The organism is Pseudomonas sp. LjRoot277 (genome assembly GCF_964253845.1).
Classification (GTDB): Bacteria; Pseudomonadota; Gammaproteobacteria; order Pseudomonadales; family Pseudomonadaceae; genus Aquipseudomonas.
In genome coordinates this window covers 4645862-4756376 of record NZ_CAXURI020000001.1, presented here as the reverse complement: position 1 = coordinate 4756376, position 110515 = coordinate 4645862, and the positions used below count along the sequence as shown (strand labels likewise).

Sequence of the window (110515 nt, the reverse complement as noted above, 5' to 3'; positions counted from 1 at the left end):
TGTCGCGACACCAGACGATGGTGTGGTTCAACTGAGCGCTCATGCACAGGTCCTCACGGCGGATCAGGGCTTGGTTGTTGAGTTATGAGATTAGTTCAGCCTGTTGCGCAATGACCGCCCTGACCTAAGCTTGGGGCAAGGCGAGACATAATTGCGTGCGTCACCCGGAACGAACGCCGCGATGCGCAATCATTAGAGCGTGGATATCAAAAGGAGATGCGCATGCTCATCAGGTCATTGACCCTGACTACCCTGCTGGCTTTCGCCGGCCCCTTGTTCGCTGCCGATGACGGCTCACCGCTGGATATGGACAAGGGCAGGTCCCGGCCACTGATTGTCATCGCTCCAAGTACGGTCGATCCCACGTGGGTCAGCCTGAAAAAGTCGCTGGATGAGCCGGCCAATCGCAAGGGGTTCACCGAGCGAAACATGGTCCTGTACACCGTGCTTAATTTGATGGGCCAGCGCGAGGGCAAAGACCTGGGGCCACAAGACACGGCGGCATTGATCCGCTCGCTCAAGTTGGGTGCCGGCGCGAAGAGCAAAGTCATCCTGGTGGGTAAGGACGGGGAAAAGAAGCTTGAGAGTTCGGGGGATGAGTCAAAATCGATCGATTTGAAGAAAATTTTCGACACGATCGACGCCTTGCCAGCGACTGAGAAAGAAGCCGCAGCGCCGACGGTTGCGACGCCTGTTGAAGCGGCTGAACCGGTCAATGGTGCAAAGGGCGCCAAGGGCGCAAAACCAGGCAAACCGGCGAAACCTGCCAAGCCGCCTGAAATGCCGGATGATTAAACGCAGGCTTTTGTAGCAACAATGAAAAATGGGCGACCTCAAGAGGTCGCCCATTTTTTTGCTGCTTCTATTGGTCTCGGAAGTTTCCTGCAAGTCCTGTCGGTCTTGATGAACTGGTTTCTGTCAGAGCGCACCGCTAGCCTTCGTCAGCCACCGCAAAATCGCGGTCGGACGTGGGAATCCGCGACACTGAGGGATCCAGGGACGAAAAACACCAATGGCACAAAAAGGAGCCTCGTCTGTGAAAAAGTCCAGCAAGCATCAACCGAAAACCCCTACCGACGCCGATCATCTCGATCCCGCGAAGCTGTGTGAAACCACAAAAGGTGCAGTTACTCGAAGCCCCAGGCGCACTGCCACGGCCCAGCAGATTTTCACTGTTGCTCCTGGTGTCGACACACTAACCCTGCTAAATCAGGCCTGCGAAAACCTTGCCTCCCTGAATGTCCTGATTGCGAATTTTGCCGGGAAACTGGAAGGCTCGCACCGCAAGGTGCTGCTGTCGATTCAGCAATTGGCGGCGGTCACCGAGTTGTTGGTGAATCAGGCACGGGAAAATCTTGATCCGAGAAGCGATGCACCTGACGCACAGCCGTCGACTCGGCATTGAGCTGACGCAGTAACGACAATGGGCGACCTCAAAGGGGTCGCCCATTTTGTTTGTCCGCCGAAGATCTGTAGCAGCTGTCGAGCCTGCGAGGCTGCGTTCGAGTGCGCAGCAGTCGTGATCCGGCAAATGCGGTTTTCCTGAAAGAATTCGGTTGCAGGTTTTACGACTGCTGCGCACTCGAACGCAGCCTCGCAGGCTCGACAGCTGCTACTAGAAATCGCGTTTCACGGCTACTTGGCCAGTGCGCTCAATATCGTATGAGCAATCTTGATCCGCTCAGGGTTCGGGTAGTTTTTGTTGGCCAGGATCACGATGCCGATGTCTTTCGATGGCACATATGCAACGTAAGCACCGAAGCCGCTTGTTGAGCCGGTTTTGTTGATCAATACGTTTTCTGGTTGAGGTTGCGGCGGGGTCAGCCACTGGACTTCGTGAGCTTCCATCGCCATCTGCGTCGAGTTACCCGCCAGCAATGTATCGAGGGTGACCGGGTAGTTGTAGAACTCCCAACCCAGCCCCTGAGTCATCTCGCCAACCTTGTAGTAACCGGTATGCGTCGTGGCAATTGCCCGTTGCATCGGTTCTTCGAGGCTGGCCGGTTTCATGTTCGCCTCAACATAACGAATCAGGTCCGCGGCGCTGGTTTTCACGCCATAAGCCTCCGAATCCAGCGCCCCCGGCTCAACCCGCACGGGTTTGTCATCCTTGTCGTAACCCTGAGCGTAAAGACCCATTTGAGCCTGCGGCACTGTGAGGTAGGTGTGCTTCAGCCCGAGTTTCGGCAGCAGGTTTTTTTCCATCACGTCATCAAACGGTGCGCCCATGCTTTTGGCGGCGAGGTAGCCGAACAACCCCAGGCTCGGGTTCGAATACTGCCGATGGGTGCCTGCGGCATAAGTCGGTTTCCACTGCTTGAAATAGCCGAGCATCTTGTCCGGTGCATCGGCATCGTCGGGGAATTGCAGCGGCAGACCGCCGGCGCTGTAGGTGCCCAGTTGCAGCACGCTGATGGTGTCGAACGCGCTGCCACGCAGATCCGGCAGCACGCTGCTGGCATTGTCCGACAGGGACAGCTTGCCGGTGGCCTGAGCGTAGGCGGCGAGGGTGGCGGTGAAGGTTTTGCTCACCGAACCGATCTCGAACAGGGTGTCTTCGGTGACGGCTTTGCCGTTTTCCTTCGAGGCCACGCCGTAGTTAAAGTAATGCGGTTGGCCGTTGACGGTAATTGCGACCGCGACACCGGGGATCTGCTGTTGCTGCATCACCGGTTCGATGGCAGCCTTCACGATGGCTTCAATGCGGTCGTCAGCAACACAATGACCGGCGCTGAGGAGCAGTGCGAAAGCGCTGTAGAATGCGAGCTTGTTAGGCATGATTGGGTTACTTTCCATGAGGTTCAAGGGTAATAGCCGCTGCACTCAGAGCGGCTTTTCAATCCGGGTTGCTGATAGGCGAGCCAAATCTATGCAGTCTGCCGAGGTTCGACAACCGATGATATTTCGGACGAGCCATTAGAAAAATTTGGGAGTGGGCATGATCCGGCCTCAATTACCGCTCAATGCATTGCGCGCCTTCGAGGCCTCTGCCCGGCACTTGAGTTTCACCCGAGCGGCCGTTGAGTTGTGTGTTACTCAGGCGGCGGTGAGCCATCAGGTCAAGAGCCTGGAGTCTCAACTTGGCGTGACCCTGTTCAAGCGCTTGCCCCGTGGGCTTATGCTGACCAGCGAGGGCGAAACACTGCTGCCGGTGCTGCGCGAATCTTTCGATCGTATCGCGCAAACCCTTGAGCGATTCGAAGGCGGACATTTTCGCGAGGTATTGACGGTCGGCGCGGTGGGGACGTTCGCGGTGGGCTGGTTGTTGCCACGGTTGACCGACTTCCAGGCGAAACATCCGTTCATAGATTTGCGCCTGTCGACCCACAACAATCGAGTGGATGTGGCGGCTGAAGGGCTGGATTACGCGATTCGTTTTGGCGCGGGGGCGTGGCATGGCATTGAAGCGATGAGGTTGATCGAGGCACCGTTGTCGGTGTTGTGCGTGCCCGAGATTGCCCGGCAACTGAAAACACCGACAGACCTGTTGCAGCAAACGCTGTTGCGTTCCTATCGCACGGACGAGTGGCCCGAATGGTTCCAGGCCACCGGCCTATCGACCCACACAGCGTCGCCCCGAAGCATCGTCTTCGACTCATCGCTGGCGATGATGGAGGCAGCGCTGCAAGGGGCGGGGGTGGCCTTGGCGCCGCCGCTGATGTTCGGCCGGCAACTGGCGACGGGTGCAATAGAGCAACCGTTCGCCATCGGGATCACCACCGGCAGTTACTGGCTGACCCGTTTGCAGTCCCTCCCCGAAACATCGGCAATGACGATGTTCAAGGATTGGTTGCAGCAAGCGGCCCAGGGGCGTTAGCGCACCAGACACGGCCGCTTGTTATCGAACTTCCATCCCGGAATCAGAAACTGCATCGCCACGCTGTCATCCCGCGCGCCCAGTCCCATGCCTTTGTACAGCTCATGGGCCTTGGCCAACTGATCCATGTCCAGTTCGACACCCAGCCCTGGTTTCTTCGGCACCTGCACGCAGCCGTCGACGATTTGCAGCGGCGCTTTGGTCAGGCGCTGACCGTCCTGCCAGATCCAATGCGTGTCGATGGCGGTGATTTCACCCGGCGCGGCGGCCGCGACGTGGGTGAACATCGCCAGGGAAATATCAAAGTGGTTGTTGGAATGCGAGCCCCAGGTCAGGCCCCACTCATGGCACATCTGCGCCACGCGGACCGAGCCCTGCATCGTCCAGAAATGCGGGTCGGCCAGCGGAATGTCCACTGAGTGCAGCTGGATCGCGTGGCCCATTTCCCGCCAGTCGGTGGCGATCATGTTAGTGGCGGTTTTCAGGCCAGTAGCTCGACGGAATTCAGCCATGACTTCACGGCCCGAATAACCGTTTTCCGCGCCGCACGGGTCTTCGGCGTAAGCCAGTACGTGATGCTGATCCCGGCACAGGCGAATGGCTTCCTTGAGTGACCACGCGCCATTCGGATCGAGGGTGATGCGCGCATCAGGGAAGCGTTCGGCCAGGGCGGTGACGGCTTCGATTTCTTCATCGCCACTGAGTACGCCGCCCTTGAGTTTGAAGTCCTTGAAACCGTAGCGCGAGTGAGCCGCTTCGGCCAGACGCACCACGGCGTCGGCGGTCATGGCTTTTTCGTGACGCACGCGGAACCAGTCGTTGTCGGCGTCCGGTTCGCTGCGGTAGGCCAGGTCGGTTTCGTTGCGGTCACCGACATAAAACAGGTATCCGAGCATCTTCACTTCATCGCGCTGCTGACCTTCGCCGAGCAGGGCGGCGACCGGCACGTCCAGATGCTGACCGAGCAGATCGAGCAGGGCGGCTTCGAGGCCGGTGACGGCGTGGATGGTGATGCGCAAATCGAATGTCTGTAACCCGCGACCGCCGGCATCGCGGTCGGCGAAGGTCTGGCGCACTTGATTGAGGATCTTCTGATACGTCCCGATCGGGCTGCCAACCACTAATGAGCGAGCGTCTTCAAGGGTCTGGCGAATGCGCTCGCCGCCCGGTACTTCACCGACGCCGGTGTGACCGGCGTTGTCCTTGAGGATCACGATGTTGCGGGTGAAAAACGGCCCGTGAGCGCCGCTCAGATTGAGCAACATGCCATCGTGGCCGGCCACCGGAACAACCTGCATGCTGGTGATGATCGGGGCTTTGGCGGTTTCTTGTGGGTTCATTGTCATGTCCTTCAAAACAGTGCTCTTACATGAGTGTTCAGGCGTGGTTGGGCGCTGGTTTGGCCAGTGCAGAGGCAGGTGCGGATTTCGGTTTGTTGCGTGCGGCGAAGACGATGATTGCGGCAATGATCGAGGTCGCGGCCAAGCCGTACAGCCCGCCCTGAATCGAGCCGGTGCGTTCTTCCAGCAGACCGAACGTGGTCGGCGCGACAAAGCCGCCGAGGTTGCCCACCGAGTTGATCAGCGCGATCACACCCGCCGCGATCCGTGCGTCCAGATAGGCCTGAGGAATCGGCCAGAACAGCGACGACGCCGATTTGAAACCCAGCGCAGCAAAGCAGATCGCAACGAAGGCGAAGATCGGCCCGCCGGTGGTGGACATGAACATCCCGGCTGCTGCGATCAGCAGGGCCGCGGCGACCCAGGCTTGTTGATGCTTCCATTTGGCCGACAGCGAAGCGAAGGCGTACATGCCGACGATCGACAGCAACCACGGAATCGAGTTGAACAGCCCGACTTGAATATCGCTCAGGTCGCCCATCTTTTTGATGATGCTCGGCAGCCAGAAGGTCGCGGCGTAGATGGTCAATTGGATGAAGAAATAGATCAGGCAGAACAGAATGATCTGGCGATCCTTGAGCAGCGTGCCCAGCGACGGTTTGATCGGCGTCGCAGCTTCGCGGGCCAGTTGTTCGTCGTCGATGGCCTTGACCAGTGCGTCTTGTTCGGCGCGGCTCAGCCATTTGGCGTCGTGGGGTTTGGAGTCCAGCCAGAACCAGACAAACACGCACAGCCCGACCGAGAACATCCCTTCGATGAAGTACATCCATTGCCAGCCATGCATGCCAAAACCGCTGATTTGCAGCAGTAACCCGGACAGCGGGCCGGAGATCAGCGAAGCAATCGCCGAACCGCTGAGGAAGATCGCAATCGCCTTGCCGCGCTCCACGCCAGGCAACCAGCGGGTGAAGTAGTAAATCACTCCGGGGAAGAAACCTGCTTCGGCCACGCCCAGCAGGAATCGCAGGATGTAGAAGTGGGTTTCGTTCTGGATGAAGGCCATGCAAGCGGCGACCAGGCCCCAGGTCAGCATGATGCGGGTCAGCCAGATTCGCGCGCCGACTTTTTGCAGGAGGATGTTGGAGGGTACTTCGAACAGCGCGTAACCGATGAAGAACAGGCCGGCGCCAAGGCCGTAGGCGGCAGCGCCGATGCCCAGGTCATGTTCCATGTGGGCGCGGACGAAGCCGATGTTCACGCGGTCGATGTAGTTGACGATGAACATGATCACGAACAGCGGCAGTACATGGCGTTTCACTTTCGAGATGGCTGATTTCAGGACCGAATCGGCGCCATCGTTCATCCCGGATATGGATGTATTCACTGCGTTATCTCCCACTGATTATTTTTATGCGGGGTGTGACTGGGTGTTGCGATGTTGATAGACATCATACAACTGCATTTTTCCATACCGCAAGAGTGATTGCCCAACAAAATGGCGCTTTGTAGAGTGTTTATTATTCTTTTGCGCTGATGCACGACCTTTCTGATGGTCTCGAATATCCTGTTTGTTGAGTGTTGTCATACAAGCTGGTCGGTGTTTTCCTGAGATTCCCGTCGGGCGCAGTGCTACGATTCCGGTAGCCCTGCTTCCGGATGATCGCCATGCAAGAAGACCTCGACGCGCCTGCCCGCAAACGCACCCACAACCTGGCCCATGACCTGGTCGCCAAACTGACCCAGAGCATCCTGCTCGGCCAGATGCTGCCCGGGGACAAGCTGCCGTCCGAGAACACGATTGTTCAGGAGCACGGGGTCAGTCGCACGGTGGTGCGCGAGGCGATCTCGAAGTTGCAGGCGTCAGGGTTGGTGGAGACCCGCCACGGCATCGGCACCTTTGTTATCGAGCGAGTACCGGAGCAGGGACTGCGGTTGAACGTCGATACCGCGCTGGGGGTGCGCAGCATTCTGGAGTTGCGCATGGGCCTGGAAACCCAGGCCGCCGCTTTGGCGGCAACCCGTCGCACGGAGCATCAATTGGCGCAGATGCGCGAAGCGCTGGACGACTATCAAAGCCTCCTGGCCAACAACGACAGCTGCGTCGAAGCCGACAAGCGCTTCCACCTGCTGATCGCCGAAGCCACCGGCAACGTGTGCTTCACCGAAATCATGCAGCACCTGGGCAGCGCCATGATCCCGCGCACCCGCGTCAATGCCGTCGAGCGCGGCGCAGTGGACTTGAGCAAGCTCGGGCAACTGGCCAATCTTGAGCACGAGGCGATTCTCAACGCCATCAAACGTCAGGATCCAGATGCGGCGCGGGCGGCGATGTGGCTGCACCTGACCAACAGCCGCGACCGGTTTTCGGCCGATCGCTGACCACCGTTTGTCTACTCGATAGCACCTCATCCGCGGCCCTGCTTCCAACGAGTACGGCCCAGATTTGCTGGACCTCATCAGTGAGGTGCGTCATGGCTAACGATTCGATGTTCCAGGGTGGAACGCCCAATACCGATCCAACCCGACCCCTGCCCGGCACCGACGAGCCGCAGATGGATCACGACGCGCCACCCGGCATGGACCCTTCGCGAGCCCCGACCGAGCCCGACATTGATCGACCTGAAGACTGGATGGATCCTGATGCGGCCGAGGACGTGCCTGCGGCAGATGAGCCGACACCGCTGTCCGATGACAGGCGATAAAGAGAAACCCGGCCATTGCGCCTAATGCTGTTCACTTAAGACATTCTTCAGTCGAGCAAGAACCTGTGGCGAGGGGATAAATCCCCTCGCCACAAATGTGGACGCCCACGCTTAAGTGAACAGTGTCACGGCCATTGCGCCGGGTTTTTTGTGGACGACAGATTTGCATCAGGCCTCGGTTACTCGAGCAATCACCAGTCTGCGTTCCAGGTTCAAGGCCAACACGCTGACCAGCACCACCAGTGCTCCCCCAACGATCATCAACGTCGGTCGTTCGCCCAGCGCAAAAGAGGCAATCGCCATGGCGGTCGGTGGAATCAGATACAGCGTCATCGTTGCACGGCTCAAATCCACATGAGTGAGCACATAGGCCCAGGCGAGATACGCAAGGGCACTTGGGAAAATGCCCAGCCCGATGACCGCAAGCTGCACTTCAACCGGAGCGGTGATGACCTGGCTCACCAGCCCCGGGAGATAAACCAATAGCAGCAGCGTCCCGAACCAAACCGTGTAACACACCAGCGTCAGCCCGTCGTAGCGCCGCGAGTGATGCTTCTGCAAGGCAAAGTAGAAACTCCATGACACCGCCGCCAGCAGGATCAACAAACCATGGGTGTCGATGCTCCCCAGTCCGTGATCACCGGCCACCACAATCACCACGCCAATCAACCCCAGAAGAACGCAGCCCCAGCGCCACGCGCTCACCCGGTCCTTGAAGACGAAGCGCGCCAGCAGCGTGCTGAACAACGGCGTTGATTGCGCCAACACACTGGAGGCGCCGGCGCTGACACTTTGCTGGCCGAAGTTCAGCGCGACATGGTGCAGGCTCACGGCAAAGAAACCGAGCGCGAACAGCAGCGGCAGGTCACGAATTTTCGGCAGGCTGATACCCCGGAGCATCGCGACCACCGCCATGAATGCCGACGCCAGCAGAAACCGCAGCAAGGCCAGATGACCAGGTTCATAGGTATGCAAACCGATGTGAATACCGGTCGGTGAATAACCCCAGCAGCCGACCACAAATGCCATGGCCAGGATGAGTTTGACGGGAGAACCGGGGGAGGGCGTGAGTGGCTTCATGATCGGGCACCTGTAGGCGGATGCACCCAGTATCAGAAGCCTGACTGTTCACCACAACTGACTTATAGTGCGTCAACTATTCACTTTGGGTGATGTATGGAGCTGGCACAGATACGCATGTTCAAGACCGTCGCCGAGGTCGGCAGCATCGCCCGGGCGGCCGAGTTGTTGCATTGCGTGCCGTCGAACATCACGGCACGGATCAAATCCCTGGAAGCGGAGCTGGGAGTCGCGCTGTTTCTGCGCGAGGGCCGAGGGCTGCGAATCAGCCCGGCGGGGCAGACGTTTCTGGCGTATGCCTCGAAAATTCTCGCCCTGACGGCGGAAGCCAAGCGCGCGGTGGACCCTTCGGCCGAGCCGTCCGGGCCGTTGCGCATTGGCGCCATCGAGTCGTCGGCGACCGGGCGATTGCCGCGTTTGCTGGCGAAATTCCACAAACGTTTCCCCGGCGTTGCGCTGGAACTGACCACCGGCACCTGGAGCCAATTGCTCGACGACACACTCAATCACCGGCTCGACGGCGCGATCGTCGCGGTGGATGTCGAGCGCCCACACCTCAAGCGCACGCCAATGTACCGCGAGGAGCTGCTGCTGATTGCCTCGACGTCCCTGGGGCCGGTGCGTGACATCGCGGATTTGCAGGACAAGACCGTGTTCATGTGGCCTCAGGGCTGTCCCTACCGGGCGGCGCTGGAACATTGGTTGCTGCGGCAGGGGCAGGCGTTGCAGATCGTCAGCCTGGCCAGTTACGGGGCGATTGTCGGTTGCGTCAGTGCCGGGGCGGGTGTCGCGCTGGTGCCAAAAGGCGTGTTTGATCAGTACGCCAAGGGGGCGGGTTGTGCGGGGTATGAGTTCCCCGAGCTGACGGCGATCGACAACCTGTTTTACTGGCATGAAAACGCCGGGGTTCACCCGGCGCGGGAAGCGTTTGTGGGGATGTTGCGGGAGGAGTTCACGGCGTAATAGGCGTCGGGTCTGAAAGCCACCCCTCACCCCAGCCCTCTCCCCAACGGGGAGAGGGGGAAAGGGGGAACGGGGGAAAGGGGGCCGATCTTCAAGCCTTTCAAACCTGAGTTCGACTCGGAATTTCAGGTCGATGTAGCTCTAAGAACCACTCGGTCAGTCCCCTCTACCTCTGGGAGAGGGTTAGGGTGAGGGGTGGACCTAAGCGACACCCACATCCCGCATCAACAACCCAAACCGCAAATCCACCGCATCCGGAATCGGCAGGTAAACCGTATGCCCATCCCCCGGCGCCACCTCGATCGGCTCGCCTTTAACGTTTTGCAGCTCATGCAAGTCGAATTGGAAGTTGCCCTTGGGCGTCATCAGTTCCATATGGTCGCCCAGACCAAATCGATTCTTCACCTTGACCTCCGCCATCCGGTCACGCCGCTCGCCGGTCAGCTCGCCGACAAACTGCTGCCGCTCCGACACCGAACTGCCGTGCTGGTAGTTCTGGTATTCGTCATGCACGTGCCGACGCAGAAAACCTTCGGTGTAGCCGCGCTGGGCGAGGGATTCCAGATCCGTCATCAGACCGCGGTCGAACGCGCGACCGGCCACTGCGTCGTCGATCGCCCGGCGGTAAACCTGAGTGGTCCGTGCACAATAAAAGTGGGATTTGGTCCGGCCCTCGATTTTCAGTGAGTGCACGCCCATCTGCGTCAGGCGCTCGACATGCTGCACCGCGCGCAGGTCCTTGGCGTTCATGATGTAAGTGCCGTGCTCGTCTTCGAAGGCGGGCATCAGTTCGTGGGGCCGGTTGGCTTCCTGCAACAGGAACACCTGATCGGTCGGAGCGCCGATGCCCAAGGTCGGTTCCGGCTGGAAGGTCTGCACGATCTCGCCGAGCTGATTTTCTGTGGCCTCTTGCGCCGAGTATTTCCAGCGACAGGCATTGGTGCAGCTGCCCTGATTGGCGTCGCGCTTGTTCATGTAACCCGACAACAGGCAGCGACCGGAATAGGCCATGCACAAGGCACCGTGGACGAACACCTCCAGCTCCATGGCCGGGACTTGCTGGCGGATTTCGGCGATTTCTTCCAGGGACAGTTCCCGCGACAGGATGATCCGGCTCAAGCCTTGTTGCTGCCAGAACTCGACACTGGCCCAGTTCACCGTGTTGGCCTGCACCGACAAGTGAATCGGCATCTGCGGGAAATGCCGGCGAACCAGCATGATCAGGCCTGGATCGGACATGATCAGCGCATCCGGCGCCATGGCAATCACCGGTTCCAGATCCTTGAGGAAGGTTTTCAGTTTGGCGTTGTGCGGGGCGATGTTCACCACTACGTAGAAGCGCTTGCCCTGAGCCTGGGCCTCGTGAATGCCGAGGGCCAGATTGGCGTGATCGAATTCGTTATTGCGCACCCGCAGGCTGTAGCGCGGCTGACCGGCGTACACCGCATCGGCGCCGTAGGCGAAGGCGTATCGCATGTTTTTCAGGGTGCCGGCGGGGGCGAGCAGTTCTGGAGGCAGGAGAGTCATGGCAGAGTCGGTCACAAAAGCCGCCGAGAATAAGCGGCTTGCCCGCGGGGTTCATTGATCTGGATCTATGCTTGATGAACAAACGGATGGCACTCGCGCGAACCGTGGCGGACTAAGCATCAGGGCGCGACATTGTGTCCTTGCGGACTGACATGGATCGGACATGAACGAAGAGACAGTACAAAACAAATCACAGGTGATCTTGCTGGGGCTGGTCACCGCCGCTTTCATCTGGATTTTGCTGCCGTTTTACGGCGCGGTGTTCTGGGCAGTGATCCTCGGCATCCTCTTCGCGCCCCTGCACCGACGACTGCAACTGAAGTTCGGCTGGGAGCGCAATCTGACGTCGCTGCTCACCCTGAGCATCTGTCTGGTGAGCGCGATTCTGCCGGTCATCATCCTGAGCATTTTGCTGGTTCAAGAAGGGGCCGCGGTCTACCACCGCATCGAAAGCGGCGAACTGGACATCGCCGGGTACGTGACACATTTCAAACACAGCCTGCCGCCGTACTTCCAGCACTTGCTCGATCGGGCCGGGGTTGGCGAGCTGGACGGGCTGCGGGAGAAAATCATCAAGAGCGCGGTGACTGGCAATGAGTTTATCGCCTCGAAGGCTTTCAGTTTTGGCCAAGGCACGTTCGACTTTGTGGTGAGCTTTTTCACCATGCTCTACCTGCTGTTCTTCTTTCTGCGGGACGGCGCCGAACTGGCCCGCAAAGTGCGCGCTGCCGTGCCGCTGCAGGACAACCAGAAACGCCGTTTGCAACTCAAGTTCAATCGCGTGGTGCGCGCCACGGTGAAGGGCAACCTGCTGGTGGCGATCACGCAGGGCGTATTGGGCGGGTTGATGTTCTGGTTTCTGGATATTCCGAGCGCGTTCCTCTGGGCGGTGCTGATGGCGGTTCTGTCGCTGTTGCCAGCGGTGGGGGCGGGGATTGTCTGGGCACCGGTGGCGGCGTTTTTCCTGTTCGCCGGGGCGATCTGGGAGGGCGTTGTGCTGGCGCTGTTCGGGATTTTTGTGATCGGCCTGGTGGATAACGTGCTGCGACCGATCCTGGTGGGCAAGGATACCAAGATGCCGGACTATCTGATCCTGATCTCGACCCTTGGCGGTCTGGCGATCTTCGGCCTCAATGGCTTTGTGATCGGGCCGCTGATCGCCGCGCTGTTCATGTCGAGCTGGGCCATCTTCATTGAAACCAAGCCGCGGGTGCAGCTGCCTTAAGCGCTGATATGGCCTTGGCTGATGCGTTGCGACAGTGCCTGGGCGGCCGGCAGCGAGGTGAGCGGACCGCTGATCGGTTCGCCGTCCTGCACCAGGTACCAACAGGCGAGCAATCCTAGCTCTCTAAGCGGTGCGGGAACGGCGCTGCCGATAACGGACATGATCTGAACCTGGGACATAAGTACCTCCATCAATCTGTGGAGCTACCTTACGGATCGGGCGCTTGAACGGACAATCAACGCTTTCGATAGTCGTCATTGATGCCAGTGAGGCTTCGCTTCAGTCGACCACCAGATCCAGCATATGAACCACTTCCTGCTCGTTGAGCAGGCCTTTTCGCACCAGGTTTTCTGCCAGCAGCGAAAGAAACTTGGCGCTGCGATGGCCTTCCAGGTGCTTGAGTTCGGTCAGTGCGTTGTACACCTTGCTGGAAGTGCACAAGCCGACAATGCGGTGCGGGTTTTGCGTGGGCATGAGGTCGTCCTTGTTTTTATCAACCTGTTGTTAACGGACAGATCCAAGATTGCGGACCCGACATGACATAAATATGACCGTTTTCCCCAAAGCGGGGGAAGGATGGCGAGTCAATCTTGCCAACTTGCACCGCAAAGACTGTCCCGACAGCGACCTTGGCGAGATTTATCCAGACCTCTGCCGACGGACGGTCACAAAAAAGGCCCCGCTGTTGAGGCGGGGCCTGATGATTCCGTTACCAGCGGCCATAGCCGCGGGGAGGGCCGTAGTAACCACGCGGTGGACCGTAATAACCACGTGGCGGGCCGTAGTAAACCGGCGGCGGGCCGTAATAGACCGGTTGTTGCACGTAGACCGGTGCCGGCTGGTAATAAACCGGTGGCGGGCCGTAGTAAACCGGTTGTGGTGGAGCGTAAACCGGTTGCTGTACATAGACCGGCCGGTTGCTGTTGATGATGGCCGAACCGACGATGGCCGTGCCAACGATCGCGCCAAATACCGCCGGCCCCTCCCAACCGTGACCGCCGTGACCGCCGCCAGCCTCTGCCTGCCCTGCGATAGCAAGAGCACCGATCAGCAAGGCTACTGTGGGGATTTTACGGATCATGATAGTTCCTCGGTTCTTCGCCCCTGCGCTTGTGTCTGCAATAGACCCAAGGATTGTCGCGGGGATACTTCTAAGACAGCGTTTTTTTCAAAATCAGCACAGCCGTTAGGTAAATTTTGTGTAAGGTCTGTACTGACTTCTTTACGGTTCAGTGAGGCCGCGTGCAGACACACCGTTATGATCGATCAGACCCGATGGATTGGCTAATCCCGTCCATCTGAAAGTGCTATTCAAGGAGATTTTTCATGCAGATGAACCCCAACAGAGACACCCTGCTGTGCATGTCGCTTTCCGCACGTCCCGGGAACTTCGGTTTGCGGTTTCACAATCATCTGTATGAGCAACTGGACCTGAATTTTTACTATAAGGCCTTCAGCAGTCAGGATCTGCCGGGCGCCGTTGGCGGCATTCGCGCCTTGGGGATTCGTGGTTGCGGTGTGTCGATGCCGTTCAAGGAGGCGTGCATTGCGCTGGTCGATGAACTGGACCCCTCCGCTGCGGCCATTCAATCGATCAACACTATCGTTAATACTAACGGCCATCTCAAGGCTTACAACACCGACTACATCGCGATCGCCCAGTTGCTTGACACCCACCAGGTGCCGAAGGCATTGACCTTTGCCCTGCGCGGCAGCGGCGGCATGGCCAAGGCGGTGGCCAGTGCCTTGCGCGATGGTGGCTACAAAAATGGCCTGATCGTCGCCCGTAACGAGCGTTCCGGACGTGCATTGGCCGAATCGCTGGGCTATCGATGGCAAGCGGAGCTGGGCTCGGAGCGGCCGCAGATGCTGATCAACGTCACACCGATTGGCATGTCCGGCCCCGAGGCCGATCAGCTGGCGTTCGATGTTGAAACCATCGCTGCTGCCGAGACTGTCTTCGATGTCGTGGCAGTCCCCTCGGAAACACCGTTGATTGTGCGCGCTCGTGCTGAAGGCAAGCGAGTGATCACCGGGCTGGAAGTGATCGCGATCCAGGCGCTGGAGCAGTTCGTGTTGTACACCGGCGTGCGGCCGACCGATGAGCAGTTTCACAAAGCCGTGGAATTTGCCCGAAGTGACCTTGGCTCCCCTGCTGCCCAGCAAGCGAAACCGTGACTGAGGTGACTCATGCATCCTGCCATTCTTAATCTGGACCAGGCCAAACTTGAGCCGCTGCCCGAAGCGTTTGCCCCGACGGGAGACACCGCCGACCGCTATCAGCAACGGCAGGCGCGCATCGGCCAGCAACTGGGTGCGCAGAAGCTGGGTTATCGTCTGTACGCGCTGGAACCGGGGATGCGTGGCAGCCCGTTTCACAGTCATCGGGTCAACGAGGAGATGTTTTACATCGTGGCCGGGGAAGGGGAGATTCGCTTGGGCGCCGAGCGCTTTCCCGTTCGCGCCGGTGATGTCATTGCCTGCCCGCCGGGCGGCCCTGAAACCGCGCACCAGATCATCAACACCAGCAAGGGTGAGCTGCGCTACCTGGCGGTCAGCACCCAACAATCACCCGAGATTTGCGAGTACCCGGATTCCGGCAAGTATGCGGTGATGGACGACTTCAAGGTCGACGCCGAGGGCAATACCTCGGGCTTCGTCGCCGTCGCCAGGCCGGCCGACGGCGTGGATTATTGGGACGGCGAGTAGAAGCACCGCAACCTAATGTGGGAGCAAGCTCGCTCCCACATTGATTTTTGCGTTGCTGGTTTATTCGAGGCGGGCCAGTCGCTCTTCCAGCGCTGCAATTCGTGCCTCAAGCTCTTCGATCCGCTCAACCGATACGCCGCCACCCGCGCCACGCTCGGTCGGGTTCTGCCGTGCCGCCAGGATCGCTTCGATGTCCGCCGGGTCGCCCAAGGCGTGCATGTAGCGGTCTTCACGCTGACCGGCCTGGCGTGGAATCAACAGCGCCAGACCGCGAGCGATCAAGCGTTCCAGTTGATGCACGACCTGTTCGGCATCTTCGAAGTCATGCATGCGGCCGCTGCGGGTCAGCAGTTCATTGACCGTTTGCGGACCGCGCAGGAACAGCAGCCCCGCAAGAATGACCTGAGCCGGCACCAGTTCCAGTGCCTTGTCGACCTTGTGTTCCCAGCGATCCGCACGACTGCCCATCACCAGCTTGGTAAAGCCGCGTCCTTCGAGGGCGCGCAGGCTTTGGCCGACCTGACCCTGGGTCAGGTTCATCACCGGCTCGCGGCTGGTTTTCTGGTTGCAGGCAATCACCAGCGCATTGAGGGTCAGCGGATAGGTTTCCGGGCTGGTGGCCTGTTTTTCGATCAACGAACCCAGAATGCGGATTTCCGTGCTGTTGAGTCGCGGCTCGTCGAAGGTCGTTTCTTGCTCAGTGCTCATGATTCTGCATTCCTTCCCGGGTTCATGATGTTCTCCTGCTGGCATGCACTTTAGATTGACGTGTGCCAATGGCAACTGAATTCGTCGCCGTACCTTGGCAATGGTCACAAAACCTAAATCAATCTGTTACGCCATCTTAACAATCAGACGTGCACCGTATGCAGGGCTGCAGATGACTGCGGCTTATGACGGGTACGGCGAAAATTCCTATCGACGACGTCACCGGCCTTATTAATTGTGCAGTGGAGCAAGGCATGAAGCTGACGTGGGTATCGACCCGCAATAATGCGCTGATCGGCGCGCGCCCGCTATGACCGTACTGGTCACCGGCGCCGCCGGTTTCATCGGGTATCACACGGTCAAGCGCTTGTGTCAGGAAGGTCTTGAGGTGGTCGGTATCGATAATCTCAACGACTACTACAGCGTGGAACTCAAACACGCACGGCTTGAGGAGCTGAAGTCCTTGTCGGGCTTTCATTTCCAGACGCTGGATATCGTCGACAAACCGGCCTTGATGGCATTGTTCAAGGATCACGGCTTCACAGAGGTTATCCATCTGGCTGCCCAGGCGGGCGTTCGCTACTCGCTGGACAACCCGGACGTGTATGCGCAATCGAACCTGGTTGGCTTTCTGAATGTGCTGGAAGCCTGCCGGCACCACCGCCCCGAGCATCTGATTTATGCATCGAGCAGTTCGGTGTACGGCACCAACAGCAAAATGCCGTTCAGCGTCGAAGACCCCGTCGATCATCCGATTTCGTTGTATGCCGCCAGTAAGCGTGCCAACGAGTTGATGGCCCACAGCTATTGCCATCTGTATGGACTGAAGGCCAGCGGCCTGCGTTTTTTTACCGTTTACGGACCTTGGGGGCGCCCCGACATGGCGCTGTTCAAATTTACCGAAGCGATTCTCAACGGCAGGCCGATTGACCTCTACAACCAAGGCCAGATGTCGCGCGACTTCACCTACATCGACGACATCGTCGAAAGCATTGCCCGATTGCGCCCAAGACCGCCGTTATCGGACGGACCTGGCGATGGCGCCAACCGGATCTTCAACATCGGGCGCGGCACGCCGGTGGCGCTGCTGGATTTCGTCGAGTGTCTGGAGTCGGCACTGGACAGGAAAGCCCGGCGCAACTTCCAGCCGCTGCAGGCTGGCGATGTGGTCAAGACCTGGGCGGATGTGTCGGCATTGGCACAGTGGGTCGATTTCCGTCCACAAGTGTCGGTTGAGTCCGGCGTCGCGGAATTTGTGAAGTGGTACCGCCACTTTTATCAGAGATGAAACGTTGGCCTTTGATAATAAAAAATCCAGGGTAATAGGGGCCTCTATGAGCCAAGACATATTTGTATCCGTGCTGATTCCGGCAAAGAACGAGGCGAGCAATCTGACATCGCTGCTCGAAGAAATCCGTATCGCACTGGCCGATGAGGCCTATGAAATCATCGTTGTGGACGATGGCAGTACTGACACCTCCTTGCAGGAACTGCGGCAGACCCGGCACAGCGGCCTGAGCACGTTGCGTATCCTGCGCCATGAGCGTTCGCTGGGGCAGAGCACTTCGCTCTACCATGCGGCGCTCGCCGCCCGGGGCCAATGGCTGGCCACGCTCGATGGCGACGGTCAGAACGACCCGGCGGATATCCCCGGCATGCTGGCATTAGTGCGCAGTGAGCAGGGGAGCGCCGACCTTCAGTTGGTGGCCGGGCACCGGGTCAACCGTCGCGATACCGCGAGCAAGCGTTGGGCCTCGCGGTTTGCCAACGGGTTGCGCAGCCGGATGCTCAAGGACCAGACGCCGGACACTGGCTGCGGGCTGAAATTGATCGAGCGGGCGGCGTTTCTGCGCTTGCCGTACTTCGACCACATGCACCGGTTCATTCCTGCGCTGATCCAGCGGCATAACGGCCGGATGATCACCCACCCGGTCAACCATCGGCCTCGCACGGCCGGGGTATCCAAATACGGAAACCTCGACCGCGCGCTGGTGGGCATTCTCGATCTGATCGGCGTCTGGTGGCTGATCAGGCGTACGCGTCTGCATGCCCATGCGCGGGAGATCGAAGGATGAACCTGTCCCGCGAAACCCTGTGGCTGGTGGTCGGTTTCAGTGGCCAGATCGCCTTCACCGGTCGCTTTGTCCTGCAGTGGCTGTACAGCGAATACAAGAAACGCAGCGTAATTCCGGTGAGCTTCTGGTACCTGAGCATCGTCGGCAGCGCGCTGCTGTTCGCTTACGCCATCTACCGACAGGACCCGGTTTTCATCGCCGGTCAGGCGTTCGGCTCCATCGTCTATTTGCGCAACCTGCAATTGATTGCCCGCAGCAAAACCTTGAAGGACTGAACCGTGCGCCGAACCCTGTCACCCAGCGTCGAATGCCTGGGGCTGATGTTGCTTGCTCTTTTATTGGTTGGCGCCGGGTTCGGGCTGCGTCAGCCGCAGAATGTCGACGAGGAGCGATTCCTCGGCGTTGCGCTGGAGATGCTGCACAACGGTTCTTGGCTGATTCCGCACCGAGCTGCCGAGATCTACGGCGATAAACCACCGATTTTCATGTGGACGGTGGCGTTTTTCACCTGGATCACCGGGATGCCCGCCCTTGCCCTTTATATTCCGGGGCTTTTGTCGGCCACATCGGTCACGGCCATGCTCTACGACCTGGGTCGTCGGTTGTGGAATCAGCGGGCCGGACGAACAGCAGCGCTGTTGTACCTGGCCACGTATCAGACGTACAGCATTCTGCGGACCGGTCAGATCGACAGCTTTCTGATTTTGTTCACCTCTCTGGGCCTGTACGGCCTGGCCCGTCACCTGCTGCTCGGGCCCGCCTGGCGTTGGTTCTACGCGGGTTGCGCGGCCATGGGCATTGGCGTGATCACTAAAGGGGTCGGCTTCGTCCCGGCGTTGATGCTGATTCCGTATGCCTACGCGGTGCGCAAAGGCTGGCCTGGCGTGGTGGCCATGCCGGGTGAGGCGCGCAAGTGGTGCCTGGGGTTTTTGCTGGTGCTTGGCGCCGTCGCGATCTGGCTACTGCCCTTGGCGGTGTCTATCGCATTCAATGGCGCCGCTGACGAAATCGCCTACGCACGGGAAATTCTGCTGCGCCAGACAGCGGGGCGCTATGCCGCCGCGTGGGATCACCGAGAACCGTTCTGGTACTTCTTCGTCAACGTCATCCCGCAATACTGGATGCCGTTGGTGCTGGCCCTGCCGTGGCTCGTGCCCGCCTGGCGCAGGCAGCTGCACAAGCGCGACGGTCGAGTGCTGGTGCTGCTGGGTTGGGTCGTACTGGTCGTACTGTTCTTCTGCCTGAGCAGTGGCAAACGCAAGTTGTATATCTATCCGGCGTTGCCTGGGCTGGTGCTGGTTGCCGCACCGCTGATTCCGTGGCTGCTCAAGCGTTGGTTCAGCAAGCGCCCGCGCGGTCGGCGGGTATTCCAGGTGGTGGCCGTCACGTGGTTCACGTTGTGGTTCGCTCGCGGTTTCATCGACCCGGTCAAGGACGGACCCAATCCCCACGAGGCGCTGATGGCGCAAGCGGCGGCGATGACCCAGGGTGCAGACCTGGTGCTGGTCAACTGGCGCGAGGGTCACTGGTTGTTCGCCCGACAGCCGATCGTGCATTTCGGGATGATCGGCTCGACGGTTGAGCAGGCCGCTCAATGGCTGCGCGAACACCGTCAGGCGTACGCCTTGGTGCCAGATGAACTGCTGAGCCGGTGTTTTAACCCTCAGGCCGCCCATGAGTTGGGCGAAACCTCGCGCGCGCAATGGTCGATCGTCGGTGCCGATGCCGATAACGGCCGTTGTCATCCAGGACAGCCAGCCAATATCTATCGCTTCACCTGGGACCGCGCATGGCTATAATCGCCCCACGTTTCCCTCCTGTCACCACACGAGACTGCCATGACTATTTCCCTGTACGCCGCTTCCGTCCCGGTTTTCAAACAAATGCTCAACGCCCTGAGCGACGTTTTGAACAAGGCCGAAGCCCACGCCACCGCCAAGAACATCGACCCGAATGCTTTCCTGCAAGCCCGTCTGTACCCGGACATGTTCCCGCTGGTCCGTCAGGTGCAGATCGCCGTTGATTTCGCCAAGGGCGTTTCCGCGCGTCTGGCCGAAGTTGAACTGCCGAAGTACGACGACACCGAAACCACCTTCGCCGAGCTGCAAGCGCTGATCGCCAAAGTGCTGGCCTTCATCGGCGAGATCAAACCGGAACAGATCGACGGCAAGGAAGGCATCGAAATCATCACCCGTCAGGGCACGCCGAAAGAGAAGCGCTTCACTGGCCAGGCTTACCTGCTGAGCTACGGTCTGCCGCAATTCTTCTTCCACGTCACCACCACCTACGCACTGCTGCGTCACAACGGTGTGGAAGTGGGCAAGCGCGATTACATGGGCGCGTTCTAAACCGCCCAGCGTAAAAAAGCCCGCCAAGGTGTGAACCTTGGCGGGCTTTTTTTGGTGAATCTTTTGATCTTTGTTACGCCAGACGTTGTGCCTTCTCGTCTTCACCCAGGCAAGCGGCGGCGGTAAACAGCACATCAGTGGAAGAATTCAGTGCGGTCTCCGCCGAGTCCTGCAACACCCCGATAATGAAACCGACCGCCACCACCTGCATGGCGATTTCGCTTGGAATGCCAAACAGGCTGCACGCCAGTGGAATCAACAGCAACGAACCGCCCGCCACGCCCGAAGCGCCACAGGCACAGATCGCCGCGACGACGCTCAGCAGGATGGCCGTCGGAATGTCCACGGCGATGCCCAGCGTATGCACGGCCGCCAGGGTCAGCACGGTAATGGTGATCGCCGCGCCGGCCATGTTGATGGTCGCGCCCAGCGGAATCGAGACCGAGTAGGTATCTTCGTGCAGGCCCAGGCGCTTGCTCAATTCCAGATTGACCGGAATGTTCGCCGCCGAGCTGCGGGTGAAAAACGCAGTGATACCGCTTTCGCGCAAGCACGTGATCACCAGTGGATACGGGTTGCGACGCAGCTTCCAGAACACGATGACCGGGTTCATCACCAGCGCTACAAACAGCATGCAGCCCAGCAACACCGCCAGCAGATGCACATAGCCGATGAGAGCACCGAAGCCGGAGGTAGCGAGGGTCGAAGCCACCAGACCGAAAATGCCCAGCGGCGCAAAACGAATCACCAAACGCACGATCAGGGTCACGCCGTTGGACAAGTCGCCGAGCACCTCGCGAGTGGTGTCACCGGCATGGCGAATGGCAACGCCCATGCCAATCGCCCACGCCAGAATGCCGATGAAATTGGCATTCATCAGCGCGCTGACCGGGTTGTCGACCACGCTCAGCAGCAGACTTTGCAACACTTCACTGATCCCGCCCGGCGCGGTGATCGCAACGTCGTGAGTGGCCAATACCAGGCTCGACGGGAACAGCGTACTGGCGACAACGGCCACCACCGCCGCCGCAAACGTTCCCAGCAGATACAGAAACAGAATCGGCCGGATGTGGGTTTCCTGGCCGTGCTTATGGTTGGCAATCGAGGCCATGACCAGCACGAACACCAGAATCGGCGCGACAGCTTTAAGCGCCGAAACGAAGACTTTGCCGATAAACGCAGTGGACTTCGCCACCTCCGGCGCGAACAGGGCCAGGGCAATCCCGGCGATCAGGCCGATGATGATTTGTGTGACCAGGCTTAAGCGTTGCAGGCGTAACCATAGCGAAGGGGATGAAGCGGTCATAAAACGGCATCTCTGATTTTTTTAGGTGCGGGGTATCGCGACATCAATGCCAATCAATGGCCGATGAACAGGGTGTACGTATCGCAGGGCGCGGACTTTATCACAGCGCGGTCTTCATCCTTCAGACCTGTGACGATCTGCCGCCCGAGGGGGCAACGAGATCGGCAGGTTCGTGCAACCCTGATCGGAAACACTCTGTTAAGATTCGCCATCCTCATTTTCAAGTCATGCCAGTGGGCCTTCGGGCTATCGCTGGTGTCGTCGTTTTCTGGAGTTCTGCATGCTGTTGCCCATCCTTCTGTTGTCTGCCGCCGGTTTCACGGTGCTGACCACGGAATTCATCATCGTCGGCCTGTTGCCGGCGATCGCTCGAGACCTTGAAGTCAGCATCCCCCAGGCGGGTTTGCTGGTGACCTTGTTCGCCTTCACGGTCGCCGCATTCGGGCCGTTCCTGACCGCCTGGTTCGCAAGGTTCGAGCGCCGCAAATTGTTCATCTCGGTGCTGATCATGTTCGGCCTGGCTAACACCCTCGCGGCGTTTGCCCCGAACATCTGGGTGATGTCCGTCGCCCGGTTGATCCCCGCGTTGGGGTTGCCGGTGTTCTGGGCGCTGGCCAGTGAAACCGCGGTGGACATTGTCGGCCCGGACTACGCCGGTCGCGCCATCGCCAAGATTGGTTTCGGCATTGTCTGCGCCACGGTGTTCGGCATTCCGGTGGGCACACTGATCTCCGATGCATTCGGCTGGCGCAGTGCCTTCGGCATTCTGGCGGTGATCGCGTTTGCCAAGGCGTTGCTGCTGTTTATCTACTTGCCGAAAACCAATCTGCATCAGCATCAAGTGAGCTTTCGCTCGCAGTTCAGAATCCTGCGCAGCCCGCTGATGGTGGGGCATGTGCTGCTGTCGATCCTGGTGTTCAGCGGCATGTTCACCGCTTACACCTACCTGGCGGACATTCTTGAGCGACTGGCCGGTTTCAACGGCACGGTGGTCGGCTGGTGCCTGATGGGCTTCGGCGCGGTCGGGTTGATCGGCAACTCACTGGGCGGCCGCGCGGTGGATCGTCATCCGTTGATCGCCTCGATGATGTTCTGCGCGTTCATGATCGCCGGCCTGGTGGCGTTGGTGCCGAACATCCATTCGCCGCTGGGTCTGGCAGCGGCGATGGGGATCTGGGGCGTGACTCAGGCGGCGTTGTTCCTGGTCAGCCATGTGCGATTGATGAAGGCTGCACCCGAAGCACCGGCGTTCGCGGCATCGCTGAACATTGCCGGGGCTAACCTCGGGATAGGCCTGGGCGCCATGATCGGCGGTAGGGTCATCGACGGTGTAGGCCTGCAAGGTCTTGGTTTCGCGGCGGCCGCTTTTATCCTCGCCTCGATCCTCTTGGCCATCGCGCTGATGACCTTCAAGCCCCGCGAAGTCTGCGCCTGACACTTCACATCTCGGTGAACAGCTCGCGTCGGGCACCTTCGGTAATCGCGACAATGCCGGGGTGCTTGACCTTGCGTTCCACCGAAATGGCGTAGAACGACTCGGTCACCGCGTCGGTCTGGCCAATCAATTCCACGCCGTATTGGCGTATCACTTCATCGGCAATCACGCTCGGGCCGATGAAGATCCCGCTGCCGGATTGGCCGAACGCCTGCATCAAGGCGCTGTCGTCGAACTCGCCGACGATGCGCGGCTGGATCTGCTGCTCGGCAAACCAGCGCTGCAAGCGACTGCGCACCACGGTCTCCGGCCCTGGAATCAGTAGCGGTGCGCCGTGCAGGCTGCGGGGAAAATCCTGACCGTACTGCGCCGCCAGTTCAGCCGTGGCGAAGAAGCTGATCCCGCATTCCCCGAGTTTCTGGCTGTAGCCCTTGATGTCCAGGTGCGAAGGCATCGGGCTGTCGGAGATGACCAGATCCAGGCGCTGGATCGCCAGATCGGCAAGCAGGCGTTCCAGTTTGTCTTCGCGACAGGTGATGCGCAGCGGCTCGCTCAATTCCATGGTCGGCGCAATCAGTCGATAGACGATGGATTTGGGCACCACGTCGGCCACACCTACCCGAAACAGAATCTGCTGTTCGTTGGGCTGTGCTCGCAGCATCAGCTCCAGTTCGCCGCCCAACTGGAACATTTGCTCGGCGTAGGGCAGGGTCTGACGCCCGGCCTCAGTGAGTTCCAGCTGCCGGCCGACCCGGCGAAACAGCTCGATGCCATAAGTTTGTTCGAGCAGGGAAATCTGCCCGCTGATGGTCTGGGGTGTCAGGTTCAGCTGCTCGCAGGCGCGCACGATGCTGCCGGTCTTGGCCACCACCCAGAAGTAATGCAGCTGTCGATAGTTGAGCATGGCGACCTATAGTTCGTTAAAACCGAAGTATAACAGCTAAAAATACGAATTTTCCTGAAGTGTTTGCCTCCCTAGAATGCCCCGCTATCGACGGGTGGCCTTTTCGCCCTGTCTGTTCTATCGAGGAAAGCATCATGAAGCTTAAAACCACGGCACTGTTGATCACGTCTTTACTGGTATTGGCCGGTTGTGACCAGGCCGAAAAAAGCGCTCAACAACTGATGGGCAAGGCTGCCGAAACCGCCAAACAAGCCATCGACGACACCCACAAAGCCGCAGAGCAGGCAATCAGTGACGCCACTGGCGGGCTGATCAGCAAGAAAGAGCAATCGGCCAAAGAAACGGACAAAACCGAATCTTCGTCCCAGGAAATCTAAACCGTCTTAAAAGAGTCAGGACTGACCCATGGAATACCTTTTAGAACTTGCTGCAAGCCCCACCGCCTGGGTTGCCCTGGCCACGTTGATCGTCATGGAAATCGTGCTCGGCATCGATAACCTGATCTTCATTTCGATTTTGACCAATAAACTGCCCGAGCAGCACCGGCAGAAGGCGCGGCGCATTGGTATCGGCATGGCGCTGATCCTGCGACTGGCGCTGTTGAGCACCATCGCGTTCATCGTCCAGTTGACTGAGCCTGTGATCGATATCTTCGGCCAGACGTTCTCCTGGAAGGACATGATCCTGATTGCCGGCGGCCTGTTCCTGTTGTGGAAGGCGACCACCGAGATCCATCACAGCATGGACCCGGCGCCGGATGATCCGACGTCGGCCACCTCGACCGTGACCCTGGGCTTCGCTGCCGCGATCGGTCAGATCCTGCTGCTGGACATGGTGTTCTCCATCGACAGCATCATTACCGCTGTCGGCATGACCGAGCATTTGCCGATCATGATCATCGCGGTGGTGGTGTCGGTACTGGTGATGTTGCTGGCGGCTGATCCTCTGGCCAAGTTCATCAACGACAACCCGACGGTGGTGATGCTGGCGCTGGGCTTCCTGATCATGATCGGCATGACGCTGATCGCCGAAGGCTTCGGTGCTCATGTACCGAAAGGCTACGTGTATGCGGCGATGGCGTTCTCGGCAACGATCGAGGGTTTGAACATGATGTCGCGACGGGCAAAGCAGAAGCGTATTGCCGCTGAAGCTTAACCTGCGTTAAACGAAACGGCCGCCTGTGCTCGAAAGAGCCAGGCGGCCGTTTTTGTTTGGGTACATAAGGGTGTCGGTCAGTGCGCGGTAGCGTGCTGTTCAGCGGTTTTATCGGGTTTCGCCACCGGCGTCGACTGAGCCGGATGATGGTGCCGGCGGGTAATGCGCAGGACTCCCCATAACATGGCGGCGGCAACGGCCAGCCAGCCAGAAATCAACATCACAATGGTCATTGTCAGGCTCATCAGTGCCTCCTCTTCGCCCTGCTGCGGGCACACACTCTTTGCACATGACAGTCTAGTCGCTGCCATGTTTCAGGCCATTGACCAAAGGTCGGCGGTCACCAATCAGTTCGCTCTATCGAATGCCATCATCTGCCGGTTAAGGCTATACCGCCGCCGCGCGGCGTCCTATGATCGACGGCCAAGCCGGGAGCGCAAATACCTGGCGTCTAAATCAAGAGAGTGATGATGGTGCGGGTATTTTCTCGAATTCGATCGTTAGTGCTGGTCGTTGGCTGCGTTGCATGTCTGGCTGGCTGCGCGGGGAGTGTGGCGCCTGAAATCAAGCGCCTGCCGGAGCGAGTCGAGCTCAGTGGCACGTTCTACCGTGGCGTGGCGAATCAGAGTGGGCCGCAAGTACTGGCCAGCATGTTGTCCCGGCAAGGCATTGTGATTACCCCGGGTTTGCTCGAAAAACCGTTGCATTTGCCGGGTGCCGAAGCCCGGTTGCAGCAGAACATGCAGAACCTCGCTCGCGAGTACGGCATGGTCGTCTATCCCCTCGACAGCAATCTGCCTGCACTGTTGACCCAGGTGGCGGCCGGTTACCCGGTGATGGTGCGTTTCACGGAAGGCTCGGCGTTCTGGGCTGAACCGCGTTACGCCATCCTTGCCGGGTACAACCGTCAGAAGCAGACAGTGCTGCTGCGCTCGGGCATGAATCGTCGGGAGTTGATGGGCTTCGGTTCGTTTGAATCGGCGCTCAAGGATGCCGGTGGCTGGGCCGTGCTGATTCAGAAGCCGAATCAACTGCCGGCCAATGTCGATCAACAACGATGGCTCAAGGCAGCGAGCGACCTTGCCCAGGCAGGTCAGGAGCAAGCGGCCGCCAGAGCGAAGAAAGCGCTGAACGCACAATAAGTCCGTTCGTCATCTGTCGGGCACCCTTGCACTTTGCCGACCTCTAAAGAAGTAGGGCCCGGATTTCTTCGGGCCAGACTCAAAGGAGGCGCCCATGGCACATTCCACTACCCCCGTCGGCCCGCACTCGTCTGAACATTCTTCGGGTGATGAGTTGGGCTTCGATCCCGATTCGCCGGACCTCGCCGATCCTCAGGTCGACCCCATCGGACCTGCCAAGGCGCCCAGGGATGTGAAGCCGGGCGACAATCCCAAGGCTCCCGCGAAGCCTTACGATCCACTCGCCGATCTGAAACCCTGAGCCTGAATGAGGTGCGTATGTCTACCGATTCGAGTTTCGACGACAAACGTCCGGACAGTGTTCCAACCACCCCCGAAAAGGACATCGACCCCGTGATGGATCCGGACAGCCCGCTAAGGGATCCTTTGGCCAGGCCCGTGGTCGTGCCGACGGAGCATCCACAGGGCTGGAAAGACCCGAGCGCCGGGGACGGCATTCCGGATGACGACCAGATGCCGCTACCGAATGACTGACGCCGGACGAAAAAAAGCCCCGAATAATCGGGGCTTTCTTTTACTTGTCGTTTAGTTATTTCGACGCTTCAACCACGCCGCTCTGACGATGCTTGAGGTTCTTGTCGGATTTGTACTGCAAGGCTACAGACGGCACTTTCGTGCCTTGGCCGGTTTCCACCCAACTGCGAATACGGCTGGCATCGGCAAAGTGTGTGTATTTGCCGAAAGCATCGAGGATGACCAGCGCAACCGGGCGATTGCCCATGCTGGTGACCAGCACCAGGCAGTGGCCGGCCTCGTTGGTGAAGCCGGTTTTCGTCAGCTTGATGTCCCAGTTCGGCTTGTTGACCAAATGGTCGGTATTACGGAAACCCAGGCTGTAGTTGGGTTTACGGAACGAGACGGTTTTTTCCTTGGTGGTACTTAGCTCAGTCAACAGTGGGTACTTGTGCGCAGCGATCAGCAGTTTGCTCAGGTCGCGAGCCGTGGACACGTTGCGAGGGGAGAGGCCGGTGGGTTCGACGAAGTGCGTGCTGGTCATGCCCAGTGCTTTAGCTTTGGCATTCATGGCGGCAATGAATGCGACGTAGCCACCCGGATAGTGATGGGCCAGGCTCGCGGCGGCGCGGTTTTCCGAGGACATCAGGGCAATCAGCAGCATTTCCTTGCGCGGCATTTCGCTGTTGAGTTTCACCCGGGAAAACACACCTTTCATTTCCGGGGTGTCGCTGATGTTGATGGAGATGTATTCGTCCATGTTCTGCCTGGCTTCAACCACGACCAGGCCGGTCATCAGTTTGCTGACGGAAGCGATCGGCACAACCACGTCAGGATTGCTGGCATAGATGACTTTGTTGGTCTGCAGATCCATCAGCAATGCGCTGCCGGAAGCGATCTTCAGTGTTGAGGTATCTCGCGGCGCCGAAGTGGTGTCGGCAGCGTTGACCATCGGCGTGGTGAAAGTCCCTGTAAATGCAAAAAAAAGGCTCAGGATGGAAAGACGGATTTTCACGCTGGCGAACTCATAAGGGTGGATATGCCGTTTTGTTACGGGCTGTTTCTTAAAAACGACGCATTTTAGGAGTATGAGCTACGAAAGCGCTAGGCGCCCGTATGGCGAGAGCATTATATGAAAAAAAATTTAATGTTTTTGATGCCTGCCCTTGGTGAGCAGGCGCCAGATTGACTTACTTTTGATCGTTGCGCCGCGGGTCGGGTTTGCGTTTGGTCAGAGGCACCAGCATTGCGACGTTCTGCTGATAGCGTCGGTATTGCTCCCCAAACAGATCCACCAGATCTTTCTCTTCAAAATGCACCCCAATCAGGATGTAGAGAGTGTTGAGCAGCGCAAACAGTAGATGTCCGGTTGTCATGTCGGGTGTCGCCCAGAACACCATCACAAACCCCAAGTACATCGGGTGGCGAACCAGTTTGTAGAGTAAAGGGGTTTTAAAGGCGGGGTTCTCGGGTCTGGCGGGGTAAAAGGCGTTGAGTGCCTGCTTTATGCCGAACAGTTCGAAATGGCTGATCAGGAACGTCGCGAGCACGACCAGGCCCAGGCCCAGCCAGAATAAAGCCATGAGTAATTCGTGGCCCCATACAGACGTTACGCGCCAGATGGGCGTTTCCATGGGTTGCCATAGCCAGAACAGCAGCGCGAGCGGCAGGCACGTCGACAATACATAGGTCGCGCGCTCGATGGGGGGCGGGACGAACCGGGTCCACCAGCGCTTGAAGCGTTTTCGCGCCATGCCGCTGTGCTGTACGGCAAACAGCGTAATCAGCAAGGTGTCGACGAGGGCAGCCACGGGCCAGTCGAGGCTGGAGCCGGAGTTAATGTCTTTGGGCACTCCGATGCCTGAGAGAAAACCCGTCAGGTAAAGCGCGGTGAGCAGAAAACACAGGTAACAGAAGAGGCTGTAAAGCAGGCCAGCGAGTTTTCCAGTGAAAACGAAAAAGCGATGTTGAGTCAGGCCGCGGGGGTTCATAGATGATGCCTTTTCAGCGTCGCGCGTACTTCCCGATTCGCGTCTACGGTTTATGGGATGTTTCGATAATCAGTCTAGGGCGATTTAAGGCTTTCGCCGTTGCTCTGTCTGGAAGTCCTTCAGAGGTATTACTTGTTCCATGGCTGAAAACAAGAAACCCCACCAGCGGCGGGGTTTCTTGTATGTTCGGCGTAGCCGGTGGAATCAGCTGTGCAGTGTTTCGGCTGCGTACAACGTATTTTCCAGCAGGCAGGCACGGGTCATCGGGCCAACACCACCCGGGACTGGAGTGATCCAGCCGGCGCGGGGCAGGGCGGTGTCGTAGATCACGTCACCGACCAGTTTGCCGTCTTCCTGGCGGTTGATGCCGACGTCGATCACGATCGCACCTTCCTTGATCCACTCACCCTTTACCAGCCCCGGCTTGCCGGCGGCGACCACCACCAGATCGGCGCGACCGACGTGGCCTGCCAGATCCTTGGTGAAGCGGTGGGTGACGGTCACGGTGCAGCCGGCCAGCAGCAATTCCATTGCCATCGGGCGGCCAACAATGTTGGAGGCCCCGACAACCACTGCGTCCATCCCGTAGAGATCGACACCGGTGCTTTCCAGCAGCGTCATGATGCCTTTAGGGGTGCACGGACGCAGCAGCGGAATACGCTGGGCGAGGCGGCCTACGTTATAAGGGTGGAAACCGTCGACGTCCTTGTCTGGACGAATGCGTTCCAGCAATTTGGAGGCGTCCAGGTGTTCAGGTAGAGGAAGCTGAAGCAGAACGCCATCAATCGCCGGGTCGTCGTTCAGGCGATCGATCAGATCGGTCAGCGCTTCTTGAGTGGTTTCGGAAGGCAGGTCGTAGGCTTGGGAAATGAAGCCGACCTCTTCACAGTCTTTACGCTTGTGCGAGACATAAACCTGAGAGGCAGGATCGCTGCCGACCAGGATCACCGCGAGGCCGGGCGTGCGCAGACCTTGCTGGCGACGCTCGTTGACGCGTTTGGCGATCTGCTGGCGCAGGCTGGCGGCGATCGATTTGCCGTCGATTAGTTGTGCAGTCATTGCGCGTGATTAACCATCGAGAGGGGAAAAAAAGAGAACGCATTCTCGCATGTCATGAGGTGAGGGCAAAGGCGCTTGGTCTGCAAATTCCCCTAACCCCTTTAATTAAATGAATTTTTTTTAAAAAAGAGTTGACGACCTTCTGGGTCACCTATAACATTCGTCGCACTTGTCGGGCACAGCCTAGCACTGGTTAAGAAGGTCGAGCAGAGTTGATGTTTAATTCGGTGAGGCTGAAAGCACTTAGTTTGTAATCGTCCAAGAATACAGATTAACAAGGCGCCCGTAGCTCAGCTGGATAGAGCATCCGCCTTCTAAGCGGATGGTCGCAGGTTCGAGTCCTGCCGGGTGCGCCATTAGGCAGCTTTGGCACAAGTAACGCAACATGGCAATATGGTGGGCGTAGCTCAGTTGGTAGAGCACGGGATTGTGACTCCCGTTGTCGAGGGTTCGATCCCCTTCGTCCACCCCATATTTAGAAAGGCGCCAGATTAACAGTCTGGCGCCTTTGCTTTAAAAGCTTGATGCGGATGTGGTGGAATTGGTAGACACACTGGATTTAGGTTCCAGCGCCGCAAGGTGTGAGAGTTCGAGTCTCTCCGTCCGCACCATTACAAGTAGCTATTTAATAGCAGAAAACGGCGCAGCACCTGAAAAGGGCTGCGCTTTTTTTGTTTTAGAAGTCTGAATTTTCAAAGCGGCCGCAGGTTCTGGGTCGAGAGGGTGGCTCGGATCGTCGGATTTATGTTTCTCGATGATGCTGATTCGCCCGTTGGTCCCCTTGTGGGGTCGACTGTCAGGGATGGATTGCCGATGCCTTCTATATATAGAAGGATTGGTGCAGAGCCCTGGCATGATTGGCTGTATTTGCTAACAGGGCGAGGCACAACCGTTTGTCCCCGCCTATAAATTGCCTGCTGCTTTTTTACCCGTTTTCAGTAGGGTGACTTCTTGAGTTTGACCCACTAGAATGCATGCCCTTGATTCTGGGGTCGGAAACGGCCGGCTAACGTCTGTGCAACGAGGAATATCCATGCAAGTTTCTGTTGAAAATACTTCTGCTCTTGAGCGCCGCATGAGCATCACCGTGCCGGCTGAGCGCATCGAGACTCAGGTCAACAAGCGTCTGCAGCAGACTGCCCAAAAGGCCAAGATTGCTGGCTTCCGTCCAGGCAAAGTGCCAATGAGTGAAATCAAGCGCCGTTTCGGTGCTGATGCACGTCAGGAAGCTGTTGGCGACGTGATCCAGTCTTCTTTCTACGAAGCTGTTGTAGAGCAGAAGCTGAACCCGGCTGGCGCTCCTTCGATCGAGCCGAAATCGCTGGAAGCTGGCAAAGACCTGGAATACGTCGCGATTTTCGAAGTGTTCCCTGAGTTCACCGTTGCCGGTTTCGAAGGTATCGCGGTTGAGCGCCTGAGCGCTGACGTGGCTGATGCCGATCTGGACAAAATGCTGGAAGTGCTGCGCAAGCAGAACACCCGTTTCGAAGTGGCCGATCGCGCTGCTCAAAACGAAGACCAGCTGAACATCGATTTCGTTGGCAAGGTCGACGGCGAAGTGTTCGCTGGCGGTTCCGCCAAAGGTACTCAGCTGGTTCTGGGTTCCGGCCGCATGATCCCTGGTTTTGAAGACGGTCTGGTTGGCGCTAAAGCCGGCGAAGAGCGCGTTCTGAACCTGACCTTCCCAGAGGACTATCAGAACCTCGACCTGGCAGGCAAAACCGCTGAGTTCACCGTGACCGTGAACACTGTTTCCGAGCCAAAACTGCCAGAACTGACCGAAGAATTCTTCGCTCAATTCGGCATCAAGGAAACTGGCCTGGAAGGCTTCCGCACCGAAGTTCGCAAGAACATGGAGCGTGAACTGCGTCAGGCGATCAAATCCAAGGTCAAGAATCAGGTAATGGATGGTCTGCTGGCCACCAACCCGATCGAAGTGCCTAAGGCTCTGCTGTCCAACGAAGTTGACCGTCTGCGCGTGCAGGCCGTTCAGCAGTTCGGTGGCAACATCAAGCCTGAGCAACTGCCGGCCGAGCTGTTCGAAGAGCAAGCCAAGCGCCGCGTTGTGCTGGGTCTGATCGTGGCTGAAGTGGTCAAGCAATTCGACCTCAAGCCTGACGAAGCCCGCGTTCGTGAAATGATTCAGGAAATGGCTTCGGCTTACCAAGAGCCTGAGCAGGTTGTGTCCTGGTACTACAAGAACGACCAGCAACTGAACGAAGTCCGTTCGGTTGTGCTGGAAGAACAAGTTGTGGATACTGTTCTGCAGAAAGCTAGCGTGACCGACAAATCGGTCTCTTACGAAGAAGCAGTCAAGCCGGTAGAAGCTCCACAAGCCGACTGATCGTTTTTGCGGTAAGAAGTACACACCATAAGCCAGCCTTCGTGCTGGCTTATGCGTATTCAAGACATAACTATTTGGGAGTGACTGCAGAGCATGTTCCGTAATTCGTATATTCAGCAGAACTCTGATATCCAGGCCGCAGGCGGTCTGGTCCCGATGGTTGTCGAGCAGTCTGCTCGTGGCGAGCGCGCCTATGACATCTACTCGCGCCTTCTCAAGGAGCGAGTGATCTTTCTGGTTGGTCCGGTAGAGGACTACATGGCCAACCTGATCTGTGCGCAACTGCTGTTCCTTGAAGCGGAAAACCCGGACAAGGACATCCATCTCTATATCAACTCTCCGGGCGGTTCGGTGACGGCGGGCATGTCGATCTATGACACCATGCAGTTCATCAAGCCAAACGTGTCGACCACCTGTATCGGTCAAGCGTGCAGCATGGGTGCGTTTCTATTGACGGCCGGTGCTCCTGGCAAGCGTTACTGCTTGCCGAACTCGCGTGTGATGATTCACCAGCCACTGGGCGGTTTCCAGGGCCAGGCTTCGGATATCGAAATCCATGCCAAGGAAATCCTCTTCATTCGCGAGCGTCTCAACACGCTGATGGCCAAGCATAGCGGGCACACTCTTGAAGAAATCGAGCGCGATACCAACCGCGATAATTTCATGAGTGCAGAAGCAGCGCGTGAATACGGGTTGATCGATGAAGTGATCAGCCAGCGCCCCGCTTAAATTAAGCAGCTCAAAATAAGGTTGGTCGGCGCGTCCGATCACTAGCGGGCTTGAAAAAGCCCGCAATAGCCTTCATCTTGTGTTGCAAGCCTATCGGATTTGGATCGAACGAATGACTGACACCCGCAACGGCGAGGACAACGGCAAGCTGCTCTATTGCTCCTTCTGTGGCAAAAGCCAGCATGAAGTGCGCAAATTGATTGCCGGCCCCTCGGTCTTTATCTGCGACGAGTGCGTCGACCTGTGCAACGACATCATCCGTGAGGAGGTGCAGGAAGCCCAGGCCGAAAGCAGCGCGCATAAATTGCCTTCGCCTAAAGAAATCAGCGGCATCCTTGATCAGTACGTGATTGGTCAGGAGCGTGCGAAAAAGGTTCTGGCCGTAGCGGTGTACAACCACTACAAGCGCCTGAACCAGCGTGACAAAAAGAATGACGATGTCGAACTCGGCAAGAGCAACATCTTGCTGATCGGCCCGACAGGCTCGGGTAAAACCCTGCTTGCCGAAACACTGGCCCGCTTGCTGAACGTTCCGTTCACCATCGCCGACGCAACCACCCTCACCGAGGCAGGTTACGTGGGTGAAGATGTCGAAAACATCATTCAGAAGCTGCTGCAGAAGTGCGATTACGACGTAGAAAAGGCCCAAATGGGCATTGTCTACATCGATGAGATCGACAAGATCTCGCGCAAATCTGATAACCCGTCGATCACCCGGGACGTTTCCGGTGAAGGCGTGCAGCAGGCCCTGCTCAAGTTGATCGAAGGCACGGTCGCTTCCGTTCCGCCTCAAGGTGGTCGCAAGCATCCGCAGCAGGAATTCCTTCAGGTCGACACCCGTAACATCCTGTTCATCTGCGGTGGTGCGTTCTCCGGTCTGGAAAAGGTTATTCAAAACCGTTCCACCAAGGGCGGTATCGGTTTCAACGCGGAAGTGCGCAGCAAGGAAGAAGGCAAGAAAGTCGGTGAGTCCCTGCGTGAAGTCGAGCCTGACGATCTGGTCAAGTTCGGTCTGATCCCGGAATTCGTCGGTCGTCTGCCGGTACTTGCCACGCTGGACGAGCTTGATGAGGCTGCGCTGATGCAGATTCTCACCGAGCCGAAAAATGCTCTGACCAAACAGTATGCCAAGCTGTTCGAGATGGAAGGTGTGGACCTGGAATTCCGGGCCGACGCTCTGAAATCGGTCGCCAAACGTGCCCTGGAACGCAAAACCGGTGCCCGTGGACTGCGTTCGATTCTCGAAGGTGTATTGCTCGACACTATGTATGAAATCCCCTCGCAGTCCGAGGTGAGTAAAGTAGTGATCGACGAAAGCGTTATAGAAGGCAAGTCCAAGCCACTGTATATCTACGAAAACAGTGAGCCGGCTGCCAAGGCAGCGCCAGACGCCTAAGCGTCACGCTGCTGGAATAAAGAAGGGGCCTTCGGGCCCCTTTGCTTTTTGCGCGTTTTAACACCTTCTTTAAGCTTGTTTTTTTTGAAGGTAGCCCCCATCTTGGTTTCAAGCTCACTTCCATCTGTTTACGGCCTTATGGCCGCCGTAGAGGCGAAATCATGAAGACAACCATCGAATTGCCTCTCCTGCCATTGCGTGATGTTGTGGTTTATCCGCACATGGTTATCCCGCTGTTCGTGGGGCGCGAGAAATCCATCGAAGCCCTCGAGGCAGCGATGACGGGCGACAAGCAGATCCTTCTGCTGGCTCAGAGAAACCCTGCTGACGACGATCCCGGTGAAGATGCACTTTATCGCGTAGGTACCATTGCGACCGTTCTGCAGCTGCTCAAGCTGCCTGACGGCACGGTCAAGGTTTTGGTCGAAGGTGAGCAGCGGGGCGCCGTTGAGCGTTTCAGCGAAGTGGACGGCCACTGCCGCGCCGAAGTCTCATTGATCGACGAAGTCGACGCGCCAGAGCGCGAGTCGGAAGTGTTTGTACGCAGCCTGCTGGCTCAGTTCGAACAATACGTACAGCTGGGCAAGAAAGTCCCCGCTGAGGTCCTGTCGTCGCTCAACAGCATCGACGAGCCAGGCCGCCTGGTCGACACCATGGCCGCACACATGGCCCTGAAGATCGAGCAGAAGCAGGAAATCCTCGAAATCATTGATTTGTCGGCCCGGGTCGAGCACGTTCTGGCGTTGCTGGATGCCGAGATCGACCTGCTGCAAGTCGAAAAACGCATTCGTGGTCGCGTCAAAAAACAAATGGAGCGCAGCCAGCGCGAGTACTACCTGAATGAGCAGATGAAGGCCATTCAGAAAGAGCTCGGCGACAGCGACGAAGGCCACAACGAAATCGAAGAGCTGAAAAAGCGTATCGATGCCGCCGGTCTGCCGAAAGACGCCTTGGCCAAAGCCCAGGGTGAACTGAACAAGTTAAAACAAATGTCGCCAATGTCTGCGGAAGCGACCGTGGTGCGCTCGTATATTGACTGGCTGGTTCAGGTGCCGTGGAAGGCACAGAGCAAAGTGCGTCTGGATCTGGCGCGCGCAGAAGACATTCTCGATGCAGATCACTATGGTCTGGAAGAAGTCAAAGAGCGGATCCTCGAATACCTCGCCGTGCAGAAGCGAGTGAAGAAAATTCGTGGTCCGGTGTTGTGCCTGGTCGGTCCTCCAGGGGTGGGTAAAACCTCTCTGGCGGAGTCGATTGCTCACGCCACCAACCGCAAATTCGTGCGCATGGCCCTCGGTGGCGTGCGTGATGAAGCGGAAATTCGTGGTCATCGCCGTACTTATATCGGCTCGATGCCAGGAAGATTGATTCAAAAGATGACAAAGGTGGGCGTTCGCAACCCGCTGTTCCTGCTCGATGAAATCGACAAAATGGGCAGCGACATGCGTGGCGATCCGGCGTCGGCGTTGCTGGAAGTGCTCGACCCTGAGCAGAACCACAATTTCAACGATCACTATCTGGAAGTCGACTACGACCTGTCCGATGTGATGTTCCTTTGCACCTCGAACTCCATGAACATTCCACCAGCCTTGCTGGACCGGATGGAAGTGATTCGTCTGCCGGGTTACACCGAAGACGAAAAGATCAACATCGCCGTCAAATACCTTTCGCCAAAGCAGATTACTGCCAATGGTTTGAAAAAAGGCGAGCTGGAATTCGACGCCGAAGCGATCCGCGACATCATCCGCTACTACACCCGCGAAGCCGGTGTACGTGGGCTGGAGCGCCAGATTGCCAAGGTTTGCCGCAAGGCGGTCAAAGAGCATGCAATGGAAAAACGCTTCTCGGTGAAGGTCACTGCCGAGATGCTGGAACACTTCCTGGGCGTGCGCAAATTCCGCTACGGTCTGGCCGAATCGCAGGATCAGATCGGTCAGGTCACCGGGCTGGCGTGGACTCAGGTAGGTGGCGAGTTGCTGACTATCGAAGCCGCAGTCGTACCGGGTAAAGGCCAGTTGATCAAGACCGGTTCTTTGGGTGACGTCATGGTCGAATCGATCACTGCGGCCCTGACCGTTGTTCGCAGTCGCGCGAAGAGCCTGGGGATTCCCCTGGACTTCCACGAGAAGCGCGACACGCATATCCACATGCCTGAAGGGGCGACCCCGAAGGACGGCCCTAGCGCCGGTGTGGGCATGTGCACGGCTCTGGTATCGGCATTGACCGGGATCCCTGTGCGCGCGGACGTCGCCATGACTGGCGAAATTACCCTGCGTGGTCAGGTGCTGGCGATTGGCGGTTTGAAAGAAAAACTGCTCGCTGCTCACCGTGGCGGAATCAAGACCGTGATCATTCCTGAAGAGAACGTACGCGATCTGAAGGAAATTCCTGACAATATCAAGCAAGATCTGCAGATTAAACCGGTTAAATGGATTGACGAGGTCCTGCAAATTGCGCTGCAATACGCGCCGGAGCCCTTGCCAGATGTAGCTCCAGAGATAGTTGCAAAGGATGAAAAACGCGAGTCTGACTCTAAGGAAAGAATTAGCACGCATTAGTACGCATTTGCCTGGGTGGCTTGTTGACAGCTTTTTAGAGCCCTTGTTATAAAGCGGCTCTTAAGTGTCTGTAGGCCATTCAGCACTCGTTTTTGCTTTCACCAAAAAACTTAGAATCATACTCAAATAGATATAAGGGGACTTAGAGTGAACAAGTCGGAACTGATTGATGCTATCGCTGCATCCGCTGATATCCCGAAAGCTGCTGCTGGCCGTGCGCTGGACGCTGTAATCGAATCCGTCACTGGCGCTCTCAAGGCTGGCGACTCTGTTGTTCTGGTTGGTTTCGGTACTTTCTCCGTAACTGATCGTCCAGCTCGCATTGGTCGTAACCCACAGACCGGTAAGACGCTGGAAATCGCAGCTGCTAAAAAACCAGGTTTCAAAGCCGGTAAAGCACTGAAAGAAGCTGTCAACTAAGTTCGATTCAGGTTTTTGCCTATCCGGGTCGGGGTCATGCCTGACCTGGCAGCGGAGCGGTAGTCCAGTTGGCGAGTCGCCGATCCGAGACGCCGAGGCTCGCAAGTTCGAGTCATCGGTCCGCTCCGCCAGTTACGAGAAGGCGCATCCTCGGATGCGCCTTTCTTCTATCCGGATTCTACCCACGCTCCACGGTTGCCTAATTTTGAAGTTCAACCGTTTCTGGGGGACGCATGCTGCAGAATATCAGGGACAATTCACAAGGCTGGATTGCCAAGACCATTATCGGGGTCATCGTTGCACTGATGGCTTTGACCGGTTTCGACGCCATCTTCAAGGCCACGACGCACAGCAATGATGCGGCCAAGGTCAATGGCGAAGAAATCAGCCAGAACGAGCTGAGCCAGGCGGTCGATATGCAACGCCGTCAGCTCATGCAACAGCTGGGCAAGGATTTCGATGCTTCCTTGCTCGACGAAAAAATGCTGCGCGAATCGGCCCTCAAAGGCCTGATCGACCGCAAGCTGCTGCTGCAAGGCGCAGAAAACTCGAAGTTCGCTTTTTCCGAAGCTGCTTTGGACCAGGTGATCCTGCAAACGCCTGAATTCCAGGTTGATGGCAAGTTCAGCCCTGAGCGTTTCGACCAGGTTATTCGCCAACTCGGCTACAGCCGCATGCAATTCCGCCAGATGCTGGCTCAGGAAATGCTGATCGGTCAGCTGCGCGCTGGTCTGGCAGGTAGTGGTTTCGTCACCGACGCACAGGTTCTGGCATTCGCCCGTCTGGAAAAACAGACCCGCGATTTTGCTTCGCTGAACGTCAAGGCTGACCCGGCGGCTGTGAAGCTGAGCGACGATGAAGTCAAAGCCTACTACGATGAACACGCCAAGGAATTCATGACGCCGGATCAGGTGGTCATTGATTACCTGGAGTTGAAGAAGGCTTCCTTCTTTGATCAGGTCAGCGTCAAGGACGAAGACCTGCAAGCGGCGTATCAGAAAGAAACCGCGAACCTGTCCGAGCAACGCCGGGCCGCGCACATTCTGATCGAAGTGAACGACAAGGTGACCGAAGCGCAAGCCAAGGCCAAGATCGAAGAGATCCAGGCACGTCTGGCAAAAGGCGAGAAGTTCGAAGCTCTGGCCAAGGAGTTCTCCCAGGATCCTGGTTCGGCGAACAACGGCGGCGACCTCGGCTATGCCGGTCCTGGTGTCTACGATCCAGCCTTCGAAACAGCGCTGTATGCGTTGGCCAAGGATCAGGTCTCGGCGCCGGTTCGCACCGACTTCGGTTTCCACCTGATCAAGCTGTTGGGTGTCGAAGCGCCTGAAGTGCCGACGCTCGCCAGCCTGAAAGACAAGCTGACCCGTGAGCTGAAAACCCAGCAGGTCGAGCAGCGTTTCGTCGAGGCGACCAAGCAACTGGAAGACTCGTCGTTCGAAGCCTCCGATCTGGCTCAGCCGGCGCAGGACCTGAAGCTCACTGTTCATACGTCCAAACCGTTCGGCCGTGAAGGTGGCGAAGGTGTTGCGGCCAACCGTGCCGTGATCACTGCTGCGTTCAGTCCTGAAGTGCTGAATGAGGGTGCCAACAGCACCGCCATCGAGCTCGATCCGGAAACCGTGATCGTGCTGCGCGCCAAGGAGCACCTGAAGCCTGCGCAACTGCCGCTGGAAAGCGTTGCTGCCAGCATTCGCGTGCAATTGGCCAAGGAGCACGCCAGTGCTGCCGCCAAGACCAAGGCTGAAGAGCTGATTGTCAGCCTGCGCGATGGCAAGACTCCGTTGGACAAGGCGATCGACGGTCAGAGCTGGAAAGTGACCCAGGCAGCCACTCGTGGCCAGGAAGGGGTTGACCCAACCGTGCTGCAGGCGCTGTTCCGCATGCCCAAGCCTGTCGCCAAGGACAAGCCGACCTTCAGCAGCGTGACCCTGGCCGATGGTAGCTTGGTGATTGTGCGTCTGAACGGCGTGAACGAAGCTGCTGCGCCGACCGAAGAAGAGAAGGCTCAATACCGTCGCTTCCTCGCTTCGCGCATTGGACAGCAAGACTTTGCGGCCTACCGCAAACTGCTGGAAAGCCAGGCTGAGATCAAACGCTTCTGATGCCTGACTGAGTTTTGCGCTACACAAAGACCCCGGCCGAAAGGCTGGGGTTTTTTATGGGTGAAACAAAAGCAGCGCGGGTTACCCGTCGCCTGAGTATTTACCGTGCGACTTTTTCCTGTAAATGACAGTCAGTAGACTTGTAACTGTTTTAAGACACTAATCGATACTCCGCTAAGCATCGATCTGTTGCACAATACGCCCCGGACCGTTTTCCTCAGGATGTTCAATGTTTAAATCAATTCCCATGCGTGTTGCAGGGCTGGCGTTGGTGCTGGCCACCGCGGCCGGCTGCTCGTCGAAGAAAGCCCCTATCTACGAGCATGAGAACTTCGATGACTCCGGAACGTTTTCGCGCAGCTACCCGGTGACGGACGCGCAGACGTGCGAAGCCGCCCGTCGGGCGTTGCTCAGCCAGGGCTACATCATCACCAGCTCCGACCCGAAACTGGTCAGCGGACACAAAAGCTTCCAGCAGACCGGCGAGACTCACATGGAGATCAGCTTCAGTGTGGTCTGTGCCGATGACGGCAGTGAGGGGCTCCACGCGACCATGTTCGCCAACGCCCTGCAGGACCGTTATGCGCTGAAGAAGACCAACAACTCCGCCAGCGTTGGTGTAGGCGTGCTGGGTTCTGTGTCGATGCCGATCGGCTCGTCCGACGACTCGATGGTCAAGGTTGCCAGCGAAACTGTATCGTCGCCCAAGTTCTACGAGCGTTTCTTCACCCTGGTCGAGTTGTTCCTGCCGCCGGAAGCGAAAAAGGCCGCGCACATCAAGGATAAGCCGAAACCCGAGCTCGGCGTGCCTGAAGCCAAGGCCGCACCGGCTCCATTGGCACCGACCCCGGCACCTGCGGCAGAACCTGCGCCGGCACCTGCCGAAGCTGCTCCAGCAGCCTCTGAGCCGGTTGCGCCGCCGCCTGAAGCCGCTCCGATTGCTCCGGCCGAGAATACCGAGCCGGCATCGACCACGGAAACGGTCACTCCGCCGCCCCAATCAAGCCTTCCTCCACCCACCGAGCCTATTTCGGCCATTCCTGTATCAGGCCAGTAATCGTGCTCTGACGCTGCGGGATCGGGTCAGACGACACCGATCCCGCAGCGGCTTTAAATTGATCCGCGTCAACCCAGGCCATTGTCCTACGGCCTGTATCGAAAAAATCCTGTGATAAATTCCTGACGGCCTGCTACGTTTTATCAAGTAGCCGCTGAGCGGCGTGCCTGCGTCATTTTTCTTTCACGTGGGCACTTTATGCTCGGGGCGCTGGTCATTTATTCAGGCGTTTTTTTCAACGAGCTGTGGGGGATTCAGAATGGACGATTATCAAGAAGAGCTGCTCGAGTATCAGGCGTTTGAACTGGACCCGCTGGAACCGGCCGAAGACGCTACCGAGCTGTAAGCGTCAAGCGGATTGGCGATGACTGCGGCGAAACTCGCCGGGAGTCTGGCCGCTCCAGCGTTTGAAGGCCCGTTGAAAGGCTTCGGCTGAGGCAAAGCCCAGCAGGTAGGCGATTTCTCCGAACGCCAGTTCGGTATCGCGGATGTAGGTCATGGCCAGGTCGCGACGCGTGTCATTGAGGATCGCGCGAAATTGCGTGCCTTCCTCGGCGAGTTTGCGGCGCAAGGTCCAGGTCGGCAGCTTAAGGCGTGCCGCCACTTCTTCCAGGTCGGGTTCCCGGCCGCCATTGAGCAATGGCCCCAGTAACTGAGTGATGCGTTCACGCAGGCTGCGGGTGCGTGTCAGTTGCTCCAGTTCCCGCTCACACAGTTGCAGCAAGTGTCGCCAAGTGCTCGGGCAGTGTTCCGGGTTGCGCTGGGCGAGGCTGGCAAGGCTCAAGCGCAGTTGATTGTGCTCGCAACCGAACTGGATCGGGCAGTCGCCCAGCACTTCATAAGCCGTTCGGTAATCCGGCTCATCAAACTCGATCTCGATACGTTCGGCCCGCAACGGGGCAGGGCTTATGCTGGACAATTGCTGCAACCAGCCCGCGATGATCGAATCCACCACGAAGCGGTTGTAGGCGTTGTAAGGGCTGATGGAATAAAACCGCAGCCAGGCACCTTGGGCGTCTTCGTGAAAGCTCGATTGACCGCGATAGTTGGAGCCATACAAGGCTTCGAAGCGAATCAGGCACCGCGCGGCTTCTCGCACCGTTGGCGCCTGAGCGGCCGTGACCCCGGCCAGGCCGACCTGGCTCAGGCGACTGAGCTGACCCATGCGCAAACCAAGTGCCGGGTTGTCGGTCAGTTGAATGGCGCTGTGACCCAGGCGCATGTAGCGCGGGATCGAGAGCCGGGCGCCCGCTTCGCTGAGGCGAGCCGCGTCGAGGCCATATTGTTCGAGCAGCGGCTGAGGATCTACACCGTGGCTGCGCACGGCGTCGGCCAGGCTATGAACAAAGCCGACCGACAGATCGCCGAGGCGCATCGGCAACGGTTTCATCGGTTACAACCAGAGGTTCAGCAAACGCGCGCCAGGGGCATCACCATCGGCGAACTGCTGTCCGTTGCTGCTGAGAAAGCTTTGGCCGGCGCTGCCCTGATCCCAAAACTGACCGCGCAGGAACACGCTCATGCCAGCGATTGCCTGGCTGCCAGGTGGTTGAGCGGTGAGTGTCAGGCGATGCCAGGCCTGGCCTTCGCTGAGTTCGCCGGCCTTGAGGCTGACGGAACCAGGTGTCGACAGCCCCTTGTAACCGCGCCACGGTTTGTCCCAAGTGCCGTGCCCGATCACAAACGCAGGGACCGCGACGAACTGCGCACCCTGGTCGTCGAGCTTGCGGTAATTGTCCGGGTACCAGCTGTCGCTGCCGATCAGCACACCCAGGCGTCCGGCCGGGGTGTCGACGACGTTGAGCGTATGCTCGCCATTGGCGGCGATGACTTCATGTTCATCGAAAATCGGGTGCATCTGGCGCTGGGGTTGGCCGATCGGCAGGCCATCGCGACCAAACACCACGGTGCTGTTGTACAACGCGCCGCGGCCGATTTTCAGGGTGCCGTCGACGATGCTGGGCTCGGGTAGCACGATGGAGCCAGCCACCAACGTCACGTGGAATTCTTTCGCCAGACCACCAAACAGCGCCTGGTAGTCCTTGGCCATGCCTTTGGCCTTCATGCGCAGGTGCGCGTCGTCCAGACGGCTGTCGCCCTTGGCGCTGATCAGTGCGCGGACGAACTTCAGTGGGTTACTGACCGCCAACCAGTTCATGGCTTCCTTGAGCGTGGTCGCTTGGTACAGCTCATCTTTCTCGCCGCTGACCATCAACCAGGTGCCGACATGTTCGGGCAGGACGACGATGGTTTTTTCATTCAGCAGGCCCTGGTCCTGGGCCTTCTGCAAATAGGCCGCCAGCTTGCGGTGCAAGCGCTCGGGGCTTTGATAGTCGGTGGGAAACAGTTCGGGCTGGATGCCCAGCAGATTGCCGCGATCGGCGGGTGTGCCTTGGTCGACCGCGAGGTTGATGCGCAGGTCCGACAGGTAATGACCCACCGGACGGTCCGCGGCCCACATGGCGTAGGTCGTAAGGGCGGCAATCAATGCCATGGAGAAGGTCAGGTACAGAAGTTTGCGCATGGGGAAACAGTCAACGGCCGTGTGCAGGATTCGCGACTAGGGTAGGGCCCATGCCGGCACTTGCCAAGGGGCGCTGCACATTTGGATCAATAAGTTGTCAGTTACGGTCATTGAGTGGCAGCGGCGCGACTCTTAGTCTGTCCAACATGACTGACGGGGGCCGAAGAGCTCCTGCACTTTTTTCGTGATCGCTCGATGTGGAGTTACCGATGACCGCCGCTCATTACCCGCACCTGTTGGCCCCGCTGGACCTGGGTTTTACCACGCTGCGCAACCGTACCCTGATGGGGTCGATGCACACTGGTCTTGAGGAAAAGCCCGGCGGTTTCGAGCGCATGGCGGCGTACTTCGCCGAACGTGCCCGTGGCGGCGTTGGCCTGATGGTCACCGGCGGTATTGGCCCGAACGACGAGGGTGGGGTGTACTCCGGCGCGGCCAAACTGACCACCGAGGAAGAAGCGCTCAAGCACCGCATCGTCACCCGCGCGGTGCACGAGGCGGGCGGCAAGATCTGCATGCAGATCCTTCACGCCGGGCGTTATGCCTACAGCCCGAAACAGGTCGCACCGAGCGCCATTCAGGCGCCGATCAACCCGTTCAAGCCTAAAGAGCTGGACGAGGAAGGCATCGAGAAACAGATCAGCGATTTCGTCACCTGTTCGACCCTGGCGCAACAGGCCGAGTACGACGGCGTCGAGATCATGGGCTCCGAAGGTTATTTCATTAACCAGTTTCTCGCGGCCCACACCAACCACCGCACCGACCGTTGGGGCGGCAGCTACGAAAACCGCATTCGCCTGCCGGTGGAAATCGTTCGCCGTGTGCGTGAAGCGGTAGGCCCGAATTTCATTATTATCTTCCGCCTGTCGATGCTCGATCTGGTGGAAGGCGGCAGCAGCTGGGAAGAAATCGTGACGCTGGCCAAGGCCATCGAGCAGGCCGGTGCGACCATCATCAACACCGGCATCGGCTGGCACGAAGCGCGGATCCCGACCATTGCCACCAAAGTGCCGCGCGGTGCGTTCAGCAAAGTCACGGCCAAGCTGCGCGGTTCGGTGAGCATTCCGCTGATCACCACCAACCGTATCAACACCCCGGAAGTGGCCGAGCAGATTCTGGCCGAAGGCGATGCCGACATGGTCTCCATGGCGCGGCCGTTCCTCGCCGACCCGGACTTCGTCAACAAGGCCGCTGAAGGTCGTGCCGATGAAATCAACACCTGCATCGGTTGCAACCAGGCCTGCCTGGACCACACCTTCGGCGGCAAGTTGACCAGTTGCCTGGTAAACCCGCGTGCTTGTCACGAAACCGAACTCAATTACCTGCCGGTGCAGCAGATCAAGAAAATCGCGGTGGTCGGTGCCGGTCCTGCGGGTCTGTCCGCGGCGACGGTGGCGGCTGAGCGTGGTCATCAGGTGACGCTGTTTGATTCGGCGAGCGAAATTGGCGGCCAGTTCAACATCGCCAAGCGTGTGCCAGGCAAGGAAGAGTTCTTTGAAACCCTGCGTTATTTCAACCGCAAACTGCAGACCACCCACGTTGAGGTGTGCCTGAACACCCGCGTCGACGTGGCGAAACTGGTTGAGGGCGGTTACGACGAGATCATTCTCGCCACCGGTATTGCCCCAAGAACCCCGGCGATTCCGGGCGTCGAGAACGCCAAGGTGCTGAGCTACCTGGACGTGATCCTTGAGCGCAAACCGGTGGGCAAACGCGTTGCGGTGATTGGTGCCGGTGGTATCGGATTCGATGTCTCGGAGTTCCTGGTTCACCAGGGCGTGGCCACCAGCCAGAATCGCGAGGCGTTCTGGAAGGAATGGGGTATCGATACGCATCTGCAAGCGCGCGGCGGTGTTGCCGGCATCAAGGCTGAACCCCATGCACCGGCGCGTGAAGTGTTCCTGCTGCAGCGCAAGAAATCCAAGGTCGGCGATGGCCTGGGTAAAACCACGGGCTGGATTCACCGCACCGGTCTGAAAAACAAGCAGGTGCAGATGCTCAACAGCGTCGAGTACCTGAAGATCGACAACGAAGGTTTGCACATCCGCATCGGCGAAACCGGCGAGCCGCAGCTGCTGCCGGTGGACAACATCGTGATTTGCGCCGGTCAGGATCCGCTGCGTGAATTGCACGAGGGGCTGGTGGCGGCCGGGCAGAACGTGCATTTGATTGGCGGCGCGGATGTGGCGGCAGAGCTGGATGCCAAGCGGGCGATCAACCAGGGTTCGCGTCTGGCTGCTGAACTCTAAAACTCACGCGTCCTGTAGCAGCTGGCGCAGCCTGCGTCCGGCTGCGTAGCAGTCGTCAATCCTGCCATCCCCGTTTACCTGAATCACCGCAGTGGCCGATTTTACGACTGCTGCGCAGCCGGACGCAGGCTGCGCCAGCTGCTACAAGGTTTGCGTTGGCTGATAGACTAGTGTCTTTTCCGTCTGCGCAGAGCCAATGCTTTCCCCTCCAACCGATTGGCTACCCCAGGCCCCCCTCGAACCCCTTCATCTCGGCTGGCTGACCAACGCCGGCATCGAAGTCGCAATTCTGCGCCTCGACCAGATCGACCCGCTGATCAGCGGCAACAAGTGGTTCAAACTCATCGAGCACCTGAAAGCCGCTGACCAGATCGGTGCCAAAGGCATCATCAGTCTGGGCGGTGCCCACTCCAATCATCTGCATGCACTGGCCGCGGCGGGCAAACGTTTCGGTTTTCGCACCGTTGGCCTGCTGCGCGGTCATCCGCAAGAAACGCCGACGGTGAAAGACTTGCAGGCGTTTGGCATGCAATTGCATTGGCTGGGTTATGGCGGTTATCGAGCGCGGCACGAGCCGGGTTTCTGGCTGCCATGGCAGGCGCAGTATCCCGATCTGTATCCGGTGCCGGAAGGTGGCGGCGGGTTACAGGGAGCCAAGGGCTGCCTGCAGTTGAGGACAATGGTCAGCGCGCAACTGAACGGTCTGGGCTGGAGCGACTACGACGGCTGGTGGCTGGCCTGCGGAACGGGCACGACCCTGGCCGGTCTGGTGCTGGCCGAAGCAGGTGAACACCCGGTGTATGGCGCGCTGGCGGTGCCCGACGATCATGGGGTAGCGCAGCAGGTCGAATCAATTGTGCAAGAGGCGAGTTTACACAATCGCGCTTATGAATTGTTCGACGCCAGCCGTGGCGGCTTTGCCAAAGTCGATCCGCTGTTGCTCGAATTCATCGATCAGACCGAACAGGCCAGCGGCATTCCCCTTGAACCGCTGTACACCGGCAAAGCCTTGTTGGCGCTCAAGCAGCAAGTAGAAGCCGGAAGATTCGAAAAGGGCACGCGCCTGATCTTCATCCATTCCGGCGGTTTGCAGGGCCGCCGGGGTTTCCAGTGAGCGGCCGGATTCACCCGCGCTTGGGCATCATCCGCAGCAAGGTGTTATCACCCACTACATAGTGGTGATAAATCCCCGCCACGGCGTGCAGGCCAATCAGCCAGTATCCAATGGTGCCGCCGAGTTCATGCCAACCCTCGATCTGCTTGGCCAACGCCTTGTCCTCCGCGATCAGCAACGGCAGGTCGAAGCCGTAGAACATCACTTGGTGACCTTTTGCGCTAGTGACCAGCCAGCCCAGAATCGGCATGGCAATCATGAAAATGTACAGCGCCCAGTGCATCAGTTTGGCCAACACGGTCTGCCAGTGAGGCGAGGCCGGGAAGATTTGCGGTGCCGGGCCCAGGCTGCGCGCGAACAAGCGCAGCCACACCAGTACGAACACTGTCAGACCGAGCATGAAGTGCGATTCAACGATCAGCGTCCGCCCGCCACTGCCTTTTGGAAAGATCCCGCGAAATTCGATACAGGCATAAACCAGCGCCAGCAGGACCAGCATCAACCAATGCAGGGTGATCGATACGGTGCTGTAGCGTGAGTCGGAGTTCTTCCAGGGCATACGGTGTTCCTCACAGGTCAGGTCGAGCCACCGTTCTTGTTAGACGGTGTGCGTTAACTGTAATCCGCTTTGGTGGATTTGCCTGTGGCTATTTGGGCGTTCAATGCTCTGGATCAAGTGGTTGGCCACAAAAAAGCGCCAGTTCCGTTCAGGAACTGGCGCTTTTTTATGCGGTGACAGGCGCAATCAGCTGGTTTGCGGCATCTCGCCGTTGGCCAGACGTTTGTTGATATCGGCGATCACTTCCGGCAAATCGGTGATGGTGTCGATCATGTAGTGCGGCCGCGAGCCTTCGAACATCCCGTGGATGCGCTTGCGTTCGCTGTCCAGTTGGTCGCTGCCGAGGGCGCGGTAACCTTCGTAGTCCAGGCCCAGCGCGTTGCCCGAGCAGATCAGCGCCACGGTCCACATGCCGGCACGACGACCTTCAAGAATGCCCGGCACGGTGTCGTCGATCTTCACGCAGGCTGCGACATCATCAATGCCGAGGGCGATCACGTTGGCCAGCGCCTGGGCCGGCCATGGACGGCCGTTGGGCACTTCGTCGGTGGCGACCACGTGATCTGCGACGTAGCCGTTGGTGGCGGCCAGCTCGACAACCTTGTCCATGACCTGTTTCGGGTAGCCGGAGCAGGAACCGATCTTGATCCCTTGCTGACGCAGATTGGCGATGGTGTCCAATGCGCCCGGAATCAGCGCCGAGTGCTCGGCGATTTTCTCGATTTGCAGGGGCATGAAGCGTTTGTAGATGGCGGTGACGTCATCGTCGGTCGGCGTACGGCCAAACACTGTGCGATAACGTTCGGCGACTTGCGGCTGATCGCACAGGGTGCGGATGTGGTCCCACTTGCCCATGCCCATCGGCCCGCGGGCTTCTTCGATGGACACCTGGACGTCGAACTCGGCGAAGGCTTCGACAAAAATCTGTGTCGGTGCGAAGGAGCCGAAGTCGACCACGGTGCCGGCCCAGTCGAGGATGGCGGCTTGCAGCTTGGTTGGGTTTGCGTAGTTCATGTCTCAAATCCTGTATTGGGGAATGAAGAGCCCTGTAGCAGCTGTCGAGCCCCAGCGAGGCTGCGTTCGGCTGCGCAGCAGTCGTTAACTCTGGCGACTCGGTTCATCTAAAAACACCGAGGTGGATGGTTTTACGACTGCTTCGCAGCCGAACGCAGCCTCGCAGGCTCGACAGCTGCTGCAGATCGGTGTGAATCAGATTTCGAGGACTTCCATCTCGCGCAGTACTTCGGCGATAGCCGACACGGCCGCGTGCATCTCGGCCTGGTTGACGTGGCCGATGCAGCCGACGCGGAAGGTTTCGACCTGGGTCAATTTGCCGGGGTAGAGGATGAAACCCTTGGCCTTGACGCGTTCGTAGAATTCCTTGAATTGGTAGCGCGGATCTTTCGGCGCATGAAAGGTGACGATGATCGGCGCCTGGATTGCGGCGGGCAGGAAGCTGCGAATTCCGAGCTTGGCCATGTCATCGAGCAGCACTTGGCAGTTGTTGGCATAGCGCTGATGCCGGGCGGGCAAACCACCTTCTTCGTTGTATTGCAGCAGGGCTTCGTGCAGCGCGGCGACCACGTGGGTCGGCGGGGTGAAGCGCCACTGGCCGGTCTTGGCCATGTAGGTGTGCTGATCGAAAAGGTCCATCGCCAGGGAATGCGAGTTACCGGCGGCATTGGCCAGCGCTTCTTTGCGAGCGAAGACAAAGCCCATTCCCGGCACGCCTTCCAGGCATTTGCCCGAGGCGGCGATCAGCGCATCGAACGGCACCTGTTGCGCGTCAATCGGCAGCGCGCCGAAGGAGCTCATGGCGTCGATGATCAGGCGTTTGCCGTGTTGCGCGATGACGTGGGCGATTTCCGGCAGCGGATTGAGGATCCCGGTGCTGGTTTCGCAGTGAATCAGCGCGACGTGGGTGATGCTGGCGTCGGCACGCAGCAGGCGGTCGACGTCGGCGGCGGTGGTCGGTTCGTCTTCGGCGGTTTCAAAGGTACTGAAGGAGCGGCCGAGCACTTCGCAGATTTTCGCCAGGCGTTTGCCATAGGCGCCGTTGATCAGTACCAAAACTTTACCGTCGCGAGGCACCAGGGTGCCGATCGCCGCTTCGACCGCGAAGGTTCCGCTGCCTTGCAGGGGCACGCAGTAGTGGCTGTCGCCGCCGCTGATGATCACCAGCAGTTGTTCGCACAGGCTGGCGGTCAGTTGATTGAAGCGGTCATCCCATGAACCCCAGTCGACCATCATCGCCTGACGGGTGCGGGCCGATGTGGTCAGTGGTCCGGGGGTGAGCAGGATGGGTTCGGCAGTACTCATTCTCGTGTCCTCGCAGTCGATGGGATGAAGCTACGGGGCTTAAATTGCAATTTGCCGTGCTATCAATCAAATTGTTTGTTGTTATGCCAGCCATCAGTGAGGGTTATTCATGAACCTGTTCCAGCTCCGCGCATTCGATGCGGTGGCCCGCGAGGGCAGCTTCACCCGGGCCGCCGCGCGACTGTTCATCAGCCAACCGGCGGTCACCGGGCACATCAAGGCGCTGGAGGAGCATTACCAGATCACCCTGTTGCGGCGCACCGCACGACGGGTGGAGCTGACGGAGGAGGGCACCAAACTGGCCGCGATCACCCGGGCAATGTTCGGTCTGGCTGAAGAAGCGCAGGTGATGCTGGAAGCGAACCGGCAATTGCTGACCGGGCGTCTGGAGGTTGCGGCGGACGGCCCGCACATGGTCATGCCGATGCTCGCCAGCCTGCGCGCGCGGTATCCCGGCATTACCGTGAACCTGCGGCTGGGCAATGCTCAGGAAACCTTGGCGGCGTTGCTGTCGGAGCATGCCGACGTGGCGGTGCTGACCGAGGTCGAACCGCGCAAGGGGCTGCATTTGCAAGACTTGAGCGAATCACGGATTTGTGCGCTGGTGCCCGACGGTCATCCCTGGGCGCAGATGTCCAAGGGCGTGCCGCTCAAAGCGCTGGATCAGGTGATCATGGTGTTGCGCGAGCCGAGTTCGATCACCCGGCGCACCTTCGACGAGGCGTGCGCGGCGGCAAAAGTCAGTCCACGGGTGTTATTGGAGCTGGACAGTCGCGAGGCGGTGACCGAAGCCGTCGCCGCAGAGTTGGGGGTTGGCGTGGTGTCGTCGGTGGAGGTCAGTCATGACCCTCGGGTGGCGGCGGTGCCGATTCTTGGTGAAGGGTTGGTTAACCGACACATGATTGGATGCATGGAACGGCGACGGGATTTGCGCTTGATACAGGCGTTTTTCGACTTGGCGCCATCCAGTTGAACCGCGGCGCGGCCTTCGCGAGCAAGTCCGCTCCCACATTGGATCTCCAGCGTTCACAAAATCCCTGTGGGAGCGGGCTTGCTCGCGAAGGGGCCGGGCCTGCCTACACAAGACTTTCGCGAACCATCTCGAGAAACGTCGCCACCACCCGCCGCGAACTCTGCTCGCGCAAGCACACCAGTGTCTCGGTCAATCGTCGTTTGCAGTCGGTAATCGGCAATGCGCAAACCCTCGAGTCCGCACCGAACTCGGCGGCTGATACAACACCAACGCCAATCCCCACGACCACCGCCTCCCGCGCCGCCTCCCGACCTTCAACCTGAATCGCCGGGCGAATGCGAAAACCTGCCTGAGCCATTTCTTCTTCCAGCGTCTGGCGCGTCACCGAGCCGATTTCCCGCAGCACCAATGGCGTGTCATCCAGATCCGCGAGGCAAATCGACTCGCGGTCGGCCCACGGATGATTTCGCGAAACGAACGCCACCATCGGGTCATTGCGCAGCGGTAAGGAAATCAGTCGTTCGTCGCTGACATCGCGACCCAACAACGCCAGGTCGGCCTGGTAGTTGAACAACCGAAACAGCGATTCATCGGTGTTGCCGGTTTCGATCTTCACGCTGATGCCGGGGTAGCGTTCACAAAAGCGAGCAATCTGCGGCAACACGTGCACTGGCGCATCCACCGCGAGAATCAGGCTGCCAGTCTGCAAGGCCCTGGAGTCATGCAAGAGCTCCTGCGCCTCGGCCTCGATGACGAACAGCCGCTGAGTAATGCTCAGCAACCGCTCGCCCAAATCCGTCAGCCGGACCGAACGTTTGTTGCGGTGGAACAGCAGCACACCGAAACGCTCTTCGAGTTTGCGCACTTGGTCGGAAATCGCCGGTTGCGTGAGGAATAGCCGCTCGGCGGCTTTGGTAAAGCTTCCGTGCACGGCCACGGCATGGAAGGCTTTGAGCTGGGCGTGGGAAACCGACATCGAAACCTCCAGTAACAAGCTGAGCTTATATTGGAAATACGATAAATCGATTTCACTTATTAATCAGTAATTGTTTTTATCCACCTCAGCCCCGGTGACTGGTCAGTCGAACAGCGTCGGCGGCCATGAGCCTGTGCGTGCAACAGCAGGACTCATCTGACCGATATCGCCTCAGGGAAGCTGCGATATCGAAGTGCTCAACAATAAAAAAACAGGCGTTATTTCTCAATTTCTGCCGGCACACTCACACCCTGAGGTCAGAACCACCATGAACAAGCACATCGGCACTATCAAGCGTTGGCGCGTGCAGATTTTCGCGATCACCTGGCTCGCTTACGCCGCTTTCTACTTCACCCGCAAAGCTTTTTCCGTGGCAAAACTGGGGATCGCAGAAGACCCCACCTTCATGCTCGACAAAATGGCCATGGCCAACCTCGACGCCATCTACCTCACGGCTTACGCCATCGGGCAATTCACCTGGGGCATCCTGGCCGACCGCTTTGGCCCAAGGGTCGTAGTGTTTGGCGGGTTGCTGATTTCAGCAGCGGCAGCCTTGGTGATGGGCAGTTTCGCGACGTTGCCAATCTTCGCCACCTGCATGTTGATTCAAGGGTTTGCCCAGTCCACCGGCTGGTCCGGGCTGTGCAAGAACCTCGGCAGTTTCTTTCCCTCTGAACAGCGCGGGCGGGTGCTGGGGTTGTGGAGTTCCTGCTACGCCTTTGGTGGGTTGGTGGCTTCGCCGTTTGCTGGCTGGTGGGCGTATACGCTGATCGGCACCTGGCATGCGGCGTTCTTTTCCAGTGCGGCGGTGGTTGGGCTGGTCGCCGTGCTGTTTTTTATTTTTCAGCGCAACAAACCGGAAGATGTTGGCTTGCCGGCGGTGGAACCGGAGCCGCAACTGACGGCGCAAGAGGCCGACGCGCAAAGCAAGATCAGCATGCTGGAACCGTTAAAAGAAATTCTGCGCAACCGCACCGTACTGGTGCTGGGCCTGGCGTACTTTCTGCTGAAACCGGCACGCTACGCGATTCTGCTCTGGGGCCCGGTGATCGTCTTCGAGCAGATGCCCTCGGTGGGCAAGGTCGGCGCGGCGATCATTCCGACCGCGTTTGAACTGGCCGGGTTGCTCGGGCCGATTCTGCTGGGCCTGGCTTCGGACAAAGTGTTCGGCGCCCGACGCATGCCGGCGTGCGTGCTCAGCCTGTTGGCGTTGACCGTCACCCTGGCCTTGTTCATGGGCGCCCTGCATACCGGCAGCGTGATGCTGGTGGTGGCGCTGCTGTTCGTCATGGGCCTGACCCTGTACGGACCGGACTCGATGATCAGCGGCGCGGCCGCGATCGATTTCGGCACCGCCAAGGCGGGCGCCACAGCGGCTGGTTTCGTCAACGGTTGCGGTTCGGTCGGGGCGATTCTCGGTGGATTGCTGCCGGGCTACTTCGACTCGGTCACCGTGTTCATCGTCTTCGCTGGCTGCGCGTTGTTTTCGGCCCTGGTGCTGATCCCGCACTGGAACAGCCGCCCGGCTGGCCTGCGTGTCGAAAGCGTTTTCGTGCCTAACCAACCGATCACCGTAAAACCTCTGCGTACTTAAGGATTGACCCATGAGACCTTTCTGGCTGGAACAGGCGCTGGCGGCCGAGTCCTGCGCGCCATGCGAGCCCTTGGTGGGAGACACCCGCGCCGATGTCTGCATCGTCGGCGGCGGCTACACCGGGTTGTGGACCGCGATCATGCTCAAGGAACAGAACCCCGAGCTGGATGTGCTGCTGATCGAGGCTGATATCTGCGGCGCCGGCGCCAGTGGCCGCAACGGTGGTTGTGCACTGTCGTGGTCGGCCAAGTACTTCACCCTTGAACGGCTGTTCGGCGTCGAAGAAGCCGTGCGACTGGTCAAGGAATCGGAGCGCAGCATCCATGCCATCGGCGCCTTTTGCGAGCAGTACGCGGTGGACGCCGATTACCGTCTCGACGGTACGCTCTACACCGCCACCAACCGTGCCCAATGCGGCTCGACCGATGCCGTGATCGCGGCGTTGGAGCGCAATGGCATCAACTCTTTCACCCAACGGCCGGTGGCCGATGTGCAACGCATGGCCGGTTCCAGCAAACATCTGGAAGGCTGGTTTTCCCCGGCGGCGGCCAGTGTGCAGCCGGGCAAACTGGTGCGCGGCTTGCGCCGGGTCGCCTTGCAGTTCGGCGTGAGGATTCACGAGCGCACCGCCATGACCGGCTTGCAGGAGGGCAAGCCTGCGGGAATACAAACCCCGAACGGCACCGTTCGCGCGGATCGCGTGGTACTGGCGATGAACGCCTGGATGGCCCGGGCGTTTCCACAGTTCGAGCGCAGTGTGGCGATTGTTTCCAGCGACATGCTGATCACCGAACCACGCCCCGATCTGCTCAACGAGATCGGTTTGACCAGCGGCGTCACCGTGCTCGATTCGCGGATTTTCGTGCACTACTACCACAACACCCCGGACGGCCGAATCATGCTCGGCAAGGGCGGTAATACCTTTGCTTACGGCGGGCGAATGTTGCCGGTATTCGATCAGCCATCGCCCTATGCCGGTTTGTTGCAGCACAGCCTGAACGAGTTCTTTCCGGCGTTTGCCCAGGTCAAGGTCGAGGCGACCTGGAACGGTCCGTCTGATCGCTCCGTCACCGGTTTGCCGTTCTTCGGCCAGATGAGCGCCAGCGGCAACGTGTTTTATGGTTTCGGATATTCCGGCAGCGGGGTTGGCCCGTGTCATATGGGCGGGCAGATTCTCGCCTCGATGGTCCAGGGACTGGACAACGCCTGGACCCGTTCGCCTTTGGTCAACGGCCCGTTGGGCTTGTTTCCGCCGGAACCGATTCGTTACCTCGGCTCCCTGATGGTGCGCAACGCCATTCGCCGCAAGGAGCGCGCCGAGGATCATGGGCATCGGCCACGGCATCTGGATGTGCGTCTGGCAAAGTTCGCGGCGGCGGCAGGCAAGGCCGACAAGGGCTGAGTGTCAGGGCGTGAGGTCCGAGCGATTGACCAGCCAATCGAGCAGCAAGTGGCTATCGCGGCGTGGCGCGGGAACAGACCGAGTGCGCGGGTGATGGCCCATGCCGACGCACAACACCGGGCGGTCCGGGTCACTGTCGAGAAAACTGATGAGGACATCGCTGCCGGCCTTTGGCAGGCTGGACGGGTCAATCCGACCGTCCGGCGTCGCAAGGGCCACCGGTAACCAGAGACCGGCAGATTCAAGCGGATCCGCTTCCGCTGTTGGCCACAGCCTGACCTGTATTCGACCTCGATCATCCAGCGCCGCCGGCTGCCCGGCCGGACCCAGCACCCGCGCGGGCTGATAGCCCGGGATGCTCGGCCGGGTCTGTTTGAGCGCGGGCCTGAAGACCGTTGACCAGGGAATGGCGGTGAACTGATTGCGGTAATGGCGGACAGTAACGGGTTTGTCGGTGGCAAGAATCGAAGGCTGCTGCCCCTGATGTCGGGTTTCGGTGATCAGCCATTGATCGTTGAAATTCGGCAGTGGATGCTCCGATACCTGTACTATCCGTGCGCTGCGCAGTGCGCTCTGGTTGCTTTGACCGTGGATCTGCAGGTGCTGGCAACGCAGACGTTCCAGTTGTCGTCGGCTTAGTTGATCGTGATGGATGTGCTCGGCCGCGGGCCGGACCATCACCGGCAATGGTGTGCTGAACGCGTGGTTGGCCGCTCCCTCGTCGGGGTTTTGCGAGCCACGGTTCCTGGTCTCCAGTCGTGAGGGAAAGGGCGGCGAGTCATGGCGCTGGAACAACTCACTGATCACCGGCACGTCACTGTCTTCGGGCGCGTCGCCCTGGAAAGGCGTAAGGACGGGTTCCTGGGGGAAACTCAGACTGTCATCCGCCAGGACCAGCACATGCCCGTCGCGCTGATGTTCGAAGTGATAGTGAATGCCCTCTTCTTCACATAGCCGTTGCAGCAATGCCAGATCGCTCTCCTCGTACTGAATGCAAAAAGGCCGGACGGGATAGTGTCCGTTGGATAATTCGAAGCGATAGCTCCCCTCGGGTACATCATGTTCCTCCAGCAGTTGGCGCAGGATCATCGGTACGCTGAGGTGATGAAAGACGCGGCGTGAACGCTGTCGGTCGAGCCATTGAAGGTAGGGCACCAGCACCAGTTTGTAGCCGATTCGGTGTGGGCCGCGATGCTCGCGACTGGCACTGTGAAGTACGCCATGTATACCCTGGCCCTCCATCAGGCTGAGGAACACCGGCTGTTGCAGCAATCGGTCGAGGTTCATGGCCGGTGCGAGGCCGATCACTTCGATGTCGAATCGATAGGGCTGGTTGAGGGCTTCTCGGCCACTGAACTGCAACACCTGCAAACTTAAATCGCCGTCGAGAAGTGTCAGGGTGAAGGGACTTTCCTTGTCGTTGTGCATCGAACGCGCTTCTGCCATGGAATTCGGGCGCTGAGGGTACGAAACCACAGCCCTTTATGGTCACCGCAAATCGAAGTTTCAGAATCGCCCTACAACTGCCGGTGAAGATGTCGATTCGTCACGCGGGTAAACAGGATGGAATTTTTGGTCGATTGCCAACTTTAGGCCGTATAAACTTGGCGCCATGCGTCGGCCAATAGATGTCTCGGCGCCACAGATCAAGAGAGTGAGTAATGGGCGCACAGTGGAAGGTTAAACACAAAGAAGCGGCATCCAACGCCAAGGGCAAGATCTTCGGCAAACTGGTGAAAGAAATCACCATTGCTGCCCGCAACGGTGCCGATACTGCCACCAACGCACACCTGCGTCTGGTGGTCGAGCAGGCCAAGAAAGCCTCGATGCCCAAGGAAACCCTGGATCGCGCGATCAAGAAAGGCGCGGGCCTGTTGGGCGAAACCGTGCAATACCATCGCGTGACCTATGAAGGCTTCGCACCGCATCAGGTGCCGCTGATCGTTGAATGCGTGACCGACAACATCAACCGCACCGTTGCTGAAATTCGTGTTGCGTTCCGCAAGGGCCAGTTGGGCGCTTCCGGTTCGGTAGCGTGGGACTTCAACCATGTCGGCATGATCGAGGCGTCCCCGGACAGCCCTGACGCCGATCCGGAAATGGCCGCCATCGAAGCCGGTGCCCAGGATTTCGAGCCGGGCGAAGAAGAGGGTACGACCCTGTTCCTGACCGAGCCTGCGGACCTGGACGCCGTGCAGAAAGCCCTGCCCGAGCAAGGGTTCACCGTGTTGTCGGCCAAGTTGGGTTATCAGCCGAAAAACCCGGTCAGCGGCCTGAGCGATGAGCAGATGGCTGAAGTCGAAGCCTTCCTCGAAGGCCTCGATAACCACGATGACGTGCAGGACATGTTTGTCGGGTTGGCGGGTTAATTTGATTTTTCAGTGATACCGCCATCGCGAGCAGGCTCGCTCCCACAGTAGGTTGTGTTGAATAAAAATTATATGTTCGACACAAAACCTGTAGGAGCGAGCCTGCTCGCGATTGACCGCGTAGCGGTCACCAGCGATTCAATTCCTGCACAATCTCGCTGAACCCCGGTCGCTCCAGCACCTGCGGCTGACAGCAGCGCCGCTGCAATTGCTCCAGCTGCATACGACCTTCATCGCTCAACCCCGAGTCGATCCGCTCCAACAATTCCCCCAGCAAAATACCAAACGCTCGCACTTCGATCCGTTGCAGCGCACGGCTTTCAAGGTTGTCCGAGGTGGCATGGAACGACGCCGCGCCGAAATCCCCCAGCAGGCAATTACCGTGCTCGTTCCACAGAATATTGTGGCCGTAGAGGTCGCCGTGGGTGATGCCATGCTGGTGCAAATGCTCGGCTGCCGAGGCAATGCCACAGGCGATGCGCAATGCCACACCCGCGCTGAACCGGGTGTCATTGGCGTAAACGTCGCGGGTACATGACGCCAGGCTCGGCAGCCCCGCCAGATTGCGATAACTCGGATCGATCAGTTGCATCACCAGTCCGGCCTGGGCTTCCGGATGGCCGACGACGCGCCCTTCAACCCGGATCAGGTTGGGGTGACTACCGGCGGTGATGCAGGCGTTCATTTCGTGCAACGGCGAGCCATCGCTGGTCATTTCGCCTTTGTAGAGTTTGACCGCGACCTGTGTAGCCGGTTGGTCCTGTCGATCCCAAATAGCCCGATGAATCACCCCCGACGCGCCTTCGCCCAATTGCTGCTCCAGACGCAGTTCGGACCACGGAATGTGGGGCGTGGCTTCGAGCGCGGCCGCATCGGCTTCGGTCTCCAGCGGGTTACCGGCGTACGCCAGCCAGGTCAGGCTCGGCAGGGACAGCAGCCACTCGGGCAATTCGGTCAACCGGTTGGCGGCGATGCGGATCAATTCGAGTCGATGGCAATGACGCAAGCTTTCCGGCAAACGTTGCAAGCGGTTGCCGGCGAGCATGAGTTTTTGCAGGTGCGGGCGTTGACCCAGCTCGGCGGGCAGTTCAGTGATGCGGTTATCGGTCAGGATCAGCCAGCGCAGCAACGGTGGCAGGGCCGCGCCTGGCACGCGTTCGATGCGGTTGGCCTTGAAGCCGACCATCGTCAGTGCGGCGCATTGGCCCAGGCAGTCGGGCAGTTCGGTGAACAGATTGTCCGAGCAGAACAACACGCGCAAACGGGTCAGGCGGTGCAAGTCGTCCGGCAGGCTGCTCAACGCATTGCCACTGAGGTTGAGGACTTCCAGCGAGTCCGCCAGGTCGAAGATTTCTCGCGGAAACTCCGTCAGGCCGCCGGTGAGGTCCAGGCGGGTGATGCCCGACAGTTGGCCGGCGCGCAGTTGGGCAAGGGTATCCATGAACAGATTCACTTTGATCGGGAGGAGGGCGCGGGGGCCAGAAAATGGGCGCCATGATAGCCGGAAAAGTGTGGTGTCTGTCAGGCCGCCTTCGCGAGCTTGCTCGCGATAGCGTCCTGAGCTGCACCACAAAACCTACGGTTCCCTGACTTCGACCAACTGCCCCAACCGGCTGCGCGTGCGCGCCAGATCGATGGCATCGCCGCCCAGGCTTTCGCGCAAAGACTGCTGCCCGAGCAGAATCAGGTGCTTGTCCCGGTCGTACAGGACGTCGACCAGGTTGATGAAGCGCTGTTGGGCGGCGATGGAACAATCGGCGAGGTTGGGCAGTTCATCGATGAACCAGTGATCGAAACGTCGGCACAGCTCCAGGTAATCCATAACCGCGATGGGTTGGTCGCACAGATCGCCGAAGGTGAAACCGATGGTTCGCCCTTCGCAGTGTCGGGCCTGAAGGTTGCGTGTCCCGACGGGCAGTGAAATGGCCGGCGCGTCGCGTTCGGGCAGGTTCAACGATTGACGCTGCGCCAGCGTGGCTGGCCAGACGTACTGTCCCTGGGTAAACAGCTGCTGGGCGTGGGTTCTGACCTGACTGCGGTAGTCGTGGGGGCCGCCGACCTCCATGACCTGCATGCGTGCGTTGATCAGGTCGATCACCGGTTTGAAGCGCGCGTGGTACAGCGGGTTGGGCAGCAGTCCCTCCGGTGGGTAATTGGAAGTGACCAGCAGCAGGATGCCTCGGCGGAACAATGCCTTGAACAGCCGGGTGATGAGCATCGCATCGCCGATGTCATGGACATGAAACTCGTCGAAACACAGCACCCGGCAATCGCGCAGCTGTTCGTCGAGGGTGGTTTCCAGCGCATCGGGCTGATCGCGATGACTGAACATCCCTTGATGAAGGTGCGCTAAAAACTCATGAAAATGCAGACGTTGTTTTTCCGCGATGGGAAGGGCCTGGAAAAAACCGTCGAGCAGCCAGCTCTTGCCGCGCCCCACGGCGCCGTGCAGGTAAAGGCCGGGAAACGTTTTTGCCGAGGTGCCCGACAGCGCTGCGGCGTGTTGCGCCATGCAGTCGATGACGCGCAGTTGGCTATGGCTGAGGGTGTAGCCCTGGGAATGAGCCTTGCGGTGGAAGTAGTCGTGGATGACTCGACCGGTCGCGGTGTTACCGGCGGATGCCGCCGATGACTTGCCGAACAAGCGGCGTAGCGCAGGCCAGCGTGGTGTGAGTCGCGAACGGTTTGGCGGTCGAACGGCCACTGTGATTTCACCCCGTAATCTTCATGCCGGCTTCCCGAGCTGCCGCGCCGTAGTGTAACCAAATGGGGAATTTTCATTCCAGTTGTGTCGACCTGTAGCAGCTGCCGAGCCTGCGAGGCTGCGTTCGGCTGCGGAGCAGTCGTAAAACCAAACACCGCGGTCATTCAGGTAAACCGTAGGGAATGGATTGGCGACTGCTTCGCAGCCGAACGCAGCCTCGCAGGCTCGGCAGCTGCTACATAGATAGCGCTATGCCGGAAGTTACCGCTCGATACTGCGACTCCACCGCGCATTCCATGCCGGGCGCTGTTCGTTGACCTGATCCCAATCAATCGCAATGGCCGTGGTCAGGTACTGCTTCATCGCTTCCACCTGGCCGCGAGTCTTGTCGGTGGTCGGGGTATTGGGGTTGGACGGGATCTGGTCGCCGTCCTCAAGTGCAGCGGCCTGCGCTTCAGGTGTCAGCAAGAAGGCGGCGAGTTTCTGTGCCAGTTCCGGCTGGGTGTTGTTGGCGATGGCACATTCGGCCACGTTGAGCACCACGGCGCCTTCCTTCGGTTGCGCATATTCCACCGGCATGCCCTTGAGTTTCAGGGCGGTGACCTGGGTCGGCGTGAGCGGGAACAGCGCGGCTTCGTCGGTCTGAAGCATTTCGGAAATCTTCGCCGAGCTCGGAATGTACTCCAGCACGTTGCGCCCGACTGTATTCGGCCAAGCCTTGAAGCCCGGCTCGACGTCGGTTTCGCTGCCGCCCTGAATCCGGTTGAACATCAGGAAGCCGTGCAGGCCGAATGTCGAAGAGGCCATCGACTGGAACACCAGTTTGTCCTTGAAGCGCGGGTCGGCCATGTCCATCCACGAGGTCGGCGCGGTCCAGCCTTTCTCCTTGAACAACCGCGTGTTGTACGCCAGCCCGGTCACGCCGAGGCTGACCGCCACGGCTTGATCCTTGATGCGGCCCTTGGGCGGAATCTGCGCCAGCGGTGCGCTGTCTTCGAGTTTGTCGCACAGCCCCATGGCGATGGCGCGGTACATGATGCCGTCGTCGAGGAACATCACGTGCATCTGCGGGTTGCCTTTGCTGGCCTGGACCTTGGCCAGAATATCGGCGGAGGTGCCGGGCACAATCACCACTTTGACGTTGTTGGCCTTCTCGAAAACCGGCAGCACCTTGTCGGCGTAGAGCCGCTCCATGGTCCCGCCGTTCATGCCCAGGTAAAGCGTCGGTTCGGCCTGGGCCTGGCTGACCGTGAGCAGGGCGCTCATGCAGGAAATACCGAGCAGTGCAGTGCGTTTGACGTTATTCATTGGCGCGACCTTCCTCTATCAAGCAACGGAGATGGAGTGAAACCGGGTGATGGAAAACGCATCCAGCGACGTCTTTGAGGCGCCGCTGCAGATGATTTCAGTGAGCGCCTGGCCCACCGCGGGGCCGATCTGAAAACCTGCGCCGGCGAAGCCGAACGCGTGCAACAGACCGGGTTGAGTGCCACTGTGGCCGATCACCGGTTGGCGATCGGGCAGGTAACCTTCGGTGCCGCTCCAGGTGCGAATCGCCTGGGCGCCTTCAAGAAACGGGTAAAGCTCGACGGCCTGACGCAGGATCTCGATCACGGCGTGTTGACCGGGCCGGGCGCGAGCGTCGTCGAGGGCAAAACCCTGACCGCCACCCAACACGCAATTGCCGCGAGCGACCTGACGCGCATAGATACCGCCGCCCTCGACCCCGGTGCTGGCATTCATCACCAGCGGCAAGGGCTCGGTAACCAGCATCGCCGGGTGCCCGGCGTGCATCGGCACGCCCTCACCGAATTGTTCTGCCAGGCTGCCGGCCCAGGCTCCGGCGCAATTCAGCAGCCAGGGCGCTTGCAGCTCCAGACCGGTTTGCGTGCTGATGCGAAAGCGTTGGCCGTCGTGTTCCACCGCCGTCACCGGGCATTGTTCATGGACCTGCGCGCCATGTCGCCGCGCCGCCCGGGCGAACGCCGGGGAGACCAGTCGCGGGTTGGCATGACCGTCATCGGGGCAAAACGAGGCCCCGACCGCCACCTCGCCGACCCACGGAAAACGTGCGCGTAATTCAGTGCGTTCGAGTACCTGCAAATCGAGGCCAAAGCCCCGACTGCTGACGGCATAGTCTTGCAAGGCGTGCAGGTCGTTGAGGCTGCGGGCCAGTTTCAAGTGGCCGCTGCGCTGATACTCACCGTCGATGCCAATCAGCTGCGGCAGTTGCCCCCAGATGTCATGGGCCCGTTGCGACAGCGGCAGTTGCGACAGCGGTCGTCCCTGGCGCCGCACGCCGCCGTAGTTCACGCCGCTGGAATGCGAGCCACAGAAGTCCCGCTCCAGCAGCGCCACGCGACGCCCGGCCTTGCTCAGAAACAGCGCGGCGGAGGAACCGACAATACCGCCGCCAATGATGACGGCATCGACTTCAATCATGACTCGACCTCCAGACCAAACGGCAGGGGTTTTATCGGCGCCTGAGCCCGAAGCCTGCCGATGTCGGACACGCAGCGCTGGCTTTCGCAGGCAATGATTTCCGCGGCGGCGGCGCCACACATCCGTCCCTGACAGCGGCCCATGCCAACCCGGCAATGCGCCTTGACCCGGTTGATCTCCCAATGGCCCTCGCGCACGACCTGACGGATGTCGCCGGCCCGCACTTCTTCGCAGCGGCAGATCATCACGTCATTCGGGGCATCGGCGGCCCAGTGCTCGGGAAAGACGAAGGCCCGTTCCAGGCCTTGGCGGAAGGTGTCGATCCGCCCCAGCGCCTGCTCCAATTGCGCCCCGCGTTGCGGCGGGATCAGGTAACCAATATCTTCGAGCAACGCCAGGGCCGCGCGTTCGCCAGCCATTTCCGCTGCGTCGGCGCCCATGATGCCGGCGCCGTCACCGGCCAGGTAAACCTCGGCGACACTGCTGCGACCGGTGCTGTCACGCTGCGGCAGCCAGGCGCGGTTGAGCGGGTTCCAGGCGAAATCACAGCCGAGCAGGTCGGCGAGTTGGGTTTCACTGCGCAGGCCGTGGGCGAAGGCGACGGCGTCGCAATCGAGTGGCTGTTCACCCTTTGAGTTGGACCAGTTCAGCGATTGCACACGTTGTTCGCCATTGATGCGTTTCAGGCTGGCGCCCTGATGCACCGGGATGCCGTGGGCGGTCAGCCAGCTGCGGTAATAGATGCCTTTGGCCAGGGTGGCCGGTTGCGAGAGCAGGCCGGGCAAAGCGCGGGCCTGAGCGCTGAACGGCGAGCTGTCGAGTACTGCGACCACCTTGGCGCCGGCCTTGGCGTATTGATACGCCACCAGGTACAGCAACGGTCCACTGCCGGCGAACACCACGCGTTCACCGATGGCACAGCCTTGAAACTTGAGGGCAATCTGCGCGGCGCCGAGGCTGTAAACCCCCGGAAGGGTCCAGCCCGGTACCGGCAGAATCCGGTCGGTGGCGCCCGTGGCAACGATCACGCGGGAGAACGCCAGCCGCGAGGCGCGGCCCTCATGCAAGGTGTCGAGCGCACCGTCTTCGGCGTTCCATACCAGGGTTTCAGGGCGGTAATCGAGTTGCTCGCGCAGCTCATCAATCGTCTGATGCAGCGCGTTGGCCTTGCCGGCTTCGAAGCCATACAGCTTGACCGGCGAACGCTTGAAGTTGGCCGGTTGGCGACGATAAATCTGCCCGCCACCGCGTGCTGCTTCGTCCAGCAGCACCGGGTGAACGCCGTGGGTGACCAGGGTTTGTGCGGCACGTATACCGGCCGGACCGGCACCGATGATGATCACGGAATTCATACCCAACCCCCTGTGGGAGCGGGCTTGCTCGCGAAGAGGGCGGCACATTCAATAGGTGTGGTGGCTGACACGACGCTTTCGCGAGCAAGTCGAATCGTCGCACCGCCGCTCCCACAGGGAATCCGGTTTGTGCAGGTAGATTGGGTGTTCATACCGTGCGCCCCGGTTCGCGGCTGATCTGCTGCCCGGCTTCGAGCAACGTCGAGCAGGCGCGCACGCGTCGACCATCGCCCAGTCGAACCCAGCAGTCCTGACAGGCACCCATCATGCAAAAACCGGCGCGGGGTTCGGCGCTGAAGTCGCTGCCACGCAAGTGTTCGCTGCAGGTCAGCACCGCTGTCAGCAAGGTGTCGCCGAGCAGGCCGGTAGCCGGCGTGCCGTCGAGGGTAAAGTCCAGGGCCGGGCGGTCGCCTTCGGCCAGTCGTTTCAGCAGAGCCATGGCGCCCTCATTGTTTGCCCACCAGAACCCGATCCAGGCCGTAGACCCGGTCGAGCAAAATCATCGTCAGCGCGGTCAGCCCGATCACCAGTGCCGACACCGCCGCCATCATCGGATCGATGGATTCGGTGGCATACACGTACATCCGCACCGGCAGGGTTTGCGTGGCCGGTGAGGTGACGAAGATCGACAGCGTGACCTCATCGAAACTATTGATAAACGCCAGCAACCAACCACCGGCGACCCCCGGCAGAATCATCGGCAAGGTGATTTCCCGAAACAGCGTGAAGCGCCCGGCACCGAGCGATTGCGCGGCGTGTTCGGCGCTGCGATCCAGGCCGATGGCCGACGCCAGCACCAGTCGCAGCACGTACGGTGTGATCACTAGCACATGGGCGAAGATCAGCCAGGCGAAGCTGCCGTTGACCCCCATCAGCGCAAACAAGCGCAGTAATGCGACACCCAGCACCAAGTGCGGAATGATGATCGGCGACAGGAACAGACCATTGAAAAAATCCCGGCCGGGGAACTCGAAGCGCGTGATCGCCAGCGCCGCCGGCACCGCAATCAACGTCGCCAGACTGGCCGCGCAGAACGCCAGGATCAGGCTGTTGTAGAACGCATCGACAAAGTCTGCACGCTCGAACACCGCGCGGAACCAGCGCAGGGAAAACTCCGTGGTCGGCAGGCTCAGGGTGTTTTCCGGGGTGAAGGCCACGAGGCAGACCACCACCAGCGGCGCCAGCATGAACAGCACCACAAGGGTATGGAACAGCAGGGCGAAAGGACCGTTCTTGGACATGACGAGTTATCCCAATGACTTCTTGTAGCGGCCTTCGATCATCCGGTTCCACGACAGCATGATCAGCAGGTTGAGCAACAGCAGGGCCACGGCGATGGCCGCGCCCATCGGCCAGTTGAGCTCCGACAGGTACTGGTCATAGATCAGCGTGGCGACCATTTTTATCCGGCGTCCGCCGAGCAGGCCGGGGATGGCAAACGAACTGGCGGCCAGACCGAACACAATCAAGGTGCCCGAGAGCACGCCGGGCATGATCTGCGGCAGCACCACTTGGCGCATCACGGTGAAGTGGCTGGCACCGAGGGACATCGCGGCCTGCTCGGCGGCCGGGTCGAGTTTTTGCAACGAGGTCCAGACCGGAATGATCATGAACGGTAGCATCACGTGGACCAGCGCAATCACCACCGCGAACGGCGTGTACAGCAGCTTCATCGGCGAGCCACCGAAGGCTTGCAGGATCTGATTGACCAGGCCGTCGGCACCCAGCAACAGGCTCCAGCCGAAGGCGCGCACCACCACCGAAATCAGCAGCGGGGTGAGGATCAGAATCAGGAAAATCGAGCGCCAAGGCGTGCCCATGCGGCTGAGGATGTAGGCTTCGGGCACGCCGATCACCACGCAGAGCAGGGTGGTCAGGGCGCTGATCCACATCGTGCGCAGAAAGATTTCGTAGAAATACGGGTCGCCCAGCAGGCTGCTGTAGTGATCGAGGGTGTAGGCGTCGCCGTTGATCCCCGAGCTGTAGTCGAAGACGTTGAACGACAGCACCAAGGTCAGCAGCAGCGGGATAACCAACAGGCTGAGGTACAAGGCCAGGGCCGGTGCCGACAGCCAATAACCCTGGCGTCCCTGGCGAATGGCGACAAGCGTACTCATGCCGGCACCTCGTCGACACTCAGCACCCGCAGCAACGTTGCGTCCCAGTCCAGCCCGACCGCCGTGCCTTCGGTCAGCGGTGCCGAACCGTCGTTGCGGCGCACCACACTGAGTTCGCCCAGGGTCGTCGAAACGCCATAAAGCCATTGGCTGCCGAGAAAGAAGCGACTGACGATGTTGCCTTGCAGACGGCCCTGGCCTTTGTCCCGCAGATCGATTTTTTCCGGGCGCAGGCTCAAGGTCAGTGCGCCGTCGCCACGGTTGCAGACTTGAACGACTCCGGCGCTGTCACGCTCGCCCGGCAGCAGATTGGCCTTGCCGACGAAACCGGAAATGAACTCGGTGCGCGGGTGTTCGTAAAGGGTGTAGGGCGCGTCGATCTGGGTGATGCGCCCGGCCTGCATCACCACCACCCGGTCGCTGATGGACAGCGCTTCGGACTGGTCATGGGTGACCATCAGCGTGGTGATTCCGACTTCGCGCTGGATGCGGCGGATCTCGAATTGCATCTCTTCGCGCAGGTTGGCGTCGAGGTTGGACAGCGGTTCATCGAGCAGCAGCACCGGCGGCTCGATCACCAAGGCCCGAGCCAATGCAACGCGTTGACGCTGGCCGCCGGAGAGTTCTCGCGGGTAACGCTCGGCATGCTGGTTGAGGCGCACCAGTTTCAGCACCCGGTCCACTCGCTGCTGCAACTCGCCGTTGGCCACTTTGCGCATGCGCAGGCCGAAGGCGACGTTGTCTTTCACGGTCATGTGCGGGAACAGCGCGTAACTCTGGAACACCACGCCCAGACCACGGCTGGCGGGTTTGGCGTGGGTGATGTCGCGACCGTCCAGCACAATGCGTCCGCTGCTGACTTCGACGAAGCCGGCGATCATTTGCAGGGTGGTGGTTTTGCCACATCCAGAGGGGCCGAGCAGCGAGACGAACTCGCCTTTCTCGACCGAGAGGTTGGTAGCAACGACGGCGTCGATCTCACCGTAACGTTTGCCGAGTCCTTCAAGTTGCACAAAAGCCATAACTGCGCTCCACCTGAGATTGTTATGCGTCGCCCGAAGGCGCGCTTTTTTGTATGGGCAGATACGAAAAGGTCTTGCTGGGTGCGTTGGCGCTCGACTTCAGTCGGCTGCCGCTGTTGTTCGAATCGCCCCTGTCTGGACGCAGAGTAGGACGAAGAATAGGATGGGCTCAATGGCCTATTTCACTGAAGCGATGACTATTTTCAGTTTCATTCGGTGAGTAAATTAATACTCGAGAAAACCCATGACAGATTCCATTGAGCGGAATGAAAACAAAAGTGATGTCGGTGTTGGCGCAGTCTCCAGACTGTTTGCCGTGCTGCGCAGTCTGGGTGACACCGTCGAGGGCGGGGAGCGGGTGACGCAACTGGCCCAGCGCATCGGATTGTCGCAACCGACCACGCACCGATTGCTGCGCAGCCTGATGGATGAGGGCATGGTCGAGCAGGATGCGCGCAGCAAACGCTATCGCTTGAGTCTGGAGTTTTTTGCGCTGGCGGCCCGCGCCGGGAATACCGGAAACCTGCGCGAACTGGTGCGTCCGGCGCTGCTGCGGCTGTCGGCGTCGTTGGGGGATTCGTTGTTCTTGCTGGCGCGCAGTGGTTTTGATGCGATCTGCCTGGATCGCAGCGAAGGGCCGTTTCCGATCCGCACCTTTACCGGTGACATTGGCGGGCGGGTGGCGCTGGGTGTGGGGCAGGGTAGTCTGGCGATTCTGGCGTTCCTGCCGGAAGAAGAGCGCGACACGGTGATTCACTACAACTTGCCGCGGCTCAAGGATTTCCACCTGTACGACGAGGTGTTCCTGCGCTCGGAAGTCGAGAATGTGCGCAAACTGGGTTATGCCGGGCGCAACACCGGCGTGTTGCAGGGCATGGCCGGGGTGGCGGTGCCGATTCTGGATCGTGAAGGGCGGGCCGTGGCGGCACTGAGTGTGGCGACCGTGAGTGATCGGCTGGGGCCGGATCGCTTGCCGACGGTGGTGGAAATGCTCAAGCGCGAAGCGGCGCTGATCGGGCCGCGGATCAATCCGTTCGACCCGTTGCTGCGTCGGCCTTCGCAGGTGTTCGGGCAGGGTTGAACACAATCTTCAAACCGTCACAGATCCAATGTGGGAGCGGGCTTGCTCGCGAATGCGGTTAATCAGTCAATATTAATGTGGACTGTCACACCGCATTCGCGAACAAGCCCGCTCCCACATTTGATTGGTGGTGTGTTCAGAACTGCACGGTTTGCTTGAGCATCTGCGCCGCCGGCGTATCGCTCGGGCTGACCATCGCGTAGTTGTACCCGCCCCCTGACCAGTACTCGGCCTGCAACTCGCCATCGCTGCGACTGCCCCTCGGTAACAGGTAGTTTTTCGGTCCTGGTGGGCGGACGTAGAAGCTGACTTTATGGCCGCTTTGATCCTCGTAAACCACCATCGCCGCCGGCCCTTGCTCGGTGCTCAGCAAGCGTCCGCTGATCGGTTTGAAACCTGCGCCCGAAAGGTCAGGCAAGCGATTGGCCTGAGTGAAATAGCGGTCGAGCCAACCCTGCATATCACCGTCGTCACTGACTTTGTAGTCGGCCGGCAGGATGCCTTGCTGGGCAATCAGGCGATAGGCCTGCAGGGCGTCGGTCATCGGCAGTTGGGCACTGACGAGCGTCATCTCCCGGGCTTGCCAACCGCTGAACCCGCCGACGCTGACCGCAATCAGCAACACGGCAGCGCTGGCCAGGTGACGGCGAGATTGTCGTTTGAGGTGTTGGCGAATCAGCGCCGGGTCGAGGTCCGGGTTGGCCGGTTGCTGCAGGGCGCCGCTCAATGCCGCGCGCAATTGCTGGGCGTCCTGCTGCCAGGCGCGCACTTGTGCAGCCACTTGCGAGTTGCTGGCCAGAAAAGTCTCCACCAGACGTCGGTCGGCATCGCTGAGTTGCTGGTCGACGTAGGCGTGCAGGTCACGCTCGCTTGGGGGCAGGCTGATCATTTGAGTCTCCGCAGAGAAGGGCGGGTGATTTCGCCGTCGCTCAGCTGGCGCAAGGCCTGACGGGCACGGGACAGGCGGGACATCACGGTGCCGGTGGGGACGTCGAGAATCTCGGCGACTTCTTTATAACTCAAGCCTTCGACCGAGACCCAGAGCAGCAGGGCACGTTGTTCAGTGCTGAGTTGATCGAAGGCTTTCAGGGTCGATTGGGCGATCACGGTGCGTTCCACCGACGGCTGTGAATCGTCACGCCCGGTAAAGAATTCGAGCATCCGTGCATAACGCCGGGAGCGCCGGTGAGCATCGAGAAACTGTCGATACAGAATCGAAAACAACCAGGCGCGCAAGTCGCCCTCGGGGCGTTTGTCGCTCCAACTCGACAGCGCGCGCTCAAGGCAAGACTGCACCAGGTCGTCGGCGCTGCTGGGATTGCGCGTCAACGACACGGCAAACCGGCGCAATCTGGGAATGATTTCTCGCAGTTGTTCGTCGATATCGTTCATGAAGTTCTGGCTAGTCACTACGCTAGGGGGTGTCCGGTCTCACAAATACGTTTCCTTTTTGGCGGCGTCTGTTGTCGCCATACTGCGTTGCCGCTCCTTGCCATAGCGAGCTATGACGCGTCGCGGCGCCTTGTCTGGCAACAACAGCCACTCGCCAAAAAGGAACGTATTTGTGAGACCGGACACCTGAGAGACGCCCGGCATTGGAGGTTATTCCACGCCTGAAAAAATAAATACGGCGCGATGGAATAAACCGCAGTGGGGTTCGTCTGCTTGATCCTTCTCACTTGTGGCCGATGGCCCTGGAGTCTTTCATGGTAGATCGCTCATCACCGCCAACCCGGCCACCCTTGAGTGCCGCGAGCCTGACATTACGTCTGGCCGGTATTGCTGTGGTGGTTGCCGCAGTGGCTGGGGCTTTTGCCTACGTCAATGGCACCTTCGACCCACAACGCCTGACGCCGAAAAAGCTGATCAATGTGCTGGAGACCAACAACGGCGTGCACCCGGGTTTCCGGCGTAACCACTCCAAAGGCGTGTGTGTGATCGGGCATTTCGAGAGCAGTGGCGAGGCGCGCAGCTATTCCAGTGCTCAGGTGTTCAATGAAGCGCGAACCCCTGTGGTCGGGCGTTTCGCATTGCCGGCCGGTAATCCTTATGCGCCAGACAACAGCGTGCCGATCCGCAGTCTGGCCCTGCGGTTCACCCAGGCCAACGGCCAACAATGGCGCACCGGGATGAACAGCATGCCGGTGTTCCCGGTGGGTACGCCCGAAGCGTTCTACCAATTGCAGCAGGCCCAGTCGCCGGACCCGGCCACCGGCAAACCGAACCCGGCTGCCGTACCAGCGTTCTTCGGTTCGCATCCGGAAGCCGCACCGTTCCTGGCCTGGATCAAAACCGCCAAGCCGTCGGCCAGTTACGTGACGGAAACCTACAACAGCGTCAATGCGTTTTACCTGGTGAACGCTGCGGGACAGCGACAGGCGGTGCGCTGGAGCATGGTGCCCGTCGCTCAGGATGCCGCGGGTGCTACGGCGCCTGAAGGGGGTGAATTCCTGGAGAAAGACCTGGTGCAGCGTATTTCCGCAGGGCCGCTGCGTTGGCAGCTGAACATCACGCTGGCCAACCCCGGTGATCCGGTGAACGACGCCAGCAAAGCCTGGCCCGAGGGTCGCAAAGTGTTGAACGCCGGCACTCTGGTGCTCGAAAGCACCCAGCCGCAACTCAATGGCGAATGCCGGGACATCAACTACGACCCGCTGGTACTGCCCGCCGGCATAGAAGGTTCCGACGACCCATTGCTCGCCGCTCGTTCAGCGGGGTACGCCACTTCCTACTTGCGTCGTACCAGCGAAGTCAGCCAGTTGCCCGCCGCTAATAAACAGGAGTCTCGTCAATGAGCGCTCAACCGAACCACTTCGCGCCTTTAGCGCGATTGCTGCACTGGCTGATGGCGCTGATGATCATTGCCATGCTGTTTATCGGCGCGGGCATGGCCGCTTCGGTGTCCGAGCGTCATGAGTGGCTGATTCATCTGCACAAACCCTTGGGCGTCGCGATTCTGCTGCTGGTGATCGTGCGCCTGGCCGTGCGCTTTTCCACGCAACAGCCACCGCTGCCGGCGGATCTGCCGGGTTGGCAAGCGCTGGCGGCCAGGGCTTCACATGTTTTACTGTACGCCTTGATGCTGATTTTGCCGCTGCTGGGCTGGGCGATGATTTCGGCGGCGGGGGATCCGGTGATGCTCAGCAGTTCGTTGCAATTGCCATCGATCGTACCGGCGAATGCGCAGGTGTTTGCGTTCCTGCGCAAGGCTCACGGGTATCTGGCGTATTTGTTGTTCTTGACGGTGCTGCTGCATTTGGCGGCGGCGTTGTTTCACGGCTGGGTGCGCCGCGACGACGTGCTGGACAGCATGTTGCGGGGCAAGGATCGCGGCTAAAAGATCGCAGCCTGCGGCAGCTCCTACAACGATTCGTGCGGTTCACACGGTCGGCGTAGGAGCTGGCGAAGCCTGCGATCTTTTGATTCTGCGTGTTCAGCGCAAAGTGTTGACCATATCTGCAACGGTGGTCAGCACATCCTTGCCCAATTGCTTCGAGCGTTTACCAGACCAGCCGGTCAGCGCATTCGTCGCATCGTTGTTGTCCTTGAAGGGCATTTCGAGGGTCAGCGACAGGCAGTCGAATTTCTCGCCGACGCTGTTGCACGCCAGGGTCATGTTGGCTTTGCCCGGTTCGTCGCGGGTGTAGCCGTGCTTGGTCTGGAAGTCCTTGGTCAGGTGCTTCAGATGACTGCGGAAATGCTCTTCGAGTTTTTCGATTCGTGGTGTGTACCCCGGATTGCCTTCGCAACCGGCGGTGAACACGTAGGGGATTTCTTCATCGCCATGGATGTCGAGGAACAGGTCGACGCCGTACTTTTCCATCTGCTGCTGAACGAACAGCACTTCCGGGCTGATTTCCTGGCTGGCGCTCTGCCAGGCGCGGTTCAGGTCCTGGCCCATGGCATTGGTGCGCAGGTGACCGTGGAAGGCGCCGTCCGGGTTCATGTTCGGCACCAAATACAGGTCGGCGCTGGCGAGCAATTTGTTCAGCACAGGATCGTCATGCTTTTCCAGGCGCTCGATCACGCCTTCCATGAACCACTCGGCCATGTGCTCGCCCGGATGTTGCTGGGCGATGATCCAGACCTTGCGCTGACCTTCGGCGCCCGTTCCTTTACGCAGCAGCTGGATGTCTCGACCTTCGACGCTCTTGCCGGTGGCCAGCAGTTCGGTGCCGGCCTTGGTCAGCGCTTGCTCGATCAACCAGTCATGGCGACCGCGGCTGTAGGGTTCGAAGTAAGCAAACCAGGCGTGGGTGGCGGTGGCTTCAAGGCTGAAGCGCAGGCAGTCACCTTCGAAAATGGTCGGCACCCGGAACCAGTTGACGTGGTCGTAGGACGCCACCGCCTGATAACCATCCCAGGCTTTGTTATAGGAGGACTTGCTGGCATTGTTCAGACGAAACCAGTGTTCCTGACCGACGTGCAGACCGCTGGCCTTGAAGTGGAACCACTGAAAGTGTTGGCTGCGGGTGTCTGGCTTGATGGCCAGCAGGGCTTGCAACGGATTGCTGATGTCCAGCACTTCAATGTTGCCACTGTCGAAGTTGGCACTGATGTCGAAAGAGGATTTAGCCACGGCCATAGTCGATTCCTGAATATGATTTTATGGCTGTTACTTTACACGCTGGGAAGGGAAAAACCGGGGGAAATTCTGGGTTGAAGCGGGGGGCGTCCTCCTTGACGCCGACGCAGCTTAGAGACTGCGCGATTGATTCTCAAGCGCTATTTTTGATTTAGTTTGGGCCAATGATGCCGGGCTTCTCTTGCCAACGGATATTCTTTTGATATCATCCGCGCCATTCGAATTTGCAGCACCTAAAGACTTCATTAGCCTGAAGGTAAAGCCAGAATAACTGGCAAAAAAAAGACCCGGCAAAAAGCCGGGTCAAAAACCGTGATTAGCCTGATGAGGAGATAGTCCAGGAGACCGACCTAAGGTCACTTGGACAATCGACTGATCTCGCGACCAGATGCGTGCAATAATAATCATTCTCGTTTACAAGTCAAATGCTTTTATCTGCGCGATTGGAAAATTCTTTCCCGTCCTCCTCGCAAGCACCCAAGTGTCACCCGTTCTGATCGCCCTCCAGGGATCGATTTACCATCGCCCTGGCCATGTCGATCATGTGCACCGCCGAAAACGCCAGGTCCCGACTTGCGCCCTGCAAATTGCTGGCTGACTCGTACGCGATGGCGGCGGCACAACGTAGCAAATCCGTGGCATGGACCAGCGCCTCTTCGCAGCTGATGTTGCGGTTTACGTCAAAGAAACGTTCTTCGACCACTTCCTCTGAAACAGCTGGTTTCAAGTAATAGTCCAGCGCTCGTTGCGCGGCGGCAGAGCCTTTTGGCGAGGTGAGGGAAGTGTCGATTTGCATGTCAGGCAGGTCGTTGCAGGGGATGGACATGGCGATGGCAAGCTCCGTGATAGATTCAGATCCGTGAACCAATCCTAGTACGTACTGTATTTATGACGAGAGATTAAATACTACAATTTGTGTTTTGACGGCCGGAGGCGCCCACGTATCGTGCCGCACATGGATAAATGGATTGAATTGGTCAAGGCCAAGATGAGTGAACTCAAAGTCACTCAAGAAGAACTCGCAGATCGCCTCGGGATGTCCCAGGGCGGCGTCGGCCACTGGCTGAACAAACGCCGCGACCCCGGCGTCGTCAACATGAACCGTGTGTTGAAGGCGCTGGGCATGGACTTTCTCGAAGTGGTGCTGGTGATCCGCGAACCACTCATCCTGGAAGAGGAGGAGATGCCTCTGGCGCTGAAGTACAACCCGTACTTCCGCTACCCGGTCAGTGACTGGAAGGAGCCGGCGCAGCTGCGCGATGGTGAGCTGACGGTGTATCGCAAGGAGGAACGCTTCGAGCTGACCGACTACCACGCCCAGGGCCCGGCCTTCTGGTTGAGTGTGGTGGGCGATGCGATGACCGCGCCCACGGGTATCAGCATTGCCGAGGGCATGATGATCCTGGTGGACCCGGCCATCGTGCCGGAACCTGGAAAACTGGTGATCGCCCAGTGGTCGGACAGCGCCGAGGCGACCTTTCGCAAGCTGATCGAAGAGGGCGGGCAGCGTTACCTGGTCCCGCTCAATCCGACGTATCCGAAAGCCCTTTACACCGAAGAGTGCCGAATTATCGGCGTAGTGGTTCAGGCAACCGCCAAATTCTAATCAGATCGGTCCTCGCAAGACGTAGGACCGATCTTCATTTCATGCTTCTTCAAACTCGACCAACGCACTGCCTTCGCTGACCATCTCGCCTTCCTGGCAATACAGCGTCTTGATCACCCCGGCGTGTGGCGCACGAATGCTGTGCTCCATTTTCATTGCCTCCAGCACCACCAGTTGCGCCCCGGCTTCTACCATTTGCCCGGCTTCCACCAATACCCGCACGATGCTGCCATTCATGGGCGCGGTCAGCCCGCCGTGATGGCTGTGACTGGCCTCGACGGCGCTGATCGGGTCGTAGGACTCGATGCGGCGCAATTCACCTTCCCATTGCAGATACACAACGTCGCCCCGGCGGATTGCCCGATGCTGGCGGCGCAGGCCGTTGTGCTCGGTCAGCAGTTGCTCGCCCTTGAGTTGAGCGGTGTGGGCATCAGCGTCGCCCAACGTCAGCGCGCGATCCTGGCCTTCACAACTCAAGTGCAGGGTGATTTCTGTCGGCCGTCCGACACGCAAACCATTGCTGTTGGCCCAAGGCGAAACCAGGTCATCGGCTCGTGGAGAACTCGGCTGGCTTTGGGCAAACGCCTGGGCGGCGGCTTGCCAGAATTCGTCACTGAGGTCCGAGGCGACGGGCAGCAATTCTTCCTGATAACGCGGAATGAACCCGGTATCCAGTTCGGCCGCCGCAAACGCCGGATGGCCGACGATCCGGCGCAGGAAGTTGATGTTGGTCTTGAGCCCGCCAATGGCAAACTCATCGAGCATGCTCAGCAGCCGCAGTCGCGCCTGCTCACGGTCTTCGCCCCAGGCAATCAGCTTGCCCAGCATCGGGTCGTAGAACGGCGAAATCTCATCGCCTTCTTCAACACCGCTGTCAACTCGACGACCCGGACCTTGCGCGGATTCGCGATACAGCTCCAGTCGACCGGTAGCCGGCAGGAAATCATTGCCCGGGTCTTCGGCATACAAGCGCACTTCGATGGCATGACCGATCAGCGGAACCTCGGCTTGAGTCATCGGCAGCGCTTCGCCACGGGCCACACGAATCTGCCAGGCCACCAGATCGAGGCCGGTGATGGCTTCGGTAACCGGGTGTTCGACCTGCAGGCGCGTGTTCATCTCCATAAAGAAGAACTCACCGCGAGAGTCCAGCAGAAACTCCACGGTGCCGGCGCCGACATAACCGATGGCTTGCGCCGAACGCACGGCGGCTTCGCCCATGGCGCGACGCAGTTCCGGGCTCAAGCCTGGAGCGGGTGCTTCTTCAACGACTTTTTGATGGCGACGCTGAATCGAACAGTCACGTTCGTTGAGGTACAGGCAGTTGCCATGCTGATCGGCAAAGACCTGGATTTCCACGTGACGCGGTTTGAGCAGGTACTTCTCCACCAGCATCCGCGAATCGCCGAACGAGGATTTCGCTTCACGCTGGGCCGAGGCCAGGGCTTCGGCCAGTTGACTGACGTCCTCGACCACTTTCATGCCTTTGCCGCCACCGCCCGCGGTGGCCTTGAGCAGCACTGGATAACCGATGCGCTCGCAAGCGTCGCGGAAGGTGTCGAGGTCCTGAGCTTCACCGTGATAGCCGGGCACCAGCGGCACGCCGGCGGTTTCCATCAAGGCTTTGGCGGCGGATTTACTGCCCATCGCGTCGATGGCCGAGGCGGGCGGGCCGAGGAAAATCAGGCCAGCTTCTTCAATCGCGCGGGCGAACCCGGCGTTCTCGGAAAGAAAGCCATAACCCGGATGAATCGCCTGAGCGCCGCTGGCCTTGGCGGCGGCGATCAGTTTGTCGATTTGCAGGTAACTGTCAGCGGCTTTGCTGCCACCGAGGTCGACGCGGATATCCGCTTCGCGGCTGTGTCGGGCTTCACGGTCAGTGGCGCTGTGCACGGCCACGGTGGTCAGGCCCAGGGCTTTGGCGGTGCGCATCACCCGGCAAGCGATTTCGCCGCGGTTGGCCACCAGCAGGGTGGTGAGAACAGGTGCGCTCATCAACGCGGCTCCTTGGTGGTGGTTTCGGCTTGCCAGCTCGGCGGACGCTTTTGCAGAAAAGCCCGCAGGCCTTCCTGACCTTCGGGGCTGACGCGAATTCGGGCGATGGCATTTTCGGTGTAGCGGCGTAGTGCCGGGGTCAGCGCGCCGTGGCCGACTTCGCGCAGCAAGTCCTTGCTGGAGCGCATGGCGGCCGGGCTGTTGAGCAACAGGTTGTCGATCCACTGCTCGACTTTCTGTTCCAGTTCTGCGATCGGATAACTCTCCGACAACAAGCCGATTTCCCGCGCTCGTTGTCCGCCGAAACGCTCGGCAGTCAGCGCATAGCGACGTGCCGCGCGTTCGCCGATGGCTTGCACCACGAACGGACTGATCACCGCCGGGGCCAGGCCGATGCGCACTTCCGACAGGCAGAACTGCGCGTCATCGGCGCCGATGGCCATGTCGCAGCAACTGATCAGGCCCAACGCACCACCGAATGCAGCGCCTTGCACCACCGCCAGCGTCGGGACTTTCAGCTTGGCGAGGTTGTACATCAACTCCGCCAGTTCCCGGGCGTCGTCGAGGTTGGTGTGGTAATCGAGTTCGGCCGATTGCTGCATCCAGGCCAGATCCGCGCCGGCACTGAAATGCTTGCCGCGTCCACGCACTAACAGGAAACGCAGACTGGCATCGCTCGACACTTTGTCCAGCGCGAGGATCAGTTCGCGGATCATTTCGGCATTGAACGCGTTGTTCTTTTCTTCACGGCTGAGCCACAGGGTCGCAAAACCACGCGGGTCGGTCAGCAGTTCGAGGGTGTTGAAGTCGCTCATGATTTTCTCCCGATCACATCCGGAACACGCCGAAGCGGCTCTGTTCGACAGGCGCATTCAGCGACGCCGACAAGGCCAGGGCCAATACATCGCGGGTTTGCGCCGGGTCGATGACACCGTCGTCCCACAACCGGGCGCTGGAGTAGTAGGGATGACCCTGTTCTTCATACTGGTCGAGGATCGGTTGCTTGATCTCGGCTTCCTGCTCGGCACTGAAACTGTGACCACTGCGTTCGGCCTGCTCGCGTTTCACCTGCACCAAAACACCCGCCGCCTGCTCGGCGCCCATCACGCCGATGCGTGCATTCGGCCACATCCACAGGAAACGTGGATCGTAAGCTCGCCCACACATGCCGTAGTTACCAGCACCGAAACTGCCGCCGATGATCACGGTGAATTTCGGCACTTTGGCGCACGCCACGGCGGTCACCAGTTTCGCGCCGTGCTTGGCGATGCCGCCGGCCTCGTATTTCTGGCCGACCATGAAACCGGTGATGTTTTGCAGGAACAGCAGCGGAATACCGCGCTGACAAGCCAGTTCGATGAAGTGCGCGCCTTTCTGCGCGGCTTCGGCGAACAGAATGCCGTTGTTGGCGAGGATCGCGATCGGGTAACCGTGCAAGTGGGCAAAGCCGCACACCAGGGTCGTCCCGAACAGCGCTTTGAATTCGTCGAACACCGAACCGTCCACCAGCCGCGCGATCACTTCGCGCACGTCGAACGGCTGCTTGGCATCCGCCGACACCACGCCGTACAACTCATTGCTGTTGTAGAGCGGGGCGATGGGCGTGCGCTGTTGCACTTCGCCGAGTTTGCGCCAGTTAAGGTTGGCGATGCTGCGTCGCGCAATGGCCAAGGCGTGTTCGTCGCTCTCGGCGTAGTGGTCGGCCACCCCGGAAATCTTGCAATGCACATCGGCCCCGCCGAGGTCTTCGGCGCTGACCACTTCACCCGTGGCGGCTTTCACCAGTGGCGGGCCGGCGAGAAAAATCGTCGCTTGCTCGCGCACCATGATCGCTTCGTCGGCCATGGCCGGCACGTACGCGCCACCGGCGGTGCAGGAGCCCATGACCACCGCGATTTGCGGGATGCCCATGGCGCTCATGTTGGCCTGGTTGAAGAAGATCCGTCCGAAGTGCTCACGGTCCGGGAACACTTCATCCTGACGTGGCAGGTTGGCGCCGCCAGAGTCCACCAGGTAGATGCACGGCAAACGGTTCTGCTGGGCGATGGTTTGGGCGCGCAGGTGTTTTTTCACGGTCAGCGGGTAATACGAGCCACCTTTTACGGTGGCGTCGTTGGCGACGATCATGCATTCGACGCCTTCCACACGGCCGATCCCGGCAATCACGCCAGCGGCCGGAACGTCTTCGCCATACACCTCGTAGGCCGCCAATTGGCTGATTTCAAGAAATGGCGAACCCGGATCGAGCAAGCGATTAATCCGTTCACGGGGCAGCAGTTTGCCCCGCGAGGTGTGGCGCTCTTGCGCCTTCGGGCCGCCACCTTGCTGCACTTTAGCGAGCAGGGTGTGCAGGGCGTCGACCTGTTTGAGCATTGCCGCGCTGTTGGCCGCGAACTCCGCCGAACGGGGGTTGAGCTGGGTATGCAGAATAGCCATGGACAGCTCCGTTTAGCGGGTTTCGTTGAACAGTTCGCGACCGATCAGCATGCGACGGATCTCACTGGTGCCGGCGCCGATTTCGTACAGCTTGGCGTCACGCAGCAGACGACCGGCCGGGAATTCGTTGATGTAGCCGTTGCCGCCGAGAATCTGTATCGCGTCGAGGGCCATTCGGGTCGCGCATTCGGCGCTGTAGAGGATTACTCCAGCGGCGTCCTTGCGGGCGGTTTCGCCACGCTCGCACGCCTGGGCCACCGCATAGAGGTAGGCACGGCTGGCGTTGAGTTGGGTGTACATGTCGGCGACCTTGCCCTGGATCAGCTGGAATTCGCCGATGCTTTGGCCGAACTGCTTGCGGTCGTGGATGTACGGCACGATCAGGTCCATGCAGGCCTGCATGATCCCGGTCGGGCCGCCGGACAGGACAACGCGTTCGTAATCGAGGCCGCTCATCAGCACCTTCACGCCGCCGTTGAGCACGCCGAGGATGTTTTCTTCCGGCACTTCGACGTCATCGAAGAACAGCTCGCAGGTGTTGGAACCGCGCATGCCGAGTTTGTCGAATTTGTTACTGCGGCTGAAGCCTTTGGAATCACGTTCTACGATGAACGCGGTGATGCCGTGGGGGCCTTTTTCCAGGTCGGTCTTGGCGTAGATCACGTAGGTGTTGGCGTCTGGGCCGTTGGTGATCCAGGTTTTGCTGCCGTTGAGGACGTAGTGATCGCCGCGTTTGTCGGCACGCAGTTTCATCGACACCACGTCAGAACCGGCATTCGGTTCGCTCATGGCCAGGGCGCCGATGTGTTCGCCGCTGATCAGCTTCGGCAGGTATTTGGTTTTCTGTTCGTGATTGCCGTTGCGGTTGATCTGGTTGACGCAGAGGTTGGAGTGCGCGCCGTAGGACAGGGCAACCGAGGCCGAACCGCGGCTGATCTCTTCCATGATTACCACGTGGGCCAGGTAACCCAGGCCAGCGCCACCGTATTCTTCCGGGACGGTCACGCCCAGCAGGCCCATGTCGCCGAATTTGCGCCACAGGTCGGCGGGGAACAGGTTGTCGATGTCGATCTGAGCGGCGCGGGGTGCGATCTCTTTGGCGACGAAGGACTGAACCTGATCGCGCAGCATGTCGATGGTTTCACCGAGGGCAAAGTTCAGGGATGGGTAGCTCATGGGTCACCTTTTGGCTTTTTTGTAGGGTAGGGAGGGCCGTGATTTGGTTCTCACCTTTACGTTAACGTAAGCCTGTGACGAATGGCTGTCAATCACCCTTTACGTTAACGTCAACTTGAGCGAGAGTAGAGCCAGTTCTGAATGATCGGGGCTAGCCATGCCTCGTTCCAACAACCCACTAATAAAGACAATAGGGGTCGTCATGGATCAACCCAGTGCAAGCCCGCAGCGCAGCTATACCCGCGGTTCCCAGGACAAAGCCTTGCTGGCGATGACCATCGGCCAGGCATTCGATAATACCGTCGCGCAATACCCGACCGGGGAGGCGCTGGTCGTGCGTCATCAACAGTTGCGCTACACCTGGCAGCAACTGGCCGAAGCCGTGGATCTGCACGCCAGAGCATTTGTGGCGCTGGGCTTGCAGGCCGGTGACCGTCTCGGCATCTGGGCACCGAACTGCGCCCAATGGTGTATCAGTCAGTTCGCCAGCGCGAAAATCGGCGTGATTCTGGTCAACATCAACCCGGCTTATCGCAGTTCCGAACTTGAATACGTGTTGAAGCAGTCGGGCTGCCAATGGCTGGTCTGCGCCGGCGCCTTCAAGACCTCCGACTATCACGGAATGCTGCATGGTTTGGTGCCTGAGTTGGCGGAGCAATCCATCGGGAAATTGCAAAGCGAACGCCTGCCGGAGCTGCGCGGTGTCATCAGCCTTGATGCTCAGCCGCCATCGGGTTTCCTGCCTTGGTCGCAATTGACCGATCTGGCGGGCAGCGTGTCAGCCGAGCAGTTGCGCGAACGCCAGGACAGCCTGCATTTCGATCAGGCGGTAAACATCCAGTACACCTCTGGCACCACCGGTTTTCCGAAGGGCGCGACCCTCAGTCACTACAACATTCTCAACAACGGTTACATGGTCGGCGAAAGCCTTGGCCTGACCAATGAAGATCGTCTGGTCATCCCGGTGCCGCTGTATCACTGCTTCGGCATGGTCATGGGCAACCTCGGTTGCATGACCCACGGCAGCACCATGATTTACCCCAACGATGCGTTCGATCCGCTGCTGACCCTGACCACCGTCGCCGAAGAAAAGGCCACCGCGCTTTATGGCGTGCCAACTATGTTCATCGCCATGCTCGATCAGCCCAAACGCGCTGAATTCGATCTGTCGAGCCTGCGCACCGGGATCATGGCCGGGGCTACCTGTCCGATCGAAGTGATGCGTCGGGTTATCAGTGACATGCACATGAGCGAAGTGCAGATTGCCTACGGCATGACGGAAACAAGTCCGGTGTCGTTGCAGACCGGTCCGTCAGACGAACTGGAATTGCGCGTCACCACCGTCGGCCGCACCCAGCCACAACTGGAAAGCAAGATCATCGACGAAGCGGGCAACCTGGTGCCGCGCGGCGCTATCGGTGAACTGTGCACCCGCGGCTACAGCGTGATGCTCGGTTACTGGAACAATCCGCAAGGCACCGCCGAAGCCATCGATCAGGCCGGCTGGATGCACACCGGTGATCTGGCGAGCATGAACGACGAAGGCTACGTGTGCATTGCCGGACGTAACAAGGACATGATCATTCGCGGTGGTGAGAATATTTACCCGCGGGAGCTGGAAGAGTTCTTCTTCACCCATCCGGCCGTCGCCGATGTGCAAGTGATCGGGATTCCGTGTTCGCGTTATGGCGAAGAGATTGTCGCCTGGATCAAATTCCATCCGGGCCACAGTGCTACCGAGCAGGAGCTGCAAGCCTGGTGCAAGGAGCGCATCGCGCACTTCAAGACGCCGCGTTACTTTAAGTTCGTCGAAGAGTTTCCGATGACCGTGACCGGGAAGATCCAGAAGTTTCGGATGCGCGAGATCAGTATCGAGGAATTGCGAGATATCAAAGGCTGACCACAATCCCTGTGGGAGCGGGCTTGCTCGCGAAAGCGGTGTATCAGCCGACGAAAATGTTGACTGACATACCGCTTTCGCGAGCAAGCCCGCTCCCACATTTGGATTGGGGGAAAGGCAAATGCCAGAAAGCACAAAGGGGAGCCGAAGCTCCCCTTTAATTTTGTCGTTGCGCGTGCTCTTTTTTTATTATTGAGGGGCGGTCTTTTGTTGTTTTTGGAAACCGTGACCCTTTACCGCTGTTTTTGTCGATCCCCATCCGGGATCAAGAGCAAACGTATTTTTTTGAGCGCTGATCTACTTTTTCGCTAAGCGATCCAACCAGTTCGGGAGCTACCTGAAGGTAGTTTTATTGTTCTCTGCCCGGTTGCGGGTTACTCCGAAAAGCACCCTGAAAAGCACATCCTCTCCAAAAAAATCTGTTAGCTGCGTCTCTGCCGTGTTGTTTTTGTTATGTCAGAGTCGTTACGTCTTATTTTTATTAGGTTTGCCGCTTTTTTTGTTCTTGTTATGCAGTAGAGATAGCAGAAGCCGTGCCAACTTTTAAAAATCCTTTAAAATCAATAATTTGCATTTTTATCGGATTTTTCCGTCAGTCAAAACCCGACAATTTGTTTCCGTGTTACTCGCTTGCGCCCCCACGTTTCAGACGCAGCGGTAACACCCGGACACATCCGCGCACTCACTGTGCGCTACGAGCCTTGGCCACGCGCGAACCGGTCGGGCGCCCCAGCACCGTGCAAATCTGCTGACCGGCCAGAATCAAGGCGTCCAGGTCGATACCGGTTTCGATACCCAGGCCGTTTAGCAGGTAAACCACGTCTTCGGTGGCGACGTTACCGCTGGCGCCCTTGGCATACGGGCAGCCGCCGAGACCGGCGATGGAGCTGTCGAACACCGAGATGCCTTCCAGCAGACTGGCGTAGATGTTGGCCATGGCCTGGCCATAGGTGTCGTGGAAGTGCCCGGCCAGTTTTTCACGGGGCACATCGGCCGAGACCACTTCGAACATCTTGCGGGTCGCGCCAGCGGTGCCGGTGCCGATAGTGTCGCCCAGGGAAACTTCATAGCAGCCCATCGCGTAGAGCTCGCGAGCGACCCGAGCGACTTGTTCCGGCGCGACGTTACCTTCGTAAGGGCAGCCCAGCACACAGGACACGTAACCGCGCACGCTGACCCCGTGTTGCCTGGCGGCGTCCATGATCGGCACGAAGCGCTCAAGGCTTTCGCTGATCGAGCAATTGATGTTGCGTTGGGAAAACGATTCCGACGCGGCGGCGAAGACCGCGACTTCCTTGACCCCGGCTGCAATGGCGTCTTCAAACCCGCGCAGGTTCGGTGCAAGTGCACCATAGGTCACGCCCGGCTTGCGCTGGATCTGCGCGAAGACGTCGGCGGAACCAGCCATTTGCGGTACCCATTTGGGCGACACGAAACTGCCGACTTCTATATAGCCGAGGCCTGCGGCGGTCAGCGCGTCGACCAGTTGCACCTTGTCCGCAATGCTGATGGGTTGGGCTTCGTTTTGCAGACCGTCGCGTGGGCCGACTTCGACCAGGCGTACGTGGGCGGGAAGGGACATAAGCAATTCACCTGTGGGTTAAGGACTACTGAACGGTCTGCTGGCTCTTGATGGTCTGTTCCAGCGCCTGGGTGCAACGCTCCTGCGCGGTATCCAGTTCCAGCTTCATCTGTTCGATGTCGAGCATCTGCTGTTCCAGCTGTTCGCGGCGTTCGGCGATTTTGGTCAGCATGGTTTGCAGCTGTTTCTGATTGCCGCCGGTGGGGTCGTAGAGTTCGATCAACTCGCGGCATTCGGCCAGGGAGAAGCCAATGCGCTTGCCCCGCAGGATCAGCTTCAGGCTGACCTTGTCACGGGGCGAGTAGATGCGTTCCTGACCGCGTCGCTCGGGGCTGAGCAGGCCTTGCTCTTCATAAAAGCGAATGGCCCGGGTGGTGATGTCGAGCTCGCGGGCGAGGTCGGAAATGCTATAGGTCTGGCTGCTCATGGAAGCGCTCGAAAAAGGTCATGGCGCTAAGCTAAAGGCAGGTTGACGTTTACGTCAAGGGGCGCTGATCTTCGGTGTTCTTACGGGCCTCTTCGCGAGCAAGCCCGCTCCCACATTGGTCGTGCGAACACTGGAGATCAAATGTGGGAGCGGGCTTGCTCCGGGCGGCGTTCCGACGAAGAACGATAACTCGGTAAAAAGCCCTACACCTTATCGAGCTTCTTCTCATGTGCCGTCACCTGCTGGCACAACTCGATCATCTGCTCGCGCATCCAGCGGTTGGCCGGGTCCTGATCAGTGCTTTCGTGCCAATAGAGGTGGGTTTCCACCGGCGGCACATCGTTGACCGGCAGGTTCACCGAGTACAAATCATGGCGACGGGCAAAGCGTTCCGGCACGGTCATCACCATGTCGGTCTGCTGCAACACCTGAGATGCCATCAAGTAGTGCTGGGATCGCAGGGCGATCTTGCGCTGAATGCCCATTTTGCCCAGGGCCAGGTCGACATGGCCCAGACCACTGCGGCGGCTGGAGATGTGGATGTGGGTCAGCGACAGATAATCATCAAGGGTGAATTTCTCTTTGCCCGCCAGCGGATGGCCCTTACGCATGGCGCACACGTAACGGTCTTCCATCAACTTGACGTGGCGCACTTGCGGGTCAGTGTTAAGCGGCGCATCGACAGCGAAATCAAGCCGCCCGGCCGCCAGCTCCTTGGTGGTTTCGCGACGCTTGGACAGAAAGCTTTCGATGATCACTGTCGGCGCCAGGCGCCGCAGGCGCTGAAACAGTGGTGGCAGGATCACCGCTTCGGTGAGGTCGGTCATGCTGATGCGGTAGGTCTTGACCGCCTGCAACGGGTTGAAAATACGGCTTTCCTGCACCGACACCCGCAGCAAGGAGAGGGCGTTGCGCACCGGCCCGATAATGTTCTGCGCCATGGGCGTCGGGACCATGCCCTGAGCGGTACGCACGAACAACGGGTCATTGAAGGTCTCGCGCAGACGGGCCAGAGCGTTCGAGACCGCCGGTTGAGTAATGCCGACAATCTGCCCGGCACGGGTCAGGTTGGCTTCGGTGTAGATCGCGTCGAAGACGATGAAAAGGTTGAGGTCGACCTTGCTCAGATTCATTGCGCTGCACTCTTATTGTTGGGCTCTCGATCAGCCGATCATATATCGGTGATGAATGTTAATACACGCCGAGAATAGGCTAGGTAAATTTTCGTAGCTGTTCTAGCATCGATTGCATGACCTGAACAACTCATCAAAACCCTCCGTTAAAAGGTAGAGCTGCCCATGGATTTCGCTTATTCGCCCAAGGTGCAAGAACTGCGTGAGCGCGTGACCGCGTTCATGGACACCTACGTTTATCCCGCCGAAGCGGTGTTCGAGCGCCAAGTCGCCGAGGGCGATCGCTGGCAGCCGACCGCAATCATGGAAGAGCTCAAACTCAAGGCCAAGGCTGAAGGTTTGTGGAATTTGTTTCTGCCGGAGTCCGAACTCGGCGCCGGCCTGACCAACCTTGAATACGCGCCGTTGGCCGAAATCATGGGCCGCTCGCTGCTGGGCCCCGAGCCGTTCAACTGCTCCGCGCCAGACACCGGCAACATGGAAGTGCTGGTGCGCTACGCCAATGAAGAACAGAAACAGCGCTGGCTCGAACCGTTGCTGCGCGGCGAAATTCGCTCGGCGTTCGCCATGACCGAGCCGGACGTGGCCTCGTCCGACGCCACCAACATGGCCGCCCGCGCCGTGCGTGATGGCGACGAGTGGGTGATCAACGGCAAAAAATGGTGGACCTCAGGCGCCTGCGATCCACGCTGCAAGATTCTGATCTTCATGGGCCTGAGCGATCCTGACGCGCCGCGCCATGCGCAGCACTCGATGATTTTGGTGCCGGTGGATGCCCCGGGCGTGAAGATCGTTCGTCCGCTGCCAGTGTTCGGTTACGACGACGCACCTCACGGCCACGCCGAAGTGCTGTTCGAAAACGTCCGCGTGCCGTACGAAAACGTCCTGTTGGGCGAAGGACGCGGCTTCGAAATCGCTCAGGGTCGCCTTGGCCCGGGTCGGATTCACCACTGCATGCGTTCAATCGGCATGGCCGAACGTGCATTGGAACTGATGTGCAAACGGGCGGTAACCCGTACTGCGTTCGGTAAACCTTTGGCACGTCTGGGCGGCAACATCGACAAGATTGCCGACTCGCGGATGGAAATCGACATGGCGCGCCTGCTGACGTTGAAAGCGGCGTACATGATGGACACCGTGGGCAACAAGATTGCGAAGAGCGAAATCGCTCAGATCAAGGTTGTCGCACCGAACGTGGCCTTGCGGGTGATCGACCGGGCGATCCAGATCCATGGCGGGGCAGGGGTGTCCAACGATTTCCCACTGGCGTACATGTATGCGATGCAGCGCACCCTGCGCCTGGCCGACGGCCCGGACGAAGTGCACCGTGCGGCGATCGGCAAGTTCGAGATCGGCAAGTACGTGCCTAAAGAGATGATGCGCAGCAGCCACTGATAATGTGGGAGCGAGCTTGCTCGCTCCCACAGATTCGGTTCTTCAGTCGACCATTGGCAACCCGTAGAACGCTCGCGCACACGCCGCGCTGTGAGCGGCCAGATCTTCCTCGCTCTCCCCACGATGCAACGCCACTTCACGCAATACTTCGGTCAGATACGCCGGTTCGTTGCGACCATTCTTCGGCTTGGGTCGCAGACTGCGCGGCAACAGATACGGCGCATCGCTTTCCAGCATTAGCCGTCCCTGTTTGATCTCTTTCACCAGTGGATGCAGGTGCGTGCCCCGGCGCTCGTCGCAGATCCAGCCGGTGATGCCGATGTGTAAATCCAGATCGAGGTAACTGAACAGCGCCTTCTTTTCGCCCGTGAAGCAATGCACCACGGCAGCCGGCAATTGATCACGGTAATCGCGAAGGATTTCCAGCAAGCGCTGACTGGCATCGCGCTCGTGGAGGAACACCGGCAATTGCAGCTCGACTGCCAACTCCAGGTGCTTTTCCAGGACTTTTTCCTGCTGCGGGCGCGGCGAGAAATCACGGTTGAAATCCAGCCCGCATTCACCCACCGCCACGACGTTCGGCTCTTTGAGCAAACTGCGCAGACGCTGGGCGCTGTCGGCGTTCCAGTCGCTGGCGCAGTGGGGGTGAATGCCGGCGGTGGCGAACAGCCGTTGAGCCGTTTCGTCCAGTTGGCGGCACAGTTCCAGCGCCTGCTCGCTGCCCTCGACACTGGTGCCGGTGAGCACCAATTGGCAGACCCCGGCAGCGTAGGCGCGGTCGAGTACAGCCTGGTGTTTGTCGGCAAAACTGGGGTTGGTCAGGTTGACGCCGATATCGATGAGTTGCATGGTGCTACCTCGGACCAAAGGCCGGAAAGCATATCAGAGCTGTAGATTTATAAGAAAAGCCAAGAACTACAACGAGTTAAAGCTGTCTCTTGATGCCGCGAGACAGGTCAGGGTGGCTACGGTGCCATCACTGTGCCAGTCTTTCGCACTTTGCCAGCGCTCAAGGCGCTCTGTTTCTGTCGTTCGATTTCATGAAAATTCTTGAGATCGGCCCAGTATTCTTTCTGGAGAGTGGATGATACGTCCCTCGGTTTTGCTACTGCTGTGTTGCTCGTTGCTGCTGCCGATGCCGGCGGTCGCGCGTTTGGCCGGGCCGCTGCAAGCCGTGCCTTCGACCAAAGTGCGCGACTTGGCGGAAATCCGCAGCAGTCGCGTGCTGCGCGTGTTGGTCAACCAGAGCCGCAACAGCTCCGGCGAAGTCCAGGGCCAGGCCATCGGTGTTGAATACCATCGCTTGCGTGCCTTCGAGCAATACCTCAACGGTCACGCCCGTGACGGTCAGGAAATCACCCTCAAGATCATTCCCAAGGGCAAGGATCAACTGATCGGCGCGTTGCAGCGCGGCGAGGGTGATCTGGTCGCGCCGGGGGAACTGCTGGACCTGCAACCGGGCCACGCGGTCAGCACCAGTGAACCGATTGCCAGCAACATCCCGTTGATATTGGTCGGGATCAAAGGCGAGCGACGTTACACCCGTCTCGAACAGCTTTCCGGCAAAACCCTGGCGTTGCCCACCGGCAGTGCCGCCGGGGACGCGGTCAGTCAGATCAATCAAAAGCTCGCGCTGCTTAAACTGCCACCGGTGATCATCGAGTGGGTCGATCCCAGTCTGGCGGTCGAGGATGTGCTGGAGATGGTCCAGGGCGGAATCTTTCACCTGACGATCGTCGAACAACCCATTGCCGAGCGCTGGGGCAAGATCCTGCCCAAATTGCGTTTCGATCGGCAGGTGCTCATCAGTGAACCGGGCGAAGAATTCTGGTTCGTGCGCCGCGACGCCTCAATGTTGCGCGCGAGCATTGATCGCTTCCTGACCGGTTACAAAAAATCATCGGATCAGGATGCCGCGTTCCTGCGGATCTATCGACGCCTGTATCAAGTGCACTATCCATTGGCCAAGGCTGATCGCCAGCGCCTCGAAAAACTTCGGCCGGTGCTGCAGAAACACGCCGAAGCCCAAGGCATGGACTGGTTGAACCTGGCGGCCCTGGCGTTCAAGGAATCGGCCCTGCAACCCAATGCCCGCAGTGGCAGCGGCCCTACCGGCCTGATGCAGATCACCCCGTCCGCCGCCCAGCGGGTGGGGGTCAACAACATTCAGAATCTCGACGCCAATGTGCAGGCCGGGGCCAAGTACCTGGCCATGATTCGTCGCAAGTTCTTCGCCAGCCCCAAACTCAACGAGCGCGAGCGCATGGCGTTCGTGCTGGCGGCCTACAACATGGGGCCGGAGCGGGTTCAGGGCATGCGTGCCGAGGCTCGTCGGCGCGGTTTGAATCCCAATCAGTGGTTCTTCCAGGTCGAACGCATCGCCATGGAGCAGGTGGGAATGGGCGCCGTCAGCTATGTTAATAGCGTGAACAAGTATTACCTGGCGTTCGATCGGGAGCGGGAGTCGTTGGAGCCCCAGGGGCAGAAAGTTGCCTCACGTAAATAATCGAATAAACTGATTGTTATGGCGCATTAATTGCGCTTTTAACATGGGATTTACTGATTAATATAGCGGCCAACCAACACACACTGACAACGGATGACACAGCATGAGCACACTGATCAACAAGGTACTGTTTACCCGCGCTGGCTACGGCCTGACTGTCTTGCGGATCTTCGTCGGCATCATCTTCGCTGCCCACGGCTCGCAGAAGCTCTTTGGGGCGTTCGGTGGTTACGGTTTGGCGGGCACCGCGCAGTACATGGAAAGCATCGGCCTGGCGCCGGGCTATCTGATGGCGACGCTGGCGGGCGGTACCGAGTTCTTCGCCGGTCTGGCATTGATTATTGGCTTGCTGGTTCGCCCGGCAGCCCTCGGCCTGGCCTTCCTCTCGCTGGTGGCAATCTTCTCGGTGCACCTTCCTAACGGTCTGTTCATGGCCAACAACGGTTATGAATTCGCTCTGGCCCTGCTCGGTGGCAGCATCGCGGTGCTGATCGAAGGCGCCGGCAAGCTCTCGGCTGACCGCGCTATCGCTGGCTGACCGCTCTGGTTCAATGAAAAGGCCCGCATTGCGCGGGCCTTTTTTGTTCTCGTCATTCTTGACACTGTCCGGTCAGCTTCTCTAGGATGCTGCCCATGCGCCGATTTAAACAGCTACTTGCGGGGCGCCAGGTGACTCATTCAGTTGCTGATAGAAGCTTGAAACAGGCTTCGAAATACCGCTAAAGCGCTGGTTCGGTGTTGCCTCTCACCTGCCATGCAGACTTTTGAGGCAGAGACACGACACAATGAATGCACTAAGCCCGGTTATACGCCCCGCGCCGATCACGGCACACCTGACCCAGCGCAATCCAAAAATCCTGCTTGGCGGCAAACATCAGCCGACACTTTTGCGTTATCTCGATGGCTGGCCACGTCGCACCGGTGGGCCTGCGGCCTTCCTGATCCAGTTTGTCGAAGAGGGTGAATCGCTGGCTCGATTTGCCAGCGACAGTTTCGATCTGGCGGTGATTCAATCGCCCAGCTTCGAGGACGCCCCCGAAGTGATCAAGCAATTGATTCGCGTTGCCCGACAGGGGCTGATTACCCGCCGTTGAGGTTTAGAGCGCTGCGGCTCAAAGATAGTCGATCGCCACGATATACACGCACTGCTCACCGGTCGGTGTCTGGACCCGAACCTCGGCGTCCAGCGCCTTGCCGATCAGGGCGCGCGCCAACGGCGAATCGATGCTGATCAGGCCCAGTTTCAAATCCAGTTCATCCGGCCCGACGATACGGTAGCGCGACTCCTTCCCGTCCTCGTCTTCAATCGTGACCCAGGCGCCAAAATAGACCTTGTTCGGATCGCTCGGTTTTTCGCTGACGACTTTGAGCGCTTCCAGCCGCTTGGTGAGAAAGCGTACGCGACTGTCGATCTCGCGCAGCATCTTTTTGCCGTAGGTGTATTCGGCGTTTTCCGAGCGATCGCCCTGTGCCGCGGCCTCGCTGACGGACTGTGTCACCTGCGGCCGCCGAACATGCCAGAGCTCATGAAACTCGGCCCGCATCCGCGCTTCACCTTCGGGGGTGATCAGCGCGGTGCCAGCGGTGCGGGGAGGGCGATAACGGCTCATGGCAACTTCTTGTGGTGGAGAGAGCTTGAGTCTATCAACCCTCGCGCAAGACTGTCAGGGGGCTGGCGTTCAGCGCGCGACGTGTGCCGAACACGCCGGCACCCCCGATCAGCACCGCGCCGATCAGTGGCAGTACCAGCAACCACGGATGCGGGTGCCATGGCAGGTCGAAGGCGTAGCGGTAGAGCACCATACTCACCAGTTCCGAACCCAGCGCTGCCAATAATCCGCTGACGGCCCCCAGCAAACCGAACTCGATCCGCCGGGCCTTGACCAACAGTTGCCGCTCGGCCCCCAGCGCTCGCAACAAGGCGCCTTGGCGAATGCGTTCATCGAGCGTCGCCTGCAAGCCTGAAAACAACACTGCCATCCCCGCCGCCAACACGAACAACAGCACGTATTCCACCGCCAGGGTGACTTGGGCGAGGATGCTGCGCAGCTGCTCGAGCAACGCTTCGACTTGCAAGATGGTCACCGCCGGGAACGCCCGGGACAGATCCACGATCTGCTGATCATGACCGGCCGCCAGATAAAAACTGGTCAGGTAGGTCGCCGGCAGATCCTTCAGTGTGCCGGGCTGGAAGATCATGAAGAAGTTAGGCTGGAAGTTGTCCCAGTTGACCTCCCGCAGGCTGGTGACTTTTGCTTCGCGATTGACGCCGCCTACGGTAAACACCATGTGATCGCCGAGCTTGAGCTTCAGGCTTTCGGCGACTTTGCCTTCCACCGATACGCCGGGAATTTCTTCCGGTGTCTGATCAGTCCACCAGTTGCCCGCCGTGAGTTTGTTGCCCGTCGGCAAATCCGCCGCCCAGGTCAGGCTCAGGTCGCGCTGGATCGCTCGATCACCGGCCGAATCCTTGCTGACGATTTCCTGTACCGGTTCGCCGTTGACGCTGATCAGCCGTCCAGGTACCACCGGGTATAGCGGCGCCGATTGCGCAGACAGTTTGATCAGGCGATCGATGAATGCCTGTTTGTCCGCCGGCAGGATGTTCAGTGCGAAATAGTTGGGTGCGTTTTTCGGTAGCTGGTTCTGCCAGGTGTCCAGCAACTCGCCGCGCAGCAATGCGATCAGCGCCATGGACAGCAGAATCAACCCGAAGGCCAGGGATTGCCCCGCGGCTGCCAGCGGATGACGCAGCAATTGGCCCAGTCCGAGGCGCCATGGCAAAGAGGCACGGGCCAGCATTCGACGCAGGCTCTTCAGAAGCAGCAACAGCAAGCCGCCAAGCACCAACGCCGCGATCACGCCGCCACCGAGCAGGGCGAAGGTCAATATCAGGTCCAGGCTCAGGCGCCACATGATCAGCCCGAGGGCGCCCAATGCCGCGCCGTAGACCATCCAGGTGCTGGAAGGAATCGGCAGCATGTCCCGACGCAATACCCGCAATGGTGGAACCCGACCCAGTGCCGCCAGTGGCGGCAAGGCAAAACCGGCCAGCGCCACCAATCCGGTGCCGATCCCGGCAATGGCAGGAAACAGACCGCCCGGTGGAACGTCGGTCGGTAATAAATCATGCAGCAGCGCGAACAGTCCCAGTTGCGCGAACCAGCCGATGAGGGCGCCGCTGATGCTGGCGAGCAGCCCGAGCGCCGTCAGCTGCAAACTGAACAGCACCATGGTTTCCCGCCGGGACAATCCCAGACAACGCAGCAATGCGCTGGCATCGAATCGGCGAGTGGCGAAGCGCGTGGCCGACAGCGCCACCGCCACACCGGACAGCAGAACCGCCACCAGACTGGCCATGTTCAAGTAACGCTCGGCCTTGCCCAAGGCGCCGCCGATCTGTCGGTTGCCATCGCGGGCATCCTGCAAACGCTGGTTGGCGGCCAGGCCGGGTTTGATCAATTGACGATAGGTTTCCAGCGCCTCGGCGTTACCGCGCCAGAGTTCGCGGTAACTGACCCGGCTGCCGGGTTGCACCACGCCGGTCGCGGCGAGGTCGCTGAGGTTGATCAGCACCCGCGGCGTCAGGCTGTAGAAATTGCCGGCGCGGTCCGGTTCGTAGGTCAGCACTCGCGCCAGTTTGAGGGTTCGCATGCCGACGTCGATGCTGTCGCCGATCTTCAGGTCCAGCGCCGTCAGCAGTCGTGCTTCGACCCAGGCTTCACCGGGTTTCGGTCCGCCACCGGGTTCTTCCGGGGCGAAGGGCACCGGGGCACTTTTCAGTTCGCCGCGCAGTGGGTAGACGTCGTCGGCAGCTTTGATGCTGGACAACTGAATGCCGTTGTCAGTGGCGATGACGCTGGAGAATTCCACCACCTGAGCGTGCTCAAGGCCCAGCTCCGTGCCGCTTTTAATTTGTTCGGGGCGCGCGGGAGAGCTGCCTTCAAGCAGCAAGTCGGCACCGAGAAACTCGGTGGCGCGCAGCATCATGGCGCCGTTCAAGCGGGCTCCGAAGTAGCCGATGGCGGTACTCGCCGCCACGGCCACCAGCAAGGCAAAGAACAACACGCGCAACTCACCGGCGCGGGCGTCACGCATTAGTTGGCGGATGGCAAGACTGAACAGGCGCAACAGCGGCAGGCGTGCCATCAAGGCTCCAGAGGGGCGACCAGCAGGCCGGCTTCAAGGCGAATCAGGCGCCGGCAGCGATGTGCCAGGCGTTCGTCGTGGGTCACCAGCACCAGGGTTGTGCCGCGTTCCTGGTTGAGTTCGAACAGCAGATCGCTGATGCGCTCGCCGGTGTGGCTGTCGAGGTTGCCGGTGGGTTCGTCGGCGAACAGCACATCGGGTTCTGCGGCAAACGCACGGGCAATCGCCACACGCTGCTGTTCGCCACCCGAGAGCTGGCGTGGCGAATGGGTCAGTCGCTGGCCCAGACCGACCCGTTGCAGCAGCTCGGTGGCGCGTTCACGGGCGTCTTTGCGGCCATCGAGTTCCAGCGGCAGCATGACGTTTTCCAGGGCGTTGAGACTGTCGAGCAGCTGAAAGGACTGAAACACAAACCCGACATGCTCGGCCCGGATGCGGGCGCGCTGGTCTTCATCGAGATTGCTCAGGGCTTGCCCGGCGAGGGTGACGTCGCCGCTGCTCGGCAGATCGAGGCCAGCGAGCAAGCCGAGGAGGGTGGACTTGCCGGAACCGGAGGCGCCAACGATGGCCAGGCTGTCGCCCTTGTTCAGTTCCAGGCTGAGTTCGTGCAGGATAGTCAGTTCACCTTCCGCGCTGGGAACCACTTTGCTGAGGTTCTTCGCGGTGAGAATGCTTGCGCCCATGGAGAATCCGATGCGTGTGTGGTTTTTGAGTGCTGGCCTGGCCTTGATGTGCATGGCCCAGAACGCAGCGGCGGGTACAGTCCTGATCGTTGGCGATAGTATCAGCGCGGGTTTCGGGCTGGATACCCGGTTGGGATGGGTGTCATTGCTCGAGCAACGGCTCAAGCGCGAAGGTTTCGACGATAAGGTGGTCAATGCGTCCATCAGCGGCGACACCAGTGCCGGAGGCCAGGCGCGCCTGCCCGCGCTGCTTGCAGAGCATAAACCGGAGTTGGTAATCCTCGAGTTGGGCGGCAACGATGGCCTGCGCGGATTGCTGCCAACGCAATTGCAACAAAACCTTGCAGCAATGATCGACAGCTCTCGCGCGAGTGGCGCCAAGGTGCTGCTGCTCGGCATGCAATTGCCACCCAACTACGGCGTTCGTTATACCGAGGCCTTCGCGAAGGTCTACAGCACCCTGGCCGAGGAGAAAAAAATCCCGTTGGTGCCGTTTTTTCTCGACGGCGTGGGCGGTCATCCGGACTTGATGCAAGCCGACGGCTTGCACCCGGCTGTCGGGGCTCAGGACAAGTTGCTGGAAAATGTCTGGCCTACACTGAAACCGCTGCTTTGACGCTTTTCTAGCGGCGGTGTTTCGGCTAAGGTGGCGCCCCCGATTTGGAGCCCCCGATGCCGCGTCCTGCCTGGTCACTTTTTGCCTACCAACTGATCGAGCCTGACGAACAGCTGGATCTGTTCGCCTGCCAGGAAGTGCGGGTACATCTGGTGACCCGTCAACTGGAGTTGGGCGGCTCGGCGGACCGGACCTTGTGCGGCAGCCTGTTGCCAGCACAACCGCGCTGGTCGAGTGTCGATCGCCGTGTGTTCCAGGATCAGCGCCTGTGCTCGCTGTGCCGGGCCATTCTGGAATCGCAAAAACGCGGCACGTCGCCGATCTGGCCGGAACTGCGTTTCGAGCTTTAGAAGCCGATAGATTGCTTGCTATCGGTCAACTCCCCGATTTTGCAGATGCCGGTGTACAATCCCGTTTTTATACCCTTGTCGATCATGCGAAGGATTTTCCGGATGTTGCCGCGCTTTCCTGCCGTCACCCGCTACCTGTCTCTCGCCGCCCTCTGTGTGGCGGGTCCCGTAGCAGCATTGGAGCTGCCCCTGCCACCACCCGGTGAAGACATCGTCGGTCAGGTCCAGGTGATCAAGGCCAAGTACGAAGATACCTTCGCCGACCTTGGCACCACCTACGATCTGGGCTATTCGGAAATGGTCGCGGCCAACCCTGGCGTCGATCCATGGCTGCCGGGCGCAGGCACCGAAATAGTGCTGCCGACGCGTTTCATCCTGCCACCAGGCCCGCGTGAAGGCATCGTCATCAACCTGGCCGAGTACCGGCTCTATTACTTCCCGAAAGGCCGGAACGTGGTGTACACGTTCCCGCTGGGTATCGGCCGTGAAGGCTGGGGCTCGCCGATTGCCCATACCAGCATCACCGCCAAGACGCCGAACCCGACCTGGACCCCTCCAGCGTCGATCAAGGCCGAGCACGCCGCTGACGGCGATCCATTGCCGAACGTGGTGCCGGCCGGCCCGGACAACCCGCTGGGGCCGTTCAAGTTCACGCTGGGCACGCCGGGCTACCTGATCCACGGTTCGAACAAGAAGTTCGGCATCGGCATGCGCACCAGCCACGGTTGCTTCCGCATGTTCAACAACAACGTGCTGGAAATGGCGAGCATGGTGCCGGTAGGCACGTCGGTGCGCATTATCAGCGACCCGTACAAGTTCGGTATCAGTGGCGGCAAGGTGTATCTGGAAGCGCACACGCCGCTGGACGACAAGGGCAACCCTTCTGTGGTCGACAAACACACCGCGGTGATCAACGCGATGCTCAAGCGTGAGGACATCACCAACAACCTGCGTATGAACTGGGATGTGGTCCGCGACGTGGTTGCCGCCGAAGATGGCCTGCCGGTGGAAATCGGAGTGCCGAATTCCTCGGCGCCGATGGTGACGAGTGCGCCGATCGACCCGTTGCAGTAATGCTTGAAAGGAACCCGCCGATGCTGACCGCGTCGGCGGGTTTTTTATGGCCTGGACAAAACGCCAGGCAATAAAAAAGCCGACCCAAAAAATGGGTCGGCTTGATAACAATCCCGAGGGATTATTACTTGCGGCTAGCTTTGTCCAGCATGCGCAGAGCACGCTCGTTAGCTTCGTCAGCAGTCTGTTGTGCTTTTTGAGCAGCAGCCAGAGCTTCATCAGCTTTACGGTAAGCTTCGTCTGCACGAGCCTGGGAGCGAGCTGCTGCGTCTTCAGTAGCGGTCAGACGTGCTTCGGTTTCTTTCGATACGCTGCTGCAACCGGTAGCCAGAACTGCGGCCAGAGCCAGAGCAGAGAATTTCAGAACGTTGTTCATCGTGTTCCCCTTCAAGGACTTTCTATTAAGTTAGCTGTCTCCTCAGATTGAGGAAATAGCCGGCGTACATACTACCCATTACTTGTCGTAAGTAAACTGACGTAAAGCAAGAAGCCAAAAAAATTGTAGGCGTTGATTCTTTTTCGAGCAACTTTTAACTGCATTGTTTAAAAAATATCCAGCTGGGAGGCCCGAGCTGAGCGAGCCGCCGAAAAAAAGTTCCGCGCGCTCACAGCTCTTTTCCGAGTCTTGGCTAAAGTCTGTCTAGATGGATTCGTCTACACTTTTGTTCAGAATCTGCGTGGTGCCTCTCATATCTTTCTCCATGTTCAGGTGACTTTAACAAAGGGCGCTCGTCTTAAGTCTCAACATCCGGCAATGTTCAGGCTGTCGACCTTCAGAGATTTTGGTCGAGCCGTCTCTGCGTAACACGGAGCAGCACCCCCGCCCCCCCCAGCGTGATGACGAGCGTACCTTGAGCATTTCTGCCAATGGTGCCTACTATTTGATACGTGCTCGGTTGCGCGAGATGGGTGCAGTTCTTCTCGGTGTCCATTCAGGCACGGGGTGGCGTAGATGTTCCTTCGCCGGAAAAACATCGGTAAGGTAGGGGTCAGAATTCCAGACCCGCGAGGAGTAGTGATGAGCGAGGCGTTGTCCATCCACCATGACCAGGCTGGTCATCAGTTCGAGACCAATGTGGACGGTCATCGTGCCTACCTGACCTATATGGATCTGGGAAAACAGACCCTGGATATCTATCGCACCTTTGTGCCCAACGCGCTGCGTGGTCGCGGCATTGCGGCAGCCTTGACCGAGAAGGCGTTGGAGTACGCTGAAGAAATGGGTTACACCGTCATTCCATCGTGTTCCTACGTGGAACGCTACATGGAGCGCCACCAGCGGCATGCAGCCAAGCTGAGCCAGTAACCTTTCAAAGAATCGAACGCATAAAAAACGCCGGGTCAAACCCGGCGTTTTTTTGTGCGGCGAAAAGTGATCAGCTGCGATCGCGTTTCGGCAGCACGTCCTTGAGCTTGGCATGCATGCTGCGCAAGGTATTTTCGGTGGCGGTCCAGTCGATGCAGGCATCGGTGATCGACACGCCGTATTGCAGGTCGGCGAGGTCTTTCGGGATCGCCTGGCAGCCCCAGTTCAAGTGACTTTCGACCATCAGGCCGATGATCGACTGGTTGCCTTCGAGGATCTGGTTGGCGACGTTCTCCATCACCAGCGGTTGCAGGGCCGGGTCCTTGTTGGAGTTGGCGTGGCTGCAATCGACCATGATGTTCGGCTTGATCTTCGCTTTGTTCAGCGCTTGCTCGCAGAGCGCGACGCTGACCGAATCGTAGTTCGGCTTGCCGTTGCCACCGCGCAGTACCACGTGACCGTAGGCATTGCCCTTGGTGGTGACGATCGACACGCCACCTTCCTGGTTGATGCCCAGGAAGCGGTGAGGGCTGGAAACCGATTGCAGGGCGTTGATAGCGACCGTCAAGCCGCCGTCGGTGCCGTTCTTGAAGCCGACTGCCGAGGACAGGCCGGAGGCCATTTCACGGTGAGTCTGGGATTCGGTGGTGCGCGCACCGATGGCCGACCAGCTGATCAGGTCCTGCAAGTACTGCGGGGAGATCGGGTCGAGGGCTTCAGTTGCGGTCGGCAGGCCCATCTCGGCCAGGTCCAGCAACAATTGACGACCGATGTGCAGGCCGTCCTGAATCTTGAAGGAGTCGTCCAGGTACGGATCGTTGATCAAACCTTTCCAGCCGACGGTGGTGCGTGGCTTCTCGAAATACACGCGCATGACCAGATACAGGGTATCGGACACTTCGGCCGCCAGCGTCTTCAAGCGCTCGGCGTATTCGTGGGCAGCCTTGATGTCGTGGATCGAGCAAGGCCCGATGACAACAAACAGGCGGTGGTCGGTGCCATCAAGAATGTTGCGAATGACTTCGCGGCCCTTGGTGACGGTGCGCAGGGCAGCGTCGCTCAGAGGGATATCACGCTTGAGCTGATCCGGAGTGATCAGCGTCTCGTTGGAAGCGACGTTTAGGTCGTTGATCGGTAAATCAGCCATCGTTTACTCGTCAGGTCACGGGTGCCGGCCGCCAGCGAACCCGCGCGGCGGAGCACAGCAAATTAAGCGCGTCGGGGAGCAGAACCTTAGCGCGTTACACCGTGGCTCGACAATGGGCAGACACCGGTTTAAGGGGCATTCTCAATTAGTTTCCGAGGGGAAACCCATTGAGGATGCCCCTGTTAATCCAGCACAACCTGCACAAATGCCTTGCGAACCGTGTCGTGAGAGAACTCGTCGGCATGTTCCTGGACCCATTCGAGGGCCAGGGCCTGAGTTTCCTGCAGATCGTCATGCGCGTCATGCAGGCGGCAGTAACGTTCGATCTGGCACACCTGCTCGCCCATCCGGGCACTGAACATCATCTGTTCGTCAACAAAGGCAATGCCTACCAGATAACCGCGTTTGCGTCGCAGGCACCAGGCCACATAGCCCAGAAAACGCATGTCGGGGTTCAAGGTCGGCATGCGTATTTCCAGCGCCGTACCGTGGCGCCACGCCCGGTGATAATTGCAAGCCATGCCCCCGAGGCTGATAGTGTGCAGCTGTTGCCGTGAAATACACTCAGGTTTGAGCAACGTTAATTCGACGGGCACATCGTCAGGGTGAGGAATAAAACGTCCCATGAACACGGACTCCATGTGTCGGCCATCTGACATTGTTTCACCCAGTATAGTGGTCGAATCGGAACTGACTGATTTCGACGCCGACCAACGGCTGCTGGCGATGAGCGGTGTGTCGCTGGTCATTTTCACCAGCGTCGGCTGCGCCAGTTGCCGTTTTGCCCGTGAGCAATTGCCACGACTCGATCTGGACGTCGATCGGCTGTGCTGGATCGATGCCGGGAACAATGGCGGGGTGGTCGAGCGTTATCAGGTTTTTTATTTGCCGGCGCTGTTTGTAGTGCGCGACGGTGAATTTTTCGGGGCACTAAAATCGCGCCTGACTCGCACCGAGCTCAATGCAGCCGTGGGCCAGGCGTTGAGTCGAATTGCAGAGGAGTTGCCATGATGGGGGCAGTGACCAAACCGACAATCGGTATTATCGGAACCGGCGCGATCGGCGGGTTCTACGGGTTGATGCTGGCGCGTGCCGGTTTCGATGTGCATTTTCTGTTACGCAGTGAATTCTCAGCGGTGGCCGAGCGTGGGTTGCAGCTCGACAGTGCAACGCATGGCGCGCTGACGTTGAATCCGGTTCAGGCCTATTCGAGTGCCGAAGACATGCCGCCCTGTGACTGGTTGTTGGTGGGCGCGAAAACCACCAGTAACGCGCAGCTGGCACCGACGATCATTCAAGCCGCGGCACCGAATGCCAAAGTGTTGTTGCTGCAAAATGGCCTGGACGTTGAAGACAGTCTGCGAGCGTTGCTCCCCGATTCGCTGCACGTGCTCGGTGGGCTCTGCTATATCTGCGTTCATCGCGACGGACCAGGCATCATCACTCATCAGGCGCTCGGCGCGGTGAATGTTGGCTATCACAGTGGCCCGGCAGCCGATGAGCAGGCGCGCATGGCGATTGTCGAGGAGGGCGCCGGGCTGTTCCGCGACGCCGGCATCGACTCTCAGGCCATGGCGAACCTGCATCAGGCGCGCTGGCAAAAACTGGTCTGGAATATCCCCTACAACGGTCTGTCGGTGCTGCTCGGGGCAAGCACCACGCCGTTGATGGCCGATGCCGACAGTCGGGAACTGATCAAGGCTCTGATGGCGGAAGTGGTTCAGGGAGCAATCGCCTGCGGTCACGACGTACCGGCCGGTTATGCCGATCATCTGTTCATGGTCACCGAGAAAATGCCGGACTATTGGCCGAGCATGTACCACGATTTTCTGCACAAACGACCACTTGAGCTGGATGCGATTTACGCTCGGCCACTGGCCGCAGCGAAGGCCGCAGGGTGCGAGTTGCCGCGAATCGAAGCCTTGTATCGCAGTTTGAGTTTTATCGATCGACGTAACACCTGAGTCGATCATCCTGAGGGGGAAGGGCATGGCAAAGACTATCGACGACAAACTGGTGCTGGCGATTTCTTCGCGTGCGCTGTTCGACCTGAGCGAAAGCCACAAGGTCTATCTGTCGAGCGGCGTTGAAGCCTATCGGCAATATCAGATCGAACACGAAGACGAGATCCTCGAACCCGGTGATGCGTTCCCGTTGGTGCAGAAACTTCTCAACCTTAATTCCAGCCTTGGCCGCGCCCGGGTCGAGGTGATCCTGGTGTCGCGCAACAGTGCCGACACCGGCCTGCGGGTGTTCAATTCGATCCACCACTATGGCCTGGCGATTTCCCGCGCGGCGTTTGTCGGCGGACGCAGTCCTTATCCGTACCTCAAAGCGTTTGGCTGCGACCTGTTTCTCTCGACGCATGCCGAAGACGTGCGCAGTGCACTGGATGCCGGGTTCGCCGCAGCGACCATTCTGTCGGGTGGCGCCAGCCGTGCGGCCAGTGATGAATTGCGCATTGCCTTCGATGGTGACGCGGTGCTGTTTTCCGACGAATCGGAGCGCGTCTATCAGTCCGGTGGTCTGGAAGCGTTTCAGGCCAGCGAGCGTGAAGCCGCCCGCGAGCCTTTGCGCGGTGGGCCGTTCAAAGGCTTCCTCGCCGCCCTCAATCTGTTGCAGCGCGAGTTCCCGGAAGACGCCTGTCCGATCCGCACCGCGCTGGTGACGGCGCGATCGGCGCCCGCCCATGAGCGAGTGATCCGTACCTTGCGCGAATGGGACATTCGTCTGGATGAGTCGCTGTTTCTCGGCGGCCTGACCAAGTCGGCATTTCTTGAAGCCTTTGCCGCCGACGTGTTTTTCGACGATCAGGCCGGTCATTGCGAGTTGGCCCGTGAGGTGGTCGCCACCGGCCACGTGCCGCATGGCATAAGCAACGAGCAAAAGGTTTAAGCCCACGGTTCAACGCGTTACGCGAAACGTCGTACTCGCCAAGGCACTGCTAAGCTGAATCAATCTCCGCCATGTCGGCACTCGAGGAGGTCATATGATTCATTCTATGTTGTACGCCACTGACCTCGGCCTGTACGCACCTTTGGTAATGCAGCATGCCTTGGCGCTGGCGCGCACATTCAATGCCGATCTCTACGTGGTACACGCCGTTGAACCGATGGGGCTGTTTGCCGAGTCGGTGCTTCAGAGTTACCTCGATGAGCAGTCGTTGAATGAGTTTCACAGTCAGGGCCTGAATACGGTGATTGCCAATATCGAGCAGCGGGTGCTCGACAGCTTTCGTGAAGAATTGGGGGATGAAGGGGAGCAGGACCTGGAGCGGATCAAAGCAGTACGGGTGCTTCAGGGCGATCCGTCGCAGGTGATTCTCGACCAGGCGCAGAAACTCTCCGTGGATTTGTTGATCGTAGGTAGTCATAGCCATGGTGCTGGCGCGGAAACGCCTTTGGGCCGGACTGCAGCGCGGGTGTTGCAACTGTCACGGGTGCCGGTCTATCTGGTGCCGCTGGTGGAACGTCGTCGCCAGGGGGATCGTTAGTGTCCTGCCTCGCGTATTCACGAGGCAGGACACCAGAACACGAATAGTGGCAGTTTGATAAAAAAGTTCTAGATTTATTCTTCAAACCATTAATATAGTTATATACCGTCGCTGATGCCCGTGGCGTCTACCTGCTTTGAGGGATTCATATGAAGCTTCAACAATTGCGCTACATCTGGGAAGTGGCGCACCACGACCTCAACGTTTCCGCTACAGCCCAAAGCCTTTACACGTCGCAACCGGGCATCAGTAAGCAGATCCGTCTGCTGGAAGACGAATTGGGGGTCGAGGTTTTCGCTCGCAGCGGCAAGCACCTGACCCGCGTCACCCCGGCCGGCGAGCGAATTATCACCACCGCCGGCGAGATCCTGCGCAAGGTTGAAAGCATCAAGCAGATCGCCCAGGAATTCTCCAACGAGAAGAAAGGCACCCTGTCGATCGCCACCACGCACACCCAGGCGCGTTATGCGTTGCCACCGGTGATCAGCAATTTCATCAAGCAATACCCGGACGTGGCCCTGCACATGCACCAGGGTTCGCCGATGCAGATCGCTGAAATGGCCGCTGACGGCACCGTGGATTTCGCCATCGCCACCGAAGCGCTGGAGCTGTTCGGTGATCTGGTGATGATGCCGTGCTATCGCTGGAACCGCTGCGTGGTCGTGCCTCAGGGCCACCCGCTGACCAAGCTGTCGAAGCTGACCCTCGAAGCCTTGGCTGAATACCCGATTGTGACGTACGTGTTCGGTTTCACCGGCCGTTCGAAGCTCGACGAAGCGTTCAGCCATCGCGGCCTGACGCCGAAAGTGGTGTTCACCGCCGCCGACGCCGACGTGATCAAGACTTACGTTCGTCTGGGTCTGGGCGTGGGCATCGTGGCGAAAATGGCGGTCGATGCCAAACTCGATAGCGACCTGGTCATGCTTGATGCCAGCGACTTGTTCGAATCCAGCATTACTAAAATCGGCTTCCGTCGCGGCACCTTCCTGCGTGGCTTCATGTGCGACTTCATCGAGAAGTTTGCCCCGCACCTGACCCGCGAAGTCATGGCCAAGGCCATCCAGTGCCACAACAAGCAGGAACTGGAAGAGCTGTTCGACGGCGTCGAACTGCCGGTGCATTAATCTCCCGCGTTAAACCACCTCGGTAACAGAAAACTGTTGCCGAGCACCTGCCACCAGAATCTCCACCTCGTCCCCTTCGAACTTGCCCAGCAGACTCTTGCCCAGCGGTGAGCGAGGGGTGATGACGGTAATCCATTGCCCCACAAGGTCGACCTTCAAACCCGCCGCGTCGGGGGCCAGAAACAACCATTGCTCACGACCCTTTTCGTCTTCCAGACCGAGCAGGGCACCGACTTCAATACCGCGCTGATCGTCGTAAGGGCGCAGCGTCAGGTTCTGACAAAGCGTCAGTGACTGTCTGATTTCCTCCACCCGTCTGGCTTGCCCGGCTGCCAGGTAAGACGCCTCCAGACCCAGCGTGTCGTACTTGTTCTCGGCGATGTTTTCTTCGTGGGTCGCGGTTTCGTAAGCGGTTTGTGCAGCACGCTCGGCGATGTCGAGGTCGATCCGCAGCTTGTCGAGAATCAGTTGGTGGACGGTCGGCTTGTGCATAGAGAGCTTCTTGATCAATCGCAGAATTGCAGGACGTTGGCGCGGCTTTTTTCGCTCGGCGCAGTCTGGTCCTGTTGCAGCCAGAACTGGCATTTCGGGTTGGACAGATTGCGGCCGGTGCTGCGGGCCTGATCCATTCGTTGCTGCTGCTCGTTTTTGCGCAGGTTCTCTTCGTACTGTTCGAACAACGGGCTCTGCGGTGGAATGTCCGGCACCGGTTGCACCACCACCGGTGGTTTGGCCAGTTGCTGCACGGCCTCTGCCACGGGCGCCAGCTGCTCGCTGAACAACAGTCGGGAGGCAAGCCAGCACGTCAGCGCGATCGCGATAAACCCCAGCCACACACCCAGGGCAATGCTGCCGGTCAATTGCAAGGCGTTGAGCTGGATCGGCAACGGGCGGCGCGGGTTGGGACGATAGGGCATGGCTGCCTCCTGGCGGATGGTCGCGGGCGAGTGGCGATTGTCGCATGAAGATTAATCGCCGTCGGCTCTTCTGCACGGGGTAATTTATGAGGACAATCGGCGCCTTTGCCAACGGGAGCCTGGAATGCGTGAAATGAAAGCCCGCTGGGATATTTTCTGCGCGGTGGTCGACAACTTTGGCGACATCGGCGTGACCTGGCGTCTGGCCCGACAACTGGTGGCCGAACATTCGATGACGGTGCGTCTGTGGGTCGATGATCTGCGGGCCTTCGAGCGCTTGTGCCCGGAAATCGACATCAACGCCTCACAGCAATGGCAGCAGGGCGTCGAAGTGCGTCAGTGGACGGCCGACTGGCAGCCCACTGAAGCCGCTGATGTGGTGATCGCCGCGTTCGCCTGCCAATTGCCGAGTGCTTACATGGAGGCCATGGCCGAGCGGGAAAAACCGCCGCTGTGGATGAATCTCGACTATCTGAGTGCCGAGGACTGGATCGTCGGCTGCCACGGCTTGCCGTCGGTGAAATACAAGAGCGTACAAAAATTCTTCTTCTTTCCGGGGTTTCAGAAGGGCACCGGTGGCTTGCTGCGTGAAAGCGGATTGCTGGAGCGTCGTCAGCAGTTTCAGCAAAATCCCGAGGCTCAGCGAGAATTCCTGCAAGGTTTAGGGATTGATCGCGCGCAAGGTTCGCAGTTGATCTCGCTGTTTGCCTACGAAAATAACGGGCTGGCCAGTTGGCTCGAGGCAATGGCTGCCGACTCGACGCCCACTCATCTGCTGGTGCCCGAAGGTCGGATTCTTGGGGATGTCGAACGTTGGCTCGGTGTGGACGGTCTGGTGGCCGGCGCGCTGCATGTGCGCGGTGAATTGACCGTGCAAGTGCTGCCGTTCGTCCGACAGGATCAATACGATCACCTGCTCTGGTGCTGCGATTTCAATGCCGTGCGCGGTGAAGATTCCTTTGTCCGCGCCCAATGGGCGGGCCGGCCGCTGCTCTGGCACATCTATCAGCAGGACGAAGACATCCACCTGGACAAGCTCGATGCCTTCCTCGCTCTGTACACCAACGGCCTGTCCGAGCCTGCCCGCGAGGCGATCAGCGGTCTTTGGCGGGCGTGGAATGCGGGTGACAATATGACCGGGCACTGGCAAACGACCCGAAAACACTGGCCAGAACTGCAAAAACACGCCGAAGCGTGGTGTCTGGAACAGGCTTTGCAGGCAGATCTTGCCGCAGCGCTGGTACAGTTTTATGTAAATTGGATATGATACGCGGCCTAGATTTTTGTAAATCCCATCCAAATTCGGATATTCGCAATGAAAACTGGTAAAGAACTGAAACCCGGTACCGTGATCCGTCTCGAAAACGATCCTTGGCTGGTTCAGAAAGCTGAATTCACCAAGTCTGGTCGTAACAGCGCAATCATGAAGACCAAGCTGAAAAACCTGCTGACCGGTTACAAGACCGAGATCGTTTACAGCGCCGACGACAAGCTGGACGACGTAATCCTCGACCGCAAAGAAGCGACCCTGTCCTTCATCAGCGGCGACACCTACACGTTCATGGACACCACCGACTACACCATGTACGAGCTGAACGCTGAAGACATCGAAGCCGTTCTGCCTTTCGTTGAAGAAGGCATGACCGATGTTTGCGAAGCGATCTTCTTCGAAGAGCGTCTGGTTTCCGTAGAACTGCCGACCACCATCGTGCGTGTAGTTGACTACACCGAAGGTTCGGCTCGCGGCGACACTTCCGGCAAGGTGATGAAGCCTGCCAAGCTGAGCAACGGTACTGAGCTGCAAGTTGCTGACTTCATCGAAATCGGTGACAAGATCGAAATCGATACCCGCGAAGGCGGTTCCTACAAAGGCCGTGCTAAATAAGCACTGCTTCAGGAATGAAAAAGCCCGACCATTGAGTCGGGCTTTTTTGTACCTGCCGATATCTTGGGGAATGCTGCAAACCCCCTGTGGGAGCGGGCTTGCTCGCGAAAGCGGTGTGTCGGTCGACAATAATGTTGACTGATGTACCGCCTTCGCGAGCAAGCCCGCTCCCACATTTTTACTGCGTTATTTCTTCAGGTGTTGTTTGAGTTCTTCGGAGGCTTGCAGCATCGCCGAACGCACCGCTGGCACTTGGCTCACCACGTTGAGCAAACCGTAGTCGTGGATCATGCCGTTGTAGCGAACTGCAGTGACCGGCACCCCAGCTTCGTCGAGTTTGCGGGCGTAGGCTTCACCTTCATCGCGCAACACGTCGGCGCCGGCAGTTTGCACCAGGGCAGGTGGCAGGCCCTTGAGTTGCGCAGCGGTCGCCCGCAACGGCGAGGCATAGATCTCGTTACGCTGCTTGGCGTCGGTGGTGTAGTTGTCCCAGAACCACTTCATCATGTTTTTGGTGAGGAAGTGCCCCTCGGCAAACTGGTTGTAGGACGCCGTCTCGAAGCTGGCGTCAGTCACCGGCCACAGCAGCACCTGGAACTTGATCGCCGGCGTGCCCTTGTCTTTGGCCATCAGCGCAACCACTGCCGCCATGTTGCCGCCGACGCTGTTGCCGGCCACGGCCAGACGTTTGCCGTCGACGTTGATCTCTTTACCGTGCTCGGCCACCCATTGGGTTGCGGCGTAAGCCTGGTTGATCGCCACCGGGTAATGCGCTTCCGGTGACGGGGTGTAATTGACGAACACCGCCGCCGCCCCCGAACCGGTAACCAAGTCCCGAACCAGACGCTCGTGGGTCGGGAAATCCCCCAGCACCCAGCCACCGCCGTGAAAGAACATGAACACTGGCAGCGGACCTTTGACCCCGGCGGGCCGGACGATGGTCAGGTTGAGCGGTTGGCCGTCGACTTGAATGGTCTTCTCGCTGACATCAGCTTTTGGCAGCGTCAGTTTCACCCCGGCCTGCGCGCCGACCAGCACGGCGCGGGCTTCTTTAGGCGTGAGTTGTTCCATCGGTTTGCCGGTGCCGGCGTTCAGAACGTCGAGGAACGCCTGGGTGTTGTGTTCAACACCCTCACTTGCGAACGCGCTGTGGATGGACAAGGCGAGAAGGGTACCGGTCAAGACTTTACTGAAAGTGCGCATGTTCGTTTCCTGGTTCGGGCCTGGGAATCAGCGGTTAGACGGTAACGTGCAGGCGCACATCGACGTTGCCACGGGTGGCGTTGGAGTACGGGCAGACCTGGTGTGCAGCGTCGACCAGGCTTTGTGCATCGGCCTGTTCAAGTCCCGGCAAGCTGATGTGCAGGTCGATATCAAGGCCGAAACCGCCAGGGATCTGGCCGATGCCGACGTGGGCGGTGATCGAAGCGTCGTTCGGGATGGTGCGTTTGGTCTGGCTGGCGACGAATTTCAGTGCGCCGATGAAGCAGGCGGAGTAACCGGCTGCGAACAGTTGCTCAGGGTTGGTCGCTGCGCCGCCGGCACCACCGAGTTCTTTTGGGGTGGCGAGTTTGACGTCGAGGATGTTGTCGCTGGAAACCGCACGACCATCACGGCCGCCAGTGGAGGTTGCGATTGCGGTGTAGAGAGTTTGCATGCTGTGAGCCTCATTCGGATTCTGGTGTTTTGCGCTAAATGTTTGCGCGCTAAGTAAGTGCGAAATAAATGTAGCTCGCGAATATTTAGCGCGCAAGATAAATTTTTGAAGAAATTTTGGTTTCAGGGGCGGGCGTAGATTAGATGTGTTGAGCTAGAGCTGTTGCAGCAGGATTTTCAGCGAGGAATTTTTTTACGGGGGGAACGAGGCCGGAAGGGACACCACAAAACAAATGTGGGAGCAAGCTCGCTCCCACAGGGGATTTGTGGTGGTTTGAAGATTACAGGCTGTCTCGCAGATTGCTGCGCAGCTCTTGAAGTTCGTTTTGCAGCTTCTGCAGATGCTCCAGCGTCTGACCGCTGGCGGCGAGGATGCACTGCGGAATGTCACGGGCCTTGTCCCGCAACGCACGACCTTTCTCGGTCAGCTCGACAATCACCACCCGCTCGTCTTCGCGGCTGCGGGTGCGACTGAGCAGGCCTTCGACTTCCAGGCGTTTCAGCAGCGGTGTCAGTGAGCCAGGATCGGTCAGCAGTTGCGCGCTGATTTCACCCACGGTCAAGCCATCCTTTTGCCACAACACCATCATCGCCAAGTACTGCGGATAAGTCAGGCCCAGCGCTTGCAAGAGCGGCTTGTAGACCTTGGTCATCAGCAGCGAAGTGGAATGCAGGGCGAAGCAGATCTGGTTGTCCAGCAGCAGCTCTTCGTAGTTATCCGGGGTGTTGCGCTCGGTGGTCATTTCGAAGCCTTGATCAGTGATCGTCATAAATCTAGCGGGCGAATCTTTAATGCACCAGATAATTCTAGCCTAGTGCCGGTCGAGAGTACTTTGCAGCGCCAGATCCCACGGCGGGATCGGGCTGAAGCGGGTTTTCAGGTACTCCAGCAACAAGCGGCTGCGGGGATTGGGTTGTTGCTCAAGGCGCAAGGCATAAATGCCGGTCGTTTCCGGTGGTGGCAGGCCGTGTTCGCAGAACAGCGGAAGCAGTTCACCGCGTAACAGGTATTCGCTGGTCAACCAGGTTGGCAAGTGTGCGATACCCAGCCCGGCCAATGCGCCGCAGACCAAGGCCTCGGCATTGTTGGCACTCATGCGGATGCGCGCCGGGCGGTGCAAGTGCATCTGCCCGCCCCGTTCGAAGCGCCAGGCGAACGGCGGAGCCAGGCCATCCCAGTCGAGCCCGTCGTGTTCAATCAGCTGCGCCGGATCGGTCGGCACACCACGCCGTTGCAAATACTCGGGGCTGGCGCAGGCAATGCGCACCATACTCGCCAGCGGCGTGGCCACCAGCCGGGTATCGGCCATTTGTCCGGCGCGCAGCACCAGATCGACTTTGCCCAGATTCAAACCCTGCATGTCGACGAAACTGTCGATCAGGTGCAACTGCACATCGAGGCCTGGGTAGAGCATCAGAAAGTCGGCAATCACCGGCGCCAGATGTCGCCGCCCGAACGCTGCCGGTGCATCGATCCGAATCAAGCCTTCCGGTGCGCTGCTCAAGGATACCGCCTCAGCCCGAGCCAGCCGCAGTTCTGCCACGATCCGCCGCGCGCGCTCGGCAAATGCCAAACCCGCCGGGGTTGCGCGCACCGCGTGGGTGCTGCGAATGAACAACTGGCTACCAACGGCGTTTTCCAGGCTGTCGATGCGCCGGGCCACCGCCGAAGGGGTCAGCGGGTGGCGGCGGGACGCGGCGGAAAAACTGCCGGTTTCCAGCACGTCGAGGAACAGACCCAGTTGTTCGGTCAATTGATTGGGGTTCATGGTGGCGTCAGCGCTTGTGCGAAGTTGGCACAGCCATTGTGCGTTGCTGTGCGTTTCCGCGCCAGCGCCGACTGCGTAGGATGAATAGCCTGACGTGAAGGGAAAATCGCCTGTGATTGAGTTTTTGATGTACCTGGTGTTTGGCGCCGCCCTGGGAACCCTCGGTGGGTTATTCGGCATTGGTGGTGGTTTGATTGCGATCCCGCTGCTGGGCGTGTTGTTCGGCCTCGATCAGCAGATTGCCCAAGGCACGGCGCTGGTGATGGTGGTACCCAACGTGATGTTGGCGCTGTGGCGTTATCACCAGCGCAACCGGATTGAATTGCGCCACGCGCTGCCATTGGCTTCGATGGGGTTCTGTTTTGCCTGGATCGGCTCGATCTGGGCGGTGGGCATTGATGCGCAAACCATGCGCGTCGGATTTGTCGCGTTCCTGATTGCCCTGTCGGCCTACAACCTGGTGCGAATGTTCGCCGCCAACGCGCCGGCATCTGCGCAGATGAATTACTCATGGCCATGGCTGGGCGTGCTCGGTGCCGCCTCCGGCACCATGGGCGGGTTATTTGGCGTGGGCGGGGCGGTGGTGGCAACGCCGGTGCTGACCAGCCTGTTCGGCACCAGTCAGGTGGTTGCGCAGGGTTTGTCACTGGCGCTGGCGTTGCCGAGCACGGGTGTCACGCTGGTGACTTACGCGGTGCACCATCAGGTGGACTGGATGATCGGCCTGCCCTTGGCGGTCGGCGGTCTGATGAGCATCAGCTGGGGTGTGAGAATCGCCCACGCACTGCCGGAGCGACTGCTGCGCGGGTTGTTCTGCGGTTTCCTGGTGTTCTGCGCGGTGATGCTCGCCCTTAAAGTTTGAAGCCTTCGACGATGTGTTCGGCCAGGCACTCGGTGATCGGCGACGGGTTGTGCAGGTTGCGCACCAGCATAATGCTGGCCTCGGGCAGAATCGGCAGGTCTTCGGCTTCACCGAGTATGCGCATGTCGGGCGTGATCAGGCTTTCGAGTTGCGCGGTGACGGCCAGTCCGGCGCTGACCACCGCCATGATCGCCGACAGGCTGTCGCTGTTGTACGCCACGCGGTAATCGCGACCCATGGCGTCCAGCGCATTGCAGGCCCACAGCCTGCAGAAGCAATCACTGTTGAACATCGCCAGTGGCAGCGGCGTTTGCTCATGAGCGCTGAAGCATTGCGCCTCGGCCCAGACAAAATGCTCCTTGCGCAGCAACTGGCCGATCTCGTTGCCCGGTTCGCGGGTGACGATGGTCAAGTCCAGGTCCTGGCGTAGCAGCAATTGTTTTGATGATTCGCAGTGCACTTCGATCTGGATCAGCGGATACGTCTGGGCAAATCGCCGCAAAATCCCCGGCAAAAAACGCATCACGTAATCGTCGGGCGTGCCAATGCGCACCATGCCGACCATGTGCGGTTCGCGCAACGTGTTGAACACTTCACTGTGCAACTTGAGGATGCGCCGGGCATAACCCAGCAGCACCTGGCCCTCAGCCGTCAGCCGCACCTGCCGTCCGTCACGCTGGAACAATTGACGCTGCACCACATCCTCTTCCAGCCGCTTCATTTGCATGCTCACGGCGGATTGAGTGCGGTTGACCAACTCGCCGGCGCGGGTAAAGCCGCCCTGGTCGGCGATGGCGACAAAGGTGCGCAGCACTTCGGTGTCGATACTCGGGTAGGCAGACATTCATCAATCTCCGAGATGTATTACATAAGAAACATTCGTTGGATTGATCTTAGTCCCGGCGCGACACTTGAGCCATCCAAACGGAGGGCAACAAGATGAAAGGTCAAAAAGGTTATGTCGACGTAGAAAAACACTCGGTGCACCTGATCTCTGATTTGCTGCACAAATTCAATCGCTGGTACGAACTGCACCGTGAACGTGAAATGTTGGCGGGCATGAGTGATGAAGCGTTGAAGGACATCGGGCTGAGTCGTGCGGATGTCGAGCACGAAACCATCCGCCCATTCTGGGATGACCCGATGCACAAATGAGTTATACACAACTACACAAACCGTCTCCCGGTGAGGTAGGTTGCGAGCAGACAAGGAGATGCTCATGCCCGCAACACTGTCCTTTTCCATCAAACAGGCTCGGCGTCTGGCGCTGGTCGCCCAAGGATTCAACGGGCGCCAGCCGCCAGCGGCGATCAAACCGGTTCAGCTCAATCGTCTGAT

112 protein-coding genes, 3 tRNA genes and 1 pseudogene (2 of these 116 cut by a window edge) are annotated in these 110515 nt (G+C 59.3%); 59 read left to right on the top strand and 57 right to left on the bottom strand.

The window, feature by feature from the left end:
* Positions 1–43: the start of a VOC family protein gene (locus ACSQ87_RS22450; protein ID WP_150656409.1), read on the bottom strand. 326 nt of this gene lie to the left of the window's left edge; 43 of the gene's 369 nt are visible here — the first part of the coding sequence; it begins with the start codon at positions 41–43; its stop codon lies beyond the left edge, outside the window.
* A 179-nt stretch (positions 44–222) separates the two neighbouring features.
* On the opposite strand from ACSQ87_RS22450, the gene ACSQ87_RS22445 reads away from it, so the two are divergent.
* Positions 223–795: a DUF4174 domain-containing protein gene (locus tag ACSQ87_RS22445; RefSeq protein ID WP_150656408.1), complete on the top strand. Its 573-nt coding sequence runs from the start codon at positions 223–225 to the stop codon at positions 793–795.
* Positions 796–1036: 241 nt separating this feature from the next.
* Positions 1037–1405 (top strand): DUF6124 family protein, encoded by a 369-nt coding sequence (locus ACSQ87_RS22440; protein WP_223430665.1) that lies wholly within the window; start codon positions 1037–1039, stop codon positions 1403–1405.
* A gap of 230 nt (positions 1406–1635) precedes the next feature.
* Here ACSQ87_RS22440 and ampC read toward each other — a convergent pair whose 3' ends face one another.
* Complete coding sequence (gene ampC / locus ACSQ87_RS22435; protein WP_436274395.1) at positions 1636–2796, bottom strand: class C beta-lactamase; 1161 nt, start codon at positions 2794–2796, stop codon at positions 1636–1638.
* Between the two features lie 142 nt (positions 2797–2938).
* Between ampC and ACSQ87_RS22430 the strand changes: the two genes are divergently transcribed.
* Entirely contained in the window at positions 2939–3817 is an 879-nt protein-coding gene (locus tag ACSQ87_RS22430) for a LysR family transcriptional regulator (protein ID WP_436274394.1), read from the top strand.
* Here ACSQ87_RS22430 and gudD read toward each other — a convergent pair.
* Entirely contained in the window at positions 3814–5157 is a 1344-nt protein-coding gene (gudD, locus tag ACSQ87_RS22425) for a glucarate dehydratase (RefSeq protein ID WP_436274393.1), read from the bottom strand. The genes ACSQ87_RS22430 and gudD overlap by 4 nt on opposite strands.
* Before the next feature lie 37 nt (positions 5158–5194).
* Positions 5195–6541, bottom strand: a complete 1347-nt coding sequence (locus tag ACSQ87_RS22420) for an MFS transporter (RefSeq protein ID WP_436274392.1) — start codon at positions 6539–6541, stop codon at positions 5195–5197.
* 281 nt (positions 6542–6822) lie between these two features.
* Here ACSQ87_RS22420 and ACSQ87_RS22415 point away from each other — a divergent pair, with 281 nt between their 5' ends.
* Both ACSQ87_RS22415 and ACSQ87_RS22410 read left to right on the top strand, forming a co-directional pair.
* The gene (locus ACSQ87_RS22415) at positions 6823–7536 is read left to right on the top strand and encodes a FadR/GntR family transcriptional regulator (protein WP_436274391.1); all 714 of its coding nucleotides are present in this window, start codon (positions 6823–6825) and stop codon (positions 7534–7536) included.
* A gap of 92 nt (positions 7537–7628) precedes the next feature.
* Positions 7629–7859: a hypothetical protein gene (locus ACSQ87_RS22410; RefSeq protein ID WP_436274390.1), complete on the top strand. Its 231-nt coding sequence runs from the start codon at positions 7629–7631 to the stop codon at positions 7857–7859.
* Positions 7860–8027: 168 nt separating this feature from the next.
* Here ACSQ87_RS22410 and ACSQ87_RS22405 read toward each other — a convergent pair whose 3' ends face one another.
* Positions 8028–8939: a DMT family transporter gene (locus tag ACSQ87_RS22405; protein ID WP_436274389.1), complete on the bottom strand. Its 912-nt coding sequence runs from the start codon at positions 8937–8939 to the stop codon at positions 8028–8030.
* 96 nt (positions 8940–9035) lie between these two features.
* On the opposite strand from ACSQ87_RS22405, the gene ACSQ87_RS22400 reads away from it, so the two are divergent.
* Positions 9036–9902, top strand: a complete 867-nt coding sequence (locus ACSQ87_RS22400) for a LysR family transcriptional regulator (RefSeq protein ID WP_436274388.1) — start codon at positions 9036–9038, stop codon at positions 9900–9902.
* Between the two features lie 201 nt (positions 9903–10103).
* Here the strand turns inward: ACSQ87_RS22400 and trhP are convergent, their stop codons facing one another.
* Entirely contained in the window at positions 10104–11429 is a 1326-nt protein-coding gene (gene trhP / locus ACSQ87_RS22395; protein WP_436274387.1) for a prephenate-dependent tRNA uridine(34) hydroxylase TrhP, read from the bottom strand.
* A 163-nt stretch (positions 11430–11592) separates the two neighbouring features.
* Here trhP and ACSQ87_RS22390 point away from each other — a divergent pair, with 163 nt between their 5' ends.
* Positions 11593–12654, top strand: coding sequence for an AI-2E family transporter (locus ACSQ87_RS22390; RefSeq protein WP_223430655.1), 1062 nt, complete (start codon positions 11593–11595; stop codon positions 12652–12654).
* On the opposite strand, the gene ACSQ87_RS22385 is transcribed toward ACSQ87_RS22390, so the two are convergent.
* The 3 genes from ACSQ87_RS22385 to ACSQ87_RS22375 all read right to left on the bottom strand — a co-directional run bounded on the left by ACSQ87_RS22385 (position 12651) and on the right by ACSQ87_RS22375 (position 13735).
* Positions 12651–12833 (bottom strand): hypothetical protein, encoded by a 183-nt coding sequence (locus ACSQ87_RS22385; RefSeq protein ID WP_223430654.1) that lies wholly within the window; start codon positions 12831–12833, stop codon positions 12651–12653. The genes ACSQ87_RS22390 and ACSQ87_RS22385 overlap by 4 nt on opposite strands.
* Before the next feature lie 100 nt (positions 12834–12933).
* Positions 12934–13128, bottom strand: coding sequence for a hypothetical protein (locus tag ACSQ87_RS22380; RefSeq protein ID WP_003179723.1), 195 nt, complete (start codon positions 13126–13128; stop codon positions 12934–12936).
* A gap of 235 nt (positions 13129–13363) precedes the next feature.
* Positions 13364–13735: a hypothetical protein gene (locus ACSQ87_RS22375; RefSeq protein WP_223430653.1), complete on the bottom strand. Its 372-nt coding sequence runs from the start codon at positions 13733–13735 to the stop codon at positions 13364–13366.
* A 245-nt stretch (positions 13736–13980) separates the two neighbouring features.
* Between ACSQ87_RS22375 and ACSQ87_RS22370 the strand changes: the two genes are divergently transcribed.
* Both ACSQ87_RS22370 and ACSQ87_RS22365 read left to right on the top strand, forming a co-directional pair.
* On the top strand, positions 13981–14832 hold the full coding sequence (locus tag ACSQ87_RS22370) for a shikimate 5-dehydrogenase (RefSeq protein WP_436274386.1): 852 nt from the start codon (positions 13981–13983) through the stop codon (positions 14830–14832).
* A 12-nt stretch (positions 14833–14844) separates the two neighbouring features.
* Positions 14845–15363, top strand: a complete 519-nt coding sequence (locus tag ACSQ87_RS22365) for a cupin domain-containing protein (protein WP_436274385.1) — start codon at positions 14845–14847, stop codon at positions 15361–15363.
* 60 nt (positions 15364–15423) lie between these two features.
* Here ACSQ87_RS22365 and ACSQ87_RS22360 read toward each other — a convergent pair whose 3' ends face one another.
* Positions 15424–16071 carry a YceH family protein gene (locus tag ACSQ87_RS22360; RefSeq protein ID WP_436274384.1) on the bottom strand — a complete coding sequence of 216 codons (648 nt, stop codon included), beginning with the start codon at positions 16069–16071 and terminating at the stop codon, positions 15424–15426.
* 310 nt (positions 16072–16381) lie between these two features.
* Here ACSQ87_RS22360 and ACSQ87_RS22355 point away from each other — a divergent pair, with 310 nt between their 5' ends.
* Genes ACSQ87_RS22355 through ACSQ87_RS22335 form a run of 5 tightly spaced genes read left to right on the top strand, consistent with a single transcriptional unit; the run spans position 16382 to position 20494 of the window.
* Positions 16382–17359 (top strand): NAD-dependent epimerase, encoded by a 978-nt coding sequence (locus tag ACSQ87_RS22355; protein ID WP_436274383.1) that lies wholly within the window; start codon positions 16382–16384, stop codon positions 17357–17359.
* Between the two features lie 46 nt (positions 17360–17405).
* A complete protein-coding gene (locus tag ACSQ87_RS22350) occupies positions 17406–18146 on the top strand; it encodes a glycosyltransferase family 2 protein (protein WP_436274382.1) in 741 nt (246 codons plus the stop codon).
* A complete protein-coding gene (locus ACSQ87_RS22345) occupies positions 18143–18421 on the top strand; it encodes a lipid-A-disaccharide synthase N-terminal domain-containing protein (RefSeq protein ID WP_076028031.1) in 279 nt (92 codons plus the stop codon). Before ACSQ87_RS22350 ends, ACSQ87_RS22345 begins: the two co-directional genes overlap by 4 nt.
* Positions 18422–18424: 3 nt before the next feature.
* A complete protein-coding gene (locus ACSQ87_RS22340) occupies positions 18425–19945 on the top strand; it encodes an ArnT family glycosyltransferase (RefSeq protein ID WP_436274381.1) in 1521 nt (506 codons plus the stop codon).
* A gap of 39 nt (positions 19946–19984) precedes the next feature.
* On the top strand, positions 19985–20494 hold the full coding sequence (locus ACSQ87_RS22335) for a DUF1993 domain-containing protein (protein WP_008148402.1): 510 nt from the start codon (positions 19985–19987) through the stop codon (positions 20492–20494).
* A 73-nt stretch (positions 20495–20567) separates the two neighbouring features.
* Here ACSQ87_RS22335 and sstT read toward each other — a convergent pair whose 3' ends face one another.
* Positions 20568–21800, bottom strand: coding sequence for a serine/threonine transporter SstT (gene sstT / locus ACSQ87_RS22330; RefSeq protein WP_436274380.1), 1233 nt, complete (start codon positions 21798–21800; stop codon positions 20568–20570).
* A gap of 280 nt (positions 21801–22080) precedes the next feature.
* On the opposite strand from sstT, the gene ACSQ87_RS22325 reads away from it, so the two are divergent.
* Positions 22081–23235 carry an MFS transporter gene (locus tag ACSQ87_RS22325; protein ID WP_150656390.1) on the top strand — a complete coding sequence of 385 codons (1155 nt, stop codon included), beginning with the start codon at positions 22081–22083 and terminating at the stop codon, positions 23233–23235.
* A gap of 4 nt (positions 23236–23239) precedes the next feature.
* On the opposite strand, the gene nhaR is transcribed toward ACSQ87_RS22325, so the two are convergent.
* Positions 23240–24139, bottom strand: coding sequence for a transcriptional activator NhaR (gene nhaR / locus ACSQ87_RS22320; protein WP_008148408.1), 900 nt, complete (start codon positions 24137–24139; stop codon positions 23240–23242).
* 134 nt (positions 24140–24273) lie between these two features.
* Here nhaR and ACSQ87_RS22315 point away from each other — a divergent pair, with 134 nt between their 5' ends.
* Positions 24274–24516 carry a hypothetical protein gene (locus ACSQ87_RS22315; protein ID WP_074878465.1) on the top strand — a complete coding sequence of 81 codons (243 nt, stop codon included), beginning with the start codon at positions 24274–24276 and terminating at the stop codon, positions 24514–24516.
* Positions 24517–24544: 28 nt separating this feature from the next.
* Positions 24545–25294 (top strand): TerC family protein, encoded by a 750-nt coding sequence (locus tag ACSQ87_RS22310; RefSeq protein WP_046054156.1) that lies wholly within the window; start codon positions 24545–24547, stop codon positions 25292–25294.
* Between the two features lie 77 nt (positions 25295–25371).
* Here the strand turns inward: ACSQ87_RS22310 and ACSQ87_RS22305 are convergent, their stop codons facing one another.
* The gene (locus ACSQ87_RS22305) at positions 25372–25539 is read right to left on the bottom strand and encodes a hypothetical protein (protein ID WP_165934015.1); all 168 of its coding nucleotides are present in this window, start codon (positions 25537–25539) and stop codon (positions 25372–25374) included.
* Between the two features lie 167 nt (positions 25540–25706).
* Between ACSQ87_RS22305 and ACSQ87_RS22300 the strand changes: the two are divergent.
* From ACSQ87_RS22300 to ACSQ87_RS22290, 3 genes and pseudogenes are all read left to right on the top strand, one after another.
* Positions 25707–26436, top strand: a pseudogene (locus tag ACSQ87_RS22300) (peptidase C39 family protein).
* 94 nt (positions 26437–26530) lie between these two features.
* A complete protein-coding gene (locus ACSQ87_RS22295) occupies positions 26531–26737 on the top strand; it encodes a DUF6021 family protein (RefSeq protein WP_027925384.1) in 207 nt (68 codons plus the stop codon).
* Positions 26738–26754: 17 nt separating this feature from the next.
* Entirely contained in the window at positions 26755–26970 is a 216-nt protein-coding gene (locus ACSQ87_RS22290; protein ID WP_223430641.1) for a hypothetical protein, read from the top strand.
* A gap of 55 nt (positions 26971–27025) precedes the next feature.
* On the opposite strand, the gene pbpG is transcribed toward ACSQ87_RS22290, so the two are convergent.
* From pbpG to folD, 3 genes are all read right to left on the bottom strand, one after another.
* Positions 27026–27964 carry a D-alanyl-D-alanine endopeptidase gene (pbpG, locus tag ACSQ87_RS22285; protein ID WP_150656386.1) on the bottom strand — a complete coding sequence of 313 codons (939 nt, stop codon included), beginning with the start codon at positions 27962–27964 and terminating at the stop codon, positions 27026–27028.
* Between the two features lie 175 nt (positions 27965–28139).
* Positions 28140–28940, bottom strand: a complete 801-nt coding sequence (mddA, locus tag ACSQ87_RS22280; protein WP_436274379.1) for a methanethiol S-methyltransferase — start codon at positions 28938–28940, stop codon at positions 28140–28142.
* Positions 28941–29144: 204 nt separating this feature from the next.
* A complete protein-coding gene (folD, locus tag ACSQ87_RS22275; protein ID WP_008148421.1) occupies positions 29145–29999 on the bottom strand; it encodes a bifunctional methylenetetrahydrofolate dehydrogenase/methenyltetrahydrofolate cyclohydrolase FolD in 855 nt (284 codons plus the stop codon).
* Positions 30000–30278: 279 nt separating this feature from the next.
* Here folD and ACSQ87_RS22270 point away from each other — a divergent pair.
* The 10 genes from ACSQ87_RS22270 (at position 30279) to ACSQ87_RS22225 (ending at position 40608) form a co-directional block, all read left to right on the top strand.
* A tRNA-Arg gene (locus tag ACSQ87_RS22270) sits at positions 30279–30355 on the top strand.
* A 40-nt stretch (positions 30356–30395) separates the two neighbouring features.
* A tRNA-His gene (locus ACSQ87_RS22265) sits at positions 30396–30471 on the top strand.
* A 54-nt stretch (positions 30472–30525) separates the two neighbouring features.
* A tRNA-Leu gene (locus tag ACSQ87_RS22260) sits at positions 30526–30610 on the top strand.
* Positions 30611–31032: 422 nt separating this feature from the next.
* Entirely contained in the window at positions 31033–32343 is a 1311-nt protein-coding gene (tig, locus tag ACSQ87_RS22255; RefSeq protein WP_046047576.1) for a trigger factor, read from the top strand.
* Positions 32344–32436: 93 nt separating this feature from the next.
* The gene (gene clpP / locus ACSQ87_RS22250; protein ID WP_046047575.1) at positions 32437–33072 is read left to right on the top strand and encodes an ATP-dependent Clp endopeptidase proteolytic subunit ClpP; all 636 of its coding nucleotides are present in this window, start codon (positions 32437–32439) and stop codon (positions 33070–33072) included.
* Positions 33073–33184: 112 nt separating this feature from the next.
* Positions 33185–34468, top strand: a complete 1284-nt coding sequence (gene clpX / locus ACSQ87_RS22245) for an ATP-dependent Clp protease ATP-binding subunit ClpX (protein WP_007946893.1) — start codon at positions 33185–33187, stop codon at positions 34466–34468.
* Between the two features lie 161 nt (positions 34469–34629).
* Entirely contained in the window at positions 34630–37026 is a 2397-nt protein-coding gene (gene lon, locus ACSQ87_RS22240) for an endopeptidase La (RefSeq protein ID WP_027926069.1), read from the top strand.
* A gap of 147 nt (positions 37027–37173) precedes the next feature.
* On the top strand, positions 37174–37446 hold the full coding sequence (locus tag ACSQ87_RS22235; RefSeq protein WP_002552737.1) for an HU family DNA-binding protein: 273 nt from the start codon (positions 37174–37176) through the stop codon (positions 37444–37446).
* Between the two features lie 233 nt (positions 37447–37679).
* Complete coding sequence (locus ACSQ87_RS22230; protein ID WP_223430638.1) at positions 37680–39551, top strand: SurA N-terminal domain-containing protein; 1872 nt, start codon at positions 37680–37682, stop codon at positions 39549–39551.
* Between the two features lie 229 nt (positions 39552–39780).
* Positions 39781–40608 carry a DUF2242 domain-containing protein gene (locus ACSQ87_RS22225; RefSeq protein WP_223430637.1) on the top strand — a complete coding sequence of 276 codons (828 nt, stop codon included), beginning with the start codon at positions 39781–39783 and terminating at the stop codon, positions 40606–40608.
* A 349-nt stretch (positions 40609–40957) separates the two neighbouring features.
* Here the strand turns inward: ACSQ87_RS22225 and ACSQ87_RS22220 are convergent, their stop codons facing one another.
* Together ACSQ87_RS22220 and ACSQ87_RS22215 are read right to left on the bottom strand one after the other, a co-directional pair.
* Positions 40958–41998, bottom strand: coding sequence for an AraC family transcriptional regulator (locus ACSQ87_RS22220; protein WP_150656381.1), 1041 nt, complete (start codon positions 41996–41998; stop codon positions 40958–40960).
* 3 nt (positions 41999–42001) lie between these two features.
* Positions 42002–43132 carry a carbon-nitrogen hydrolase family protein gene (locus ACSQ87_RS22215; protein ID WP_223430636.1) on the bottom strand — a complete coding sequence of 377 codons (1131 nt, stop codon included), beginning with the start codon at positions 43130–43132 and terminating at the stop codon, positions 42002–42004.
* 209 nt (positions 43133–43341) lie between these two features.
* On the opposite strand from ACSQ87_RS22215, the gene ACSQ87_RS22210 reads away from it, so the two are divergent.
* Both ACSQ87_RS22210 and ACSQ87_RS22205 read left to right on the top strand, forming a co-directional pair.
* Entirely contained in the window at positions 43342–45381 is a 2040-nt protein-coding gene (locus ACSQ87_RS22210) for an FAD-dependent oxidoreductase (RefSeq protein WP_223430635.1), read from the top strand.
* A gap of 196 nt (positions 45382–45577) precedes the next feature.
* A complete protein-coding gene (locus ACSQ87_RS22205; RefSeq protein ID WP_436274378.1) occupies positions 45578–46495 on the top strand; it encodes a 1-aminocyclopropane-1-carboxylate deaminase/D-cysteine desulfhydrase in 918 nt (305 codons plus the stop codon).
* A 10-nt stretch (positions 46496–46505) separates the two neighbouring features.
* Here the strand turns inward: ACSQ87_RS22205 and ACSQ87_RS22200 are convergent, their stop codons facing one another.
* The 3 genes from ACSQ87_RS22200 to ACSQ87_RS22190 all read right to left on the bottom strand — a co-directional run bounded on the left by ACSQ87_RS22200 (position 46506) and on the right by ACSQ87_RS22190 (position 49373).
* Positions 46506–47054 carry a cytochrome b gene (locus ACSQ87_RS22200; RefSeq protein WP_095128893.1) on the bottom strand — a complete coding sequence of 183 codons (549 nt, stop codon included), beginning with the start codon at positions 47052–47054 and terminating at the stop codon, positions 46506–46508.
* Positions 47055–47240: 186 nt separating this feature from the next.
* Positions 47241–48068 (bottom strand): phosphonoacetaldehyde hydrolase, encoded by an 828-nt coding sequence (gene phnX / locus ACSQ87_RS22195; protein WP_436274377.1) that lies wholly within the window; start codon positions 48066–48068, stop codon positions 47241–47243.
* Positions 48069–48263: 195 nt separating this feature from the next.
* On the bottom strand, positions 48264–49373 hold the full coding sequence (locus ACSQ87_RS22190) for a 2-aminoethylphosphonate--pyruvate transaminase (protein WP_436274376.1): 1110 nt from the start codon (positions 49371–49373) through the stop codon (positions 48264–48266).
* 109 nt (positions 49374–49482) lie between these two features.
* Between ACSQ87_RS22190 and ACSQ87_RS22185 the strand changes: the two genes are divergently transcribed.
* Positions 49483–50346: a LysR substrate-binding domain-containing protein gene (locus ACSQ87_RS22185; RefSeq protein ID WP_436274375.1), complete on the top strand. Its 864-nt coding sequence runs from the start codon at positions 49483–49485 to the stop codon at positions 50344–50346.
* 103 nt (positions 50347–50449) lie between these two features.
* On the opposite strand, the gene ACSQ87_RS22180 is transcribed toward ACSQ87_RS22185, so the two are convergent.
* Entirely contained in the window at positions 50450–51322 is an 873-nt protein-coding gene (locus ACSQ87_RS22180; protein WP_046047564.1) for a LysR family transcriptional regulator, read from the bottom strand.
* Between the two features lie 268 nt (positions 51323–51590).
* On the opposite strand from ACSQ87_RS22180, the gene ACSQ87_RS22175 reads away from it, so the two are divergent.
* Together ACSQ87_RS22175 and ACSQ87_RS22170 are read left to right on the top strand one after the other, a co-directional pair.
* A complete protein-coding gene (locus ACSQ87_RS22175; protein WP_436274374.1) occupies positions 51591–52916 on the top strand; it encodes an MFS transporter in 1326 nt (441 codons plus the stop codon).
* A 10-nt stretch (positions 52917–52926) separates the two neighbouring features.
* Positions 52927–54318: an FAD-dependent oxidoreductase gene (locus ACSQ87_RS22170; protein ID WP_436274373.1), complete on the top strand. Its 1392-nt coding sequence runs from the start codon at positions 52927–52929 to the stop codon at positions 54316–54318.
* 3 nt (positions 54319–54321) lie between these two features.
* On the opposite strand, the gene ACSQ87_RS22165 is transcribed toward ACSQ87_RS22170, so the two are convergent.
* A complete protein-coding gene (locus tag ACSQ87_RS22165) occupies positions 54322–55746 on the bottom strand; it encodes a type VI secretion system Vgr family protein (RefSeq protein WP_436274372.1) in 1425 nt (474 codons plus the stop codon).
* Positions 55747–55979: 233 nt separating this feature from the next.
* Here ACSQ87_RS22165 and ACSQ87_RS22160 point away from each other — a divergent pair, with 233 nt between their 5' ends.
* Positions 55980–56687 (top strand): YebC/PmpR family DNA-binding transcriptional regulator, encoded by a 708-nt coding sequence (locus ACSQ87_RS22160; RefSeq protein WP_046032546.1) that lies wholly within the window; start codon positions 55980–55982, stop codon positions 56685–56687.
* 127 nt (positions 56688–56814) lie between these two features.
* Here the strand turns inward: ACSQ87_RS22160 and ACSQ87_RS22155 are convergent, their stop codons facing one another.
* The 9 genes from ACSQ87_RS22155 to ACSQ87_RS22115 form a co-directional block, all read right to left on the bottom strand.
* Entirely contained in the window at positions 56815–58128 is a 1314-nt protein-coding gene (locus ACSQ87_RS22155) for a leucine-rich repeat-containing protein kinase family protein (RefSeq protein WP_436274371.1), read from the bottom strand.
* Positions 58129–58263: 135 nt separating this feature from the next.
* Positions 58264–59391: a cell division protein ZapE gene (zapE, locus tag ACSQ87_RS22150; protein ID WP_223430621.1), complete on the bottom strand. Its 1128-nt coding sequence runs from the start codon at positions 59389–59391 to the stop codon at positions 58264–58266.
* Positions 59392–59652: 261 nt separating this feature from the next.
* Positions 59653–60699 carry an ABC transporter substrate-binding protein gene (locus tag ACSQ87_RS22145; protein ID WP_223430620.1) on the bottom strand — a complete coding sequence of 349 codons (1047 nt, stop codon included), beginning with the start codon at positions 60697–60699 and terminating at the stop codon, positions 59653–59655.
* Positions 60700–60717: 18 nt separating this feature from the next.
* A complete protein-coding gene (locus tag ACSQ87_RS22140) occupies positions 60718–61833 on the bottom strand; it encodes an NAD(P)/FAD-dependent oxidoreductase (protein WP_223430619.1) in 1116 nt (371 codons plus the stop codon).
* Positions 61830–63185: an NAD(P)/FAD-dependent oxidoreductase gene (locus tag ACSQ87_RS22135; RefSeq protein WP_223430618.1), complete on the bottom strand. Its 1356-nt coding sequence runs from the start codon at positions 63183–63185 to the stop codon at positions 61830–61832. The genes ACSQ87_RS22140 and ACSQ87_RS22135 overlap by 4 nt, the downstream gene beginning before the upstream one ends.
* 148 nt (positions 63186–63333) lie before the next feature.
* Positions 63334–63624, bottom strand: a complete 291-nt coding sequence (locus ACSQ87_RS22130) for a (2Fe-2S)-binding protein (protein WP_223430617.1) — start codon at positions 63622–63624, stop codon at positions 63334–63336.
* A 7-nt stretch (positions 63625–63631) separates the two neighbouring features.
* Positions 63632–64426, bottom strand: a complete 795-nt coding sequence (locus ACSQ87_RS22125) for an ABC transporter permease (RefSeq protein ID WP_033057243.1) — start codon at positions 64424–64426, stop codon at positions 63632–63634.
* A gap of 6 nt (positions 64427–64432) precedes the next feature.
* The gene (locus ACSQ87_RS22120; protein WP_223430616.1) at positions 64433–65302 is read right to left on the bottom strand and encodes an ABC transporter permease; all 870 of its coding nucleotides are present in this window, start codon (positions 65300–65302) and stop codon (positions 64433–64435) included.
* The gene (locus ACSQ87_RS22115; protein ID WP_223430615.1) at positions 65299–66324 is read right to left on the bottom strand and encodes an ABC transporter ATP-binding protein; all 1026 of its coding nucleotides are present in this window, start codon (positions 66322–66324) and stop codon (positions 65299–65301) included. Before ACSQ87_RS22115 ends, ACSQ87_RS22120 begins: the two co-directional genes overlap by 4 nt.
* A 244-nt stretch (positions 66325–66568) precedes the next feature.
* Here ACSQ87_RS22115 and ACSQ87_RS22110 point away from each other — a divergent pair, with 244 nt between their 5' ends.
* The gene (locus tag ACSQ87_RS22110; RefSeq protein WP_046057146.1) at positions 66569–67405 is read left to right on the top strand and encodes an IclR family transcriptional regulator; all 837 of its coding nucleotides are present in this window, start codon (positions 66569–66571) and stop codon (positions 67403–67405) included.
* 136 nt (positions 67406–67541) lie between these two features.
* Here the strand turns inward: ACSQ87_RS22110 and ACSQ87_RS22105 are convergent, their stop codons facing one another.
* Both ACSQ87_RS22105 and ACSQ87_RS22100 read right to left on the bottom strand, forming a co-directional pair.
* Positions 67542–68294, bottom strand: coding sequence for an anti-sigma factor family protein (locus tag ACSQ87_RS22105; protein ID WP_436274370.1), 753 nt, complete (start codon positions 68292–68294; stop codon positions 67542–67544).
* The gene (locus ACSQ87_RS22100) at positions 68291–68797 is read right to left on the bottom strand and encodes an RNA polymerase sigma factor (RefSeq protein ID WP_223430611.1); all 507 of its coding nucleotides are present in this window, start codon (positions 68795–68797) and stop codon (positions 68291–68293) included. The genes ACSQ87_RS22105 and ACSQ87_RS22100 overlap by 4 nt, the downstream gene beginning before the upstream one ends.
* A 314-nt stretch (positions 68798–69111) precedes the next feature.
* Between ACSQ87_RS22100 and ACSQ87_RS22095 the strand changes: the two genes are divergently transcribed.
* On the top strand, positions 69112–70200 hold the full coding sequence (locus ACSQ87_RS22095; RefSeq protein WP_436274369.1) for a catalase family peroxidase: 1089 nt from the start codon (positions 69112–69114) through the stop codon (positions 70198–70200).
* Entirely contained in the window at positions 70197–70742 is a 546-nt protein-coding gene (locus ACSQ87_RS22090) for a cytochrome b (protein WP_436274368.1), read from the top strand. Before ACSQ87_RS22095 ends, ACSQ87_RS22090 begins: the two co-directional genes overlap by 4 nt.
* Before the next feature lie 96 nt (positions 70743–70838).
* On the opposite strand, the gene ACSQ87_RS22085 is transcribed toward ACSQ87_RS22090, so the two are convergent.
* Positions 70839–71990, bottom strand: coding sequence for a M14 family metallopeptidase (locus ACSQ87_RS22085; RefSeq protein WP_223430608.1), 1152 nt, complete (start codon positions 71988–71990; stop codon positions 70839–70841).
* A gap of 484 nt (positions 71991–72474) precedes the next feature.
* A complete protein-coding gene (locus ACSQ87_RS22080) occupies positions 72475–72816 on the bottom strand; it encodes a DUF6124 family protein (protein ID WP_223430607.1) in 342 nt (113 codons plus the stop codon).
* Between the two features lie 129 nt (positions 72817–72945).
* On the opposite strand from ACSQ87_RS22080, the gene ACSQ87_RS22075 reads away from it, so the two are divergent.
* Positions 72946–73596 carry a LexA family protein gene (locus ACSQ87_RS22075; protein WP_436274367.1) on the top strand — a complete coding sequence of 217 codons (651 nt, stop codon included), beginning with the start codon at positions 72946–72948 and terminating at the stop codon, positions 73594–73596.
* Positions 73597–73635: 39 nt separating this feature from the next.
* Here the strand turns inward: ACSQ87_RS22075 and ACSQ87_RS22070 are convergent, their stop codons facing one another.
* From ACSQ87_RS22070 to ACSQ87_RS22055, 4 genes are read right to left on the bottom strand one after another with little or no spacing between them, the layout of a single operon-like run.
* The gene (locus tag ACSQ87_RS22070) at positions 73636–75591 is read right to left on the bottom strand and encodes a biotin carboxylase N-terminal domain-containing protein (protein ID WP_436274366.1); all 1956 of its coding nucleotides are present in this window, start codon (positions 75589–75591) and stop codon (positions 73636–73638) included.
* Positions 75591–76406 carry a gamma-carboxygeranoyl-CoA hydratase gene (locus ACSQ87_RS22065; RefSeq protein WP_056740299.1) on the bottom strand — a complete coding sequence of 272 codons (816 nt, stop codon included), beginning with the start codon at positions 76404–76406 and terminating at the stop codon, positions 75591–75593. The genes ACSQ87_RS22070 and ACSQ87_RS22065 overlap by 1 nt, the downstream gene beginning before the upstream one ends.
* A 13-nt stretch (positions 76407–76419) precedes the next feature.
* The gene (locus ACSQ87_RS22060) at positions 76420–78027 is read right to left on the bottom strand and encodes a carboxyl transferase domain-containing protein (RefSeq protein ID WP_223430604.1); all 1608 of its coding nucleotides are present in this window, start codon (positions 78025–78027) and stop codon (positions 76420–76422) included.
* A gap of 12 nt (positions 78028–78039) precedes the next feature.
* Positions 78040–79203, bottom strand: coding sequence for an isovaleryl-CoA dehydrogenase (locus tag ACSQ87_RS22055; protein WP_046047545.1), 1164 nt, complete (start codon positions 79201–79203; stop codon positions 78040–78042).
* A 202-nt stretch (positions 79204–79405) separates the two neighbouring features.
* On the opposite strand from ACSQ87_RS22055, the gene ACSQ87_RS22050 reads away from it, so the two are divergent.
* Positions 79406–81103: an AMP-binding protein gene (locus ACSQ87_RS22050; protein ID WP_436274365.1), complete on the top strand. Its 1698-nt coding sequence runs from the start codon at positions 79406–79408 to the stop codon at positions 81101–81103.
* 682 nt (positions 81104–81785) lie between these two features.
* On the opposite strand, the gene ACSQ87_RS22045 is transcribed toward ACSQ87_RS22050, so the two are convergent.
* From ACSQ87_RS22045 to ACSQ87_RS22035, 3 genes are all read right to left on the bottom strand, one after another.
* Positions 81786–82685 (bottom strand): hydroxymethylglutaryl-CoA lyase, encoded by a 900-nt coding sequence (locus ACSQ87_RS22045; RefSeq protein WP_223430602.1) that lies wholly within the window; start codon positions 82683–82685, stop codon positions 81786–81788.
* A gap of 25 nt (positions 82686–82710) precedes the next feature.
* Entirely contained in the window at positions 82711–83112 is a 402-nt protein-coding gene (locus tag ACSQ87_RS22040) for a MerR family transcriptional regulator (RefSeq protein WP_046047542.1), read from the bottom strand.
* Positions 83113–83315: 203 nt separating this feature from the next.
* Positions 83316–84245, bottom strand: a complete 930-nt coding sequence (locus ACSQ87_RS22035; protein WP_008148497.1) for a LysR family transcriptional regulator — start codon at positions 84243–84245, stop codon at positions 83316–83318.
* A 165-nt stretch (positions 84246–84410) separates the two neighbouring features.
* On the opposite strand from ACSQ87_RS22035, the gene ACSQ87_RS22030 reads away from it, so the two are divergent.
* Positions 84411–85640, top strand: coding sequence for an acyl-CoA dehydrogenase (locus ACSQ87_RS22030; protein ID WP_033057213.1), 1230 nt, complete (start codon positions 84411–84413; stop codon positions 85638–85640).
* A gap of 42 nt (positions 85641–85682) precedes the next feature.
* Here the strand turns inward: ACSQ87_RS22030 and ACSQ87_RS22025 are convergent, their stop codons facing one another.
* Entirely contained in the window at positions 85683–86489 is an 807-nt protein-coding gene (locus tag ACSQ87_RS22025) for a TatD family hydrolase (RefSeq protein WP_436274364.1), read from the bottom strand.
* A gap of 235 nt (positions 86490–86724) precedes the next feature.
* On the opposite strand from ACSQ87_RS22025, the gene ACSQ87_RS22020 reads away from it, so the two are divergent.
* The 3 genes from ACSQ87_RS22020 to ACSQ87_RS22010 all read left to right on the top strand — a co-directional run bounded on the left by ACSQ87_RS22020 (position 86725) and on the right by ACSQ87_RS22010 (position 89240).
* Entirely contained in the window at positions 86725–88146 is a 1422-nt protein-coding gene (locus ACSQ87_RS22020; protein WP_223430601.1) for a transglycosylase SLT domain-containing protein, read from the top strand.
* 103 nt (positions 88147–88249) lie between these two features.
* The gene (locus ACSQ87_RS22015; protein WP_033057209.1) at positions 88250–88684 is read left to right on the top strand and encodes a DoxX family protein; all 435 of its coding nucleotides are present in this window, start codon (positions 88250–88252) and stop codon (positions 88682–88684) included.
* 247 nt (positions 88685–88931) lie between these two features.
* Positions 88932–89240 carry a class I SAM-dependent methyltransferase gene (locus tag ACSQ87_RS22010; protein ID WP_150656345.1) on the top strand — a complete coding sequence of 103 codons (309 nt, stop codon included), beginning with the start codon at positions 88932–88934 and terminating at the stop codon, positions 89238–89240.
* 18 nt (positions 89241–89258) lie between these two features.
* Here the strand turns inward: ACSQ87_RS22010 and greB are convergent, their stop codons facing one another.
* From greB to ACSQ87_RS21995, 3 genes are read right to left on the bottom strand one after another with little or no spacing between them, the layout of a single operon-like run.
* On the bottom strand, positions 89259–89756 hold the full coding sequence (greB, locus tag ACSQ87_RS22005) for a transcription elongation factor GreB (RefSeq protein WP_129436988.1): 498 nt from the start codon (positions 89754–89756) through the stop codon (positions 89259–89261).
* 34 nt (positions 89757–89790) lie between these two features.
* On the bottom strand, positions 89791–92295 hold the full coding sequence (locus tag ACSQ87_RS22000) for an ABC transporter permease (protein WP_436274363.1): 2505 nt from the start codon (positions 92293–92295) through the stop codon (positions 89791–89793).
* Entirely contained in the window at positions 92295–92978 is a 684-nt protein-coding gene (locus tag ACSQ87_RS21995; RefSeq protein WP_033057202.1) for an ABC transporter ATP-binding protein, read from the bottom strand. Before ACSQ87_RS21995 ends, ACSQ87_RS22000 begins: the two co-directional genes overlap by 1 nt.
* 10 nt (positions 92979–92988) lie before the next feature.
* Here ACSQ87_RS21995 and ACSQ87_RS21990 point away from each other — a divergent pair, with 10 nt between their 5' ends.
* From ACSQ87_RS21990 to ACSQ87_RS21980, 3 genes are all read left to right on the top strand, one after another.
* Complete coding sequence (locus ACSQ87_RS21990) at positions 92989–93594, top strand: arylesterase (RefSeq protein WP_150656342.1); 606 nt, start codon at positions 92989–92991, stop codon at positions 93592–93594.
* Between the two features lie 56 nt (positions 93595–93650).
* On the top strand, positions 93651–93944 hold the full coding sequence (locus tag ACSQ87_RS21985) for a hypothetical protein (protein ID WP_003226812.1): 294 nt from the start codon (positions 93651–93653) through the stop codon (positions 93942–93944).
* A gap of 102 nt (positions 93945–94046) precedes the next feature.
* Positions 94047–95018 (top strand): L,D-transpeptidase family protein, encoded by a 972-nt coding sequence (locus tag ACSQ87_RS21980; RefSeq protein WP_436274362.1) that lies wholly within the window; start codon positions 94047–94049, stop codon positions 95016–95018.
* A 124-nt stretch (positions 95019–95142) separates the two neighbouring features.
* Here ACSQ87_RS21980 and oprI read toward each other — a convergent pair whose 3' ends face one another.
* Positions 95143–95394 carry an outer membrane lipoprotei OprI gene (oprI, locus tag ACSQ87_RS21975; protein WP_002553018.1) on the bottom strand — a complete coding sequence of 84 codons (252 nt, stop codon included), beginning with the start codon at positions 95392–95394 and terminating at the stop codon, positions 95143–95145.
* Positions 95395–96036: 642 nt separating this feature from the next.
* On the opposite strand from oprI, the gene ACSQ87_RS21970 reads away from it, so the two are divergent.
* Positions 96037–96324, top strand: a complete 288-nt coding sequence (locus ACSQ87_RS21970) for a GNAT family N-acetyltransferase (protein WP_008057026.1) — start codon at positions 96037–96039, stop codon at positions 96322–96324.
* Positions 96325–96394: 70 nt separating this feature from the next.
* Here ACSQ87_RS21970 and ACSQ87_RS21965 read toward each other — a convergent pair whose 3' ends face one another.
* Together ACSQ87_RS21965 and ACSQ87_RS21960 are read right to left on the bottom strand one after the other, a co-directional pair.
* The gene (locus ACSQ87_RS21965) at positions 96395–97471 is read right to left on the bottom strand and encodes a 3-deoxy-7-phosphoheptulonate synthase (protein ID WP_095128921.1); all 1077 of its coding nucleotides are present in this window, start codon (positions 97469–97471) and stop codon (positions 96395–96397) included.
* Positions 97472–97653: 182 nt separating this feature from the next.
* Positions 97654–98097, bottom strand: coding sequence for a PilZ domain-containing protein (locus ACSQ87_RS21960; RefSeq protein WP_046047532.1), 444 nt, complete (start codon positions 98095–98097; stop codon positions 97654–97656).
* Here ACSQ87_RS21960 and ACSQ87_RS21955 point away from each other — a divergent pair.
* The 5 genes from ACSQ87_RS21955 to cysB all read left to right on the top strand — a co-directional run bounded on the left by ACSQ87_RS21955 (position 98096) and on the right by cysB (position 102088).
* Positions 98096–98482 (top strand): thioredoxin family protein, encoded by a 387-nt coding sequence (locus ACSQ87_RS21955; RefSeq protein ID WP_223430594.1) that lies wholly within the window; start codon positions 98096–98098, stop codon positions 98480–98482. The two genes, ACSQ87_RS21960 and ACSQ87_RS21955, sit on opposite strands and share 2 nt — an antisense overlap.
* A complete protein-coding gene (locus tag ACSQ87_RS21950) occupies positions 98479–99435 on the top strand; it encodes a putative 2-dehydropantoate 2-reductase (protein WP_223430593.1) in 957 nt (318 codons plus the stop codon). Before ACSQ87_RS21955 ends, ACSQ87_RS21950 begins: the two co-directional genes overlap by 4 nt.
* Before the next feature lie 25 nt (positions 99436–99460).
* Positions 99461–100366: a 5'-nucleotidase gene (locus tag ACSQ87_RS21945; RefSeq protein WP_223430592.1), complete on the top strand. Its 906-nt coding sequence runs from the start codon at positions 99461–99463 to the stop codon at positions 100364–100366.
* A gap of 94 nt (positions 100367–100460) precedes the next feature.
* On the top strand, positions 100461–100964 hold the full coding sequence (locus tag ACSQ87_RS21940) for a universal stress protein (RefSeq protein WP_008148547.1): 504 nt from the start codon (positions 100461–100463) through the stop codon (positions 100962–100964).
* A 149-nt stretch (positions 100965–101113) separates the two neighbouring features.
* Positions 101114–102088, top strand: coding sequence for an HTH-type transcriptional regulator CysB (gene cysB, locus ACSQ87_RS21935; protein ID WP_008148549.1), 975 nt, complete (start codon positions 101114–101116; stop codon positions 102086–102088).
* 9 nt (positions 102089–102097) lie between these two features.
* On the opposite strand, the gene ACSQ87_RS21930 is transcribed toward cysB, so the two are convergent.
* Positions 102098–102580, bottom strand: coding sequence for a GreA/GreB family elongation factor (locus tag ACSQ87_RS21930; RefSeq protein WP_046047528.1), 483 nt, complete (start codon positions 102578–102580; stop codon positions 102098–102100).
* 14 nt (positions 102581–102594) lie between these two features.
* Entirely contained in the window at positions 102595–103005 is a 411-nt protein-coding gene (locus tag ACSQ87_RS21925; RefSeq protein WP_095128926.1) for a hypothetical protein, read from the bottom strand.
* 124 nt (positions 103006–103129) lie between these two features.
* Here ACSQ87_RS21925 and earP point away from each other — a divergent pair, with 124 nt between their 5' ends.
* The gene (gene earP / locus ACSQ87_RS21920; protein WP_223430591.1) at positions 103130–104272 is read left to right on the top strand and encodes an elongation factor P maturation arginine rhamnosyltransferase EarP; all 1143 of its coding nucleotides are present in this window, start codon (positions 103130–103132) and stop codon (positions 104270–104272) included.
* A gap of 48 nt (positions 104273–104320) precedes the next feature.
* Entirely contained in the window at positions 104321–104890 is a 570-nt protein-coding gene (locus ACSQ87_RS21915; RefSeq protein ID WP_028619992.1) for an elongation factor P, read from the top strand.
* Positions 104891–105076: 186 nt separating this feature from the next.
* Here the strand turns inward: ACSQ87_RS21915 and ACSQ87_RS21910 are convergent, their stop codons facing one another.
* From ACSQ87_RS21910 to ACSQ87_RS21895, 4 genes are all read right to left on the bottom strand, one after another.
* The gene (locus tag ACSQ87_RS21910) at positions 105077–106093 is read right to left on the bottom strand and encodes an alpha/beta hydrolase (RefSeq protein WP_223430590.1); all 1017 of its coding nucleotides are present in this window, start codon (positions 106091–106093) and stop codon (positions 105077–105079) included.
* A 34-nt stretch (positions 106094–106127) separates the two neighbouring features.
* A complete protein-coding gene (locus tag ACSQ87_RS21905; RefSeq protein WP_027925717.1) occupies positions 106128–106547 on the bottom strand; it encodes an organic hydroperoxide resistance protein in 420 nt (139 codons plus the stop codon).
* Between the two features lie 280 nt (positions 106548–106827).
* Complete coding sequence (locus ACSQ87_RS21900; protein WP_223430687.1) at positions 106828–107289, bottom strand: MarR family winged helix-turn-helix transcriptional regulator; 462 nt, start codon at positions 107287–107289, stop codon at positions 106828–106830.
* 69 nt (positions 107290–107358) lie between these two features.
* Positions 107359–108315 (bottom strand): LysR family transcriptional regulator, encoded by a 957-nt coding sequence (locus ACSQ87_RS21895; RefSeq protein ID WP_223430589.1) that lies wholly within the window; start codon positions 108313–108315, stop codon positions 107359–107361.
* 112 nt (positions 108316–108427) lie between these two features.
* Here ACSQ87_RS21895 and ACSQ87_RS21890 point away from each other — a divergent pair, with 112 nt between their 5' ends.
* Positions 108428–109177: a sulfite exporter TauE/SafE family protein gene (locus ACSQ87_RS21890; RefSeq protein WP_436274361.1), complete on the top strand. Its 750-nt coding sequence runs from the start codon at positions 108428–108430 to the stop codon at positions 109175–109177.
* Here ACSQ87_RS21890 and ACSQ87_RS21885 read toward each other — a convergent pair.
* Positions 109167–110021 carry a LysR substrate-binding domain-containing protein gene (locus ACSQ87_RS21885; protein ID WP_134099215.1) on the bottom strand — a complete coding sequence of 285 codons (855 nt, stop codon included), beginning with the start codon at positions 110019–110021 and terminating at the stop codon, positions 109167–109169. The two genes, ACSQ87_RS21890 and ACSQ87_RS21885, sit on opposite strands and share 11 nt — an antisense overlap.
* A gap of 95 nt (positions 110022–110116) precedes the next feature.
* Here ACSQ87_RS21885 and ACSQ87_RS21880 point away from each other — a divergent pair, with 95 nt between their 5' ends.
* Together ACSQ87_RS21880 and ACSQ87_RS21875 are read left to right on the top strand one after the other, a co-directional pair.
* A complete protein-coding gene (locus tag ACSQ87_RS21880) occupies positions 110117–110332 on the top strand; it encodes a DUF1127 domain-containing protein (protein ID WP_008146193.1) in 216 nt (71 codons plus the stop codon).
* 64 nt (positions 110333–110396) lie between these two features.
* Positions 110397–110515, top strand: the 5' end (the start) of a protein-coding gene (locus ACSQ87_RS21875; protein WP_223430586.1) for a winged helix-turn-helix domain-containing protein. It continues 1111 nt past the right edge of the window; only the first 119 of its 1230 coding nucleotides appear in the window; its start codon is at positions 110397–110399; the stop codon falls past the right edge of the window.

Coding starts and splice junctions, on each gene's coding strand:
- ACSQ87_RS22290 (WP_223430641.1), top strand. CDS start 26,755: ATGTCTACCGATTCGAGTTTCGACGACAAACGTCCGGACAGTGTTCCA.
- ACSQ87_RS21950 (WP_223430593.1), top strand. CDS start 98,479: ATGATGGGGGCAGTGACCAAACCGACAATCGGTATTATCGGAACCGGC.
- folD (WP_008148421.1), bottom strand. CDS start 29,999: ATGACTGCACAACTAATCGACGGCAAATCGATCGCCGCCAGCCTGCGC.
- ACSQ87_RS21970 (WP_008057026.1), top strand. CDS start 96,037: ATGAGCGAGGCGTTGTCCATCCACCATGACCAGGCTGGTCATCAGTTC.
- ACSQ87_RS22415 (WP_436274391.1), top strand. CDS start 6,823: ATGCAAGAAGACCTCGACGCGCCTGCCCGCAAACGCACCCACAACCTG.
- ACSQ87_RS21985 (WP_003226812.1), top strand. CDS start 93,651: ATGCCGCGTCCTGCCTGGTCACTTTTTGCCTACCAACTGATCGAGCCT.
- ACSQ87_RS21885 (WP_134099215.1), bottom strand. CDS start 110,021: ATGTCTGCCTACCCGAGTATCGACACCGAAGTGCTGCGCACCTTTGTC.
- ACSQ87_RS22185 (WP_436274375.1), top strand. CDS start 49,483: ATGAACCTGTTCCAGCTCCGCGCATTCGATGCGGTGGCCCGCGAGGGC.
- ACSQ87_RS21960 (WP_046047532.1), bottom strand. CDS start 98,097: ATGGGACGTTTTATTCCTCACCCTGACGATGTGCCCGTCGAATTAACG.
- ACSQ87_RS22045 (WP_223430602.1), bottom strand. CDS start 82,685: ATGTCCCTTCCCGCCCACGTACGCCTGGTCGAAGTCGGCCCACGCGAC.
- ACSQ87_RS21980 (WP_436274362.1), top strand. CDS start 94,047: ATGTTGCCGCGCTTTCCTGCCGTCACCCGCTACCTGTCTCTCGCCGCC.
- ACSQ87_RS22325 (WP_150656390.1), top strand. CDS start 22,081: ATGCTGTTGCCCATCCTTCTGTTGTCTGCCGCCGGTTTCACGGTGCTG.
- ACSQ87_RS22190 (WP_436274376.1), bottom strand. CDS start 49,373: ATGAGTACTGCCGAACCCATCCTGCTCACCCCCGGACCACTGACCACA.
- ACSQ87_RS22100 (WP_223430611.1), bottom strand. CDS start 68,797: ATGAACGATATCGACGAACAACTGCGAGAAATCATTCCCAGATTGCGC.
- ACSQ87_RS22315 (WP_074878465.1), top strand. CDS start 24,274: ATGAAGCTTAAAACCACGGCACTGTTGATCACGTCTTTACTGGTATTG.
- ACSQ87_RS21940 (WP_008148547.1), top strand. CDS start 100,461: ATGATTCATTCTATGTTGTACGCCACTGACCTCGGCCTGTACGCACCT.
- ACSQ87_RS22135 (WP_223430618.1), bottom strand. CDS start 63,185: ATGAATTCCGTGATCATCATCGGTGCCGGTCCGGCCGGTATACGTGCC.
- ACSQ87_RS21955 (WP_223430594.1), top strand. CDS start 98,096: ATGAACACGGACTCCATGTGTCGGCCATCTGACATTGTTTCACCCAGT.
- ACSQ87_RS22360 (WP_436274384.1), bottom strand. CDS start 16,071: ATGAGCACTGAGCAAGAAACGACCTTCGACGAGCCGCGACTCAACAGC.
- ACSQ87_RS22370 (WP_436274386.1), top strand. CDS start 13,981: ATGCAGATGAACCCCAACAGAGACACCCTGCTGTGCATGTCGCTTTCC.
- ACSQ87_RS22310 (WP_046054156.1), top strand. CDS start 24,545: ATGGAATACCTTTTAGAACTTGCTGCAAGCCCCACCGCCTGGGTTGCC.
- ACSQ87_RS22055 (WP_046047545.1), bottom strand. CDS start 79,203: ATGAGCTACCCATCCCTGAACTTTGCCCTCGGTGAAACCATCGACATG.
- ACSQ87_RS22205 (WP_436274378.1), top strand. CDS start 45,578: ATGCTTTCCCCTCCAACCGATTGGCTACCCCAGGCCCCCCTCGAACCC.
- lon (WP_027926069.1), top strand. CDS start 34,630: ATGAAGACAACCATCGAATTGCCTCTCCTGCCATTGCGTGATGTTGTG.
- ACSQ87_RS22215 (WP_223430636.1), bottom strand. CDS start 43,132: ATGCGCAAACTTCTGTACCTGACCTTCTCCATGGCATTGATTGCCGCC.
- ACSQ87_RS22065 (WP_056740299.1), bottom strand. CDS start 76,406: ATGAGCGACTTCAACACCCTCGAACTGCTGACCGACCCGCGTGGTTTT.
- ACSQ87_RS21925 (WP_095128926.1), bottom strand. CDS start 103,005: ATGCCCTATCGTCCCAACCCGCGCCGCCCGTTGCCGATCCAGCTCAAC.
- ACSQ87_RS22105 (WP_436274370.1), bottom strand. CDS start 68,294: ATGATCAGCCTGCCCCCAAGCGAGCGTGACCTGCACGCCTACGTCGAC.
- ACSQ87_RS21915 (WP_028619992.1), top strand. CDS start 104,321: ATGAAAACTGGTAAAGAACTGAAACCCGGTACCGTGATCCGTCTCGAA.
- ACSQ87_RS22030 (WP_033057213.1), top strand. CDS start 84,411: ATGGATTTCGCTTATTCGCCCAAGGTGCAAGAACTGCGTGAGCGCGTG.
- ACSQ87_RS22155 (WP_436274371.1), bottom strand. CDS start 58,128: ATGGATACCCTTGCCCAACTGCGCGCCGGCCAACTGTCGGGCATCACC.
- ACSQ87_RS22080 (WP_223430607.1), bottom strand. CDS start 72,816: ATGTCCATCCCCTGCAACGACCTGCCTGACATGCAAATCGACACTTCC.
- ACSQ87_RS22355 (WP_436274383.1), top strand. CDS start 16,382: ATGACCGTACTGGTCACCGGCGCCGCCGGTTTCATCGGGTATCACACG.
- greB (WP_129436988.1), bottom strand. CDS start 89,756: ATGAGCCGTTATCGCCCTCCCCGCACCGCTGGCACCGCGCTGATCACC.
- ACSQ87_RS22350 (WP_436274382.1), top strand. CDS start 17,406: ATGAGCCAAGACATATTTGTATCCGTGCTGATTCCGGCAAAGAACGAG.
- ACSQ87_RS22375 (WP_223430653.1), bottom strand. CDS start 13,735: ATGATCCGTAAAATCCCCACAGTAGCCTTGCTGATCGGTGCTCTTGCT.
- ACSQ87_RS22305 (WP_165934015.1), bottom strand. CDS start 25,539: ATGAGCCTGACAATGACCATTGTGATGTTGATTTCTGGCTGGCTGGCC.
- ACSQ87_RS22015 (WP_033057209.1), top strand. CDS start 88,250: ATGAGCACACTGATCAACAAGGTACTGTTTACCCGCGCTGGCTACGGC.
- ACSQ87_RS22385 (WP_223430654.1), bottom strand. CDS start 12,833: ATGTCCCAGGTTCAGATCATGTCCGTTATCGGCAGCGCCGTTCCCGCA.
- ACSQ87_RS22090 (WP_436274368.1), top strand. CDS start 70,197: ATGAGCGCTCAACCGAACCACTTCGCGCCTTTAGCGCGATTGCTGCAC.
- ACSQ87_RS22130 (WP_223430617.1), bottom strand. CDS start 63,624: ATGGCTCTGCTGAAACGACTGGCCGAAGGCGACCGCCCGGCCCTGGAC.
- ACSQ87_RS21930 (WP_046047528.1), bottom strand. CDS start 102,580: ATGCACAAGCCGACCGTCCACCAACTGATTCTCGACAAGCTGCGGATC.
- ACSQ87_RS22040 (WP_046047542.1), bottom strand. CDS start 83,112: ATGAGCAGCCAGACCTATAGCATTTCCGACCTCGCCCGCGAGCTCGAC.
- ACSQ87_RS22295 (WP_027925384.1), top strand. CDS start 26,531: ATGGCACATTCCACTACCCCCGTCGGCCCGCACTCGTCTGAACATTCT.
- ACSQ87_RS21895 (WP_223430589.1), bottom strand. CDS start 108,315: ATGAACCCCAATCAATTGACCGAACAACTGGGTCTGTTCCTCGACGTG.
- ACSQ87_RS21990 (WP_150656342.1), top strand. CDS start 92,989: ATGCGTGTGTGGTTTTTGAGTGCTGGCCTGGCCTTGATGTGCATGGCC.
- ACSQ87_RS21905 (WP_027925717.1), bottom strand. CDS start 106,547: ATGCAAACTCTCTACACCGCAATCGCAACCTCCACTGGCGGCCGTGAT.
- ACSQ87_RS22180 (WP_046047564.1), bottom strand. CDS start 51,322: ATGTCGGTTTCCCACGCCCAGCTCAAAGCCTTCCATGCCGTGGCCGTG.
- ACSQ87_RS22085 (WP_223430608.1), bottom strand. CDS start 71,990: ATGGCCGTGGCTAAATCCTCTTTCGACATCAGTGCCAACTTCGACAGT.
- ACSQ87_RS22095 (WP_436274369.1), top strand. CDS start 69,112: ATGGTAGATCGCTCATCACCGCCAACCCGGCCACCCTTGAGTGCCGCG.
- ACSQ87_RS21880 (WP_008146193.1), top strand. CDS start 110,117: ATGAAAGGTCAAAAAGGTTATGTCGACGTAGAAAAACACTCGGTGCAC.
- ACSQ87_RS21945 (WP_223430592.1), top strand. CDS start 99,461: ATGGCAAAGACTATCGACGACAAACTGGTGCTGGCGATTTCTTCGCGT.
- ACSQ87_RS22170 (WP_436274373.1), top strand. CDS start 52,927: ATGAGACCTTTCTGGCTGGAACAGGCGCTGGCGGCCGAGTCCTGCGCG.
- ACSQ87_RS22380 (WP_003179723.1), bottom strand. CDS start 13,128: ATGCCCACGCAAAACCCGCACCGCATTGTCGGCTTGTGCACTTCCAGC.
- ACSQ87_RS21910 (WP_223430590.1), bottom strand. CDS start 106,093: ATGCGCACTTTCAGTAAAGTCTTGACCGGTACCCTTCTCGCCTTGTCC.
- ACSQ87_RS22000 (WP_436274363.1), bottom strand. CDS start 92,295: ATGGCACGCCTGCCGCTGTTGCGCCTGTTCAGTCTTGCCATCCGCCAA.
- ACSQ87_RS22120 (WP_223430616.1), bottom strand. CDS start 65,302: ATGAGTACGCTTGTCGCCATTCGCCAGGGACGCCAGGGTTATTGGCTG.
- ACSQ87_RS22445 (WP_150656408.1), top strand. CDS start 223: ATGCTCATCAGGTCATTGACCCTGACTACCCTGCTGGCTTTCGCCGGC.
- gudD (WP_436274393.1), bottom strand. CDS start 5,157: ATGAACCCACAAGAAACCGCCAAAGCCCCGATCATCACCAGCATGCAG.
- ACSQ87_RS22145 (WP_223430620.1), bottom strand. CDS start 60,699: ATGAATAACGTCAAACGCACTGCACTGCTCGGTATTTCCTGCATGAGC.
- ACSQ87_RS22345 (WP_076028031.1), top strand. CDS start 18,143: ATGAACCTGTCCCGCGAAACCCTGTGGCTGGTGGTCGGTTTCAGTGGC.
- ACSQ87_RS22075 (WP_436274367.1), top strand. CDS start 72,946: ATGGATAAATGGATTGAATTGGTCAAGGCCAAGATGAGTGAACTCAAA.
- ACSQ87_RS22140 (WP_223430619.1), bottom strand. CDS start 61,833: ATGATTGAAGTCGATGCCGTCATCATTGGCGGCGGTATTGTCGGTTCC.
- ACSQ87_RS22400 (WP_436274388.1), top strand. CDS start 9,036: ATGGAGCTGGCACAGATACGCATGTTCAAGACCGTCGCCGAGGTCGGC.
- ACSQ87_RS22025 (WP_436274364.1), bottom strand. CDS start 86,489: ATGCAACTCATCGATATCGGCGTCAACCTGACCAACCCCAGTTTTGCC.
- ACSQ87_RS22050 (WP_436274365.1), top strand. CDS start 79,406: ATGGATCAACCCAGTGCAAGCCCGCAGCGCAGCTATACCCGCGGTTCC.
- ACSQ87_RS22110 (WP_046057146.1), top strand. CDS start 66,569: ATGACAGATTCCATTGAGCGGAATGAAAACAAAAGTGATGTCGGTGTT.
- sstT (WP_436274380.1), bottom strand. CDS start 21,800: ATGACCGCTTCATCCCCTTCGCTATGGTTACGCCTGCAACGCTTAAGC.
- ACSQ87_RS22200 (WP_095128893.1), bottom strand. CDS start 47,054: ATGCCCTGGAAGAACTCCGACTCACGCTACAGCACCGTATCGATCACC.
- ACSQ87_RS22020 (WP_223430601.1), top strand. CDS start 86,725: ATGATACGTCCCTCGGTTTTGCTACTGCTGTGTTGCTCGTTGCTGCTG.
- ACSQ87_RS22365 (WP_436274385.1), top strand. CDS start 14,845: ATGCATCCTGCCATTCTTAATCTGGACCAGGCCAAACTTGAGCCGCTG.
- ACSQ87_RS22225 (WP_223430637.1), top strand. CDS start 39,781: ATGTTTAAATCAATTCCCATGCGTGTTGCAGGGCTGGCGTTGGTGCTG.
- ACSQ87_RS22035 (WP_008148497.1), bottom strand. CDS start 84,245: ATGAATCTGAGCAAGGTCGACCTCAACCTTTTCATCGTCTTCGACGCG.
- phnX (WP_436274377.1), bottom strand. CDS start 48,068: ATGAACTACGCAAACCCAACCAAGCTGCAAGCCGCCATCCTCGACTGG.
- oprI (WP_002553018.1), bottom strand. CDS start 95,394: ATGAACAACGTTCTGAAATTCTCTGCTCTGGCTCTGGCCGCAGTTCTG.
- ACSQ87_RS22390 (WP_223430655.1), top strand. CDS start 11,593: ATGAACGAAGAGACAGTACAAAACAAATCACAGGTGATCTTGCTGGGG.
- ampC (WP_436274395.1), bottom strand. CDS start 2,796: ATGGAAAGTAACCCAATCATGCCTAACAAGCTCGCATTCTACAGCGCT.
- ACSQ87_RS22335 (WP_008148402.1), top strand. CDS start 19,985: ATGACTATTTCCCTGTACGCCGCTTCCGTCCCGGTTTTCAAACAAATG.
- ACSQ87_RS22125 (WP_033057243.1), bottom strand. CDS start 64,426: ATGTCCAAGAACGGTCCTTTCGCCCTGCTGTTCCATACCCTTGTGGTG.
- ACSQ87_RS21965 (WP_095128921.1), bottom strand. CDS start 97,471: ATGGCTGATTTACCGATCAACGACCTAAACGTCGCTTCCAACGAGACG.
- trhP (WP_436274387.1), bottom strand. CDS start 11,429: ATGACTCTCCTGCCTCCAGAACTGCTCGCCCCCGCCGGCACCCTGAAA.
- ACSQ87_RS21995 (WP_033057202.1), bottom strand. CDS start 92,978: ATGGGCGCAAGCATTCTCACCGCGAAGAACCTCAGCAAAGTGGTTCCC.
- ACSQ87_RS22060 (WP_223430604.1), bottom strand. CDS start 78,027: ATGGCTATTCTGCATACCCAGCTCAACCCCCGTTCGGCGGAGTTCGCG.
- mddA (WP_436274379.1), bottom strand. CDS start 28,940: ATGAACCCCCGCGGCCTGACTCAACATCGCTTTTTCGTTTTCACTGGA.
- ACSQ87_RS22220 (WP_150656381.1), bottom strand. CDS start 41,998: ATGAAACCGTTGCCGATGCGCCTCGGCGATCTGTCGGTCGGCTTTGTT.
- earP (WP_223430591.1), top strand. CDS start 103,130: ATGCGTGAAATGAAAGCCCGCTGGGATATTTTCTGCGCGGTGGTCGAC.
- ACSQ87_RS22210 (WP_223430635.1), top strand. CDS start 43,342: ATGACCGCCGCTCATTACCCGCACCTGTTGGCCCCGCTGGACCTGGGT.
- ACSQ87_RS22010 (WP_150656345.1), top strand. CDS start 88,932: ATGAATGCACTAAGCCCGGTTATACGCCCCGCGCCGATCACGGCACAC.
- ACSQ87_RS21900 (WP_223430687.1), bottom strand. CDS start 107,289: ATGACCACCGAGCGCAACACCCCGGATAACTACGAAGAGCTGCTGCTG.
- nhaR (WP_008148408.1), bottom strand. CDS start 24,139: ATGCTCAACTATCGACAGCTGCATTACTTCTGGGTGGTGGCCAAGACC.
- clpP (WP_046047575.1), top strand. CDS start 32,437: ATGTTCCGTAATTCGTATATTCAGCAGAACTCTGATATCCAGGCCGCA.
- ACSQ87_RS22160 (WP_046032546.1), top strand. CDS start 55,980: ATGGGCGCACAGTGGAAGGTTAAACACAAAGAAGCGGCATCCAACGCC.
- ACSQ87_RS22405 (WP_436274389.1), bottom strand. CDS start 8,939: ATGAAGCCACTCACGCCCTCCCCCGGTTCTCCCGTCAAACTCATCCTG.
- clpX (WP_007946893.1), top strand. CDS start 33,185: ATGACTGACACCCGCAACGGCGAGGACAACGGCAAGCTGCTCTATTGC.
- ACSQ87_RS22430 (WP_436274394.1), top strand. CDS start 2,939: ATGATCCGGCCTCAATTACCGCTCAATGCATTGCGCGCCTTCGAGGCC.
- ACSQ87_RS22230 (WP_223430638.1), top strand. CDS start 37,680: ATGCTGCAGAATATCAGGGACAATTCACAAGGCTGGATTGCCAAGACC.
- ACSQ87_RS22165 (WP_436274372.1), bottom strand. CDS start 55,746: ATGCACAACGACAAGGAAAGTCCCTTCACCCTGACACTTCTCGACGGC.
- ACSQ87_RS22410 (WP_436274390.1), top strand. CDS start 7,629: ATGGCTAACGATTCGATGTTCCAGGGTGGAACGCCCAATACCGATCCA.
- ACSQ87_RS22175 (WP_436274374.1), top strand. CDS start 51,591: ATGAACAAGCACATCGGCACTATCAAGCGTTGGCGCGTGCAGATTTTC.
- tig (WP_046047576.1), top strand. CDS start 31,033: ATGCAAGTTTCTGTTGAAAATACTTCTGCTCTTGAGCGCCGCATGAGC.
- ACSQ87_RS22115 (WP_223430615.1), bottom strand. CDS start 66,324: ATGGCTTTTGTGCAACTTGAAGGACTCGGCAAACGTTACGGTGAGATC.
- ACSQ87_RS22070 (WP_436274366.1), bottom strand. CDS start 75,591: ATGAGCGCACCTGTTCTCACCACCCTGCTGGTGGCCAACCGCGGCGAA.
- cysB (WP_008148549.1), top strand. CDS start 101,114: ATGAAGCTTCAACAATTGCGCTACATCTGGGAAGTGGCGCACCACGAC.